Origin of the sequence: Paraburkholderia ferrariae NBRC 106233 (assembly GCF_000685035.1) — a bacterium.
GTDB classification, from domain to species: Bacteria; Pseudomonadota; Gammaproteobacteria; order Burkholderiales; family Burkholderiaceae; genus Paraburkholderia; species Paraburkholderia ferrariae.
Genome location: NZ_BAYB01000002.1, coordinates 227416 through 341892, shown reverse-complemented (window position 1 = coordinate 341892; position 114477 = coordinate 227416). Strand labels below are relative to the sequence as shown.

Genomic DNA, 114477 nt, shown 5'->3' with positions numbered 1-114477 from the left:
ACCGGCCGCTGTCGGGCGTCGGGAAATGGCAGCGTCGCGGCCAGGATCGCCGCGGCGGCCACGCTGCCCGCCATGAAGAACAGCGCATTCGAGAAATCCGGCGAATGGCCTCGAATCCAGCCAATGGCGTAGGGTCCGAGGAAACCGGAAAAGCCGCTGATGACGTTGACGAGCGCCAGTCCGCCGGCCGCTGCGCGGCCCGTCAGGAACGACGACGGGATCGACCAGAACACGCTGAGCGAAGCGCCGATCCCGAACAGCGCGACGCAAACCCACGCGAGTTCCGTATCCGCGGAATGACCGAGTGCACTGGCGGCAAGGCCCACACTGCCGATGGCGAGAGGAATGGACAGATGCCAGCGGCGTTCCAGTGACCGGTCCGAATGGCGGCCGTTCAGGATCATCGCCACTGCGCCGAGCAGGAAGGGAACGGCGCTCAGCACACCGACCGTGACGGTCGACATGCCGGAAATCTGCTTGATGATCTGCGGCAGCCACAGCGTGATGCCGAAGAAGCCGACCCCCACCAGCAGGTAAAGCAGCCCCAGCAGCCAGACGATCGGCTGGCGCAGCGCTACGCCGAGCTTTTCGGTTCCCATCGATGCGGCCTGTTCCTGATCGCGCTTCATCGTCGCCAGCAGCCAGTCGCGTTCGGCCGTGTCGAGCCATTTTGCGTTTGCCGGTTCGCCTGCGAGAAAGAAGTACGTGAAGATGCCAAGCGCCACCGCCGGCAGCGCTTCGAGAATGAACACCCACTGCCATCCGGCAAGACCGCCCACGTTGCTCAGCGACATCACGAACGCGGAAAGCGGTGCGCCGATCACCACCGCGATCATGTTCGCGGACATGACCTGGCCGATTGCGCGTGCGCGCTGTTCCGACGGGAACCAGCGAGTCAGGTAGTAAAGCACGCCCGGCAGAAAGCCTGCCTCGGCCACGCCGAGCAGAAAGCGGATCGCGATAAAGCTCGTCTCGTTGAAGATGAACGCCTGCAGCCCTGACACGAGACCCCACGTGACGATGATCCGCGTAAGCCACACGCGGGCTCCGAAGCGCTGCAGCGCCAGATTGCTCGGGATCTCGAACAGGATGTAACCGATGAAGAAGATGCCGGCGCCGAAGCCGTAGACCTCCGGCGTGAAATGAAAGGCACGCGTCATGTCGAGCGCCGCAAAGCTCACGTTGACGCGGTCGAGAAAGTTCACGAGCCACAGTACGAACAGCAGCGGCACGATCCGGAGCGTCACCTTGCGCATGACCGTCGTGCCAAAAGATTGATCCATCGTTCTCTCCTCAAGTTGATCGGGCCTCCTGCGCGGGTAACGCCAAAGGCGGCGGCGTCGCTACGCCTGATCGACGAGCCTCGACACCACGATTTGTCGTCATTCTTGGCTTGTAAAAAATCCGAGTCAACATAAATTTTACTGTTTATATAAATTTTAGATTGTTATATGATGCGACCAAACTATTCGCAGTGCCGCTCGACGCCCGGTCGGACGGCCCATCAACGCTGAGGAATCCGAGTGACGACCGAGGAGCAATTTCGACTGGAGGCACAGATGCCGCTGCCGACATTGGCCGCGCAGCGCTATGCCAGCACTGTTGTGTCGTGGGCGCAGCACGTGTCCACGCATCTGCGCCGCGAGTGCAACGTCCGTTATGGACAGCATCGGCAGCAAACGTATGACGTTTTCTATCCGCGCCAGGCCGAACGCGCTCCCGTCGTCATTTTCTGGCACGGCGGCGGCTGGACAAACGGCTACAAGGAATGGAACTGGTTCATGGCGGAGCACGTCACCCGCCTCGGCGCGGTGCTGGTGCTGCCTGACTACCGCCTCGCACCGGAACATCGCATGCCCGCAGCTTTCAACGATTGCCTGTTGCTGCTGCACTCGCTTGCCGCGTCGCAAACGTTCGAGGGCGACCTGCGCAATGTCTATCTGGCGGGGCATTCTGCAGGCGGCCATCTGGCCGCGTTGACTGCGCTGCGTTTCAGGCACGGCAACGGTCCGATGGTCGATCGCATCGCCATCCGTGGCTGCGCGCCCATCAGCGGCATCATGGACATGAGCCATCCCGAGCCTGAACCCGACAGTCTCGAAGCGCGCGTGTACGAGATGGTGCTCGCGGACGCGGACGACGACGGGGTATTCAGCCCGGTCTGCTGGACGGCCGGCAACGAGCTGGCTTTTGCGCTGAGCTATGGGGAATACGATTCGCCGCGCGTCATCCGGTCGAATCGCCGTCTGGCCGCTCTGCTCAAATGTCAGTCCACGCCCGTCACCTGCCATGTCGAACAGGGTCGTGACCACTTCGACACGCACCTTGTGTTGAGTGACCCGAACAGCCACTGGTATGCATCGCTGGAAAACATGTTCGAGGGAGCGCCATTGTGAAAGAAGTCATCGATGTCGGACTGCCTGAACTCGGCCAGCCCTTCTCGTGGGCCGTGCGTGCCGGCGACATGATGTTCACGGCACATGGACCGGTTCGACTTGACGGGTCGATCGACACCGGACCGGTCGAGGAACAGGCGCGCCTGACGTTTGCGAATCTCGAACGCGCAATGACCGCAGCGGGCGGCACGCTCGACGACGTCACCCAGGTATTGATCCAGATGATCGATATCGCAGACATGCCTGTCATCGACAAGGTCTACCGTGAATTCTTCCGTCAACCCTTTCCCAATCGATCGAGTGCCGCGGTAAAAGCACTCGTCGTCCCCGGAATGCGCATAGAGATCGTGGTTAATGCGGTTTTATCCCGCTGACATTCGGCTGCCTTGGCGCGATGCGCCGATTCATCCGCCACGACAGGTGCGAAAAGCAAGTCTGAGGCCGCGCCTGGAGATCCGGTAACCGGGCGGGACGATTTCCAGAAAAGCGTGAGCTCTATTTAGACAGGTTAACTAAACGCGCCCTTGCCTCCGAGGTACGGATGTCCGTTAGATGGAGTCAAGCTGACGATCGAACGTCGTCGTGAAGATCGATACCGATGGCCGCAGTTGGCCGGCCAGCCCGCCCCCCCCGAGCGCGAAGGATCGCCTCGGATGCTCAATCTATACGGCGGGCACAACACCCACTTCGGTCGTCGCCTGAACCGATGGCAATGGCAGATGTTGGTGGTAAACCGCTCAACTGGATGTTCCTTCAGCAAAGACTCCCGTCTTCCCTCCGATGGATACACGCTGAATTGTCGATAAATCGGGTATTCCCAAATCCGGGAAATCGGTAATCTGTGAGGTTTCAGTGAACGAAAAAGCCTCGCTGCATGAATGCAACCATTCGGACCCTCCGTGACTGAGCCTTGCCTGACATTTCTTGACCCGAAGGAATGGGAAAACTGGTTGACGCTAAACGGCCGCACCTCGACCGGGATATGGCTTCGCCTTGCCAAAAAGGGGGCCGGGCAGCCAACCTTGACCTACGAACAAGCGCTAGAAAGTGCCCTTTGTCATGGCTGGATCGACGGTCAAAAACAGACTGAAAGTGAAGAATACTGGTTGCAACGTTTCACTCGGCGCTCCGCAAAAAGTATCTGGTCCAGGCTCAACAAAGACCGGGCCGAAGCGCTGATCGCCGCAGGCAGAATGCTTCCTTCGGGCATGCAGGAAATCGATAAAGCCAAAGCGGATGGCCGCTGGGAGGCTGCCTATACGTCGGCCAGCAACTCGGTCGTGCCGGACGACCTGCAGGCCGCACTGGATGCCAATCCCAAGGCCAGCGCGTTCTTTGCGACGCTGAACGGCCGAAACCGCTACGCCATCCTGTTTCGGATACAGAATGCCAAAAAGCCCGCAACACGGGTGCGCAAGATCGAGGAGTTCATCGGCATGCTGAATCGCGGCGAAACCATTCATCCCTAGACCATGAAATTCATTCAACCGTCGCAATGCGCTCCTTTCCCCAATCATGGGGCGTAATCCAGGCGCCCGGCTTCCATCCTGAAACCGCCGGGTTTCTCGCCACAGACCTGCCTTCATTGAAGACTCCCACAACCCTCATAAATCGCAAGTCGATCGAAAGCATCAAGTTAGCTGAATCTGCGCACCCGCGGCACCAACGGCCTAAAGAAATCAACAACACCCGCCGTTATCCCGGTTAAGGCATTTATCGGGAATTTCCAGAGACCATGCAGATACAGTCCACTTCCTCGGTGACAGCGGCCGCGCTCGGGACGAACACGACCGGCGGCACGGCCACGTCTACGCCTGCCAGCACGAGCGCATCGACAACGGCGGCAACCACAACGACCGCTTCCGGCAGCACCTCGACCGGCGCGTCATCCAGCACCGCCTCGTCGTCCTCGGGCTCGACAACCTCCTCTACGTCCTCCGCGAAGTCGAGCAGCGGGGCAGGTGGTGGCGGTGGAGGCGGCGCATCCTCCTCCTCCAGTTCTTCGTCCACCAACGAGATCGATCAGTTGAAGGCGCTCATCCAGTCGCTCGAAGCGCAACTGGCCACGTTGAGCGGGAAGGCAAACTCATCGTCCGCAGCATCCGGTCAGGGCAGCACCGGCATCTACAGCGCAGACGGCACGACCACCGCGAGCACCCCAAGCGCCTCGGGCAGCGCAGCCAGTTCCGGTGTTACCGCCAGCAGCACCTCGGGCGCTTCCGCGTCCCAGGACAGCGGCGCCAACGAAATCAGCCAGATCGAATCGGAACTCGAAACAGCCCAATCCGAACTCGTTCAACTCATGCTCGCCAACGGCCAGACCACTGGCCTCGTCTCGACCACGGCCTGAGCGCCGGCGCCCGCTTCGGCATGGCGGTCGCCCAGACTTATCCGGGCGGCCGCAGATTTGCTTCAAAGAACGCGCGCACCGCGCTATCGAGCTGCTGGTGAAAGGCCACGCGATCGAAGCCGTTGGCATCGACGCAAATGTCCGGCGCGTCTTTCTTCAAGGCGTCGGAGCACGGCGCCAGAAAGGCAAAATGCGCCGCATTCCGCACAAGGTGGAATTCCGGTTTCTGCGGCAAGGCGTTAGCGAGCGCCGGGGCATTGCGAGGTTGCACGCCATCGCCGCCGAATTCCGAGGCCCAAAGCTGAATGGGCGCTTTCACGTTCTTCAGGTCGTCCGCGCTCGGGAATGCATTGAGCGGATCCGCAATGACAAAGGCTTTGATGCGCGGGTCATGCGTCATGGGCGTCGAGGGTAGGTCCCGGCGCGCAAGCTGCATGCAGATCGGCGCCGTGGGATCCACGCAAGGCACGTCGGCGTGCAGAAAATCCGGCTCGCCGCCGGCCAGCACCAGGCCCGTGTAGCCGCCGCGCGAAAAGCCGAAAAATCCAATGCGCTGCGCGTCGATTTTGCCTGCGTCGGGCGAGGCACTCAGCATGTAGTCGATCAGGCGCTTGATGTCCTCGGGCCGCTCCACGAACGCCGAATACTCGCCTGCATGACTCATGTCGGAGTAGGTGTCGCCGGGATGGTTGAGCGCCGCCACGACGAAGCCCGCATCCGCCAGCACTTCGGCCAGGTCGTGGTGGCCGAGATACGATCCGCCATGGCCGTGCGAAATGACGATCAGCGGGAGTTTTTCGCCTACGGTAGGACAATCGCGCCGCCCTTTGAGGATCGTCGGCCCGATCGGAAGTTCCTGCGCGGGCCCGGCGCACGGCGTCCACACCATGGCCTTGAGCGCCGGGCCATCGGCATCGGCTGGAACCTGGATGACCTTGATGCCCGCCGCGTGCGTGAGTGTCGCGGACAAGCCGAGCAGCACCGCCGATATCCATGCCTTCATAGAAACTCCCGAGTTGACGCTGCCGGTTTTCGCTCACCACGGAACCGACTATCGCAGGGTTTCGATACCGGCCAGGATAAGGTCGATACCCTCCAGGAATTGCTGCCGCTCGTCGTGGCCGGGCAACTGCGCCGCAACCCGCCGCACGAACGGATACTCCGCGGCGTCGAACTGTGCCCACTTCGATGCGACGGTCGCGAGAATGGCCGATCGATCGGGGTGTCGTGCTCGTGCGCGACGAGGCGGGCGCCGGTTTGGCGAACCCGGGCAGCCGGCACCCGGACACCGCACCCTTGAGCATCAAGATCAGGAAAGCGGCCCCGTGTAGCCATTGAAGGTGCACTCCTCGCCGAGTGCGTTCGTCGTGGTCCTGATCGTGATGACGTTCACGACGGGACACGTCACGTCCACCGAATCGACCACCTTGACGTGCCCGGAGTGTATGCCGAGCCCGGTCTGCACCGGCTGGGGCGGTTCGTTATGCGTTACCGTCGCAGTAACGGTTGTGACACCGCCGGCCAGCGGCTGATCGAGCCGTATGCCTACCAGCATGTGCGGCTTGCCGTCGTCGCCGGTGCTCTTCCCCACGGTCATCACTTTGCCGGTGGCATGCACGTCGTGCAGCGTCGATCGCTGGATCTGCTTGAGCAGCGCCGGATCGATCTGCGGCGCCTGTTGAGCCAGCACGCCGGTACTGAGTATCGAGCCCATTGAAACGGCAGCAACGAAGAGCTTGCGAAATTCTTTCACACGGTTCTCCCGGGGTTCGGTGTTGCGCTTTTCTTGAGGAAGGACTGCTTTTTTCGGCGCGACAGTGTACCGCGGTCGATCTGAAACCCCTTCGTCATGTGTCCGCGCTCTGATCGTCTAGAGTCGAAGCGGCAGTGCCGCAGCAAAGAACTGTGTCGCGCGGCGCACGCGCGCCGGCACGAACCGGCGCTTCGGCCAGATCAGGCTGACGTCCCGCGGTTCGTTCGTGAACGCTTCGAGCACCGTCATCACGTCCGGATGCCGGAGTTCCCCCACGAGCGAAGCACGATGGAACATGCCGATGCCCACGCCCGCCAGCACGCCGGCAAGTATCGTCTCGACGCTATTGGACGAAAGATTGCCATCATCGGGCTGGGCAAGATCGGCACGGCCATCGCCCAGGCGTTCGCCAGCAAGGGAATCGAAGTCGCCGTGGCGGGCCGGCGGCCGCTGAACGCGCTCGCGGCCCTTGCCGCGCAGATCGGCCCGTCGCTCGTTGCCCAGCGCATTGAGGAAGCGGTCAACGCCGATGTCGTTATTCTGGCCGTTCCCTTCGACGCTCACCGCGAGGTCGCACGGGCCGCAAAAAGCTGGCAGGGAAAGATCGTGGTGGACGCAACCAATGCGTTCGGCGTTCCCCTGGACGAACTGGGCGGCCTGCCTTCCACCGCCGTCTTGCCCGGGCACTGCCCGGTGCGAAGCTGGTGAAGGCCCTCAACCATCTGCCCGCGGGCGCACGTGGGGCCGGCTGATTTTTCAGGACCTGTCGAGCGAGGTCCGCAGGGCCGAGCAAGGTAATCGTCCCCGCCTGGCGCCTGGCCGAAGCGGCTTTCAGGAGAGTCGCTCGCCCGGCATCTTGTCCCGGCATCAACGCGCGATACGCTACACTTTCGCCGCAGCGGCGCAATTGCAGTGCGCTTTTGAATGCAATTCGCAGCCCGAATGTTTTCGTTTTGCTTTCACGCAACCGAACGCTTCCCATTTATCCGGATTCGCCCGCTCTCACGGCCCGCCCTCCATTCATGTTCAGCCCCATCGCGCTATTCGGGATTTTGATCGTCTCCTGCCTGATGAGCGTGGCCATCCTGGGTTCCCTGCATCGGGCCGCCGTGCCGGGCATCGGCCGCTGGAGCGTGGGCTATGCGCTGTTCGCGGTGGCTTCGTCGGCGGTCCTGCTGGCCGGCGATCAACCGCATCCGGTGGCGATCGTCGGCATTACCTTCATTGCATTCGTGGCCGTGCTGGTGCTCGTGCAGGGTACGCGCCAGTTTTTCGGCATGCGTCCCGTGCGGCATGCCGAGCTGGCGGCGGTCGCCCTCGCCTACGCTGCGGTGGTGTATTTCACGTGCGTGTCGCCCAGCAACGAGATGCGCGTCCTCCTTATCTCCGTAGCCATGGCCTACGGGCGGATCGCCGTGGGCACGCTGGTGCTGCGCCACTCGCCGCGAGAAGGCGCGCGCTATGCCAGCCGGTTCGTGACCGCTGCGGCCTACCTGGGCGCCGGCGTTCATGTCGCGCGCTTCGTCTCGGTTCTGTTCGGTGCCGTGCCGCCGGTCACCTATCTGCAGCCCTCGCCCTGGAACGTGTTGTTGCTCGGCGTGGCAATCGTTTCGTTCCCCTGCATGTCGATTGGCCTCGTGATGCTCGCTCACGACCGGATCGTCAAGAAGATGGAGCATCTGGCGACCATCGACGAATTGACCGGCGCGCTCATGCGCCGGGCGTTCATGGCGAAAGCAAACAGCCTGGTTTCGCATGCACTGCTCACGGGCAAGCCGCTCTCCATTGCCATTCTCGACATCGACAATTTCAAGGCCGTCAATGACGGCTTTGGCCACGCGATAGGCGACCGCACGCTCACGCGCGTCGCCTCGGTCGTGCTGGGCCAGTTGCGCCCGTGCGACCTGTTCGGGCGGCTGGGCGGCGAAGAGTTCGCGATCGTGTTCGTCAACGCGCGCAAGAACGAGGCTGCGGAATTGACGGACGCGCTGCGGCTTGCCGTCGAGCAATCGCCGGGCGACGGCCCGCGCTGCACGCTGAGCGCAGGGGTGGACCGGGTACTGCGGGACGACACGCTGGAGCGCGCGATGGCGCGCGCCGACGCGGCGCTCTACGCGGCAAAGGCGATGGGTCGTAACCGCGTGGTGACGGCGGCTGAGGGCGCACTGCGGGACGTCGCGTAACCGGGCCGGCCGGGCGCCGTGTTCGACGCCGCCATCTTGTTCACTTCCGGATTGTCGCGCACCATGCCGCCGCTGAAGTCGGTCGCGATAGCACCCGGTGCGACGACGTTGACCGCAATGCGGCGCGGTCCGAGTTCGAGGGCCATGTAGCGGGTCAGCGCCTCGACAGCGGCTTTTAGGGGTCCATAAGTTGCGTCTTCTCGAAGCCCGGCGTTTATTGCTGTCGCGTTCGGCCAGCGTCGAACAGACCGCCTTCGAACTGCGCCTCGGGGTCGGCAATCACCTGGAGATCGTCAGTACACCCAACCTGTCCAGTGCAAAAGACCGTGATCCCTAACCCTGACCTGCGGGCGCATAGCCTGCACGTTCGACGATAGCCTGCATGGTGGGCAAGACGATGACTTCCTGGTCTCAGCCCGCACGCAGCTCGCGCACCCCGCGCCCCAGCCTGCGGCGCAGCAGCGTGCGCAGCGTTGCGCCATCGGCATAGCCCACTTCGGCGGCAATGGCCTCGATATCCATCGAGCTCGTTTCGATGAGGTGCCGCGCGCGCTCCACCCGCCGGTCCTGGAAGTACGCGAGCGGCGACTTGCCGAGCACGGCCTCCGCGCGCCGCTGCAAAGTCCGCGGCGTCGTTGCCAGCGCCTCGGCCGCTTTTTGCAGCGAAAAGCCCGTGGCCAGATTCGCGCGCGTCCATCGCTCGAAGCGTTCGATCAGCGGGTCGCTGTGCGCGAGGTGATCGGGAATGATGTAGGGCGCCTGCGAGACGCGTCCATCCACCAGCATGTAGCGCGCCACCAGCGTCGCCAGTGCGGGGCTCGCCTGGCGGATCAGCCAGAGCACGAGATCCAGATGGCCCATGCCCGCGCCCGCCGTCACGAACGGGCCCGACGGCACGAGCATGCGGTCCTCGTCGAGATGCACCTGCGGATAGCGGCGGCGGAACAGCGGGCTCAGCCACCATGTGGTGGTGGCTTCCCGCCCGTCGAGCAGGCCCGATTCGGCGAGCAAAAAAGTACCGATGCAGGCAGCCGCGATGCGGGCGCCCTCCTCCTGCCAGCGGCGCAGTTGCGCACCGGCTTCGCGGACGGCGGGAAGTTCGAGACTCTGCACCAGCGCCTCCGGCGTGGCGGCGCTGATCGCGGGCATCACGACCCAGTCGGGCGCGGGCATGGCGCGCGCCTTCTTCGCCGCCACGTGCAGGCCGAGCGCCGTCGTGACGCGGGTTTTCAGGCCCGCCAGTTCGACTTCGAACGGCGGCGGCTCGCCGGGGCTCGGCGTGCCCGTAGCGGCGGACAGCGCGTTCGCCATCCCCAGCGCGTCGAGCACGACGGCCATGCCGGTATCGAACACGCCGTCGAGAGAAAAGACCAGAATGCGCATGGCGTAAACGACTCGAATAATGTCATTTACGATGCTACTGTGCGGAGCGGTTAAAGTCTATTCTGCGCTACGTACACTGAAAGGCAGGAGCCAACGATGTCTGAAGCAGCACACAAGAACCCCCTACGCGGGGCGCATCCGCTCGACGAGGTCGTGTGGAACGCGCTCGCCGGCCCGCTGCACCGCTTTGCTCTGGGGGACGAGCGGGCGCGGCGGCTGCCGTCGTCAATCGGCCCCTTTGCCGCCGTTGCCGATGCCGGTCCGGCTTCGTTCGACGCCTTGCGCGAACTGATCGGCACGCACGGCCCGGCCGCCCTGGTCACGGCCGGGGCGATCGCGCCGCCGGACAGCTTCACGGTCCTCAGGCAGGCGAAGCTGCTGCAAATGATCTGGCAAGGCACGCCCGATCCGGCGCACGCGTGGGAGCACACGCGGCTCGCGGCCGCCGATGTCCCCGAGATGCTCGCGCTCACCGCCGCAACCGAGCCCGGCCCGTTTGGCCCGCGCACGATCGAGCTCGGCGATTATCTTGGCGTACGCAAGGAAGGGAAGCTCGCCGCCATGGCGGGCGAGCGCATGCGTCTCGACGGCTATACGGAGATCAGCGCGGTGTGCGTGGACCCGGCTTTCAGGGGCCAGGGCCACGCAGCCGGCCTGATGAAACGGCTGATCGCGTCCATCGGCGCGCGGGGAGAAACGCCCTTCCTGCACGTGGTCACGTCGAATCAGGGGGCGATTGCGCTGTACCGGGCGCTCGGGTTCGTCGAGCGCCGCGAAATGAACCTGCTGGTGCTCGGCGGCGGCGAGGCCTGAGCCGCCGGCCGCCAGACCAGACCAGACCGGGCATCGTCAGGCGGCCGTCTCGCGCAAGCGGAACATGTTAACCACTTCGCGCAGCAGTTGCGCCTGTTCCTGCATCGACTGCGCCGCGGCGGCGGCCTCTTCCACCATCGCCGCGTTTTGCTGCGTGGTCTGATCCATCTGCGCAATCGCGACGTTGACCTGCTCGATGCCGCGGCTCTGCTCTTCGGACGCGGCCGAGATCTCGCTGATGATGTCGGTTACGCGCTTCACGGCGTCCACGAGCGACTGCATCGTGCCGCCCGCGTTTTCCACGAGATTCTTGCCCTCGCCCACGCGCGCCACCGAATCTTCGATCAGGCTCTTGATCTCCTTCGCAGCGTCCGCGCTGCGGCGCGCGAGATTGCGCACTTCGCCCGCCACCACGGCGAAGCCGCGCCCTTCTTCGCCGGCGCGCGCCGCTTCGACGGCCGCATTCAAGGCGAGGATATTGGTCTGAAACGCAATGCTCTCGATCACGGCGATGATATCGACGACGCGCGTGGAGCTCGCCGCAATATCCTGCATGGTCGTGACCACGCGCCCGACCACCGCGCCGCCCTCGCCCGCGAGTTGCGATGCGCTCAGGGCCATCTGGTTCGCCTTCAGCGCGTTGTCGGCGTTCTGCTTGACGGTGGCGGTGAGCTGCTCCATGCTCGCCGCCGTTTCGCCCAGCGAAGCGGCCTGCTCCTCGGTGCGGGCCGACAGGTCGAGATTGCCGGCCGCCATTTGTTCGGCGGCGACCGTGATGGTCTCGGTGCCGCCGCGAATGCGCCGGATCGCATCGGCCAGACGGCCCTGCATGCGCTGCATCGCAAACAGCATGCTCCGCTGGTCGTCCCCGGCAAGTGCGACGGCCTGCGAAAGATTGCCGTCCGCAATCGTCTCCGCCACCTGCGCGGCATAGGCCGGCTCGCCGCCCAGGCTGCGCTTCACGTTGCGGATGATGAGCACGAGCGCAATCGTGCTGAAGCTGCCGATCACGAGGATGGTGAGCAGATAGCGCAGCAGATTGGCGCGAAAAGCGGCATTGATGTCGTTCACGTACACGCCCGAAATCAGATACCAGTCCCACGCATCGAAGCGCTTGACGAAGCTGATTTTCGGCACGTGCTCGTTGTTGCCGGGCAAGCGCGCCATGTAATCGACGAAACCCTGGCCCTGCGCCTGCGCAAGCTTGACCATCTCGACGAAGAGCAGCTTGCCGTCGGTGTCGGCGTAGTGCGAAACGTCCTTGTTGCGCAGGTCGGCAAGCGTGGGATGCATGATGACCACGGGCGTAGCCGTCGTGATGATCATGTAGCCGTTGCCCGGGTAGCGCATGGCCGCGAGGCGCGCCATGGCCTGCTGCTTCGCCTCGTCGATCGTGAGCGTGTGCTGGTCGACGAGCTTCGCGTAGTCGGCCACGATGCCGTAGGCCGCCTCCACGACGTTCTGCACCGCGGCCTTGCGCTCCGAGAGCATGGTCGTGCGCGACTGCCACGCAGCCCAGCCGCCCAGGCCCAGCAGGCCGAGCCAGGTGATCAATAGTGCGAGCCACAGTTTGGTGTTCAAGCTCATCCGGTCCACGCCGTCTTCTCCATCGCCAGCCAGTGCCGTCCCGATTGCCGGGCCCCATGTTCGACCGCCCCCCTGCGATACCTGCGCGACGGTGGCGGTCCCCACTGGTTAACGGCGCGGCGGCGCATTCCCTGAGTGCGAAAATATTGGGGAAAGGCCGACCAGGGTTGGGCCGGGGACACGTGGCTGTCACGCGACTTTTATGGAACGCATGATGAAAGGCGGAAGGATTCAATCATCAGATGAATGACTGCGGACTCCGCCGCGGTATGCCGGCACTTCGGGTCACGCCACTTATTTATTCTGCAATCCAAAATAAAATCAGGGCAGGGCGATCTTCCTGCGCGGCGGCATCGCCGGCGCAGCCAGCCATTTCCGCGTAGCATCGCCCGTCATGGACCTGCTCGTTTTCAAACTCGTCGTCACCCCGCTCCTGCTGCTGGCCGCCACCCTCGCCAGTCGCCGCTGGGGCGAAACGATCGGCGGCCTGCTGGTCGGCCTGCCGCTCACGTCCGGGCCGATCTCCGTATTTCTCGCGCTCGAACACGGCCCGGCATTCGCCACGCAGGCCACCTCGGGATCGCTGGTCGCCACCGTGGCCCAGGCAGCCTTCTGTTTCGTCTATGGCCGGCTTGCGCCCCTCGGATGGCCACGCGCCCTCATCGGTGCGTGCGCAACGTTTGCGGGCGTGGCCGCCCTGCTGCAATGGAGCGCGCTCCAGCAAACCGGCCTCTTTCTCGTGGCAGTGCTGGCCATCGCGCTCGCGCTTGGCCTCATGCCCCGCAACCCGGCGCGGACCGCCGCCCTCGCGGCACCCTGGTGGGACCTGCCCGCCCGCATGGTGCTCATCGCCTGCCTCGTGGTGGGCGTGACGTTGATCGCCCCCTGGGTCGGGCCACGCGTGAGCGGCGTGCTCGCCTCCTTCCCGTTCATGGCGATCATTCTCGTGATCTTCGCGCATCGCATGGCCGGCCCCGCCGCTGCCCGGCAGGTCATGCGCGGCATGGTGGCGGGGCTGCTCAGCTTCGCCGCTTTCTTCTATGTGCTGAGCCTCGCGCTGCCCCGGATGAATATGCTCGGCGCATATGGCAGCGCGATGCTCTGTGCCCTGGCCCTGCAGGCACTATCGTTCTATCGGATGCACATTCCGGCGACGGACCCCGTAGAATAGATATGAACTTTTCCTTTCCATTGCCGTAAACGTAGAGATCCTGACGTTTATCCGGAGCGCGCCGATGACACCCGCCGAAGACACCACCACGCACGCTACCCCGCTCACGCCCGAGGCGCTGCCGCCAGGCCAGCCGCTCGCCTGGCCCGTGATCGATCGCGACGGCACCTTGCTGCTCGATCGCGGCGTTATCCTCGTGAACGAAGCGGAACGCAATTTCCTCTTCGAACATTTCGTCCCCCATCGCGGCGACCAGCAAGTGCCCGATGCGCCGCAGGAAGAAGCCGGCGCGGGGGGCGCGCAAGCGTTCGCGTCCGTCCGCGACATGCATCTCACGCTGGGCGCGCTCATGGGCCTGCGCGCGCAGATGGGCGGCAGCAGCGGCCCGATGCATCCCTGCCGCCTGATTGGTTTCGCACCCAACGAAATACTGTTCGTCACGCCGCCCCATGTCGAAGGCCGCATGGTCCCGCTCATGCCGGGCGAGAACGTCGATATCGTGGCGATTGCGAGCCAGGCGGTGTTCCGCTTCGTCTGCTCCGTGGAGGCGATCTGCCAGTCGCCGGTCGAATACCTCGTGCTCTCGAAGCCCGGCGCGATCCGCCGGCTGCGCGAGCGCAAGTCGATCCGCGTGCGTGCGCGCATTCCGGTGCGCTACGGGCTTGGTGAGAACGGCGCGGGCTACGAGGGCATTGCGCTCGCGCGCGGCATCAGCGCGCTCGGGCTCTCCATTTCGGCGGCCTGGGCCGTGGGCCAGGTGGGCGAGCGCCTGCGCATTGCGTTCAATCTGCGCTCGGGCGATGTGGAGACCGCCATCGAAACCAGCGCCGTGATCCGCAACGTGCAGCATGAGGGCGGTCAGGATTCCCCCGCTACGCTCGGGCTCGAACTCGACCGGCTCAGCGCCACCGAGCAGATGGCGATGAAGGTCTATGTGTTCGACCGCCAGGACGACGTGCTCTACTGGACAGGCTCAGAACGCTGACGCCCCGGTAGCGAGGAGCGCATGAGCGTCGATGCATTGCGCATCCCAGGCCTCGGCTAACGCTGCGCAGCGGCCGAGGCGCACGGTTGCCGTTTCGAAATCGACCACGGTAACGTGATCCGCATGACGCGGGCGCGCAGGCCACTGCGTGCTGCGACCGTCGGTGAGCAGCCACACATGGCGGTGCCGGGCCGTGTCCCGGCGTGCGGAGGACTGAAGCACGCGCGCCGCCGCTTCCATGCCGGCCGCGAGCGGCGTACCGCCGCCCGCGCCGATGGGCGCAAGCCAGCGTTCGTTCCACCAGCGCGGCACCGCCGGGCCAAAACGCAATTCGGCGCGCGTGCCGCCGAAGGCAATCAGCGCCACTTCCACGCGGTCGTTGCGCGCGCGGTCGAAGAGCGCGGCGAGCAGGCCCTTGGCCAGCGCAAGCTGCCCGCGGGCCAGCATCGAAGCCGAACAGTCCAGCACGAAGCAGTGCAGCGCCCCCGTGCCGGTTTTGCGCCGCGCGTAGCGCAGATGATCGGCGCGCAGGTGCTCGCCCTGTTTGGCCGCAAGCGTGGGCAGCCACGCAATGCGCGCGCCCTTGCCGCCGTCGCGTGCCGCCCGGCCCGGACCATCACGCCGCCGGGCGCCGCCCTGTACGAAGGCGGCGGCCCTTGCCCGACGGGTCAGCGTTTTTTTGAAGGCAGCGGGATCACACCCTTCACGCTCGTCGCCGCGACCAGCTCCGGTGCAAGCTCGCCCCAATCGGTTTCCGCACTGGTCTCTACCTGGGAGTGCGAATGTGTTTCATGCGTGGGAGCGTGCCCCGCATCCGCCGCGTTCTGCGGCGCAGGCGCCGGATCCGCCCGGCGCCGGTGCGCGAGCACGGCTTCGGCTACGCGGTCCACATGCGCCACGCTCACCTCGCCGGCCCCTTCGAATGCGGCCAGCGCACGGGCGGCGCGCAGCATCACGATATCGGCACGCAGGCCATCCACGGCGGCTTCGATGCATAGCGCCGCCACGCGCTCATGCACGGCGTCGCCGGCCACGAGGGAGTTCACACGCTCGCGCGCGGCGCGCAGCCGCCCTGCGAGCCCGCGCTGCGCCGCTTCATGCGCGGCGCAAAACGCCTGCGGATCGGCGTCGAAGGCCAGCCGCGCCTTGACGATCTGCTGCCGCTCGCGCGCATCGTAGGCGTTGTGAAGCTCGACCATCAGGCCGAACCGGTCGAGCAGTTGCGGACGCAACTCGCCCTCCTCGGGATTCATCGTGCCCACCAGAACGAAGCGCGCATCGTGCGTATGCGAAATGCCATCGCGCTCGATGGTATTGCTGCCGCTTGCCGCGGCATCGAGCAGCATGTCCACCAGCGCGTCCGGCAGCAGATTCACTTCATCGACGTAAAGCACCCCGCGGTGCGCTTTCGCGAGCAGCCCGGGCGAGAAGCGCACGGCACTCTCGCGCAGCGCCGCTTCCAGATCGAGCGAGCCCACCAGCTTTTCTTCGCTTGCGGAAAGCGGCAGCGTCACGAACGCGCCATCGGGCAGCAACGCCGCCAGCGCGCGGGCTGCCGTGGATTTCGCCGTGCCGCGCGGGCCGCTCACGAGCACGCCGCCAATGGCCGGATCGACAGCCGCGAGCAGCAGTGCCTGCTGCAACGGTGTCTGCCCCACCAGCGCGGTAAAAGGAAACGCAGGGCGCGGCGCCGCTTCGTTCATGGTCCTGATCCTTCGAGTCTCTGCCCCGCTTCGAGCAGGCGTTGTTCGAGTTGAGCGCGCTGCTCGCCCGGCTGCTGCCACAGTCCGCGCTGGATCGCCTCAAGCAGGCGCTCGCAGATGGCATGCAGCGCGTGCGGATTATGCCGTTCGAGGAAAGCGCGCGTGGCGTCGTCGTGAACGTAGGCGGCGGCGACGAGCGCGTACTGATGGTCGCCCACCACGCGCGCCGTCGCGTCGTAGCCGAACAGGTAATCGACGGTCGCCGCCATCTCCGCCGCGCCCTTGTAGCCGTGGCGCTTCACGCCGTCGATCCACTTCGGGTTCGCCACGCGCGAGCGGATCACGCGTGCGATCTCTTCGCCAAGCGGACGGATGGCCGGCGCAGCCGGGTTGCTGTGGTCGGCGTGATACAGGGTGGGCTGCGCGCGCGAGAAGTGCCGCGCCGCTGCGGCCATGCCGCCCTGGAACTGGTAGTAGTCGTTCGAGTCGAGCACGTCGTGCTCGCGATTGTCCTGGTTCTGCAGCACGACATCGATGGCCGCAAGGCGTGCGCCGAATGCCGCGCGTGCCTCGTCGCCCGCGCTGTTCTGCGCGTAGGCGTAGCCGCCCCAGGCCTGGTAGGCTTCGGCAAGATCGGCGTCGGTCTGCCACTGGCGCTGGTCGATCAGGTCCTGCAAGCCTGCACCGTAGTGGCCGGGGCGCGCGCTGAATACGCGCCAGCCCGCGCGGCGGCGGGCCTCGGCGGCATCGGCGCCACGTTCGACGAGCGCATCGCGTTCGCGCAGCACGCGCTCGCGCAGCAGGTTCTGATGCGGCGGCTCGTCGAGGTCCGCCACGGCCTGGACCGCCGCGTCGAAGAGATGCATGACGTTCGGAAACGCGTCGCGAAAGAAGCCCGAAACGCGCAGCGTCACGTCGATGCGCGGCCGGTCGAGCGCCTCGATCGGCATGATTTCGAAGTCGATCACGCGCTGGCTGCCCGCCGCCCACTTCGGCCGCACGCCGAGCAGCGCGAGTGCCTGGGCGATGTCGTCGCCGCCCGTGCGCATGGTGGCCGTGCCCCAGACCGAAAGCCCCACGGCGCGCGGATAGTCGCCATGGTCCTGCAGATGCCGCTCGATCAACTGCTGCGCCGACTTCATGCCGAGCGACCAGGCCGCCTGGGTCGGCACCGCGCGCGTATCGACCGAGTAGAAGTTGCGGCCCGTGGGCAGCACGTCGGGGCGGCCGCGCGAGGGCGAACCGCTGGGACCGGGCGGCACGAAGCGGCCTTCGAGCGCGCGGCGGAACTGGCGCAGCTCTTCTTCGCCGCAGGCGTCGAGGCGCGGCAGCACGTCGTCGCGCAGGCGCCCGAGCACTTTCGCCGCGTGGGGCATTGAGGCGTCGCCGTCTACGGCATATCCTTCGCACACCCTGGCAACCAGCGAGCCGGCCAGCGCCTCCAGGCGCTCGCGCGTGTCGCCTGCATGACGCCAGGGCGCATCGCTCACGGCATCGAGCATGGCCGGGCGCGGTCCCGTCCACGGCGCAGCCCAATCGGCGGTGGCGGCATCGAGCAGATGATCGATGCGGAAATCGCGCGCAAGCGCGTCGATCAGCCCCGCGTTGGCGCCCTGCCCGTCGCCATAGGGATAGCGGCCCAGCGCGAGCAGCGTGTCGCGCCGCTGCGTGCCTTGCGGCGAGATGCCGAAGGTATGCAGGCCGTCGCGAATCTGCGCTTCCTTCAGTTCGCACAGATACGCATCGGCGCGCGTGAGCAACGCGTCTTCCGTCGCTTCGTCCCGCGGCGCCGGCATGCTCAGTTCCTCGTGCAGCCGGTGCTCGACAATCGTCTCCAGGATGGTCCGGCGCAGCAGCTTCGCGCGGCGCGGATCGACCATCAATGCTTCGTAGTACTCTTCAACCTGCCGTTCGAGATCCTGAAGCGGGCCATAGTTTTCGGCGCGCGTGAGCGGCGGCATCAGGTGATCGATAATCACGGCCTGTGCGCGGCGCTTCGCCTGGCTGCCTTCGCCGGGGTCGTTCACGATGAACGGATAGAGATGCGGCAGCGGGCCGAGCGCCATGTCGGGCCAGCAGGTGTCGGCGAGCGCAACGCTCTTGCCGGGCAGCCATTCAAGGTTGCCGTGCTTGCCGACGTGCGCGATTGCGTCGATGCCGAAGGTCCCGCGCAGCCAGAAGTAGAACGCGAGGTACGCGTGAGGCGGCACGAGTTCGGCGTCGTGATAGTTCGCGTAGGTGTTGTCGCCGCGCGAGCGTGACGGCTGGATGCCCACGAACACCTGGCCGCAGCGCCAGCCCGCGATCATGAAGCGGCCGCGGCGCACCATGGGGTCCTGCTCCGGCGCGCCCCAGCGCGCGATGAGCGCGTTCTGCGCGGCGGCGGGCAGTTGCGAGAACGCGCGCCGGTAGTCGTCGAGCGCGAGGCTCTGCCACGCGGGCCGCAACTCGCGCGTATCCGGGTCGTTGGTCACGCCGCCGGTCAGCCGCACCATCAGGGCTTCGCCGTCGTCGGGCAAGTCGCTTACGCGGTAGCCTTCGTCGCGCAGCATCCGCAGGATGCCCACCACCGAGGCCGGTGTATCGAGCCCCACGCCGTTGCCGATGCGCCCTTCGCTCATCGGATAGTTTGCGAGCACGAGCGCGAGTTTCTTCTGCGCGTTCGGCAAGCTGCGCAAGCGGCACCAGCGGCGACTCAGTTCGGCCACGAAGGCCACGCGCTCCGCATCGGGCTGATAGCGCACGACATCGACCTGAGTGGCCTTGCAGTGATACGCGAGCCCCTTGAAGCTGATCGCGCGCGTAATCACGCGGCCGTCCACTTCGGGCAGCGCGACGTGCATGGCGATATCGCGCGAATTGAGGCCGTGGTTGTCCTTCAGCCAGTCTTCGCGGTTGCCGCCGCTGAGAATCACCTGGAGCACCGGCGCGTCGCCCGCCAGCGCGAGCGGCGCGGGGTCGTCGAATGACGAAGCTGCGAAGGCCGTCGTGTTCAGCACGAGCGCGACGTTGTGCGCGGCGCAAAGGCGGTCGATGACGTCGCGGCTCAACGCGTCCTTCAGCGACGTGACGGCGAGCGGCAGCGGATTGATGCCGCGCTCGATCAGCGCTTCGATCAGCGCGTCGAAGGCCGCCGTATTGGCGGCCTGCAGATGCGCCTTGTAGAACAGCAGCGCGACCACGGGCGCCGCGGGCTGCCAGCGCGCGCGCCAGTCGTCGATCGTGGCGATGTCGCGCGACGGGTGATAGAGCGCGGCGGCGGGCAGCGCCACGGGCGGCGCCGGTTCGCTGCCCCACGCGAACGCGCGCCACGCGAGCGCGCGCAGAAAGCCCTCGGCATTCGCCGCGCCGCCTTCGCGCAGATAGCGCCACAGCAGGCGGCAGAATTCGGGCTCGACGCGGCTCTTTGCCGTGAGATTCGGGTCCTCCTGCAGATCGCCGGAGAACATCGCGAGCATCTGGTTGCGGCGCTCGGCCAGCGCCACCACCTGCTCGATGCCGTACGGCCAGTACGCCTCGCCGCCCAGATGATCGACCACGACCACGCGCGCATGCTGGAGCACGTCATCGACATAGAAGTCCACCGAGGCCGGCTGGCGCAGATACGTCACGTTCGCGAGCCGCACGCTCGGGAAGCCGGCGGGCAGGCGCGGCACGACGCTCGCGAGCAGGGCGAGCGTCGTATCGGCGGAACTGAGAATGACAATCTCGGCGGGCTGCTGATCGATGCGGATCACGCCGGCGGTGTCGTCGACGAAACCACCGGGCGTGGTGCGCAAGAGATGCATGGCGGGTAGCGGCGGGAGCGCTAGTGCGCGGGCGCGGCCATCAGGCCAGCGCGGAAGGCGCGAGCGCCGCTTCGAACGCGCGCTGCAGCGTCGCGGCGTCGAGATCCTCGCCGATCAGCACGAAGCGGCTCGCGAGCGGTTGCGCGGCGGCTTCCTGCGCGTTCCAGCGGCGGTCGAAATAACTGTCGAAGCGCCGGCCCACGCCCTGCACGACGAGGCGCATCGGTGCGCCCGGCAGCGCCGCGAAACCCTTCACGCGATAGATCGTGTGGGTATCCACGAGCCGTTGCAGCGCGTCGATCGCGCCTTCGCGCGAGGCAACCTGCGCCGTCACGACCACCGAATCGAATTCGTCGTGGTGATGGTCGGGGTCGTCCGCCGAGCCGTGATGATCGTGGCGCAGATGGATGCTTTCCTCCGAGGCCGATTCGAGCCCGAGCAGCGTGTGCAGGTCGAGCTTGCCGTGCTGCGCGCGCACGATCTTCACCTGCGGCGGCAGTTCTTCGCGCAGTTCTTCGATGAGCGCGTCCTGCGCGGCCGTGTCGATCAGATCGGTCTTGTTGAGGATCACGAGATCCGCGGACGCAAGCTGGTCTTCGAACAGTTCGTGCAGCGGCGACTCGTGATCGAGATTCGGATCGGCCCTGCGCTGTTCGTCCACGGCCTGCGGGTTCTCCGCGAACTGGCCGCTTGCCGCGGCGGGGCCGTCCACCACCGTCACCACCGCATCGACCGTGAAGGCGTTGCGGATCGACGGCCAGTTGAACGCCTGCACGAGCGGCTTGGGCAGCGCGAGGCCCGAGGTTTCGATCAGGATGTGATCGATTTCGCCGCGGCGTTCGAGCAGTTGCTCCATCACCGGGAAGAACTCTTCCTGCACGGTGCAGCACAAACACCCATTGGCGAGTTCGTAAAGCTGGCCTGCCTGTTCGTTGCCCGCTTCGTCGCAGCCGATACCGCAGCCGCGCAGGATTTCGCCGTCGATGCCGAGTTCGCCGAACTCGTTGACGATCACCGCAACGCGCAAACCGCCCGCGTGCTGGAGAATGTGACGCAGCAGCGTGGTCTTGCCGCTGCCGAGAAAACCCGTGACGATGGTGACGGGGATCTTGCGCATTTGCATGAGGTGCTCCTTCGGCGCGAGGGGCCGCGCACGTGTAGGCCGGGCCGGACGGCAGTGCCCGGCACGGACGCGAGCCCGGCAGCACGCATGGACAATCGTGGAATGGGCGCCGCATCCCCGCAGCGCGCATCCTTCGTATCTGGCCGGTATCCGGACTGACGAAGCCCCGCCTCGCCTTCCCGCGCGGCGGTCCGGCAGGACCGGCCGCACAGTGGCATGCGTCGAAGCGGGGTGCATCGCCCGACCGGACGATCGGAGCCATGCGTTCGTTGTACCGTTGCGGGTGCAGTTCAGGTTGGCCATGCCGCAGGCGGGAATGGCTCCCTGATTCCCGTTTAACTGCGCGCGCAAGGAACGCGCACGCGAGCACCAGAGTGCGTGCGAGTGTAGGCGTGGGCCGCAAGCGCGTCAAGGAACGGCCCCGCGTCGCGCTTTGCGGTTGCTACGCCGTTGCTGTGCCGTTGCTTTGCGGTTGTTTACCCCTGGCGCGCTGCGCCTCTGCTCGAACGCGAAAAGCCGTGTGCTATCGTATGCCCGCATCCGCGGCGCCAGGCGCGAACCCGCGCCGCCTCGCCCGTTGCTGCCTCCCCACGCGCTCACCGTGAATTCCGCTCCGTCCGCAAGCCAGCCCCGTGTTTCGTCGCCGCTGTCCGGGTCGTCCGGGTCGACCGATTCGTCAGGCTCGACCGGGGAGGCGCCGCTCGTGCTCGGCATAGGCTGCCGCCGTGGCGTGACGCTCGCGCAGATCGAACGTGCCGTGCAGGCCGCGCTCGACGGCACGCCGCTCGCGCGCGTGACGGCCGTGGGGACGCTCGACGCCAAGGCGAACGAGCCGGCCCTGCGCCAGTTCTGCGCCGCGCACGGCTTGCCGCTTCATGCGTACGCGCGCGATGCGCTCGCCGCCGCGCCGCTGCAAAGCGCACCATCGGCTGCGGCGCGCGCGCAGTTCGGCGTGGACGGCGTCTGCGAACCGTGCGCACGCCTCGCCGCCGGCGCAGGCCCGCTGTGGCGCGGCAAGCTCGCGCTCGACGGCGTGACAGTCGCCATCGCGCTGCGGCACCCGGAGCCCAACGCGGCAATCCACGCGGCACGCTGATATCGCCACACGGGCAGCGCATCCCACCCGCTTCACGAAACTTCACCACTCACCAGGCCATGAAAACCGATCCCGATTCGCACCAGCGCATGACGCAACGCCGCCGTGAAGGCCACGAGAAAAAACAGGCTGCCGCCACCGTCGAAAAGGGCCTGCTGATCGTGAACACCGGCAACGGCAAGGGCAAGAGCACGGCGGCGTTCGGCATGGCCGTGCGCGTGCTGGGCCACGGCATGAAGCTTGGCGTCGTGCAGTTCATCAAGGGCGCGCTGCACACGGCCGAACGCGATTTCCTGAGCACCGTCGCGCACTGCGACTTCGTGACGATGGGCGACGGCTATACCTGGAACACCCAGAACCGCGACGCCGATATCGCCACCGCGCGCAAGGGCTGGGACGCGGCGAAGCGCATGATCGAAAGCGGCGAGTACGGCATGGTGATCCTCGACGAACTGAACACGGTGCTCAAGTACGAGTACCTCGGCCTCGACGAAGTGCTGGCCGTGCTCGCCGCACGCGGCCCGCAGCAGCACGTGGTCGTGACGGGGCGCCACGCGCCCGACGCGCTGATCGAAGCCGCCGACCTCGTGACCGAAATGCGGCTCGTGAAGCATCCGTACCGCGAGCAAGGCGTGAAAGCGCAAAAGGGCGTGGAGTTCTAGGCCGATGGTTGCGTGTCCCGCGCTCTTCATCAGCGCACCCGCTTCTGGCCAAGGCAAGACCACGCTCACCGCGGGTCTCGCGCGCCTGCATCGACGGGCGGGACGGCGCGTGCGCGTGTTCAAGACCGGCCCCGACTTTCTCGACCCGATGATCCTCGCGCAGGCGAGCGGCGCGCCGGTCCTCTCGCTCGACCTGTGGATGGTGGGCGAAGACGGCTGCCGCACGCTGCTCGCGCAGGCCGCGCAGGAAGCCGATGTGATCCTGATCGAAGGGGTGATGGGCCTCTATGACGGCACGCCCAGCAGCGCCGATCTGGCGGTCACGTTCGGTGTGCCGGTGGCTGCGGCAATCTCGGCGAAAGCGATGGCGCAGACCTTCGGCGCGCTCGCGTTCGGGCTCGCGCGCTTTCGGCCCGAGGTGCCGTTTCATGGCGTGCTGGCCAACCGCGTGGGCTCGGCACGGCATGCACAAATGCTGCAGGAAGCGTTGCCGGACGACCTCCGCTGGCTCGGCCACGTGGCCAGCGACGCGCTGCTTGAATTGCCCGGCCGCCATCTCGGGCTGCACCAGGCGAGCGAGATCGCCGATCTCGACGCACGCATCGAACGCGCGGCCGACGCGCTGCTGCACACCGCGCTCGCCGATCTGCCGCCGCCCGTGGAGTTCGCGCCTGGGCGCGAGGCGCTCCCGCTGCCCCGCCTGCTCGACGGCAAGCGCATCGCCATTGCGCGCGACGCGGCCTTCTCGTTCATCTATCCGGCGAACGTGGCGCTGCTCGAAGCGCTGGGCGCACGCGTCACGTACTTTTCTCCGCTCGCCAACGAAGCGCCCGCCCATGCCGACGCGATCTATCTGCCCGGCGGCTACCCCGAACTCCATGCGGCAGCGCTCGCGCGCAACGCGCACAGCGCTGCCGCCATGCGCGCGCACGTGCAAGCCGGCAAGCCGCTCGTCGCCGAATGCGGCGGCATGCTCTGGCTGCTCGATGCGCTGACCGACACCGCCGGCACACGCACCCCCATGCTCGGCCTGCTGCCCGGCGAAGCCGTCATGCAAAAGCGCTTCGCGGCGCTCGGCATGCAACGGCTGACCGGCGCGCACGGCACGCTCACGGGCCACACGTTCCACTATTCGCGCGTGAGCACGCCGCTCGCGCCCGCGCTCGTCGCGCGCCACGCACAAACCGACGCCCCCGGCGAACCGCTCTACCGCCACGGGCCGGTTGTCGCGAGCTATCTGCACGCCTACTGGCCCTCCAACCCCGCTTTCACGGCCGCACTCTTCCATGGCACAGCCTTTTGACGAAGCCGAACGCGCGGCGGTTTACCGCGCGATCTACGAACGGCGCGACATGCGGCACTTCGTGCCCGGCCCCGTCGATCCCGCCACGCTCGCGCGCCTGCTCGATGCCGCGCATCACGCGCCGAGCGTGGGCTTCATGCAGCCGTGGCGCATCCTGCGCATCACCGACACGACGTTGCGCGAGCAACTACACGCGGCGGTGGAACGCGAGCGTCTCGCCACCGCCGATGCGTTGGGCCAACGGCACGACGAGTTCATGAAGCTGAAGGTGGAAGGCATGCGCGAATGCGGCGAACTGCTGGTGGTCGCGCTGATGGACCGCCGCGAGCCGCACGTCTTTGGCCGGCGCACGCTGCCGGAGATGGACCTGGCTTCGGTGGCCTGCGCGATCCAGAACATGTGGCTCGCGGCCCGCGCGGAAGGGCTGGGCATGGGCTGGGTATCGATCTTCGACGTGGACGAGGTGCACGCTCTCCTCGCCATGCCGCCGGGCGCGAAGCCCGTGGCGATCCTGTGTCTCGGCCAGGTTGCCGCGTTCTATCCGCAGCCGATGCTGGAAATGGAGGCGTGGGCGAAGCGTCGCGCGCTGGGCGAGTGTCTCTACGAAAACCGCTGGCCGCAGGCGCCCGAAGGGGAAACGCCGCCGCCCGGCGCCTGAGGGCCGGTCACTGCGCCGGCGCGACGGCTTTTACGGAGACCACTTCGGGCATCGCGCCCGTTGTCGCCGCGCTATCCCCGGCCGTTCCTCCCGTTTGGCCGGCGGCGCGCAACTTCACGCGCCATTGCGGCGCGCCCGCATAGGGCAGCCGGGCCAGCGCGCCCGCCACGAGATACGGCAGCGCCGCTTGTGCGTCGGCGTCGCGGTCGCGCTTCACGACGCTCACGCGGTACGCCTCGGCGCCCTCGGGCAACGCGAAAAAGCGCAGCGTGAGCGTGTGAACATAGGGCCGCCCGAACCACGGAAACGAAGCGCCAGCCGGCGCCGCGCACGCGTCCTTGCAATCGCTCGTCGCGACGGTCACCTCGGCCGGGCGCGTGGACCACGCCGCCGAGACGAGGTAGGCCGCCGCTTTGGGCTGCCCTTCCACGAAGCCGCGCTTCGCGAGACCATCGCGCAGCAAGGTTTCGTAGGGCGGGTTGACCCCTGCCTCGGCCTGCACCGGCGTGGGCGCGAAACGATAGGCCACGGTGCGCTGACCCGCGTCGGGCAACGCGCCGCGCGCGTCCACCTCGGCCGTCACGCCCGCGCAGCCGGCGAGCGCGGCTAGCATCAGAAAAGTGCAGATCGTCAACGGGATCTTCACGGGAAACTCCATCGGTCTTGCTGCCGGCCGTCTTCGACGGCTCGCGGGATCAGGGGGGCAGCGCTCAAGGGCCGGCGGCCGATATGGGCGACATGTGGGCGACATATAGGCAACGTCGGCGACATGGGCAGCCCGCACGGGCGGCCGGCGGAAATCAGGCCGGCGCGTCGAGCGCCGGCAGCGACAAGGTCAGCGTAGTGCCCCGGCCGGGCTCGCTCGCGACCTCGACGTCGCCGCCATGACGCGTCACGACGGTCTTCACGAAGGCCATGCCCAGCCCCACCCCGGCCACTTCGGGCCGCTGCCCGGCATGAAAGCGCCGGAACGGCTCGAACAGCTTCGCCTGGTCGGCCGGGTCGATGCCGTAGCCTTCGTCGCGTATCGAGCAGACCACGTGCTGGGCCGTCGGCGCCGCGCCCCCGATAGTACAGACAATTCGGGTATCGGGTGGGCTGTATTTGACCGCGTTGTTCAGAATGTTCACGAGCGCCCGCGTCATGAGCGAGCGGTCGGCGTTGATCCAGCCCGCCTCGTCGTCTTCGAACACGGTTTCGATCTGGATGTGCTTCGCGCGTGCCTGCGGCCAGACTTCGTCGCTCGCGTCGATCACGAGCTCGGCCAGGCTCGTCGGCTCGAGCGCATAGACCTGCGATTCGGCGCGCGCCAGTTGCACGAAGTCGTCCGCGAGCGTGAGCGCGCGCCGCGCGTAGCGCTCGATCCGGTCCATCACGTCGCGCACGGGGGCCGTGTCGAGCGTGCCGCGCTCGCGCTCGGTCTCCACCAGCGCGACGATCGACGCCTGCGGCGAGCGCATGTCGTGCGAGAGGAGCCGCAGCGCGCTCTCGCGCTGGCGTTCGGCGTCGTGCAGCGCGGTCACGTCCACGAGGCCCGCGATCCAGCCCACCGCCTGCCCCTGGGCGTTCGTGCAGCGCGCGTAGCGCAGCAGGTAGTCGCTGCCGTCGCCCGCGCGCACTTCGAGGCCGCGCGCCATGAGCGCGGCGTACTCGTCGCGCGCCGGGTCGAGCGGCGCGGGCCAGTGCGCGTGGGCGAAGGTCGCCGCCTCGGGGCTCGGGTCGATCGGCTTGACGAGCGCGAAGCCGCCGAACACCTCCGCCATCGCCCGCCCTTCGGCCACGTCGATGCCGAGCCGCGCGAACGACTCGCGCGCCGCATGGTTGGCGATCAGCACGAAGCCGCGCAGGTCGGCAACGAGAATCGGCTCCGGCACCGAATCGAGGCTGTCCCACACGAAGCGGCGCATGTCCTGCAGCCGCTGGGCGGCCTGCGCCATCAGCGCCATCTGCTGCGCGAGCGCATCGCCCCCGTACTCGCGGCGCGAATGGGGCGCTTCGGGCAGCAGATAGGGTTCGTCGGCCAACTGGCGCAGCTCCTTGCGCAGATACGCCATCGTCATTTCGAGGCGCCGCCAGCTCCAGACCGGATACACCACCAGCAGCACGACGACGGCGGGCACGGGGCTCAGCCACACGCGCGCGCCGTATAGAAGCGCGGCGCTCGCGACGAACGACGCCGCGCCGAGCACCGCCGAAAGCAGCAGCGCCCGCCACGGCGAGAGCACCAGAAAACCCGCCAGCACCAGTGCGAGCGGCACGAGCGTGGCCAGCACGCGCGAGACCGTGGAAGCGGGTTCGATGGCGGTGCCGGAGAACAGCGTGTCGAGGATGCTGGCGTGGATATAGACGCCCGGCAGCGGCCCGAGCGTGCCCGAAAGCGGCGTGGCGAAACGGTCGTAGAGGCCGGAGGCCGTCACGCCCACCAGCACCACGTGCCCGCGCAGCACGTCGGGCGGCACGCGGCCTTCCAGCACGTCGTCGAACGAGACCTTGCGGTAAGTCTGCGCGGACGCGCTGAACGGAATCAGAAAGCGCGCCTCGCTGCCGGGAGCGCCCGCGCGCGTCAGGTCGGGGCCGTGCATGTTCCCCGGCGCACCGCCCGCGAGCGCGATCTGACCGCGGCGCACCGCACGCCAGACCGGCACCATGAGTTGCGGCCAGCGCTGGTGCGCGTCGCCTTCGAAGAGCGCGACGCTGCGCACGATGCCGTCGTCGTCGACTTCGAGATTGATGTGGCCGAGGCCCGCCACCGCTTTCGCAAGCGGCGCGACGGGCAGCACGGCTGTGCGGTTGCCGGCTTCGTCCGCGGGCGTGAGCAGGATCGGCAGGTAGGCGGGCAGCGCGGCGAGCGCCTGCGCAAAACGTGCGTCGTCGCCGGAAGGCTCGGTGAAGAGCACGTCGTACACCACCGCCGCCGCGCCCGCTTTCGCAAGCTGATCGACGAGCCGCGCGTGGACGCTGCGCGGCCAGGGCCAGCGCCCGAGCGCGGCCACGCTCGCATTGTCGATCTCGACGATCACGATGTCGGGCGAGACCGGATGCGTGCGCGCCGCGAGGAAGCGGTCGTAGACGAGATGATCGGCGCCCGAGGTCCAGTGCCAGACGACCGTCAGCAGCACGAGCACGAGGCCCGCGCAGCCCACGCCCACCCATTCGTACAGGAAGCGGCGCCCAACCGAGAGGCCAAGGCGCAGACGCGGCTTGACGCTCATCCCGGGTGCCGTCACCAGTCGAGCCGGAACGACTGGACCGGGCTCGCCTTCTGGTAGTAGCGGCCGTTTTCGAACTGCTCGGCGATCACCGTCCAGTAGTACACGCCCTTGGGCAGATCGCTCACGACGACTTCGCCGCCCGCGATGTCCGTGCGGTCGACGAGCGGCACGCGCAGATCCGGCCCGGTGGCGAGCACGAAGCGGAAATGCAGGTTGGCCGCGTTGCGGTCGACGAACCAGCGGAACGCGTAGTTGCGCGTGTCGTCGAGCCGCCCGGCCGAGGTGCCGAATGCGAGACGGCGGCGCTCGAAGGCATAGGTGTTGGGCATGCCTTCGAGGCCGTTCTGATCGATCGCGGTAATGCGCACGAAGTAGGTGCCGTCGGGCAGCGCGCCCGCATCGGCATGCGCGGAATCGCTGCGCAGGTCGCGGATCATCTCGAGGAGGCCCGCGTCGCGCCCGATCTGCACGCGGTAGCCGCGCGCGGTCTCGACCGGCGCGATGTCGAAGGCGACGCTGGCGTCGTCCTGCACCCTGGCGGGATGCTCGAGGTCGGGGGCATCGAGCAGCGCCACCGGGCTGCCGACCGCGCCGCCCGCCGTCGTGAAGCTGCCGTGACGCGCGGCAACGAGTTCGCTCGACGCCGCGAGCGGAGTGCCCGGCGCGGGCGCACCCGCGCCGCCGTGCGCCGCATCGACGCCCACGGCGCCTTCCAGCACTTCGACGGCCGTCGAGCCGTTGCCGCCGTCGTAGCTCACGCGGAAGCTCGTGCCGCGCACGCCCGCCACCACGGAGGGCGAGCGGATCTGGAAGCGGTCGTCCTTCTGCGTGGCATGGGTGACCTCGCTGTCCACCTCGCCCTGCTTCAGGTTGATGATGCGGTCGGTCGTGCCGGTGAGCGCGGTCTGGCGCAGCGTGCCCAGTTCGAGCGAGGTCTCGGGCGGGATGATCAGATGGGTGCCGTCGGCCAGTTCGAGGGTGGCGAAGCCGTCCTTGCCCGTCTGCACCCGGTCGCCTTCGACGAGGCTCGACCCCACCACGAGCGGCAGCGAAGGCGCGTTGCGAAACGCGTGCGTCACGGGGCCGTTGGCGGCGATCACTTTCGCGGCCAGACCGTCCTGGCGCAGCAGCGCGACGGGCACGCGCAGCGCGATGCCGGGCTGCAGATGGCGCGGCTCGCTCACGTGGTTGAGGCGCGCGAGAGAGACCCAGTCGGACGGATCGCGCAGGTAGCGGTTGGCGATCACGTAGAGCGAATCGCCCGGACGGGTCACGTACGTGACCGTGGCGGCAGGCGCGGCGCCGTGGCCGTGCGCGTGCGACGCCTCGTGCGCCTGCGCGCCCGGCATCCCCGCGAGGGTTCCGCAGATCAGCGCGCCGAGATAGCGTGCGGCAAGCGCGCCGCGCGCCGCACCTTGCGGCATGCGCGCGGCCCGCCGGGGCTGGGCGGGCCGCATCGAACGGTCGATGCTCACGCGGCGTCCCCTTCGATGCGTTCGAGCCGGTAGCCGTAGCCGTAGATCGGCGTCAGGCGGTAGCCGTTCTCGGGGCGCAGTCCGAGCTTCGAGCGCAGCATCGAGACGTGGGTGTCCATCGTGCGCGACGGAATATCGTCGGACTGCTTCCAGATGACGTCGAGAATGTGCGCGCGGGAAAGCGGCCGGCTCAAATGCTGGAACAGGAGCAGCGCGAGATCGAATTCCTTTTGCGTGAGCGCGACCTGCCGCCCGTTCACCGCCACCAGGCGCGACTTCAGGTCGAATTCGTATTCGCCGAAGGTTTCCTTCAGCGTGGGAGCATGAAGCTGGTAGGCGCGGCGCAGCAGCGAAGCCACGCGCGCGAGCAGCACGGGCGCGGAAACGGGCTTGACCACGTAGTCGTCGGCACCGCTGTTGAGCATGAGCGCAATGTCGCTTTCGCGGCTGCGGCTCGTCATGAAGAGGACCGGCAGCCGCATGGAAAGGCTCTGCCGCACCCAGTTCAGGACTTCGTCGCCCGCCATGTCCGGTACGTTCCAGTCCAGCACGAGCAGGTCGAACGTCTCCCGGCGCAACTGGCGCACGAGCTCGCCGCCCTTCGCGAACGCATGGCAGGCGTGACCCGCCGCCGTCAAGGTCTGACACACAAAATCGGTTTGAGCTGGATCGTCGTCCAGTACCGCAATTCTCATCATGCCCCGCACCCAGTATCGTTATTCATCTTTTCGGGAAAAACTGGCTCGCCGCGCGTACGGCTGTCAGACCAGCCTCCATGCCGGCCTCCCTGGCCATCGGTCCTCCGGCTGCCTCGCCGGCCGCGCGAACGCACCCACGGGCCTTGCGCCCCCGGGCCTCCCTCCCAACACTCCCTGCGCGCCGGCTTTGCCGCGCGCGCTCCGGCCGCAACGCCCGCTTCGTCTTGAATGGAATGGGGAAGCGATGCGGCGCCCGCTTTCTGGAATCGGATTTCGCTCATAGTAGTCGAAAAATCCCAAGTCCGATTGGCACGGCGCGCAAGGCGGCCGCAGGGTCACGGGCCGGTCACCTGAGCGGCCGCGCCGGCCCCCCATGCTCTTCGAGGGGTTCGAGTGCGTAGGCGCTCTCCGGGCCCGCCTCCATGTCGGTCTGCAAGAGCGGAGTGCCGGCCAGCAGCGCCGTCAACTGCATGCGCACGTGCTCCCAGGCCGCATGCGCGTAGTCGGGCTGCCCCGCCGCGCGCGCCTGCGCAATCACGAACACGCGCAGCACCGTGGCCGAGCAATGGGTCAACCGGTCCGGGCGAGCCGTGGGGGCCTCGCGCAGCGCTTCGGCAAGCCACGGCATGTCGGGCTCGCAGGCATCCGCATAGGCTTCCATGGCCGCGCGCGCATGCCGGTCGCGCCCGGGGTCCAGCTCGACCCGGCCCAGACCGCGCTTGCCGCCTTCCACCTTTGAATCGGGCGGCAACCTTAGCGTGCCGAATCGAAAAAACATGCGCCCTCGCTTGCGAACCCGCGCCGAATCCGGCCTTGCCGCCCGGATCGTTCCGGTGCGCCGGCCTTGCGTGTCCGTTCAATGCAAATGGAGCGGGGACGATCTGGCTCGTCCCGCCCCGCCTCTCGTATCGACGGGTATCGATGGTATCGATGGGTACTGGTGCGTATTGATGGTCTGGATGGTTTGCCGCCCCGATGCGGGCGAACGAAAAATGAGTGGCGAGGCCTTTGCCTTGAACTGCGCGGCCCAGTACCCTCCCCCGGCACAGGTCCGCCGGCGCAGTCGTTCGCCGCACCGGCGCCCGACCCGCAAGCGACATCACCGCCCGACGTCTGCCTGCCAGTCGTCGCCGCCCTCAGGGCACGACGATTACGAGGCGCCGCCATCGCCACTCCCACCCACAAAAGCGCTGCTATTCCAGCGTTATCCGGCGAACTCCGGTTCGCTCTGCCTTCTCTCACGCTGGCATGCCGCCGTATCCGGCCACGCCAACCCCCGTAGCAGAAACCCCTGACCGTCGCGCGCGAAGCCGCGTGCAGACGATCGGATTGCGCAGCCGGACGTCCTGCTTCCCGAATCCCATGGCGTCGTTGAGCCGCGATGACTTATTGTCGCTGCAAGCGACAGAATTTACTGTCAGGGATTGTTAAATCCGTCAGACATGTGTGAAGACGCGTGGGAAGGCGACGGCATGCGCTCGATCCTGGCGGGATCATCCGATCGATTAATCAGCATTCCATTGCAAATGCGCGAGGGTGCGCCGAATGAAAACGGGACCCGGCGTGCGGGTCCCGTTCATAGGGGCAGCGAGTGCGGCTAGTTCTGTTGCCGCGAATCGCCGCGGCCGTTGTTGCCCCCGCCTCCACCGCGGTTCGGCTCAGGACGCGCGTTACCGGGTGCCGGTCCGGGCGGACGCGCGCCGCCGTTCGGCGGGCCGGGTGGGTGGTTGAAGCCCTGCGCCCCCGGAGGCGGATGCCCGCCGTATTGCGGCGCGGGTCCCGGCGGCCGGCCACCGGCTGCAGGCGGTGCGGGCGCGCGCTCGGGCCCAGGTGCCGGCGGACGCGCCACGTTGCCCTCGGGCTGCGGCGGGTGCGGACCACCCGGCGCGCCTGCGCCCGGAGGCGGCGGATGCCCGCCTCCGGGTGGCGGTGGCGGCGGGTGCCCGCCTCCCGGCGGGCCGCCATGCACGGGTGGCGGCGGCCCCGGCGGCCTTCCGCCATAGCCCGGCGGCGGCACGTGGGCCCAGTGCTCCTGCTGCCCGTACCACGGACGGTCGCGATAGAAACTGCCCCAGTAGGCGCCAATGGCGAACGTCACCACAGGCAGCCCGATCACCGCGCCGTAGCCTTCGATCGGCACGTTGCCGCCCTGGTACGGATAAGTCAGATAGCCGCCGTAGATCCAGCCGCGCAGGCCGGGCAGCGCCACGTCGCACCACGAGTAGTCGCTCACGCAGCCCATCACCTCGACGGGTGCGCCGGGTCCGACTTCGCTCACTACGGGGTAATCGGCGGAAGGGCCGGCATAGAGATCGACCGGCTCGCTCGTATAGGCCTGCGCCTGCGCGAAAGCCTGCGGCGCCGCCAGCCCGCAGGCGGCCAGCACCGTCGCCATGGTCAACGCCCGCGCGCGCATCGATTGCCGCTCACGCATTTTCTCCCCCCATTTTTGTCAAGACTTCGCGCCATGAAGAACAGCAGATTTCGTACCTGGATTATCCGCCGTTTCGAAGATCCGGATAACGCCGGCGGCCGCCGCTCATAGCTCCGATTCTATCGGCAGCAGGCCCAAAAACCAGATGCCCGCGCGCTGCATGAACGACACCCCGGGCTCCGTATCCCGCTCCGTCACCGTGCCGTCTTCGGCGGTGTCGATCCAGACGATCCGGTGCCTGCCGTTCGCATCGGTGCGTTGCTCGACGCGCCAGGCCACCTGGTCCAGATTCGGTTCGACGTCGTCGATCACCTGGCCGGCAATCGCCGGACAGTCGCAAAGCACGCCGATCTCCGTGTTGAGATGGCTCGAACGAGGATCGAGATTCATCGAGCCGATAAAAATGCGTTGCCGGTCGAAGACATACGTTTTCGCGTGCAACGAAGCCTTCGACGAACCGAAGAACCCGTGTTGCAGCTTCCCTTTGTTCGAGCCTGTCGGCTTCAGTTCGTAGAGGCGCACGCCCGCCGCGAGCAGATCCTCGCGATAGTGCTGATAGCCCGCGTTCACCGCGATAACGTCGGTGGCCGCCAGCGAATTGGTCAGCACCGTCACCTTCACGCCGCGCGCGGTCTGCTCGCGGATCCACGCAACGCCTTCTTTGCCCGGCACGAAGTACGGCGAGATGATGAGCATTTCATGTTCGGGCCTGAGGTTCAGGGCCGCGAACCGTGTCATCAAGTGGCCCTGCGGATCGTTCGGGTCGCGCGTGACCTTGGCCGGGTCGTCGTACAGGAGCGTGGCTTGCCCCCATGAAAAGCCGGAGTCGCCGGCCCGGAGAAGCTGGTCCATGCGCCGGCGGCCTTCCACGACATAGGGCGAGTCATGTTCGGACTGCACGTACGCGTTCAGCTTTGCGCGGTAGTCCGCCAGCGCGGACGGATCCGCGGGATGCCCCATCAACTGCTCGATCGAATACGACGACCCGGCGTTCCAGAACGTGTCGAAAGCGCTGGAAACGCTCCGCACGACGGGCCCGTGCATCAGCACGTCGAGGTCGCCCATGGCGACGATACGCGATGCGCCGAAGTATTCGTCGCCGATATTGCGGCCGCCGAGTATGGCGGCTTCGTTGTCCGCGATCATCGCCTTGTCGTGCATGCGCCGATCGACGCGGGAAAATTCCAGCACCGTCGCGAGCGATTTGAAATGGCGGCTCGCAACCGGGTTGAACAGCCGTATCTGCACGTTCGGATGCGAGCTCAGTGCGAGCAGCACCTCATCGTCGGCGTTCGTGCCGAGGTCGTCGAGCAGCACACGCACACGGACGCCGCGGTCCGCCGCCCTGAGCAGCGCCGCCGCGAGTTCGCGGCCCGTCAGGTCGTCGTGCCAGATGTAGTACTGCAGGTCCAGCGAGCGGTCGGCCATTTGCGCGAGCGCCACGCGCGCCACGATCGCGTCGACCGGGTCCGGCAGCAGGTGAAACGCGCTGTTGCCGGGATGGCTCTGCTCTTGCGGCGCGAACATCGCGGCGAGCCGGGTGGATTGCGTGTCTCGAAGCGCGAAGGTGGGTGCCCGGTTGCCCTGGGGCGGCAGGCTCGCGCACGCGGCCAGCACGAAAACGAAAACGCTTGCGATGAGACCACGTAGCTTTGTCATCTTCACGCTCCGCCAGGGTAGCGAACGGGGGTAACGAAGGGGGTAACGAACGGGAGTAACAAACGGGAGTAACAGCCGCGAGCAGCAGCCGGAATCGGGCCGAGCGGCACAGCGCGGCAGCGCTGTCGCGCACAACCTCGTTCGCCTCCAGATATGCGGTACAGCGGACTTCGATTTTCAATGCCGATGTCTCAATGGATATCGGCAATCGGGTTAGTGAGATTGCGCCGGCGAGCCCGTTGCGTCTTGAGCATGCGTGAGCCGCTCGACGATCAGTTTCATCGCCGACTGCATTTCGTCCGCGCTGTCGCCCTGTCCACGCTGCGCGCGCAGTTGCATCAAATCGAGCCTTGCACGGGTCAGGCCCGCACCGGCGGCCTGTGCGAGCAACGGTTCGGCTTTCGTGAGATCGCGCGGCACCAGCACGCCGCTCATGTACGCCTCGCCAAGTAGCGCCTGCGCCACCGGGAATTGCTGGGCCGCCGCCTTGCGGTAATACGCGAACGCGCTACGTTTGTCGGCTGCGCTCGTACCGCTCGATTCCGCGATGAGGCCCAGCGTGGTCGCCGCCCCCGCATCGCCGTGCCGGGCGCGCGAGCGCAGCTTCGCGACAGTCGCCGTATCGGCATTGCGCGCTTCCTCGGCGATCTGGGCGTCGAGATCGTCCCACGCATCGGCACGCGCGTCGTCATCGCGCGCGGTTCGTACCGATTGCTGCGGGCCGCGCGTAGCGCCAGGGCGCCCCGGACTCACGGCAAATGCGGCCCCGCGCTCGGGCGCAGGATCGGCCAGCGCCAGGTCGCCATCCAGCCCGCTCACGATCCACGGCTGCTGGTCGCCGGCACTGACTTGCGCAACTTGCTGCTGCGTATGCTCGAGCGCCTGCTTGAGCGTCAAGCCCTGCGCCTTGAAGTTCATCGCGAGGTACCACGCAAACGGGCTGTCGTCGAGCGGCTGCCCGAACGTGCGCATCGAGTCGTAGGCAATCTTGTTGTCGCCGGTCGAGTAGGCGATCAACTCGCCATGCGCCGCCTGCTCGCGCTTGAGCGCCGTCACCGGTGCGCTGCCGCGCGAAGGCGTGCGGCAGATATCGAGAAGCGAAATCGTCACGGGCGGCTGGCCGTGCCGGATCAGCGCGCGAATAGCCGAGAGTTTGAGCCCATGCTTGACGAGCATCGCGTGGGTCAGGGCCCCAATCGGCGCCCCGGCATCCACCGGCACGAGAAAGTTCTCGCCGCCCGACTCGAAACCATGACCCGCGAAGTAGAAGAGCACGACGCCCGCCGTTTCGCTTTGCCGTGCGAGCCACGCCACCTCGGCCTTGAATTCCTCAAGCGTCAGGTTGGTGGCGACATGGGTTTCGAAGCCGTCGTCACGCAGCGCCTCGCCTACGAGCCGTGCGTCGTTGACGGGTGTCTGCAACCGGTCGGCACCCTCATACGCCGAATTGCCGACCACGAGCGCCACCTTGGCGGCGGCCGCCTTCGCCGTGCCGGCGCCCGAAAGCGTCGCGATCGCGACGGCTGCCCACAGCAACGCACGACCGATACGGCGAGGCGCCCATCGACGCGACGTCGCACGCAATCCCGCACCCGGGCGACGCATTTCGATCATTTGCGCCCGCAACCTTGCGGCACGTCGATGTGGGACAGGAGGCGCGCCGCCTCGTCGCCATGAAGCAAGGCGTTGCGCGAATCTGCGTCGTGCGTGCCGATGCGATAGCGCCCGGAATCGTCGGGCCCCGCCGTGATGCTCGCACCATACAGCGTCAGCCAACTGCGCAGTTGCTGTTCGGTTACCCCATCCCGGAAGGTCACCCAGACGTCGTCGCACGACAGCGGCGCGCCACGCGTCATGATCGTGGCGCCCTCGCCTTCAACCTCGTGCGACGCGCCAAGATAGTGTGCAATCACACCCGACTGTATGAGCACGAGCGCGATCAGCGCCGGTTGAAGCACGTTGCCGTGTGACATCCACCACTCGCGAAAACGCACGTGCCACGGACGGCTCACAGGCTCGCGCGATGCCGGGGCACGCTCGCGCGGGCCGTTCGAGCGGGTTTCGGAGCGCCTCTGCGCCAGTCCGAGAGCGGCCTCGAGCCGCGCGAAGGACGCATCCGCCGTAGCGTCGGCACGCTCCTCCTGGGCGATCTGCGCCACGGCTTCCAGCGTTTCGAGTTCGCTGCGCAACGCCGCGTCATGGTCGAGGCGCGCGGCAAGCTCCCGGTGCTGCGCCGGGCTCAGCTCGCCGCGCATGTAGGCCAGCAGCAGGTCTTCCGGCTCGCCCGGCTGATCGTTCCGATCCAGAGTCATGACCGGTCTCCCGTCTTCTTTTCGACGCACTCGATCACGCGGGACTTCGCTTCGGAGATCCGCCGCCGCACCGCCACGGCCGAGCCCGCGTTGGTCTCCTGCTGGATGCTGATGTCCTTCATGCCGCCCAGCGCCATCATGAACGTGGTGCGCGCCAGTTCGGTGAGCCGCGCAATGCACTGCTCCACCGCACGCCGCCGGCGCGCCAGCTGCATCTGCGCTTCGGGTCCGGGCTCGACTTCGCCTAGTTCGAACAGCAACTTGTCGAACATCGCTTCGTCCTCGCGCAGCACGTCGAGCGAAGTCATCCTGAGCGAGTTCTTGCCGGCCGCGCGCAAACGCGTGAGCGCCTGCTTGTAGGCTGCGCCGAGCAGATAGGCGCCGAGGCGGAACTCGAAACGTCCCGCGTCCGCCAGGTCGTCCGCGGACATCGTCACGCGTCCCTTCGCCTCGAACACGGCCAGCACGCCGGACTGCCAGGCATCGTCCAGATCGTCGTCGTCGATCCAGGGGAAGCGATAGCGCACGCGACAGGCGAACTTGCGCCGCAGCGCGGCGACGAATGGCCTGAACCGGCTCGAGAGCGCAAAGCATTCGATCGCCTGGGCGGCCGACTGGTTGCCCCCCTTGTCCTGCGCACCGTCGCGCGCCGTCATGAGCCTGTCACTCCGGAGAAAGCGGCTTCGATGGTCGTGCGAGCGCGCGTGGTTGCGGGGGCATCGGTGAAGTCAGGCATCGGTGCGCATTCAACAAACGGGGTTCGTCCGGGGGCAGGCAGCAGCGCTGCATGCACGAAAAACGCTGCGCCGGGCAGCATTATAAGCGGCACACGCAGCAACCGTACGCTAAAAACCACCTGAAAAAAAGAAGCGAACAAATGCGCGAACGTGGCGAATAGAAGAACAAGACGAGCGTCACGAGCAAGGCTCCCAGGCCCGAGCCCACCGGACATCGTCCTGCCGGTCGTCCGGCATCGATCCCGTCCACAAGGAAAATGCGTCATGAATAAGAACGTCTTCAACAAGACCGCGATGTCCCTCCTCGCCGCGGCACTGATGGCGGCACTGGCTGCCTGCGGCGGCGGTGGCGGCACGCCTTCGGGCAACAACCCGCCGGCCGCGTCGAATACGGGCAACGCGGTACCGCTCTCCGCCGCGCAAAGCTACGTGGGCACGGTGAGCTTCGGCGACACGGTACGCATCGACCTCGACCAGCCGGCCGCCGGCCAGCTCACGCTGACGTTCCTCAGCTCGCAGTTCGGCCTCTCGGGCTCGCTCGTCGGCCCCTACTCGGCCAACGGCACTACCTATACGGCGGGCACGCTGAGCGCGGGCACCGGTGCGCCCGCCGCGCTCGCCACGGCCGCGTCGGGCATCGAGCTCGCGCTGCAGGCCGCAACCGATTCGAACCATCACGGCATCATGACGGGCACGCTGCAAAACGTGCCGAACCTCAAGGCCAATGACGGCTCGCGCCTGCAGGGCCAGGTGCAGGCGTCGAACAACGGCGTCGCAACCGTGGCGGCGCTGGCCGGTACGTACAGCTTCGTGAAGCTCTCCGGCAACTACGCGGCGGGCGGCGTGCCCCAGGGCTCGCAGGATGCCGAGGCTGGTCAGATCAAGATCAACGCAGACGGCACGATGCGCTTCTGCTCCGGACAACCGTACTCGGATAGTTGCGCGAACTACGATCAGGAGTCCGGCACCAGCAGCCCGACCACCGGCACCGTCGCCGTGGATCCGGACCAAACCCTCTACCCCGGCGCATTCGACGTCACGATGAACGGCAACCTGCTCGGCCGCGCGTTCGTGAGCACGAGCAACGGCCGCAACGCAATCTTCATCGACCAGGCGGGCACGAACAGCGACGGCACGTTCCGCACCGGCACCTGGGCGCTCACGACGACCCAGACGCTCGCCGCGGGCGCCATGGACGGCACCTGGACGTGCACCGAACCGGGCGTGGCCGACAACAGCAACCAGTTGACCGGTACGAGCCAGGTGACAACCGAACGCTTCGCCGGCACGCAATTGACGCCGCTGAACGCGGACGGCTCGGTCAACAGCGCCCGGCAACCCGTGCCGCTGTTCTACAACCAGACCTTCGACCCGAAGGCGTCGCAATCGCAGCTCACGCTGGCCGCTGCTCCGGTGAACGGCCTGATCGCAGGCGAATGGAGCGGCACGTTCCAGAGCCAGGCCGTGACCGGCGCGCTCATGTTCCTGCCGCTCGGCGCGACGCAGATCGCCTATCTCGACGAAGTCAACGCCAACGGCTTCTTCGTCATGGGCACCTGCACGCAGTAAGCGCAGCGCCCGTACCTCCAACGACACGCCGCAAGCGGCGACGCACCAGGACGCGTCGCCGCGCGCCTCACTCATCATCCGGAGATCGACATGTCGAATTCCTGCTTCCAATGCGGCGCGGCGCTGGCCGCCGCCGAATCCACCTGCCCCGCCTGCGGCACGCCGCGCGCCGCCGCACAACCCGCTGCACAACCCGCCGCCCTCACGCCGGGTCTCGTCACGCGTCGCGCGCGCGTCCTGCGCGACACGTCCGCGGGCGACGGCCTGCTCTCCACCGAGGGCCGGCAATATCTCTTCGCGCTCGAGGCCCACTGGCGCAGCGATGTTGCGCCCGCCGCCAACATGGTCGTCGATGCGCGCTTCACGCCCGACGGCACGCTCGTCGACGTGAGCGCCGTGTCGGAAGCCACCCGGAACCAGGAAAAGGTCAAGGCCGCGGTGGACGATGCGCGCGAAATCGCCACGCAGACGTTCGATCGCCTCAAGACCTCGGGAACGCCCCTCGTGGCGGCCATCGTCGCGAAGATGGGTTACGCGAATCTCGCCGCGCTCGGCCTGCTCGTGACCGGCTGGTTCTTCCTGAACACCGTCTCGATCCAGGTCGACGCCGGAATGAACGCCGGACTCAGCTTCTACGACGTCCTGCGCGCGCTCAATTCGCTCGACAACCTCTACGCGCTCGGCAACATCCGGCAGGCGAGCACGGGATTCTACGGATTCCTCTGCTATGCAACGCTCGCACTCTGCGTCGCTCCGTTCTTCGTGGCCTCCAAACGGCTGTGGCTCGGTCTCGCCAGTCCGCTCGCGCTGTTCGTCGCCGTGTTCGCCGGACTGTACTGGAAGGTTTCCTCCGCGGTCGGGGCGCTTGCCGGTTCTGGCGACGAAGTCTCGCAGATGGCCGGCAGCATGGCCCGCGAGATGGCCGGCGAAATGCTCAAGGCGCTGTCGCCCGGCCCCGGCTTCTACGTGGCGCTCGCCGCTTCCGTCTTTCTCGCGTTTCGCGGCATCACGCGCTATCTCGCGCGGTGAATCCCGCATCGCGCCGCCTCGAACCCGCTGCATCCCATCCGCCACATAAAACCTGAAAGGCACATCATGAAAAAATCGCTCGCCGCCGCCGCGATCTTCGCCGCCATTGCCGGCCTCAGCGCCTGCAGCAAGTCGAACGACACGCCCACGCCCCCTGCCGCGAACGCGGCACCGCCCGCGGCCAACCTCGCCGACCTCGCCTCGCCCGCTGCGCAGAAGCAGCTCGCCGACAAGGCCCTGCCCAAGGGCGACCCTGCTTACGCGCTGGGCAGCTACCGCAGCGTGGACAGCGGCAACGACGTCATGTTCCTCTTCTACGGCCTGTCCAATCTGCCCGTGGACTACGACAAGATCGCGCAATCGTATTCGCGCGACTACCAGACAACCTCGGACAGCTTCAAGAAGCAGGACCTGCTCACCGCCCTCAAGCCGCGCATCGACAGTGCGATTGCGGCGGCAAAAGGCAGCCGCTACGTCGTGCTGACGACATCGAACGCGACGCTCGACGCCTACGACTTCAACAAGAAGGGCTTCCAGCTCACGAACGTCGCGCAGCCCGGCTCGTACCAGTACTTCTTCGACAACTCGAACTACACGATCGAGTACACGAACGGTCCCGACTACACGTTCCTGAAGGTCGGCGACGAAGGCACGGCGCGCTCGATCGAGGCGATGCGCAGCCACTTCCGTCCGCTCACGATCCGCCTTTACGCGTACGCCCAGGACGCCGACCCGGCAAGCAACCGCGTCAAGCTGGAGATCGTCCACGAGCAGTTGCTCGACAGCGCGGGCCACGTGCTGGTGGAATCCTGAGCGCGTTGCCGCGCTCGCGCGTCAAACCACACTGACGATCTCATCGCCCCGTGCGACCGAAAACGCCAGCAAGGCTGCGCGGGTCTCCCCCTGCGCAGCGCTCACCTTGAAGCGCAGCCCAATGCCGCGCGAGTCGAGCTGGGCGCCCAGTTGCCGCAGCGAACGGCATGCCGATGCGTCAATATGCGATGCCTCGCGCAGGTCGAGCTCGACGTCGGAACTGCCGCCATCGGAGGCCGGGCGCGCGAGCAGCGGCCCCACCAGCTTGCGGTCGACGGAAAAGCAGTTCAACGCGCCGCGCACACGCACGCAGAGGTGCTGGCCCACCGGCACGATCGTCACATCGAGCGCACGCGGCTTGCGCCACAAGCCGAAGAGCGCCAGCACGCACCCCACCCCGAAGCCTTCGCCGGGCTGCCCCGTTGCCACGGTAGCCAGCACCACGGCAAGAAAAAGCCAGGCGGCGCTCGCGACGATGCGGCGGGGCACGCCGTCCGCAAAACTCAGGCGCGCGAGCTGGCGCGACCATTCGTCGATCATGTCCAGCGCCATTGCAATCATCACCGCCGCCGCAGCGAGCTTGGGCAGGAGTCCTAACAGGCGCGTGCCGGCAACGACCAGCAGCAACAGCATCGTGGCGTGGAATACGGAGACCCAGCGGGTGCGGGCGCCGGCGTTCCAGGCCAGTTTCGAACGCGTGAGCGACCCGACCACCGGCAGCAGCCCCGCCAGGCCCGCCAGCACGTTGGCCACGCCGTGCACGCCCAGATCGCGGTTCGGCAACGCGCGCCGGTTGCTGTCCGACTCGACGCTGCCAGCCGCAATGAGCGTGTCGAGCGAGGCGATGAGGCCCACCACGACGCCGAATCCGGCGAGCGTCGCGAGCAGCGCCGCATCGAGGTGAGCAAACACCCTTGGCCACTGCAACGCGCCGATGCGGCTCAGCATCGAAAGATCGAGACCGACCGTGCCGAACGTCCTGCATGCCGCGACGGCGGGTGCACGCGCATCGACGACATAGAAGGCCGCGGTCGCACCCAGCAGCGCGGCAAAGAGCGAGAGTCCGCGCGGCAGCGCGAAGCGGCGTGCGCAGGCCAGCCAGGCGAAGTGCATCCCGACGCCCACGCCCACGACGATGAGCGTCGGCGGCCAGTCCAGCGTGCAGCGCGTGACCACCTGCGCCTGGCTCGCCACCGCCAGAATCGCTGAGCCGAACAGCAGCCCCGAGAGCACCGAGGCCGGCACCATACGCACGATGGAGCCGCCGCGCACACCGGCGAGCACGAGTTGCGTGAGCCCCGCGCAGAGCACCGTGATGGACGCGCAGGACAGCACGCCGAACAGTCCCATGCCGCCGATCGCCGGCAGGGCAACGAGGCGCGCGACGAGTTGCGACATCAGCACGGTGGCGGCGATGCGCGGCCCGGACACGAGCGGCTGCGTGCCTCCGCCGAAGGCCACGACCACGAGACCGAGCACGGTGGTCATGAGGCCGACGAGCGCTCCGATCGCGGCCGCCTGGGCGCCATGTGCCGACGCCAGCGCCTGCACCCCGAGCCCGATGTATTCGGCCGCCGACGAAGCGCTCAGCAGGAACGCGGGAACGAGATCGGTACGCAGCGCATCGAAGGGCTGGCGCGCGGCCGTGCGGCACGATGACATCGGGAGGCTCATCGGCAGATGCGCTCGATGTGCATGTCGGCCACCGCAGGCGCGTCGTGCAGCCCCTGCAAAGCGACCGCCTTGAAGTCCGCCGCTCCCACCCGCACCAGGTAGGCGCCGTTTTCGTCCGGACCATAGACGATCGACGCGCCATATTGCGTGAGCAACAGGCTGATGTCCTGCTCCGTCGCGTTGCGCTGGAACACGACTGCCGCGTCGGCGCAACTCGCCGCCGCAGCCCCGCGCGTGAGCGCGGGCGCCCCGGCGCCGGCCGCGTGCAGATCATGCGCCGCCTGCACGAAACCGAGCACGAGGCCCGCTTCGAGCAGCAACAGCATCAGCACGAACGCACTTCTGTCGCTCAGGAACGCCGCCGTGCGCCCGAACAGCCTCGCGAGCGGCGCTCGCCCCGCCATGCCTGAAGTAGGTGGGTTCATCGTTTGATCGTCGAATAGTCGAAGTCGTGGCCGTAGATGCGTCGATACTTCGCGAGGTACATCGGCAGATTGCCGTCGCCCGTCACGGTGAGTATCCCGATCAGATTCGGCAGGCTTTCCGCATAGCCGTGATCGACGGCCGCGCGGAAGTAGTGCGTGGCGAGATCGATGTCGGAAGGCAATCTTGCGTGCGCAAAGATCCAGCCGGCGCGCAAAGCCTGGGCCATCGGATAATCGCGGTCGGAGGCCGCGTTCAGATACATCGTCCCCTCGGCGACGCGCGCCCGGGCTTCTTCCTGCGGCATGCCGTCCGGCACGACGAATAGCGAGAGCGCGAGCGTCGTCATCGAGAACAGATCGCCTGTCCGTGCCGCCTGGCGAACCTGATCCGCGATCTGCGGATTGACGGTCATCTGCAGGAAAAGCGCGTGCATGCGCAACGTTTGCGCGGCCCATTGGCGCGCGAGGGCCTGCTCGTCGGCAGTCTGCACACTGTCGTCGGGCGGCACGGTTTCCGCCGATGACGTTTCAGGCGTGATGGAAGCCGGCCCCGCACCACGCGAACCGCCGGCCGCCAGAGCAGGCTGGCGAACATTGGCATCGGGGCCGGGCGCCATGCTGTCGGACAGCTTCAGGTTGCCCACCAGCCCATTGTTGAACCACGGGCGCTGCGCATCGCCGGTCGCCGCCGCCACGTCGACCTGGGTCTTGCCGAGCGCGGCCACGACGTCGCCGCCACCCGCGATGGCCTGGCTCAAATACCACGCGAAAGGGCTGTGCTGATGCCGGATCGAACCCACGGAAAAGCTGTCGAGCGCGGCGCCGCCCGGCTGCGTCGCAAACGCGATCAGCGTGCCGTGCGCGGCCACCACCGGCGCCATCGAAGGCGTCGTGCCGCCGCGCACGGCGGCACTGCGGCACGCATCCAGCAACATGACGAGCGCACGCGGTTCGCCGCGGCTCGCCGTGCTTTGCACGTAGCGCAGCGGCACCGCGAAGCGCATGAGGTCGCCCTCGGAGACCTGGCCGATGGGAACCGGCATGTCCACGGGAATCAGATAGTTCTCGCCGCCCATCTCGAAGCCGTGCCCGGCATAATAGAGGAGTGCGATGGATGCGTGGGCGGCCGCGCGGCTAAACGTGTCCAGATCGCCCAGCATCTGGGCGCGCGTGCGGTTCTCTTCGAGGTCTACCGTGAAGCCGATGCGGCGCAGGCTCTGGGCGATCAGCTCCGCATCCGGAGACGGCGAGACGAGCCGGTCGGTGCCGCGATAGTCGGTATTGCCAACCACGAGCGCCACCCGCGGTGCGATGCCCGACGCGTGCGCCGGGGCCGGCATCAGCACAGCGCCGGCGAGCGACAGCGCGCAAACGAACAGACTGCGCGCGGCCGCTTTCAATGGAACACCATGCCGCGCGCCTGCATATCCGCGGCCTTGCGCATCGCCGCGTTGACATCGCCCTGGATCACCGTGCCGTCTGCGAACAGGAACGAAGGCGTGAGCGCGTTCGGGAAGAACAGCTGGCGGATGTCCCACCAGGTCTTCACGTCGAAGCGCGGGCACGGCTGCGTGCTGCCCTGCCCTGTGCGCATGAGGCGGTTCCAGGCCGCAAGCGGATCGTCTTCGCAGGCGAGATGGGCGACATACGGCATCGAAGCGGGATTGAGCGTCACCGGCATGATCGCGAAGCTGAACGGGCTCTGCTCCATCGCGGCCTGATCTTTCTTGCAGTACGGACAATCCGGCGCAGCGTAGTAAATGAAAACTGGCGCGCCGGTGCCCTGATGCATCAGTTTGTCGATCGGAATGGTGCGCAGCATCTGCTGGCTGATCGGGTCCTGCAGCGAGACCGGCTGCCAGCCTTTCCAGTTCGTAGTGTCGCCCACCAGCCAGTGATCCACGAAATTGCGCGAGCTGGTCTGGTTGGGGGCCTTGAAGATCAGGATCCACTTCGCGTCGCTGTCGAACAGCATTTCCGGCATGCCGACGAGCGGCGCAGGTGCACCGCTGCGGCCGGTCAGCCGCAGTTCATAGACGCCGGGATACGCAGACGTATCGTAGTCCTGATCGGGCTGTGCCTTCATGCCCGCGGGATTGGCGAAACGGTTCGCCACGGCTTCGTAGCGGGCCTGCACGTCGGGCGGAATCTCGGCGCGCGCACCGGGGGACACGACAAGCACCAGCGCCGCGCACGTCGCGGCAGCAAGAAAACGAAACAGCATCTGGACTCCCCAGAGTAGTGAAAGGAAGGAACAGCCGGAGCTGTCCTCCCTCTATTCGCCGATGGCCTCGATTTGTTCGCCCGAATCTCCGGGCGATGCAGCCGGGCCGCCTTGCGATCAGTAGGAGACCGGCGTCACGAGCGCGGGCGCGCCGAACTCGGCAAGTTGCGCATGGGAGGCGTCGAAGTAGCCCTGCCAGAACGTCTTCAGGTCGTGAACGGTCTTGCTGTCGCGATACCCGTCGCGTTGCGCGCGCGTGCCCATCGTGGCCGGCGGCATCATCGCACCGCCCAGCACATAGACCTTGGCCCCGGCGAGATCGGCGTACATCTGGCTCGACTTCGCCTTGGCGAGTTCCGCGGCCGGGTTGATATCGCGCACGGTGTTGTGCGCGTAGAACGACGTAGTGCGCGAGTTTTCGAGGCCGTCGCTGACGAGGAAGAGCACTTTGTTCGTGGCCTGGTCGGCACGCAGCGCCAGCCCCACTTCGCTCACTGCGCCCATGATTTCCGATTCGTTGAGCGACGAAGTCGAAGCCTGCATGACCTGTTTCGCGGTGGTGGCCGCCATCTTGCGCGCGAACGCGAGTTGCTGGCCAAAGCACGCCTTGATCTGCGGCGCCTTCTGGATCGGGATCGCGCCGTAGGCATCGTCGGGCAGCGGCTGCTCGACCACGCCCGTATGGAGCACGTCGAGGTAATGGCCCTGGCTGAACGCCGAGAACTCCGCGATGACGAATTTCGAACCCGGCTGGATCATGCGGTCGAGATTGTCGAGCACGGATTGCTGGAGATTCGGGTCGAGCAGCACCGTCTGGTCGATCAGCACGTAGACGAGGTGGTCGGGCGGCTGCGGCGCCGCCTTCAGGTGAAACGCACCGTAGCAGCTCGGCACGTCGTTCACGAGGCCCGCATGCGCGACGGAAGCGATCTGCAGCGAGGCGAGCGCCAGCAGCCTGGCGAGGTTCTTGAGCATCTTCATGGGTTCAACGAGTGAGTTAGTCGCCGAGCAGGTCGCTGTATTTTTCCGCGGATTTCGCGAGCTTCTTGCGGCGCTTGATTTCGTCGCGAAGCGTTTCGAATTCGTTGTCCGAAAGGTCTTCGGACCGGGCTTCGAGGAATGCACTGCGAGCGACGTCATCCTTCAGTGCGAGGAACTGCTGAGCCATCGCGCCGGGACCCGCTTTTGCACGCTCGCGCACGAGTTCTCCACTCGATCCGGGAGTCTCCCACTCGGGCGCCGGCCGCGGCCGCACTGGCGTCTCCGCTACCGGTGAGTAAATGCCCCCGATCATGCCGCGGTTCCTGCGGACTTCCGCCAGCAGTTCGCCCTGCTCCTGCGAGGTAAAGCCGCCATTCTTCAACTCGAGCTCCAGGCGCAGCTTGATATCGTCCTCCGTCCGGCCGCTCGCGATCTCGGTCGCGGCTTTCTGGATGAGATCTTCACGCAGGCCCTCTTCGCGCTTGTCCCCTTCCGTGAGGAACTGCTCGAATGTGCCGGTGCCCGTGCGATGACGACGCTTCGCACGCGCCGTGCGCAGTTGCGAGAGCAGGCTTTCGGCCTTGTGGATCTTCGGCGAGAGGAACTTCCGGCGGAACGTTTCGAAGGACGGCTGATCCCGCGTGAACGCATAGGCCGCCGCGCCCTGGCCGCTAAAGCTCGACTTGAACGCAATGAGGAACGCCGTGAACTGCGTCACGAGGTAGATCAGCGCCAGCATGAACGACGCCGAGAGGCCCTGCATCCGGTAGTTGCCGCCCAGGCTTTCCGCCACGGTCTTGCGGCTTTCCTGCTGGGCCGCTGCCACGCTCGGCGGCAACGCAGGCGCACCGGCGCTCTCAAACGGGCTTGAGCCGCCCGAATCCGAAACGCCATTGGTCTCCATCGAAACGATCTGCTTCGTGGTCTCGCTTTCGACTCCGCCCATACGGATGAGGAAAATCAGAACCATGAGCCCGAGAATCATGGCGAGCGCAGCGCCGAACAGCACCGGACCCTTGACGCCCGGATCGTCGATGCGGTTGGCGTAGCGGCGCGCGAGCGGATTCTGGCGCACGGTTTGCGAACCCGTGTCGATGTAGTAGGCATCCTTGCCCTGGTCATCGCCCAGGCCAATGCGTTCCTCGTGCCCTTCGGTGCCCGAATGCTTCCGGTAGTGCGAGAACTTCGCCATTTCCGCGCCCGTATGATGCGTCAACATCGCAAGGACGATCGCGACGGCGAGAGCGAGAATGCCGGCGGCCACGTTCGCCTGCGCCGGCGTAATCTCGGTCGACATGAACGGCGCCAGCACGTAGCCGGTCCCCACCGATTCCGCGAGGATCAGCACGAACAGGCCGATATGAGCGATCGTCGACGGCGGCCGGATAGTAGTCTGCTGCGTGATTTTCAGGTAGCTCTGCGCACGCTCGAACTGCCGCTCCGTGACCTCCGCGTTGGGCGAACCCGAAATGGCCGACTTGAACGTCTTGCAGAGCGCACGCTCGGCAGGCACGAAACCGCCGGTATCGACCGGCGCGTCGTTGCTCTCCTTCGAGAGACGCTGAAACTCGCCGCGATGATCGTTGGGAAACGCCCACGGCCGCTTGTACGCGAACGCGGTGAAGCGGAACGTGTCCGCCTGCAGCCAGTATGCGAACGCCGTGACGATCGTCGCCATGGCAATACCCACGAGCACCGGCCACGAAGAAAGGATGGAAATAATGGAATGTTGCACGGTGACTTATCCCTTCGATGAAAAATTGACGAGCGCCTTGTATTCCTCGTCGTTCCACGGATAAACAATCAGGCCGTTCGCGCTCGCCGAACGCGTGGGCACACGCAGATCCACGCACTGCGCGCCGTTGTTCAGGAAGACCCGGTAGAGCGTCGCACTGCTGCCGCGGTAGACATTCACCGGCGCGTCCTTGAACCGCGCCAGCGGCTTGCCGGCATAGCCGTTGCCTTCCTTCCGGTAGATCTCGGCCGTCACGGGCGGGATCGGCGCGGCGCCGTCACTCGGCACGTAGACGTGCAGCAGTGCAATGCCCGCGTCGCCCTGATTGCCGAACCACGGCTGGCCATAGAGGCCCGGCATCGAGTCCCCCACCTTGAGCGGCTGATTGTTGGCGAGCGAGCGAATCGGATTGCTGACGTGCGGATGGTCCTGCAGGCACGAGCCGATGATCACGGGCGTATCGGCATGGGCCGCCGTGATGAAGCTGAACATCGAAGACTTCTCCGCCGGTGCGCCGAGATTGACCTGATAGCCGCTCGCGCCGATAGGCTCGCCGGCGAAGCCGAATGCAGCCCTGGCCTGCGCGGGGCCGGCCGGCGGCTTTGCCGCCGCGACCTTTGCGGGCAGGCTTGCGTGGCTGCCCGCCGGTGCGGTTTGATCGTTGCCCGATGCCGCGTGCGCGGTCTTCTGCGTGCCGGCGCTCGAAACCGGCATAGTCGCCGCCTTCGGCTTCGCGGCCGCAGCGGCATCGGGCGCCGCGGTCCCGATACCCGTGTCGGTTGCATACGCACCCGATGCACCCGGCGCACCCAATCCACCCAGCGCCGTCTGATTCGCCGGGACCGTCTGCGCGACAGCGAAGTTGGCGGGATTCGGCGAGCGATTGCTCGCATACGCCTTCAGCGCCGGCACGTTGGGCACGTCCACCAGTTCGACGCGGTTGTTGTCGCTGCGCCCCTCCTGCGTGACGTTGGAGGCGATCGGCAACGCGTCGCCGGCCCCCTGATAGGAAATATTGGCCGCGGGCACGCCATGCTGCCGGAAGACCTCCGCCACGGCCCGCGCACGCGCCTCGGACAGGCGGGCAAGATCGGCACCCGCAACGCCATCGCGCTCGTCGGTGTGACCGACAACCAGCAACTGTCGCTGCTCGACGCTGCCGCCCTGCCCGGCAGGCGCCTGCGGGCCCAACTGCGCCTGCAGCGTCTTCGGGTTGTACTGCTCGGCGATCTTGCCGAGGTACTCCTGAGCCTTCGGCGTCAGGATGGCGGTACCCGGCACGAACTCATCGTCGGGGTTGCCCATCTGAACGTCGAGACCGACGGTGTCGTCGGTCTTGCCGCCGGGCGGCACGGGCACGTCGACACTGGCCGCCGTGATGGGCACGCTCACAAGTTTCATCTGATACTGCTGCGCAATGCGATACAGGTTGCAGCGCCGCTGATCCATGACGTGGCCGACCAGTGCGCCGACGAGCCCGCCGGCCCCCGCGCCGAGGACCGTCCCCGCTACGTTCTTGCCGATGTAGTGACCCAGAATCGCACCCGCACCCGCGCCGAGGACCGTGGCAATGTTACGGTCGTTGTTGGAGCAAGGATCGGGGCTGTCGAAGACGCTGGTGAACTCCGCCTTGGCCGCAGCCGAAAACTCGGGCTGCCCGGTTTGAGAATTGATCGCGCATCCCGCGATAACGGTAGTGGAAATGCCAACAACCAGGCTTCGCTTCATCGGTGAATCCAGTCTTTTAATCTATTGACACAACGCGTGTGGTCTCGCTGCCTCACGGGTGAAAATCCCGCCAACCAGAAAGCATATCGGCGCGATACCGCAGTTCTTTAGCCCCGTCTTTATCCGATAGATTGGATCGTCTATATTAATTGTGGACGCAACAACATTTGCATGAGACGTGTTGATACCGCACGCCGAGGAAAGCGCACAAATGACTGCGGCCATATAGTCAGATACGGCTGCTAATAATCCATGTAAAACGTTTGGCGGCTATTCATTACACCGCACGCGGCGTGGAATTACGCCAGCAAGGCGAGATGGCATCACTAACCCCGATTCATTTCTTCGTTCTGATTGGCTCAAACTGTATCAGGAAAAACTCCTCTAAAGCACCCCCTCCCACGTCTATTCGCCCGCGGCGTTAATTTGTTCGGTTTTTTTGTTGTATCTCTGGCACGACATGGCAAACCCGTCACGCCGCCGGTATCTGGGCGCACCGGTTTTATTCATTTCGCATAGACGGGAAAGAAATCGGGATGCCCGGCCTTTATCGCGGCCGATCGTAGAAGTCAGGCTCCGTTGGAACGCTTGAACACGAAATGCCCCATACGGCCGCCAACAATGAAGATCGCGACGAGTGCGTTCAATACGAACTCGAGAAAAAGCCAGTCTCCATGCAGCGAGAAGCGGGACCGTCCAGCAGTGCGATTAGGCGAGCGTTCTCTGCTTGCAATGCGACCAGGAGATCGCGATCAATCGTCGGCTCCATGCTCGGCAAGCAACTCGTCCACGGTGTCGCCGACGCCGTACCCAAAGTTATGGCTCATGCGACGGACTGCGTCCAACCGGGCAAGAAGTGCCGGTCGGTGGCCGTCAGGTAGCACGCTGACGGCCTTCAGCGCCTGATCGAACATGCGCACCAGCGCGCCAAAGTAGCGCTCATCCTGCAAGCCAACATCATCGCTGAAACCAGCAGCGCACTCACTCTCGGGGTGAGTCAGATTTAGATGAAAACGGTGGGTTAAGACTGCGTGAAAATCAACATGCTCATGCACACATTGTTGAATCTGGATGATAGGACGCCCTTCGCACACCTCAAACCGGCACCGCACTTCCCGCGCTACATCATTTCCGGTTGAGCCAGTTCCGACCCGTCGCTGAACCGTTGCAACCGGAAAGGATGAAGATCGAATTCCGGCGTGTCTTCCAACACCATCTGGCTTATCAGCAGACCCGCGCCGGGTCCGAGGCCGAACCCGTGACCACTGAAGCCGGCTGCAATCACGAGGCCGGGCTTCGATGGAACGGAGGAAATGACTGGAATGAGATCCGGTGATGTATCTATCGCGCCGGCCCAGGCGTGCGCGATGCGCAGACCCGAAAGTTCCGGAAACACCTTGACCACATTGCGAATAGCGCGCGAAAGCCATTCGACATCGGGTCGCGGATCCAGCACGCGTGTCGCCTCGAATGGTGAGGCTTCATCTTCTCGCCATGTTCGATGTGCTTCTGGGCCGGAGAAGAAGCTTTCTCCAATCCGTACCTTGAGTTTTTTGTTCAGTTTGCTGCGAAACATCTTTCTGAACTTCGTCGCATACCGCAGGTTTTGCGGTGCAAGCTCCATTCGGCCATAGCCTGGTACCGCAATGGTGTATCCGCCGTCGATCCGACGTCTTAACGCGAAGTCAGGACCCGAGAAGCATCCCTCGATGACCGCCGGAGCCGCCGCGGTGCGTAAGGCGGTGCCTACCACATTGATGGTGGGAAGATCTATCCCGTGACTCCGGCAAAACAACGAACTCCATGCACCACCCGCCAGTACGACCCGGCTTGCATCGATACGGCCGCGTTCGGTCCAGACTCCCGACACGCGACCCGCGCTCAGATCAAGACCGCGCGCAGCACATGTTTGATAGATCTTCGCCCCGAGTTTCTGGGCAGCCCTCGCGATCGCCGGCGCGGCTTTCGATGGTTCGGCGCGACCGTCGGACTCAGACCATACGCCCCCTGCCCAGTTGGCCCTGCTGGAAGGCGTGCGAGCCTGAAACTCCCGCGCCGTGAGAATCCGGCTCTCGAAACCCACCGCGCGCGCTTTGACTAGCCACGCCTCCCATCGGGCGACATCTGCTTGATGCTCGGTGCCATACAGAATGCCTGTCTTCCGGAACCCGACATCCTCGCCGAGTTCCTCGTCGAATTCGTTCCAGCGTCTGAGGCTTCGCATCGCAAGCGGCAACTCATGGATGTCACGATTCTGCTGACGCACCCACCCCCAGTTGCGCCCGGACTGCTCCGCGCCGACGACTCCCTTCTCGATCAGGACAACCGAAACACCGCGCCGCGCGAGTTCGTAGGTGGCGCATACGCCGACGATGCCGCCGCCGATCACAACGACATCGCATTGAGCAGTGAATTCCTTGCTGTCTTCAACTTCGTCGATCTTGAGCATCGGTTGCTTTACCTGATTGTCGCAATGAAAGAGCGTTGGCGCGTGGTCGTTCGCAAGTGGTGACGATGAGGTCACGCGGCAGCGCTACTGGTTGACCCATAGTCGTCACAGGAGAAGATCGTTCGGCAACTTGGCGATAATCCAGAGAAGCTTCGAGACCTTGTCCGTGGGGTTCAGCAACGTGTGTGGCTTGATTCCGTCAAAAAGAAAACTGTCGCCTGGGTGCAAGGTGACTGTCTTGTCCCCCACCGTCATGATCACCGTCCCCTCGAGCACGTATCCGCCCTTCTCGGACGGATAGCTCGACGTGCCTGACTCATAATTTGGCGGCAATTCGATGGTCATGAATTCGAACACGCGCGGCGTGCCGTGATGGAGCAGTTCCTTGTGCGGCGCACCGGGGCCGAGAAAGAGCTGGGGACGATCGGCAACCCGGCAGATGAAGTCGGGTTCGTCCGATCCGGTGACAGGCGGATGATCGTCGTCGAAAAAGAAGCTGCTGGGTAACCCCAGCGCAGTCCGAACCTTGGACAGTGTCCGAAGCGATGGACTATTGATGCCTCGCTCGACCTGGCTCAGTATGCCGACCGAAATGCCGGCTTTCCCTGCCAGTTCCTTCAGGCTCAGGTTGCGTGATTCGCGATAGAAGCGCAGCTTTTCCCCAAAGGTCGAATGAGCCGGCGGCTGTGCTGCGGCCATCGCGGCGGAATCACGCAAGACCGCGGCAGGTGTTCCTTTGGCGCGAGTGCGCGCCCTGTTGGATGAACGTTGCTTAAATATGGTCATAACGTGTAGTTCGGATATCCGCAATGTATTTCACGATTGGTTGCAGGACGTTATCACGCGCTGTCCATTCTCCCTGATGCAAGTGCCTCCGGCACTTCAGTACGAGGTAGCCCGAGATTTCCAAAGCACACGTACTTGGTTTCGACGAACGGTTCGAACCCTTCCATTCCCCCTTCACGTCCCAGACCGGAAGCCTTGCCGCCGCCAAAGGGGATCGGTGCGCCGGTGAACGTCGCGGAATTGACCGCCACCATGCCGAACTCCAGGCGGTGAACGAGATGCATGATGGTGGCCACGCTCGACGCGCACACATAGGCCGCGAGACCGTATTCGGTGGCATTCGACAGGCAAATCACCTCCGGCAACGTGTCGAACGCGGCAACGCCGGATACCGGTGCGAAATTCTCTTCGCAGCAGACCCGCATATCGGGCGTGACATCCGCGAGTATCGTCGGCGCGAGGAAGTTGCCGCCCAGAGGGTGACGCGTGCCGCCCAGCATGATCCGCGCACCTTTGCCGACGGCGTCGTCGATACGTTCGAGCGAATCGCGCAGATTCGCCGTCCGGGTCAATGGTCCAAGGTTCGTCGCGGGATCGAGGCCGGGGCCGACAACGAGACTGGCGGCCTTGGTCGTATAGAGCGCAAGGAATGCGTGATACACGGGGCGCTCGACAAATATCCGGTTAGCTGCGATGCAGTTCTGACCGGACACCGCAAACTTGACGGAGAGGGCGATGTCGGTCGCGAGTTCCAGATCGGCATCGGCCATCACGATCATGGGTGCGTTGCCGCCCAGTTCGAGTGCGATCTTCCTGATTCCCGCGGCCGCGCAGGCCTGCAGCACCAGCTTGCCTACCCGCGTCGAGCCGGTGAAGCTGACACTGCGCACGTTCGGGTGAGAGACCAGTGTACGCATGGCGAGATCCGGCTCGCCGAGCACAACGTTGAACACGCCGTCGGGAATGCCGGCGAGCTCCGCGAGGTAAGCCAGTGCAAACGCTGAAAACGGGGTTTCCTGCGCCGGTTTGACCACTGCGGTGCACCCTGCCGCGAGGGCAGGCGCGACCTTTCGGGCGATCATGGCACTAGGAGCGTTCCACGGCGTGAAAAGCACGGCGACGCCAGCCGGCTCGATCATTGTCGACAGATGGCTGTCCGGCAGGTGCGAGGGTATGGTACGGCCGTTAAGGCGCTTCGCGTCTTCTGCAAACCACGAAACGAAACTTGCGCCATAGTCGATTTCGTCCAGCGATTCCGCCAGCGGCTTGCCTTGTTCCAGCGACATGATCGCTGCGAGATCGTCACGATGCTGCAGGATCAACTCGGCCCAGCGCCGCAGCAATCTGCTGCGCTCGTTCACGGGCACCCATCGCCAACCGGCGAAAGCCGAGTACGCGGCATCGACAATCCGCGACAGATCTTCGCGCTCCAGGTAGCCGACGGTTCCGATGACCTTCCCGTTGGCGGGGTTGGTGACCGGGACCCGGCTGCCCGTGCCGGGTTCCACCCACTTCCCGTTTGCGTAGCAGGCGCTTCGCCACAGCGCAGGATGCTTCAGCGAAATCGGCGCCAGGCAGTCTGCCTCGATGAAGCCGGACCCTTGCAGGTTCATGCGCGATCCTTTGCCTTGTCAATCACGTCACGGACCTGATAGTAGGTTCCAACTGCCGGCATGAACCACGGCTTTCCGCGGTATAGCCTGTTCGAGGGGAGCGGGACTCCATAGGCACTGGTCTCAAGGCCGGCGTCCTCGATCAGGATCCGGGCAGTCTTGTGTCCCAGATGGGTCATCATGGTGACACCGCTGCCATTGCAGCCGAGGGCGTAATAGACTCCTTCGGTGCGATTGATGTGTGGCAGGAAATCGAAGGTCAGGGCAACAAGCCCGCCCCAGCTGTACGCGATCTTCACGTCGCGCAACTGCGGGAAACGTGCCACGAGTTGGGCACGCAGGATGGCGGCCGACTCGCGCGGGTTCAGCCTGAAAAATCTTGCCCTTCCGCCGAACAGCATCCGCTTGCCATCTGGAGACATTCGGTAGTAGTTCGAAATACGTTTGGTTTCCGCAACGACCCGATTGTTCGGGATGAGACTCCGGCGCAGGTCTTCGGGAAGCTCTTCGGTGGCGATCTGGTGGGAGGTGACGGGTATCACGCGCCGCTGAAGATCGGGCATGAACTCGCCGGTATATCCGTTTGTCGTGATCACCACGCGCCGGGCCACTATCGAGCCGCGGCTGGTCGCGAGCAAAAAGGCCGCACCTTGCCTCGTGATCCGTGCGACGGCAGCACGCGAGCAGACCGCCGCCCCGATCGATCTCGCCACCGTCAACAGGCCTGCAAAGTAAAGCGAAGGATGCACCTGGCCGGCGTACTTCAGCAGGATACCGCCCGCGTAGATCAAGGTGTCGAGTTCCGCGCGCAGCTCCGGAGTCGACATGACATGGCCATCGGTGCAGGTGTGCCGGTTGAGCTTGTCGAGCTTCACCTTCCATTGCTCAAGATGCTCGTGAGTCCATGCGGCAACGATTCTGCCACTGCGCTGGTAGTGGCAGTCGATCTTGTGATCGTGCACCAGTCGCTCGAAGGTCCGGTAGCCGTCCGATGCTTCCTGCAGTAGCGCGATTTCGCGGCCGGAGCCAGAAGCTGAGTCGAGCTTCCGGCCGGTCGGCTTTTTGCCGACGTTGGCGCCTCCTGAAGTCTGCCCTCCGCTCACAGTGCTCGCCCCCGATCCGGGCAGTTCCGCTTCCAGCACAACGACGTCGAGGCCGGCCTTGCGCAACTCGATCGCGCAGGACAGCCCCGCATATCCGGCCCCAATGACTGCAACATCCGTCTCCTTCGGCACGTCGGAGAGGCTGTCGTCGTGTGGACGCCAGTCTTTCCACCAGTAGGGCGTTTCGCTGAAGTCGGGAGAGAAAATATTCGGCACGTTTGCCTCACGAAAGTTACCCGGAACGCGGTGCTGGAGCCCGCTTGCGGATCTCCAGCCACAGTCGACAGGTCGCGGTTTCAATATTTTGAACCCGATAAAATTTGAGCGTCAAGCAGAATATTGGCTGTAATTCCCGATGTCTTGGGGCCTGGTTGAGGCTGAATATTGTTAACCTTGACAACGGGTTTTGTGCTTGTTTCAATAAATTGAACCTGCTGAAAGCGCTTTCCGTGCCGTGCCCGTTTCTCAACGAAATGAAGCCAAGGAGTTCCATCATGCCGTGGAGTGCCACCCGTAAGGTTTCGCCCCAGTTGCGCCATTGCTGTCGGGCGATCATCGCCAGCACGATCCTTTTCTGCGGCGCGGCAGCACATGTCGCCGCGAACGCCGCGGAGGTATTGACGGCGGGATCGCCGCCGACAAGCGCACCGATGACATTCCTCGACGTGAAGACGCAGACAATCGAAGGGGTGATGCCGGACCTCATCCGCGAGATCGGGAAACGCGAAGGGTTCACTGTCCAGTTCGAGGCGATTCCATTTGCTGCGCTGATTCAGTCCGCGGTGTCAGGCAAGATCGACATCATCGTGTCGGCAATGACGCCCAACCCGAAACGGGCGCAGGTCGTCGACTTCGCGGACATTATCTATGCCTATGGCGAGGGGATGGTCGTACCGGACGACGACAAGACGGCCTATACAAGCGCACAGGATCTCAAAGGCCAGGTGATCGGCGCCCCCGCCGGCACGGACTACGGCGAGGCTCTGCAGAAGCTCGGCATCTTCAAGGAGGTCAAGTACTACGACAGCCCCGCCGACATGATCAAAGACCTCCAGAACGGCCGCATCAAGGCGGCCTTCAACGACTATCCCGAACTGAAGGCGGTGGCCGCGAAGGGTGGACTGCCGGGCATGCACGTCGTTGAATCGTACAAGCCGCTTTCGACTGCCGGCGTCGCAATCGCGGTCAGGAAGGGCAACAAGCCTCTACTCGACAAGATCAATGCGGGCATCGCCCAGATGAAGCAGGACGGTACGCTCGCCGCGATCCTGAACAAGTGGGGCCTCCATTAAGCGCGAAATGCTGCAATCCCGCTGAACGACATTACCGCACTGGAGCAGCATGACCTGGAACAACATCGTCGAGTTCGTACCGATACTGCTTGATGGCGCCGTGCTTACGATCGCCATCACGCTCGGTTCGCTCGTGATCAGCACGCCCCTCGCGATTCTATGGCTGCTGCTGAAGCGATCCCGCGTCAAGGCAGTGTCCACGCTGGCCTCTGCCATTATCAACGTGGTACGTGGCCTGCCGATGATCGTCCTGCTGTTCTACGTGTACTTCGTCTTTCCCGACATCGGGATTCAGCTTTCGTCGATCGAGTCGGCGATCGCAGGACTCGCCTTCGCTTATTCGACCTATCTTGCCGAGGTGTTTCGTTCGGGCCTCGAGTCGGTCGATCCCGGCCAGCTCGAAGCGGCGAAGTCGCTCGGGATGACCCGAACGAAGGCGATGATCCGGGTGGTGTTTCCGCAGGCATTTCGCGTCGCGCTTCCACCGTACAGCAGCACCATCGTTATGATGCTCAAGGACTCCGCGATCGCTTCGACGATCGCGGTTTCGGAGATCACCCGGGAAGGACAGCTCATTGCCGCATCGACCTTCCAGAACATGACGGTGTATACGCTGGTCGCCTTGTTCTATCTGGCGATGAGCCTGCCGATGATGCATCTGACGTCCGTTCTCGAGCGCCGCTTCGGGCGCCACGACAAGAACTGACCCGAACGGAGGTTCCGCATGATCGAGATATCCGGTGTGTACAAGCGGTTCGGTGCGAATTCCGTTCTGAACGGCGTTTCAGCACATGTGTCGCCCGGGGAGGTGGTGTGTCTTATCGGCCCATCCGGGTCCGGCAAGTCGACGCTCCTGCGTTGCATCAATGGACTCGAAGCCTACGACGCGGGTTCGATCACGGTCCTTGGAAAGCATGTGGACGCCACCGGCAAAGAGATCAACGCACTGCGCAGGCAGGTGGGCATGGTTTTCCAGCGGTTCAATCTGTTCCCCCACCGTACCGTGCTGGAGAACGTCATGGAGGGGCCGATCCACGTCAACCGGGAAAAGCCTGCCATCGCCCGACAGGCGGCGGTCACGCTACTCGACAAGGTTGGGTTAAGTACGAAGCTGAACGCCTACCCGAAACAGCTTTCGGGCGGACAGCAACAACGCGTTGCGATCGCACGTTCCCTTGCCATGTCGCCCAAGGTGATGCTTTTCGATGAGCCGACATCGGCGCTGGACCCGGAACTCGTCGGAGAAGTGTTGACAGTGATGCGTTCGCTGGCGAACGACGGCATGACGATGGTCGTCGTCACGCATGAGATGCAGTTCGCCAAAGAGGTGGCCGATCGCGTCTGGTTTCTGCACGGCGGATCGATTGTGGAGGAAGGAAGTGCGCCGGAGGTCCTGAACGCTCCGCGCGAACCGCGCACGCGGGAGTTTCTGCGACGCGTACTCGGTCCGGGCTCAGTCCGGGACACGGCTTCTGCCGAGGCGCCGCCTGACGGCGCTCGCGGGTTGCGCGACATCCGGCTCGATGATCCGTCCACATGCATACCGGGCCGAACATCGGGCCGCACGATCTGATCAATGGCCTGCGTGGCAACTTCTCAGGCGGGTCAAATGAAAATCCGTTTCCCCCACGGCAACGCAAAGCGTGCGTTACTCGTCATCGACGTTCAGCCCAATACTTTGCGAAGTGACGCGGCGCAGGCGACGTTATCGAATATCCGGAGTTTCGTTAGCGTGACTACGTACGATGCCTATGTTGTCGCCACCTACTCGGCGCCTCAGAGCTCGATGTTTTATCGTCAATCGGGCTGGCTCCTGCCGGCCGAGGCCGCCGGACCCAGCGATGCGGTTCTGGACGACCTGATTTCATCCCGGAGCGCGAACGTTCTGCACATCGAAAAAACCGTCCGCTCCGTGTTCAAGGGTCCGGACGGGCCGGCCGTCGAGTCGGCGCTGCGCAATGCTGGCGTCAACGAAGTTCACATACTCGGCTTCGATATCAATGACTGCCTTCTCGCCACGGCATACGATGCGCTCGACGACGGCTACTTCACCTACGTGATCGAGGAATGTAGCGGGCGAACGGACGGCAACGCGACAACCATTCAAGCCGCACTGACCATTCTGCGCAAGCAGAACATGACCAACAATTCGACCCGGCTGGACTCGATCGAGATTGAAATCTGACAGGTATCGATTCCAGAAATCCACAGTGGCACTGTGTCTTGCGGGATATTTGTGATCTGACTGACCCGTGGACAGGTACAAGAATTCGTCCACGACGGTTCGGAGCCGCGACCTTTCGTTGCGACGAAAGCCGGTCGCCGAGTGGGCCCTCATCCGGCAAAAGGTTATACCGCTGGGAATCTCAGTGCTTTTATCGACAGATCGCTCAGGAGCGCGTCGGCTACCAGTCCGAATCCGCGTTTGCCCAGGCATTCAAGCGGGTGACCGGCATCCAGCCCGGTGCCGGGCGCCACGCTCGCCCGTCCGGCGACGCGGGCGGCGAGCGTGCGGTACTTCCGCCAGCCACCTCCGCATCGCAGAAGTGGGCAAAATCACACCTCTCCCGGAGCAGGTGGGAAGCGCGTACGACGGATTGAAAGAGAGAATCCGGCATCGCGAATAGAAAGTCGACAAGACCCTTGCCGAACTAATTGCCAGGCACCGTACTCGTTCGCATATGGCGCACAGATGGGCACGAGACTTCCCATCGACACGTTCTCGCCGGCGACACATGGCGAGCGAGTGCCCCCGGCCCGCTCGCCTGCCGTCCGCACGTACGGAGCAATACCGGCCGCGCTCGAACTACAGCCTGGAGCTTCCGAGCTGATTGAATGCGGCTGGATCACGCCGCTTGAGGGCAGATGCTGCAAGTACGCCGATAACCGCGAAGACGGGCAGCAATGCGGTCAGACCATACGACAGTCCCGCCCGGGCGCCTGTCAGCAGCGGGAAATTGATGATCGCCAGTGCCAGCACAACGGATAATGCGAGTCCGGAAAGTATCGGCAAAATCCTGATTCGCCAGACACCTTCGTCGCGTGCCTCATGGGTCAGGAAAAACATGAACACGGCAACCGATGACAGCGCCATCAGCGCGATAATGCACAGCGTCGCCACGTTCGTAAGCCATGAGAACAGCGTGAGCACCGGGTCGGCACCGGTAATGATGAAGATCGTGACGACGAGCAGCGCCAATACGGTCTGCAACAGGGAGCCGACATGCGGGCTGCTGTGCCGGCGGTGGGTGTAGCCCAGCCGTTGCGGAAGCAAACCCTCTCGACCGGCCGCATAGAAATACCGCGCCGCCGAATTGTGGAACGCGAGCAGGCCAGCATAGACGCTCGTGATGAATAACACACTCATGGCGCCCGTAAGGGTACTGTTCGCATAGCGGTCCGAAAGGGTGTAAAGAAAGGTCGTAGGATCCGACAAGCCAGTAAGGATTTTGACGACCTGATCGCTGCCGGCGCCGATCACCATGCACCAGACTGAGAATGCGTAAAAGCCGCCGATCAGCAGGACTGAAATGTAAGTCGCAAGTGGGACGGTCCGGTGCGGGTCCTTGGCCTCCTCGCTATAAATCGTGGTCGCTTCAAAACCGACGAAGCTAGCGAAGCAGAACAGGAAACCAATTGCCGGCGCGCCGCCGAGGAAGACGTGAGGCGCGAATGAAGTCGCGTTCAAACCCGATGCCCCGCCATGCCTCAGGATCGCAACATCGAGTATCAGCACGACAACATACTCGCCGAAAACGAGCAGGGACAAGACCTTTGCCGACAGATCGATCTGTCGATAGCCAAAGATGCCAATGCTCGCCATCGCCACCAGCGAACAGGCCCACCACGGCATGGTAACGCCCAGATGCATGCTCAGGAAACCTGACGAGACGGCGCCAAACATGCCATACAAGCCGATCTGCATCGTGTTGTACCCAAGGAGGGCCAGCAGCGCGGCAGCGCCGCCTGCCTTGCCGCCCAGTCCGCGCGCGGTGAACGCATAGAAGCCGCCAGCGTTGGTAATGTAGCGCGACATGGCGGTATAGCCTGCCGAGAACATCAGCAGGATCGCAACCGTCGCGATCAGCAGCGCAGGCGTCCCCGCGCCATTGCCGAGCATGATGCCGATTGGGAATCCGCCCGCAATTGCGACGAGCGGTCCCGCCGCAGAAATGACGAAAAAGATGATGAAGCCAAGCCCGAGTGTGCCCTTGCGCAACTCAGTGGATGGCGTGTTTCCCGTAGTGACACTCATGAAGCTTGCTCCAGTTTGGTATGACATTTTTCGACCTTCAGTCGCGACGTGCGCCGGCATGCCGCACCACATTCGTATCGCGCAGAACATCTGCTTTCCGCGCAGAAGGAATGAACTGAAATGTAGAAAACCAAAATGGTGACTGGGAGCGCAAATCGGCAACCCGTTGCAGATCCAGGGAAAATGCCGAAACCGCAGCGAGGGAGATGGGCTTCAGCTCGGAGGAACCGGAATGGGAGAGGAGTATGCGCTTGCCCAGGGCACAGAGCAAACGGGGACCGGCTGAAGTCTCCGGCATCCGGCGAACGCATTCGCCTGTAATCCGGACGGACCATAGACCAGGCGGCCGCCGACTTCGACTGGCAAGTCAGCCAGCATGCAAGATACAGTCCTCAAAGGTCGATGCATCCCGAAACAGCCGTTCGGGCAGTAGAACAGCATCGGCCGTGTTCATCTGCATGAGCAGGATGAACCGTTTTCCGTCGTCGTGGCCCACGACCGCGCAGCTTGCGTGCATCGGCCCGTGCCTGAACCTCGGGTCCACCGTGACGACATCGATGTCATCATGTAGCCCCTTGCATCGGGCACCGCTCACTACGTTCCAACTTTCCGGCATGCGCAGCAAAATATCTTTCACGTCCTCTTCCCGCGAAATCACTGTGGCACACGCGCCGCGCCGCCTGGTGAACCAGCCCGAAACGCCAGCCGGTTCGACTTGCACCGCCGCTACGGCATACAACAGCAGCGCGGAGTCCAGTTTCTCCAACACACGAGGACCATAAACAGGTATCTGCCTGGCTACCATCGGGCACCTCCCTCAAAAAAAGAGTGTGGCGACCAGTTCGGTGCGACTCGATACACCGAGCTTCAAGAACAGGCGTCGCAAATGGGTCTTCACGGTCGGCTGCGTCAACCCCAGTTGCCGGCCAATGGCCTTGTTCGAAAGCCCGTCGCGCACCAGTCGCGCAATCTGCTGCTCGCGCTGGGTCAGATGCGGACTCGTGCGGGTAGAAGTCTTCAACGCGAGTTCACCAAGACATCGGGGAATCAGGGCGGATTCGAGCAGCGGCTGCACTGCCTGCACGCGCTCCACCTCTTCCATCGAAAACGGCTCGCAGGGCGCCATACGCAGCAACGAAAAGCCCGCTACCAGTCGGCCAGCATCGCGCAGCCAGACCTCCATCACGTCGACCACCGCGTTGGGCAGCAGAAACCCGTGCCAGTACGTCGAGGACGCACGAAACGGCGTTGGCAACGCCCGATCGAGTGTCTGCACGCGCTCCGCGGCAGAGGCACAGCGAGAAGGGTGAAGAGGATCGATCCGGCAATAGCGCCGAAGCCACGCACGGTGCATGGCTTCGGCTATCCCGAACAATTCGAAGCACGACGGCTCGTTATCCGGTCCGATCGAATAAAACACGGTTGCCGACGGGCGCGCCAACCGGGCCAGGGTGGAGACACCCAGTTCAATCAGCGCATCGGGTCCGTTATCGGGGGTGGCGGCACAACAGGCGGTAAGTCGGCTCGCGTCGCGCGTACCGATACCCGGATCCATCAACATGGGGCACTCCGGAATCGCTGGGTTCTGACGATCGTACTCCCCGGCCGCGCCACAGCGTTAGCACGAATCGGCAACCTCAGCGGCACCAGTCTGCGCAGTGTCAGCCTTATGAACGATGCCTCGTCGCGCACGGCGTCCCTAGACTCGACATTCCCCAATCCTTGAGTGAGGTCTTTCATGACAGCTCCACGCACTGTCGTCATCACTGGCGCCGGCACAGGCATCGGCGCCGCCTGCGCGAAACGCTTTGCCGATGCCGGGGACCGCGTCGTTCTGATAGGCCGGCGCCGGGCGCCGCTTGAACAACTGGCCGAAGCAACCGGCGGCCTCGTCTGCGCGGCCGACGCGGCCGACACCCACGCCTGGGACGGCATCATCAGGCAGATCCGCGACACGGCGCCCCCCATCGACGCGCTGATCGCCTGCGCGGGCGGCCACGGTCTCGGAACCGCCACGGAAACCGACGATGCCGGCTGGTCGGCTGCGATGCGGCTGAATCTCGACACCGCGTTCGCTAGCGCGCGCGCCTGCCTGCCCGATCTGATCGGGCAGCGCGGTTCAATCGTGCTGGTCGCATCAATCGCGTCGCTCGCCGCAGGACCGGGCGTATGCGGCTACACCACGGCAAAGCACGCGCTGATCGGCCTGACCCGGTCGCTCGCGCGCGATTACGGCCCGCAGGGCGTGCGTGTGAATGCAGTCTGCCCGGGATGGGTTCGCACCCCTATGGCCGACGAGGAAATGCAGCCGTTCATCGATCACTATGGCGACACGCTGGATGCCGCCTACCAGCGCGTATGCGCCAACGTTCCGCTGCGCCGGCCAGCAACAGCGGAGGAAATCGCGGCAATCTGCGCCTTTCTGGCGTCGCCCGCGGCGTCAATCATCACGGGAGCCGCCATCGTTGCCGACGGCGGCTCGTCCATCGTCGACGTGCCCACACTTGCGTATGAGCAACTGACGCAAGACCGCCGCTAGTCGAGCACGGCCGACGTTTCGGGCAGGGTCGCGCCGCCGTCCACGACGATCGTTTGCCCGGTCACGTAAGCCGCGGCGTCGGACGCCAGATACAGCATCGCGCCCGCGATATCGGCGGGCTCACCCAGGCGTCCGAGGGGCACGCTCCGCGCTATACGCGCGTTGAGGGCAGCATCCCCGAGATTGTCCATCGCGGGCGTGCGGATCATGCCCGGCTCCACGCCGTTCACCGTCACGCCTTCCACCGCCAGTTCGAGTGCGGCGGCGCGGATAAAACCGTTGACCCCCGCCTTGGAAGCCGCGTAGTGTGCCAACCCCGGATAAGCGACGCGCGGCCCCGTCACCGAGGAGGTCGCGAGAATACGCCCGCCTCCACGTCGGCGAAATGCCGGCAACGCAGCCTGCGCAAGCCAGAACAGGGCGGCGAGGTTAACCCGCAGGGTCCGATCGAGTATTTCCGGCGTAATGGTTTCGAACGAAGTCAGCGGGAAATACGCTGCATTGTGGATCACGATATCGAGAGCGCCGAATGCCGCCTCAGTTTGTGCGACAAACCCGCTAACCTGTACGGGGTCGGCCACGTCCACCTGCCAGGCACGCGCTGAGCCGCCCGCCTGCGTCAGTTCGCGTGCGGCGGCTTCTGCCGCATCGCCGCGCAAATCACCTATCGCCACGCTCGCACCGCGCGCCGCGAAAGCACGCGCAATGCCGAGGCCGATCCCCTGCGCGGCCCCCGTGACCAGAACGGTCCTACCGGAGAATTCGCACGACCCGTTGGCTTGCCGCTGCATGTCGGCGCGGTTCATTGCGGGTACCGGGTCGTATTCAGCACCTGGGCGAACGCGCCGACGGGGAAGTTCGACAGTGCCCCGAAATTGCTGCCCTGATAACCGAAAATCTTGCCGTCGGTCTTCATGCGTTCGAGGTCTATCATGACCACGCCAAGCGTTGGCACGATCTTTTCGCACCAGACAAACAGATAAAGTTTTTCTGCAATCCGAATCGTATAACAACGGTCCACGTCGGCAAGCCCTGCCTCGACGCCTGCCAGGCATTGCCAGGCGTAGAAATTCTCGTTCAGGTAGACGTGCTCATAACGCTCGGTCGCGCTGTAGGTATACATGTTGCGCATGCCGATCAGTTCGCGCGTCGGTGCATGAAGCTCCGCCGCAGCATGCACACCGTCCGAAACGAGTCGTCCGTGACGGAATTCAGCAGTCACGCTGGTCAGCGGGAGGTTGCGTTCGACACGTGTCAGCGCATCGATATGGGCCTCGGCTTGCGCAGGCAGATGGCCATTCAGGACCGTGCAAAGCGCGAGGCGTTCGTCGATTACCACGCTTGTCGATCCCGGCTTGCCGCCTGCGCCACCGCCGATGAAGTCGATGAAATAGATTCCGGGGCGAATCGACGTCACGCGAGCGGCATGTTCACCGGCTGCGGTCCGAACCCGCTCACCGTCCAATAGGGTGAGCGTTTCCCGAGAGCCATCGGCAAATCCGAGTGTGAACGTGCGGCCGCTCAGATCCTGAACGACGGGAAGAATATTGCTATCGGGCGCGAAACCGTCGGCCAGCGCGCCGACCTGGATAAAAGCGGGTTGAGAAGACATGAATAGGCTCCGTGAAATGAATGGCGCACCGTCCGTTCGTTCGACAGCACTGCCTTGCATAACTTTACGAAGCTACGCGTTCCGGAGTGATCGGTCAAAAGGATGACATCACGCCATCAAACCGGCCTTGTCCGTTCAAGTCCGGCCAGCAACGTGTGCCGTGATCAGTGGCCGAAAGCGCTCCATCATCTTTTCCCGTGCGCGCAAAAGGAGCATCGGAAGATTACGGTGCAGTGAAGCTTCGGCGGAGAAGTCTGACATGGTGGATCACTAGCCTGAAGCGATCCGCGGGAAAACCCGCTGATCGACATTTTCGTTGACGACGCATCTTAACGGGCGCACACTCACTAAGATATTAGTGATTATATCAAGCGAGAAGCTCCGACTCGCGCCGGACGACATCATCCTGACCGGGACACCGGATGGCATCGTCAACGTCGGCGAAGGCGACGAGGTCATCTGCGAAATCGATGGTCTCGGCCGTCTCATCAACACCATTGCGTCCGATTCCGAATTCGGGCTCGCTTCGTAGCTTCGTAACCAGGGTAAGCAACCATGCGTATCGAACATCTGATCAACGGGCGCGTCCATCCCGGACGCGATTATTTCGAGACCGTCAATCCGGCCACCCAGGAGGTCCTGGCCGAAGTCGCGCGCGGGGGTGCCGAGGAAATCGGGCTCGCCGTCTCAGCGGCGAAAGGGGCGTTCCCCGCCTGGGCCGCACAGCCCGCCGCCGACCGGGCGAAGCGGGTGCGCAAGCTGGGAGAGCTGATCGCACAGCACGTCCCGGGAATCGCCCGCACCGAAACGCAGGACACCGGGCAGACGATTTCGCAGACCGGCAAGCAGCTCGTGCCGCGCGCCGCGGACAACTTCAGCTACTTTGCCGAAATCTGTACGGCAGTTGACGGCCATACCTATCCCACCAGCACGCATCTGAATTACACGCTCTATCATCCGGTCGGTGTCTGCGCGTTGATCTCGCCGTGGAACGTGCCGTTCATGACCGCCACCTGGAAAGTTGCACCCTGCCTCGCGTTCGGTAATACGGCAGTGCTGAAGATGAGTGAGCTGTCGCCGCTCACGGCCGCCAGACTCGGCGAACTGGCGCTCGAAGCGGGCATTCCGGCAGGCGTGCTGAACGTGGTGCACGGCTATGGCCACGAGGCCGGCGAGCCGCTTGTCTCGCATCGCGACGTGCAGGCCGTATCGTTCACGGGTTCCACTGCCACCGGCAACCGCATCGTGCAGGCTGCGGGCCTGAAGAAGTTCTCGATGGAACTGGGGGGTAAATCGCCGTTCGTGATCTTCGACGACGCTGATTTTGAGCGCGCGCTCGACGCAGCAGTATTCATGATCTTCTCCAATAACGGCGAACGTTGTACGGCCGGTTCGCGGATTCTGGTGCATCGCTCCATCTATGCGAAGTTCGCCGGGCGTTTCATCGAGCGCGCACAGCGCCTCGTCGTGGGCGACCCGCTCGATGAACACACGATTCTCGGCCCGATGATCAGTCAGGGGCATCTTGCCAAGGTACGCAGCTACATCGAACTTGGCACGAAGGAAGGCGCTACGCTCGCGTGCGGCGGCCTGGACGCACCAGACCTGACCGGTGCACTCGCCCGGGGCAATTTCGTCAGGCCAACCGTCTTTGTCGACGTCGACAACCGCATGCGTATCGCGCAGGAAGAAATCTTCGGGCCGGTCGCCTGCCTGATTCCGTTCGACGATGAAGCCGACGCGATCCGCCTGTCGAACGACATCGCATATGGTCTGTCCAGTTACATCTGGACGGAAAATGCCGGGCGTGCGCTACGCATGGCCGCCGCCGTCGAAGCCGGCATGTGCTTCGTCAACAGTCAGAATGTGCGTGACCTGCGTCAGCCCTTCGGCGGCACCAAAGCCTCCGGCGTTGGCCGCGAGGGCGGCACGTGGAGCTACGAAGTGTTCCTCGAACCGAAGAACGTCTGCGTGTCGCTCGGCTCGCATCATATTCCGCAATGGGGCCGTCAGTGATGAACACCATGACCATTCCTGCCGTCATCCGGGGAGCCGCTCATGGGTGAGCTCGCACTCGTCGCCAAGATTACCCACGTTCCGTCGATGTATCTGTCTGAACTCGATGGGCCGCGCAAGGGCTCCCGCCAGGCCGCCATCGACGGGCATGTCGAAATCGCACGGCGCTGCCGCGAAGCCGGCGTCGATACGCTGGTTGTGTTCGACACGCACTGGCTGGTCAACGCCGGCTATCACATCAACTGCGGAGCCCATTTCAAGGGGCTGTATACCAGCAACGAACTGCCGCATTTCATCAGCAACATGCCGTTCGAGGCACCGGGGAATCCGGCCTTGGGCCATCTGCTCGCACGCGCGTGCAACGAACACGGTGTCGAGACGTTCGCGCACGACGCGACCACCCTCAACCCCGAATACGGCACGCTGGTTCCGCTGCGTTACATGAACGGCGACCAGCACTTCAAGGTCGTGTCGGTGTCGGCGCTCTGTACGTCGCATTATCTCAATGACAGCGCGCGGCTTGGCTGGGCAATGCGCCAGGCAATCGAAACGCACTACGACGGCAAGGTCGCATTCCTTGCAAGCGGCAGCCTGAGCCACCGCTTCGCGCAAAACGGCCTTGCGCCCGACTACGCCTTCCGCATCTGGAGTCCGCTGCTTGAAACGCTCGACCAGCAGGTCGTCGAAATGTGGAAGCGCGGCGATTGGCAGACGTTCTGCGAGATGCTGCCCGAATACGCGACGAAAGGGCATGGCGAGGGTTTCATGCACGATACGGCCATGATGCTGGGTGCACTGGGCTGGTCCCGATACGACAGTCGCGCGGAGATCATCACGCCTTACTTCGGCGCCTCCGGTACCGGCCAGATCAACGCCGTGTTTCCCGTCACGCAGCAAGGCGGCGACAGCATCCCGGGTCCGCAAAGCTCCGCGGCGCAGGGCTATCGCGCCTTTCCGCGCCTGTAAAAATACCGGGAGACTGCTATGCCCCATCTCACGATCCTCTACACGCCAAATCTCGAGCGCCCGGCCGACGAAGGCGGCACGGACATGCAATCGCTTTGTGAGGCGCTCGCCAACACCATGGTCGCCCAGCGCGATGAAGCCGGCCACCCTGTCTTCCCTGTCGGCGGCGTGCGCGTCCTTGCGTATCCGGCCGCGCATGCCGCCGTCGCCGACGGGGGTGCTGCCGGCCGCGCCGCGGGCGGCTCAGGAGAGTACGCGTTCGTCTACCTGAACCTGCGCATGGCGCGTGGGCGAAGTCCTGCCGTCCATGAGTCGGTTGGCAACGCCCTCGATTCATGCGTCAAACATCACTTTGCGCCATTGCTCGCCAGGCGACACATCGGCGTCACGCTGCAAATCGACGAAGGCACCGAGGTCTTCAACTCGCGGACCAGCTCGCTGCACCCGCTATTCCAACGAGGCTGAGCATGCTCACGCAGGACACCATCGAGGCTCTCGCGCGCCGGCTTTACGACGCGCGCAAGACGCGCACGCCACTGAGGCATTTCTCCGCACAGTTTCCCGGCATGACCATCGACTACGGGGCGCTCGGCTCCATCGCGTTCCGCTTCATCTGAGATACCGACCATGCATATCCCGACCAACACCTTCCGCGATTCACTCCGTTCCGGGCAAGCCCGCATCGGGCTCTGGGTGGGACTCGCCGACGCCAACGCCGCGGAACTCCTCGCCACCTGCGGCTTCGACTGGCTCCTGTTCGACGGCGAACATGCACCCAATGACGTGCGCACGGTGCTAGACCAGTTGCGCGCCATCGCGCCTTACCCGGTGCATCCCGTCGTGCGGCCGGTACGGGGAGAGGCCTCGCTCATCAAGCAATATCTCGACATCGGCGCTCAGACCCTGCTGGTGCCGATGATCGACACGGCCGAACAGGCTACACAGATGGTGCGCGCGATGCGCTACGCCCCGGACGGCATTCGCGGGATGGGTGCGGCACTCGCGCGTGCCTCGCGCTGGAACCAGATCGACGACTACCTGAACCTCGCCAACGGCGAGATGTGCCTTCTGGTGCAGGCTGAAACAGCAACCGCCATCGAAAACCTGCAACAGATCGCCGAAGTGGAAGGCGTCGACGGCGTGTTCTTCGGCCCGGCGGATCTCTCGGCGTCAATGGGTTATCGCGGACAACCCAACCACCCAGAGGTGCAGCAGACCATCCTGGACGGTATTCGAACCGTGCGTGCTGCGGGGAAGGCCGTCGGCGTATTGATGGCCAACCGGCAGGTCGCGCAGACCTATCTCGATGCCGGCGCCCAATTCGTGGCCGTCGGTGTCGACACCACCCTACTCGTCCAGTCCGCCTCGGCACTCGCGCAGCAGTTCAAGCGTAGTGCATCGGCACAGGCATCCGATACCTCATCGGCATCCAGCGTTTATTGAACAATGGAAAACAGGGAGTCTCGGGTACCCGAGACTCCCTGTTTCCTCATTCGGCTCCCGGTCGCGGAGCGCGGCAGGCAATCGTTCAGACGAACGATAGATAGTGTTTTGTGAAACCCTCGCTCAGAACCTCCCACACCGTCGAGGTGCCTCGGGTCACAAACCAGCTGTCGCCTGCACTGAAGTGCGAGACCCGCCCCGTGATCTCGTCAGTGATGCGCAGCTCACCCTGGAGCAGCGTTGCCTGCTCGCTGAACGGATAAACCAGACGATATTTTCCCTTCGATGTACCGAAATAGCCGGCACTGACAGGATCGGTCGGCGCGCCAAAGGTCGACTTGCCGAAGGCCTGCACGTCGCCACCTTCAATGATCTCAGCGCCGAGTTCGCTGAAGCTGCCCCACGCGTCCAGATCGGCAATGGCAGTGTTGCGGTTGATAAAGGTAAAGCTCATGATAAAAACCCTTTGACGGTAAACGGCTGGAACTCAACGGCGTCCATGCCAGTAGCCGGAAATCTGGTGCATCGCCTTGCCGAGGCTCACGAGTTGCGCGCGATAACGGTCCTTGCCGCTGATGTCCGCGCGGCTGATTGAACTGAGCAGCTTGTAACGATCCGAGCCGCCGAGGACGCCTTCCGCGAGAATCTTGCAGATGATCTGGCTTGGCGTCACTCCGAATCCACAATACCCTTGCACGAAGAACGCGTTCGGCCGATCCGCCAGGGTACCGATCTGGGGAAACAGGTTGCGCGTGGTAGCCATTGGACCGCCCCACGCGAGATCGATCTTGACGTCGCGCAGATACGGAAACACTTCGAGCATAAGGTGACGGTTCCACGCCTTGAGATCGTCAGGGATCCGCTCGATCACCTGAGTCGACGAGCCGAACATCAGACGGTTGTCGTTGGTGATGCGGTAGTAGTTGATGACCGGGCGGATATCGCTGTAGGCGCCGCGGATCGGGCTGATACGCTCGATCAGTTCATCGCTGAGCGGTTCCGTCACGGAGTTGTAGGCGTAAACATTGATCGTACTGCGATGCAATTCCGGCTCGATCCGGTTGTTGAATCCGTCAACGGCCCAGACCAGCTTGCGTGCCTTGACGCGTCCCTTCGCCGTGCGCACCACAATCGACGAACCATAGGTCACTTCAAGCGCCGGGCTGTACTCGAAAATGCGCACACCATAGATCTCTGACAATGCCTTAGCCTCGCCAAGCAGCAGATTCAGCGAGTGAACATGCCCGCCCCCCATGTGCAACAGTCCGGCCTGGTAGACCTCCGAACCGATGATCTCGCCGACCTCTGCCCCGTCGAGATAACGGATTTCATAAGGCGAGCCGAGCGATCGAAATTCCTTCTCCCAGTTTCGCAGCGTCTTCGCCTGGCGCGCGTTATACGCGAGATAGCCGTAACCGCTGCGAAAGTCCGCATCGATGTTGTATTTCGCGATGCGCTCGCGCATGATCTGCGGTCCAAGGTCGCTAAGCGCGAATATCGCCTGTAGACCATCCTCACCCACATCGGCCTTGATTGCGTCGAGATCGTGGCCAATGCCGGCCATTACCTGCCCGCCGTTTCGACCGGTTCCTCCGAAGCCGAGATAGCGCCCTTCGAGCACCACGGTATCGGTGTTCCCATGTTCGGCCAGTTCGAGCGCCGTATGGATTCCGGAGAATCCACCTCCGATGATGACGACGTCGGCCTCGATATCGCCTTCGAGAGACGGGAAGCTCAGATCGTATTTGCGGGTCGCCGTGTAAAAAGTCGGCGTTTCATCGATATGCATTGACTGCTTCCGTTTCAGAAGTTCACGCGAATGCCGGCCATCGCAGCAAGTTGCCGGTCCGAGTTGCTGTTGACGAGCGTCGGAATCTGCGCGTAATTGGCGGCCCCGCCCGTCGATGCATTGATGCCAAGCCCCGCTCCCGACGCCTTCTGGGCGATCGCCACGAGATATAGCGCTGTGCGCTTCGACAGGGAGTAGTTGGTGCCGAGATTGACCTGGTGGAAATGAGTCGAACCACCGCCGCCCGGTTTCGCGTTGTTGTAGATGTAGGCCGCGCCCACCGTCCATGCCGGCGAGAGGTTGTAGACAGCATTCAGCTCGGCAATATCAAACGAAACATTCTCGCCGTTGGGGCTTGCAGCGCCGGCGAAATACTGGCTGTCCGCAAGACGCGTATGCGTATAGACGGCAGCAAGCGTCGCCTGGCCAATCGCGACCGACCCACCCACACCCCACACCTTGAGCGAAGCTGCGTCCTGCAGGTTGCAGTACATTGCGTCCGCGTTCGAACACGAGAAGTCGCCAACGTAGTTGCTCGCCCCACCGAGCGCCGCGTCGAGCGGCTGGTTTAGCGTCAGGTAGCCAGCACTGAGGGACACCGGTCCATGCGTGTACGCAGCAGCCAGCGCATAGCCGCGCTTCACTGCGAAATTGCCGGCCTGCCCGCCAAAGCTGAACGTGCCGCCAAACGTGAGCCCGCTGAAATCCGCGCTCGTGAACTTCAACGAATTATTGAAGTTGAACGCCTCGTTCAGGTTGTCGACGTCGCCGAGATGCGAGCCGTACTGCGTCGCCCAGCTATTGCTCGAAGCATAGACGCCGAGAAAATCCGAATACGAGTCATACTGTCGCCCCGCGCTCAGCGTGCCGATGCCATCCTTGCTCAGGCCGACCCATGCCTGCCGGTCAAACAGCGAGCCACTCTGCAACATAGCGCCATTACTGCTGAGAAACTGGTTCTCCAGTGCAAATTTCGCGCTGAGTCCGCCGCCGAGATCCTCAGTCCCCATCAGGCCCCAGCGGGACGGAACCAGATTGCCGCCTCCGACCTGCACGCCATGCCCCCCGCTTGTGCTGCCGTTGGCGTTCGTTGTCTGCTGGTTCGTGCTGTAGATAATACCGGCATCCATCGTGCCATACAGCGTGACGCTGCTTTGGGCACACGCTTCGTGAGAAGCCTCAATACATAGGAATGCGAATAAAACCATGGACGTCTGGCGAATCATGATCAAGTCCCTTTGTGTTTGTATTGGTCTACCGTTCGGTGTATCGCGGTGAGTGGACTGTATCGGGCGAAAAAAACACGGGTTAGCGCAAATTGGCAATCCGCATCGACTACGGTGCGAGTCAGCCGCGGCGGCGCGTCTGGGACGGCATCTCGTTAAACAGGGTGCGATATTCCTGCGCGAAGTAGCCGAGGTGCCCGAAGCCCTGTCGATTGGCGGCGTCGCCAATCGACAGCTCCTCCGGGGAGGTTGCACGCAACTGGGCTCGTACCGCGTTCAGGCGGTAAGCGCGCAAATAGCCGACCGGCGTGACGTTCGCCACGCGCTGAAAGCTCGTCTGCAGCGTGCGTCGGCTGCACCGCACAGCCCGGCACAGATCGAGGACGGTCACGGGCTCATCGCCGTGGTGCTGAATGATGCGCTCGCAACGCTTCACGATATCGCTGTAAGTGCGGTGAGTGAGATCGTTGAGCGGCTCGTCGGCTGCGGCCGCCAGCAGGTCGAACAGTTGCCCGAGCAGTTCGTCACGGAACACTTTGCCAAGCACTGGATGTTCGGTCAGGAGCACACTGCGCTCCATCTGGTCCAGATACGGCGCCACGCGTTCGCGCAGAACTGCACCGGACTTCTCCGACATTGGCAGCACGCCGCTACGCAGGCGCCGCAGACTAGCCTCGCCAGCGACCGCAGCGACCATGTCCGTCATGATTTCAACCGGCAAACTCGCGCCAATGAAATGCATGATTTCCTGCGTATGGAAGCAAAACTCCTCGGCTGGCCCCAGCATGAGAAATGCATAGCCATCAACGCCCTGCCCCTGAAACGTTCCGGTGATGGGCTCGTAAAGTGGCAGGCCCAACGAGAAACGCCCGCTGGGCGATATCCCTTGCTGGACAACCCGCCGGTTCGTTTCTTCGCGGAAAAACAGAAAGTCAGGATCGCTAAGTTGCGCCACCCGGCTGTGAAACGCGCCGGGCGTTATCTGTCTGTAAGTCTGGATCCAGCCGTCCACGGCGATCGAATGATCGTGTACATCGTTCAACGACCGGATCAGAAAGCTCATGGCTCGTCCCTCAAACAATCTAATCAATTTCCGGCAAATACATGAACCGCTGGATAGCCCGTCAAACCGTTCAATGCGCGATGCACACCGACTTGGTTTCGGTGAATCCTTCCACAGCATGCCGGCCGAACTCCCGCCCAATGCCCGACTGCTTGAAACCTCCGAACGGCATGCCCGGGTCAAGCGGGACGTGGGTGTTGACCCAGACTGTCCCGGCTTCCATCTCCGGCACCAGATTCAATACGGCCTTCATGTCGTTGCTCCACAAGCTTGCTGCGAGCCCATACGGACTATTGTTGGCCAACCGCACCGCTTCGAGGGGATCGTCGAACGGCATCACTACGAGCACGGGACCGAAAACTTCATCGCGGACGATCGCCGCGTCGGGCGGTGCATCCGCGATAACGACGGGACGGACATAATAGCCCGGCTGCTCGACCGGCTCGCCGCCGGTGAGAAAGCGCAGGCCGTCAGCTCGTGCCTGCGCGATGTGCTGCAGTACGCGATCGCGATGACGCGCGGAAACAAGTGGATTGACTTCGGCCGCGGGGTCAAGCCCTGGGCCCAATGTCATGGAGCGCACGGCATCGGACAGTCCGTCCGCGATCTGGCGGTACTTGCTACGATGTACGTAGATACGCGAAGCGGCCGCACAAACCTGGCCCTGATTGAAAAGTCCCCCGAGCAGGATGCCCTGCACGCCCTGATCGACGTCGACGTCCGCCAGCATCACAGCCGGATTTTTGCCACCCAGTTCGAGTGAAAAGCGCGTCATGTTCTGCACGGCGGCCGTGGCGACCAGTTTGCCGGTCGGCGTCGAACCTGTGAACGAAATCTTGTTGATTCCCGGATGCGCGGCCAACGCGGCACCGCAGACCGTGCCGCCCGTCACCACGTTGAACACGCCCGGCGGCACACCGGCTTCGGTGGCCAGTTCAGCCAGACGCAACGCTGTCAGCGGCGTTTCGGGAGACGGCTTGATCACGATCGAGCAACCGGCAGCGAGAGCTGGCACGAGCTTCCAGATCGCAATCATCAGCGGGAAATTCCACGGCACGATGCCGGCCACGACGCCGACCGGTTCCTTGCGCGTGAACGCTGTATAGCGAGTGCCGGGAGGAACCGGAATCGACACGTCGAGCGTCTCGCCCTCCAGCTTTGTCGCCCAGCCAGCCATGTAACGCACGTACTCGACACTTGCGCCCACCTCCACGCCTCGCGATACGTTGATGGACTTTCCTTGATTCAGGGTCTCAAGTTGCGCGAACTCCTCGGCATGCGCCTCAAGCAGGTCCGCAAGACGCAGCAGGACGCGCTCACGATCCGCGGGGCGCAAACCGCGCCAGACTCGCGTATCGAAAGCGCGGCGCGCACTCGCGACCGCCGCATCGACATCTTGCTCATCTGCGTCGGCCGTGGTCGCCAGACACTCGCCTCTGGCTGGATCGAACACTTCGAGGCGCAGTTTCGAATGAGCGGACACCTGAGCACCGTCGATGAACAGCCCGTGCAGGCGTTCTGCGAACTGGCGGACGGCGGGACTGATCTGCACAAATTCAGGAGAGGTCATGGCAATTGATCGGTAAGGGACGACCGTTCGGGATCGGGCGCCTGTGCAATATCCGATCAATAGTACCGATCGCGGATCGGCAAGCGTTATCACAAATCGGCAGCCCCCCGAAAACCACGGGAATACCCTCCTCGCTCCGCCAGCCGTAATACGTCTACGCGTACGCTCCTCGCCGCTGGCACACGTTTACGACGGGCAAACGCGTCTTCCGTGCTGGCGTTCAGCGTCCTCAGATGAGCTTGCCATCGACGACTGTCAATTCGCTTACACTCACGCCAGACGCCCCTCGCGTGCAGCGGCGCTTCATCTACCGAGAGGACCGTTTCTGTGTCCCCGTATACTTCCCCTCGACCTTGCGCCCCTTGCTCTTCAATCGCCCCCGTAGAACCTCCCGCCACCGGTTGGCGGTGTCCTCCCGAAGGCGCCCCGCATCGAGCGCATAATGCCAGGCACACCCAAGTTTCATCCGAAGCCGCGACGCGAGCATGGGCGTGCCCCGGTACGACTCGAGGAAATCAAACGCCTGTGCACGGGTGATGGTCGCCGCGCACATATCTGCAATCGGTCCCAGCATCGCCTTGAAGATGCGCGCGACCTCGACCGCCCCCTTCGTCTTGCGGTTCACCTCCACGTACCCTTCAAGATAGTCGCGACAGAACTGCTTGACGGTGTAATCCATCTGGTGATGGACGAGCTGCCGCGCATTCTTTCTTTCGACGCAGAGCGGAGACGGAGAGCTCCGCGCCAGTATCACGCTCGGTGCGGTTCTTCTCCCACGCAGCGATCGCTGCTGCGAACGCCATCGCCGGCCATTCGCCAGGTTTCACCTGTCGCATCCGGCCGTCAACGGGTAACTTGTAGCGATACGTCCGCGACTTGCGGCTCGTCGAAGCCTGCAGGCGTAGTCCCGGAAATCCCAAAGGTCATGTGCTCCCCGCAGGGCAGCCTGGCCGCGACACGTGCATCAAAGCGCATTTGTCCCTCGGCGTAGGTTTTCTTCACAATGGCCCAAAAACCTACGCCGAAGTTCCGTTAGTTACCAGCACCATTAGACGTATCTGGCTGACCTCGGACGGGACTGGAATTTCTACTATTCGTTTTCTTCAAAGTAATGCCCGAACTTCACCTGCTTCGTGCGGATATACCGCTCATTCTCTTCCCGCGTCGGAATCGCCAGCGCCACACGCTCCAGCACCGGAATGCCGTGCTGCGAAAGCGTGTCGAACTTCTTCGGATTGTTGCTCATGAGTCGCACCGACGACACCTTCAGCAACCTCAGGATCGCCGCCGCCGAATCGTATTCGCGCGCGTCGTCGGGCAGCCCGAGGTCGAGGTTGGCTTCCACGGTGTCGCGGCCCTGCTCCTGCAGCGCATAGGCGCGAATCTTGTTCGACAGGCCGATGCCGCGGCCTTCATGGCCACGCAGGTAGAGCAGCACGCCACGGCCTTCGGCCGCGATGTAGCGCAGCGCGAGGTCGAGCTGTTCGCCGCAGTCGCAGCGGTAGGAGCCGAGCACGTCGCCGGTCAGGCATTCGGAGTGCAGGCGCGCCAGCACGGGCTCGCCGTTCCCCACGTCGCCCATCACGAGCGCGAGATGCTCCGCGCCGCCGTCCTTCACCCGGTAGACGTAGGACGTGAACGTGCCGTAACGGGTCGGCAGCGAGGCGGTGGCGTCGAGCACGACGCATTCGTTGGGGTGATCGCCGTCCGTGCAGGACGACTCAGGAAGCGTAGGCATGATGTGAAACAGGTAACTGGCGAAAAGGGCACACGGCCGCATTGAGGTATGGAACCGGAGTTTACCGTCATTTCGCCGCCCTCGCCGCCCGCGCCACCGGCTGCTGCGCACCCTCGCGCAACTCCCGACGCCGCAACACGGACCCTCAGCCTATACTGGAGGGGCTTTTCGGCGGCACAAAAGGCGCACGGCGCTGCGTGCTGCGCCGCGCCATGACCGAAGGACGAACTGAAGGAAAGGGAGTCGCCCTATGACGAGCGTTGCACAAGTACTTAAATCGAAGCCGGAACAGGTGGTGCACACGATAGCCGCCTCCGACTCCGTCTATAACGCAATCCGCCTGATGGCAGACAAGCAGATCGGCGCGCTGGTGGTCACCGACGCCGGCGCGATCGTCGGTATCGTTACCGAGCGCGACTACGCGCGCAAAGTCGTACTGATGGACCGCTCTTCGAAAACCACCGCGGTGAGCGACATCATGAGCCCGCACGTGCGCTTCGTGCAGCCCGAGCAAACCACCTACGACTGCATGGCGCTCATGACCGAGCGGCGCATGCGCCACCTGCCGGTGCTGCAAGACGGCCAGTTGATCGGGATGGTGTCGATCGGCGACCTCGTGAAGGAAATCATTGCCGAGCAGCAGTTCACGATCTCGCAACTCGAGCACTACATCACGGGCGGCCCGGGCACCTGACGCAACCCCTGCGGCACCCTCCGGCGACGGCGCGAGAAAAAAAGCCCAATCCAGCCGGGTTGGGCGAAGCCGCCTTCCGGCGGCGGAGGTTCCACGCATGAAACTCGCGCTAGACGACGCGCACACGCGTGCAGCGGGGGGCGGGCGGCCTATCGGGGCGGGCGTCATGCCGCCCCGGCCGCTTGGGACCTACGGAATTCGCCGCAAATCACGAACGAATCACCAGTGAATCACCAGCGAATCCGCGGCGGATCGGTCGCCGGTCAGTTGCCGAAGTAGACGGAGTCGGCCGGGCGCATCGTCGCGGGCCGGCCGGACTGCGTCGTGCCTTGCATCGGTGCGCCGTAGCCGCTCGTGTCGGCGGCGGGGGCTTGCGCCACGCCTTCTTGTTGCGAAACGCGCGCTTCGGCCGCCTGGATGTCCCTCGGATAAGTGGCGTCGTCAGACGTGGCCGGGTTGTAACCGGCCTGTTCCAGTTGCACCAGTTCGCCCTTCACTTGCGCACGCGTAAGGGGAACGTTGCCGCTGGTATCGGCGGCCTGAGCGAAAGCAAAAGCCGGAGCGGCAGCCAGGGTGGCCACGAGCGCGGCCTGAATTAGCGTACGGGACTTCATGATCACTTACCTCCTTCACTTGTTGTCGGCCCGCCGCGCCGCGCTTGCCCTACAGCCAATGCGCGCGAAACGGAACCCGTGATTCCAGTGTATTGAGACAAGAGATCAGGGCAAATACCTATTTGCCAAAAATACAGTTTCGGCTGGGGCAACAATGCAGACCGCAGCGCTCCGGCCAGCTTCAGACCCCGCCGGCAAGCAGCCGGCGCGGGCCGCTCACGTACGGGCTGCCGGCTTCGAAGAAGCGCAGCGGCCGCCCGGTTTCGCGGGACAGGCCAATGCGCGTCGTCACGCCGACAGGCCGCGCCGGTTCGTCCACACGCCCGATCCAGAGGCCGTGTCCGCGGCACAGATCCACGCCGTCGAATGCCGCGCCAATGCCGAACGCCTGGGTAAGACGGCCCGGCCCGCGCGCGAGATCGCGCGGCGGCACGCCGGACCTGAGCGCCGCCATCTGCGCCAGCCCCTCCAGCGGCTCGACCGCGCGCACCAGCACGCCCGCGCCGGTTTCCGCTGCCTCGCTCGACATGTTGAGCATGTACGAACTGCCGTAGGTGAGCCGCACATAGGCGTGGCCGCGTTCGAGGAACAGCGACGCGTTCCAGGCCCGCCGGCCGATGAACGCGTGGCTGGTCGAATCGCCCACCGGGTAGGCTTCCATTTCCACGATGCGCCCGCTCATGCGGCCGGCGGCCAGGTCGTGGACCAGATATTTGCCCACCATGAAGCGCGCTAGCTCGACGGTATCCACGGGCAGGTCCGCGCGTCGCAGCGGGACGATGCGCAGCCGCGCCGCGGCGGCCGTCCGCGTGCGTGCCGCTACAGGCGCGGGCGCGGGTACAGCGGCGCCCTCGCCCGACGACAGTCGCTCGCTTGCTGCCTTGCTCAAACGCGCCGCCATCGCCCGCGCCCTCAGCGTGACGCCTGCGTCTGCGCGCGCAGCTTCACCACGTCCCGCACGCCCACCGCCCCGGCGTCGTTGTTCCACCCGGCGCGGATAAAGGTGAGGACATCGGCGACCTGGCGATCGGTCAGCACGTTGCCATAGGCCGGCATGGGGTACGGCGCCGGAATGCCCTGGATCACGAGATCGCCCGTGCCGTTCAGCGTGACGTTGATGAGCGACGACGCGTCTTTCTCCAGCACGTTCGGATTGCCGGCGAGCGGGGCAAGCATGGGGGCGAAGCCGCGTCCGTCCGTGCCGTGGCAATGCATGCAGTACGCGGTGTAGACGCGGGCGCCCGCATCGTCTGCCGGGCGCGAGAGCGAGACCTTCGTCGCCTGCGGATCGTAGGCGTAGGCCGGGCCGCCATCGCCGCCCGCGGCCGGCAGCGATTTCAGGTACGCCGTCATCGCGCCGATGTCGGCGTCGCTCATCGCCTGGGTGCTGTTGTTGATCACGCTCGTCATCGCGCCGAACGCCGATGCGTGCTGGTTCGCCCCCGTCTTCAGGAATTGCGCGAGGTCCGTTTCGCTCCAGCGCCCGAGGCCCGTGTTGTGCTCGCCCGTCAGGTTCGACGCGAACCAGCCGTCGAGCAGCGCGCCCGTGAGGTAGTCGTCGCCGCTTTCGTCGAGCGCCTTCTCGTTGAACGCGATGCCGCGCGGCGTGTGGCACGAGCCGCAGTGCCCGAGGCCCTGCACGATGTACGCGCCGCGGTTCCACGCCACGTCCTTGCCCGGCTTGTCCCGATACACGCCCTTGTCGAGAAACAGCGCGTTCCAGATCTTGAGCGGCCAGCGCATGTTCATCGGCCACCTGATGTCCGAGTCGCGGTTGGGCTGGCTGACCGGCTGCACGCCGTGCATGAAATACGCGTAGAGCGCGGCCACGTCTTCGTCGCGCACCTTCGCATACGAGGGGTAAGGCATGGCCGGATACAGGTTGTGGCCGTCCTTCGCCACGCCCTCGCGCAGCGCCCGCGCGAAGTCCTCTTCCGTGTAGTTGCCGATGCCGGTGGCCGGGTCGGGCGTGATGTTGGTCGTGTAGATACGGCCGAGCGGCGTGCTCATCGGCAGGCCGCCCGCGAACGGCTTGCCGTGCGGCGCCGTGTGGCAGGCCGCGCAGTCGCCTGCCGCCGCGAGGTAGGCGCCGCGCTGGACGGCATCGGCATCGCCCGCGGCGGGCGTTGCGGCGTTGGCCGCCTGGCCGGGCGCGAAGGCAAGCGCCGTGAAAGTCGCGAAGGTGGCGAACATTGCGACCGTTGCAAGCGCCGCGCGGGCAGTACGGCGCGCAAGCGATGCCGGGAGTACGGGATTCGTTTTCATCGTCTCTCGCCCCCTTAGGCCGATTGCCCGTTCTGCAGCTGACGCCCCACGGGCAACTGCCGCAGGCGCTTGCCCGTGGCCGCGTAGATCGCGTTCGTCACGGCCGGCGCGAGCGCCGCCGTGCCCGGCTCGCCAATGCCGCCCGGCGCCTCCGTGCTCTTCACGATATGCACCTCGATCTGCGGCGACTCGTTGATGCGCAGGATGCGGTAGTCGGTGAAGTTGGTCTGCACGACGCGGCCGCGGTCGATCGTCACTTCGCTATAGAGCGCCGCCGTGATGCCGAAGATGATGCCGCCTTCGATCTGCGCCTCGATGGTCTCGGGATTGACGACCATGCCGCAATCGACGGCACACACCACGCGGTTCACGCGCACCTCGCCGTCGTTCACGGTCACGTCGGCGACCATGCTGAAGAAGCTGCCGAACGCGTTCATCACCGAAACGCCGCGCCCCTGCCCCTTCGGCATCGGCGGCCCCCAGTTCGCCGCGCGCGTGGCCACGTCGAGCACGTTGAGCGCCCGCGGCGACTTGCCGAGCAGATTGCGCCGGTACGCGACCGGATCGGTCTTCGCCGCAACGGCCAGTTCGTCGATGAAGCTCTCCACGACAAAGGTGCCGCGCGTGGGCCCCACGCCGCGCCAGAACGCCGTGGGCACGGCATGCGGCTCTTCGCGCACGTACTCGATCAACTGGTTCGGCAGGTCGTAGGGCAGATCGACGGCCACTTCCACGGCGTCGGGGTCGATGCCGTGCTGGAACGCGGGCGGCGCGAAGCGCGCCATGATCGACGAGCCGGTGATGCGGTGCTGCCAGGCCACGGGCTTGCCGTTGGCGTCGAGCCCGGCCGAAATGCGGTCGTAGTAATACGGCCGGTACATGTCGTGCTGGATGTCCTCTTCGCGCGTGTAGAAGACCTTCACCGGCGTATTCACCTGCTTGCCGATCTTGAGCGCCTGGGTGATCGCATCCACTTCGAGCCGCCGGCCGAAACCGCCGCCGAGCAGATAGTTATGCAGCGTGATCTGCCCGGGCTCGAGACCCGTGACGGCCACGCCCGCGTCGATGGCGCGCGTGGGCACCTGGGTGCCCACCCAGATGTCGCAGCCGTCGGCGCGTACGGACACCGTGCAGTTGATCGGCTCCATCGTGGCGTGCGCGAGGAACGGCTGCCGATAAATCGCATCCACGCGCGTCTTCGCGTTGCCGAAAGCCTGCTGCACGTCGCCGTCCCTGCGCGCGACGGCGCCGTCGCGCTGCGAGGCCCGGTCGAGATCGCCGACGATCTGCTGCATCGAAACGCTCCCGCCCGGCCCCTCGTTCCACTGGATTGCGAGCGCCGCCGCGCCGCGCTTAGCGGCCCACGTATGCGCGCCGATCACGGCCACGGCGTTGTCGATCTTCACCACCTGCATGACGCCCGGAATCTGCTTTGCGTGCGTGTCGTCCACGCTCGCGAGCGTGCCGCCGAACACGGGGCAGTTCACGATCGCGGCATAGACCATGTCGGGCAGGCGCACGTCGAGACCGAACTGCGCCGAGCCGTCCACCTTCTCCGGCGAATCGAGCCGCTTCGTCGGCTTGCCGATCAGCGTGAAGTCCTTCGGGTCCTTGAGCGCCACCTTCTGCGGCACCGGCAGCTTTGCGGCGGCGTCCACGAGCTGGCCGTAGGCGATGCGCCGGCCGCTCGCGTCGTGCAGCACTTCGCCGGCCTTCGCGTGACAGGCGGCGGGATCGACCTGCCATTGCTGCGCCGCGGCCTGGATCAGCACCGTGCGCGCCGCCGCGCCCGCTTCGCGCATGGGCTGCCACGCGTAGCGGATCGAGGTCGAGCCGCCCGTCAACTGGCCGCCCAGCAGCGGGTCGGTGAAGCGCTTCGCGTCGGGCGGCGCGTGATCGACCGTCACACTGTCGAGCGGCACTTCGAGCTCTTCGGCAATCAGCATGGGAATCGACGTATAGACGCCCTGCCCCATCTCCACCTTCGGAATGATCAGCGTGACCTTGCCGGCGCGGTCGATCTGGACGAACGCGTTCGGCTCGAACACGCCATCCTGCGGCGCCTCGTTGCCGTCGCCGCCGACGACGGACTTGCGCGTTTGCGCGTCGCCCTGCGCGCCGGCCGCGACGCTGAAGCCGAGCAGCAGGCCGCCGCCCGCCGCCGCGCCGAGCTTCAGGAAGGTGCGGCGTGACACGCCCGCGCGGCTCGCGGGACGGTGCGATGCGGAAGGTGCGCCGTTTTGCGCATCGAGGAGACCCTGGGACATGTCAGGCCTCCTTCGCGGCTTGCTTGATGGCCGCGCGAATCCGGTTATAGGTCCCGCAGCGGCAGAGGTTGCCGGCCATGGCGGCGTCGATGTCGGCATCGCTCGGGTTCGGGTTCGACGCGATCAGCGCCGCCGCCGACATCACCTGTCCCGACTGGCAGTAGCCGCACTGCACCACGTCCACCTCGCGCCAGGCCTTCTGCACTTTCTGGCCCGCGGGCGTCGCCCCCACCGCTTCGATGGTCGTGATCCTGCGGCCGGCCACGGCTGCGACGGGCAGCACGCACGAACGCGCGGCCTCGCCGTCCAGATGCACGGTGCAGGCGCCGCACTGCGCAATGCCGCAACCGAACTTCGTGCCGGTGAGCCCGACGATGTCGCGCAGCACCCAGAGCAGCGGCATATCGGGTGGGGCATCGACGTCGTGGGTCTCGCCGTTGATGGTCAGGGTAGTCATGGGCTCTCCGGGGTGGGGAATTTGTCGTTATGGATCGAGCAATCGGCGCCCGGGCAGACCGGCTGTTCCGCGCCAAACACCAATTGCAGCCCCTGTGCAGGGCACCGCCTGCTCGACCTGCCGAGAACCGGTTGAGTGTAGCGCCGCGATAAAACGCGTGCAGGAAGCCGTCCCGTCCTTGGACGCTGCGCCCCATGCCGCATGTCTCGCGCGGCGGCAGCCGCATTGCGCTACCATCGTCCGCACACCCTCACGACCCACCGCGCGCAGACGAGGCGCGGCAACGAAGGAGCCGCAACATGAACGAGCCCCGCGCGAAGCAGTTCCTCAACGAAGTCCGCAAGCCGCTCCTCACGCTGCACAAGGCGATCCTCGACCACGAGCGCGCGCAATACGAGCGCGAGTTCGGACCGGTCACGCCCGCCGCCTTCCTGCAGGTGCTGATCAACGGCACGGGCTTTCGCTGGCTCATGCCGCTTTCCGCCGTGATTACGAACATCGACGAATCGCTCGACGCGAAAGACGCCACGGACGAAGACCGCATCGGCGCCGCGCAGGCAGTGTGCGCGCTGTTCTCGGGCGAGGAGTCTCCGGCGTTCTTCGAGCGCTATCAGGCGCTGCTGCAGGCGAGCCCGCATGTGGCCCAGCTGCACGGGCAGGTCACGCCGCTCTTGCGCGGCTTGCAGGACAGTTGAGGGACGCGGCGGGGCAGGAGAAGACGCGGCGGGACAGAAAGAGACGCGGCATTCAGGCGCCGCGGCTGCGGCGTTTGCGTGATGGCGTGGGCGCCATGCCGGTCGCCGGCGTTGCCGGGTTCGCCGGGATGGCCGACGTCGCCGCGGCCGGCGGCATCTCCCCCGCGCGCCCCGCGGCAAGGCGGCGCCACAGGGTCGTCTTGCTGATGCCCAGCAGTTCGCACACGCGATCCCGGTTGCCGCTGCACGCTTCGAGCGCCGCGCGAATCTCGTCCGCCTCGGCGCTCAGGCTGCGCTCGCGCAGCGTCATTGGAGCTTTGGGCGCCTCCATCGGCACGGCTTGGGCGAACCCCGCCGAATCGAACACCTCCGGCGCGATGGTGCGCAGCACGTCCACCGGAATCGCCTCCCCATCCGTATCGGCCAGTTCCACCACGATCCGCTCCACCACGTTCTGCAATTCGCGCACGTTGCCCGGCCAGTCGTGCTGCGCGAGCGCCTGGGCGATGGGCGCGAGCGTCGTCCCCGCCGCCTCGGCCGTGCGCACGCGCAGCGCCACGCGCGGCTCGCGCCGGGCCGCCTGCAGCAGCAGTTCGGCGGCGAGCGGCACGACGTCCGCCGCGCGCTCGCGCAGCGGCGGAATCGCGAGATTGAGAATGTTCAGCCGATAGTAAAGATCGGCGCGAAACTCGCCCGTCTCGATCTGCCCGGCGAGCGAGCGGTGCGTGGCCGCCACCACGCGCACGTCCACGCGCGTGGGCTCCGTGGCGCCGAGGCGCACCACCTCGCGCTCCTGAAGCACGCGCAGCAGGCGGCTTTGCAGCGGCAGCGGCATCTCGCCGATCTCATCGAGAAAGAGCGTGCCGCGGTGCGCCGCTTCGATCAGGCCCACCTTGCCGCCACGCCGCGCGCCCGTGAACGCGCCTTCCTCGTAGCCGAACAGTTCGCTCTCCAGCAGCGCCTCGGGAAACGCGCCGCAATTGATGGCGACGAACGGAAAGTCACGCCGCGCGCTCTCGCGATGAATGCCCTGCGCGACCATTTCCTTGCCCGTGCCGCTCTCGCCGCGGATCAGCACCGTCGCATCCGACTTCGCGTAGCGCTTCGCAAGCTGGCGCACACGCTCGATGCCGGGCGTCGCGCCGCTCAGGTCGTCCAGCCGGTAGCGCGCCACGAACTGCTGGGTGCGCTGGCGCGTGCGCAGGGTGCGGTCGAGCCGCTCCACGGCCCGCGACTCCTGGAACGTGAGCACGGCCCCCGTCGTCACGCCGTTATCGACGAGCGGACCGCGATGCACGACATAGCTCACGCCGCGCACGGTCTCGAGCGATTCGCCGTCGGTCTCGGGCAGCGTGAAGGCGATGTCGGGCGCAATCTCGGCGAGCGACTGCCCCGCCGCGAGCACCGGATCGATGCCGAGCACGGCCGCGAGGCGCTGGTTGATCGCCTCCACGCGCCCTTCGCCGTCGAGCGCCACCACGCCGTCGCGCAGATGCTGCAACACGCTGTCCAGCCGCTGGCGCCGCTGCGTTTCGCGCCACGTGGCCTGCGCGACTTCGAGCGCGTTATCGAACGCCGAGCGCACCGAGGAATGCGAATAGACGAAAAACGGCACGAGCCCGAGGCGCGCGGCCAGGTCGTTGACGAGACCCGGCCCCACCACGGCCCCCACGCCGCGATCGCGCAGATCGAGCACGCAGGCTTCCGCGTCCTGCACGCTGCGGTAGGACGCGAACACCACGTCGATCCCCCACGCGCTCGCGAAGCGGCGCACTTCGGCAGGCGTTTCGCCATACGTGACGAGCGCGACGTGTTCGGCCTCGCGCCGCGCACGGGCGAGGGCCTGCATCACGTCGAAGCCGGTGGGCTGCAGCAGCACGACGGGCACGTCCACGCGCGCCTTCAGATAGCTGCCGTTCGCGCCCGCCGCCACCACCACGTCGGGCCGCTGGCTCGGCCCCGCCGCGGCGATCTCGGCCACGGCCTCCTCGAAGCCGCGCGCCACCACGCGCAGGTCGGCGAGACCGTCGTATTCGCGGGCGATGTCGCGGAACAGGTCGCGCAGGCGGCTGATGCCCATGGCCCACACGCGCGGGCGGAATCCGGAGGGAGCGGGAAAACGGTTCATGGCGGGGGGGGCGTGGTTGCGGCAAGGCTGCTGAAACCGCATTATCGCTCGCCGATTTCAAATTTGAAATTCCAGTTTCACAATCGCAATGCCGACGGCGCGCACCGCCTGGCCAATCTCGCGGAAAATCAATGCGTTAGACGCGCCGCGCCGCCCTGGCACGGTATCTGCACTATCGAGCGCGCTTTCATCGGAGACATCCAGCATGACCCAAAGAACCCCCACGAGCGCCGGCGCGAAATTCCGCGCGGCCGTTGCCGCAGAACAACCGCTCCAGGTCGTCGGCGCCATCACCGCCTATGCGGCGCGGCTCGCCGAGGCCACCGGCTTCAAGGCCGTCTATCTTTCCGGCGGCGGCGTGGCCGCCAATTCGCTCGGCGTGCCCGACCTCGGCATCAGCACCATGGACGACGTGCTCATCGACGCGCGCCGCATCACCGACGCCGTCGATATTCCGCTGATGGTCGATATCGACACCGGCTGGGGCGGCGCCTTCAACATCGCGCGCACGATCCGCTCGTTCATCAAGGCGGGCGTGGCCGCCGTGCACATGGAAGACCAGGTGGGCCAGAAACGCTGCGGCCATCGCCCGAACAAGGAAGTGGTCCCGACCGGAGAAATGGTGGACCGCGTGAAGGCCGCCGTGGACGCGCGCACCGACGACCAGTTCGTCATCATGGCGCGCACCGACGCGGCCGCCGTGGAAGGCATCGACGCGGCCATCGAGCGCGCGGTGGCCTACGTGGAAGCCGGCGCGGACATGATCTTCCCGGAAGCCATGAAGACGCTCGACGACTACCGCCGCTTCAAGGCCGCCGTGAAGGTGCCGATTCTCGCGAACCTGACCGAGTTCGGCTCGACGCCCTTCTTCACCACCGAAGAACTGAAGAGCGCGAACGTGGACATCGCGCTCTACTGCTGCGGCGCCTATCGCGCGATGAACGCGGCGGCGCTGAACTTCTACGAAACCGTGAAGCGCGACGGCACGCAAAAGGCCGCCGTTTCGACGATGCAATCGCGCGAGGACCTCTACCGCTACCTCGGCTATCACGAGTACGAGCAAAAGCTCGACGCATTGTTCGCAGCGAAGAAGTAACGGAGCAACGGGTTTTCCTGCAGCGATCGCTGCAATTACCCGTGTATTGACCTCATTCGAGACACCCCATTCAGAGGAAGACACCATGAGCGAAGCAGATACGAAGGCCCAGGGCGCAGGCGGCTTCAAGCCGAAGAAGTCGGTCGCGCTGTCGGGCGTGGCGGCGGGCAACACGGCGCTGTGCACGGTGGGCCGCACGGGCAACGACCTGCACTACCGCGGCTACGACATTCTCGACCTCGCCACCGCGTGCGAATTCGAAGAAGTCGCCCACCTGCTCGTGCACGGCAAGCTGCCGAACACGGCCGAACTGGCGGCCTACAAGGCAAAGCTCAAGGCCATGCGCGGCCTGCCCGCGAACGTGAAGGCCGCGCTGGAGTGGGTGCCCGCCTCCGCGCACCCGATGGACGTGATGCGCACCGGCGTTTCGGTGCTCGGCACGGTGCTGCCGGAGAAGGACGATCACAACCTGCCCGGCGCGCGCGACATTGCCGACCGCCTGATGGCCTCGCTCGGCTCGATGCTGCTGTACTGGTACCACTATTCGCATAACGGCCGCCGCATCGAAGTGGAAACCGACGACGACTCGATCGGCGGCCACTTCCTGCACCTGCTGCATGGCCGCGAGCCGTCGAAGTCGTGGGTCGACGCGATGCACGTCTCGCTCAACCTGTACGCCGAGCACGAGTTCAACGCCTCGACGTTCACGGGCCGCGTGATCGCCGGCACGGGTTCCGACATGTACTCGGCCATCACCGGCGCCATCGGCGCGCTGCGCGGGCCGAAGCACGGCGGCGCGAACGAAGTGGCATTCGAAGTGCAGTCGCGCTACGAGAACCCGGACGACGCGGAAGCCGACATCCGCCGCCGCGTGGAAGCGAAGGAAGTGGTGATCGGCTTCGGCCATCCGGTCTATACGATCTCGGACCCGCGCAACAAGGTCATCAAGGAAGTCGCGCGCAAGCTTTCGAAAGAGCAGTCGAATCTCAAGCTCTTCGACATCGCCGAGCGCCTCGAAACGGTGATGTGGGACATCAAGAAGATGTTCCCGAACCTCGACTGGTTCAGCGCGGTGTCCTATCACATGATGGGCGTGCCGACCGCGATGTTCACGCCGGTGTTCGTGATCGCGCGCACGGCGGGCTGGAGCGCGCACATCATCGAGCAGCGCATCGACAACAAGATCATCCGCCCGAGCGCCAACTACACGGGTCCGGAGAATCTGAAGTTCGTGCCGATCGGCAAGCGCTGACCGGCAGGCGCCTGAATTTCAGGCGCCCGAATACCGGTTGAACCTGTCGGTGCCGGGCGGCCCGTTGGCCGTCCGGCCAGGTGGGAGGCGGCAATAAAGCGGCGTACAGTGGCGCCGTGGCCTCCCCCACCGTTGCGTCCCATTGTCTATTCCATTGGTCCCCAAGCCGTGAATACCGCCTACCGCAAACCTCTTCCGGGCACCCGGCTCGACTACTTCGACGCGCGCGAAGCCGTCGAAGCCATCCAGCCCGGCGCCTACGACACGCTGCCGTACACCTCGCGCGTGCTCGCCGAAAACCTCGTGCGCCGCTGCGATCCGGCTACGCTCGCCGCCTCGCTCGCGCAGCTCGTCGAACGCAAGCGCGACCTCGACTTTCCGTGGTATCCGGCGCGCGTGGTCTGCCACGACATCCTCGGCCAGACCGCGCTCGTCGATCTGGCGGGCCTGCGCGACGCCATCGCGGACCAGGGCGGCGACCCGGCGAAAGTGAATCCGGTCGTGCCGGTGCAATTGATCGTCGATCACTCGCTCGCCGTGGAGTGCGGCGGCTTCGACCCGGACGCATTCGCGAAGAACCGCGCGATCGAAGACCGCCGCAACGTTGACCGCTTCGACTTCATCAACTGGACGAAGAAGGCCTTCAAGAACGTCGACGTGATTCCGCCCGGCAACGGCATCATGCACCAGATCAATCTGGAGAAAATGTCGCCCGTGATCGGCGTGACCGACGGCGTGGCCTACCCCGACACCTGCGTGGGCACGGACAGCCACACGCCGCACGTGGACGCGCTGGGCGTGATCGCCATCGGCGTGGGCGGCCTCGAAGCGGAGAACGTCATGCTCGGCCGCGCCTCGTGGATGCGCCTGCCCGATATCGTGGGGGTGGAGCTCACGGGCAAGCGCCAGCCCGGCATCACCGCCACCGACATCGTGCTCGCCCTCACCGAATTCCTGCGCAAGGAAAAAGTGGTGGGCGCGTATCTGGAGTTCCGCGGCGCCGGCGCGTCGAGCCTCACGCTCGGCGACCGCGCCACGATCTCGAACATGGCGCCCGAGTATGGCGCCACGGCGGCCATGTTCTTCATCGACAAACACACGCTCGACTATCTGCGCCTCACGGGCCGCGACGAAGAGCAGGTAAAGCTCGTGGAAACCTACGCGAAAACGGCGGGCCTCTGGGCCGATACGCTCGCACACGCGCAATACGAGCGCACGCTCAGCTTCGACCTCTCGACGGTGGTGCGCAACATGGCCGGCCCGTCGAACCCGCACAAGCGCCTGCCGACCTCCGACCTCGCGGAACGCGGCATCGCGGGCAAGTGGGACGACGTGCCGGGCCAGATGCCCGACGGCGCGGTGATCATCGCGGCCATCACGAGCTGCACGAACACCAGCAACCCGCGCAACGTGATCGCGGCCGCGCTGCTTGCGCGCAATGCGAACGCGCGCGGCCTCACGCGCAAGCCCTGGGTGAAGAGTTCGCTCGCACCGGGGTCGAAGGCCGTGGAGCTCTACCTGGAAGAAGCGAAGCTGCTGCCGGATCTGGAAAAACTCGGCTTCGGCATCGTCGCGTTTGCGTGCACCACGTGCAACGGCATGTCCGGTGCGCTCGATCCGAAGATCCAGCAGGAGATCGTCGAGCGCGACCTGTACGCCACGGCCGTGCTCTCGGGCAACCGCAACTTCGACGGCCGCATCCACCCGTACGCGAAACAGGCTTTCCTCGCCTCGCCGCCGCTCGTGGTGGCCTATGCGATCGCGGGCACGATCCGCTTCGACATCGAAAAAGACGCGCTCGGCACGGATCAGGACGGCCAGCCCGTGTACCTCAGGGACCTGTGGCCGAGCGACGAGGAAATCGACGCCATCGTCGCGCAAAGCGTGAAGCCCGCGCAGTTCCGCAAGGTCTACGAGCCGATGTTCGCGGCCACCGCCGCGACCGGCGAGACCACGGACCCGCTCTACGACTGGCGCGCCCCGAGCACCTACATCCGCCGCCCGCCGTACTGGGAAGGCGCGCTGGCCGGCGAGCGTACGCTGCGCGGCCTGCGCCCGCTCGCGGTGCTCGGCGACAACATCACGACCGACCACCTCTCGCCTTCGAACGCGATCCTGCCCGACAGCGCGGCGGGCGAGTACCTCGCGAAAATGGGCCTGCCCGAAGAGGACTTCAACTCGTACGCCACGCACCGCGGCGACCACCTCACGGCGCAGCGCGCGACGTTCGCGAACCCCACGCTCGTCAACGAGATGGCCGTGGTGGACGGCGCCGTGAAGAAGGGGTCGCTCGCGCGCATCGAGCCAGAAGGCAAGGTCACGCGCATGTGGGAAGCCATCGAAACCTACATGGAACGCAAGCAGCCGCTCATCATCGTCGCGGGGGCGGACTACGGCCAGGGTTCGTCGCGCGACTGGGCGGCCAAGGGCGTGCGGCTCGCGGGCGTGGAAGCGATCGTTGCCGAAGGCTTCGAGCGCATTCACCGCACCAACCTGATCGGCATGGGCGTGCTGCCGCTGGAGTTCAAGCCCGGCACGAACCGCAAGACGCTCGGCATCGACGGCACCGAAACCTACGACGTGATCGGCAAGCGCACGCCGCGCGCCGATCTCACGCTCGTGATCGAACGCAGGAACGGCGAGCGCGTGGAAGTGCCGGTGACCTGCCGGCTCGACACCGCGGAGGAAGTCTCGATCTACGAAGCGGGCGGCGTGCTGCAACGTTTCGCGCAGGACTTCCTCGAATCGTCGAAGGCCGCCGCCTGATATGAGCGCGAGAGCGTCTGACTGCCTGAAGGCGCGTTAGCGCGAAGTCAATGAACGGGCGGTGCGGCAACGTACCGCCCTGTCGTTTGAGGACCCAACATCCATGGCACACGTACCCCAGATCAAGATTCCCGCCACCTACATGCGCGGGGGCACCAGCAAAGGCGTGTTCTTCCGCCTGCAGGACCTGCCCGCAGCAGCGCAGCAACCGGGCGAGGCGCGCGACAAACTCCTCCTGCGCGTGATCGGCAGCCCCGACCCCTACGGCAAGCAGATCGACGGCATGGGCGCCGCGACCTCCAGCACGAGCAAGACGGTGATCGTGGCGAAGAGCAGCCGGCCCGGTCACGATGTCGACTACCTGTTCGGCCAGGTCGCCATCGACAAGGCCTTCGTGGACTGGAGCGGCAACTGCGGCAATCTCTCTGCCGCCGTGGGGCCGTTCGCGATCAGCGGCGGCCTCGTCGAGCCCACCCGCATTCCCGAGAACGGCGTGGCGACCGTGCGCATCTGGCAGGCCAACATCGGCAAGACCATCGTGGCGCACGTGCCGATCACGAACGGCGCGGTGCAGGAAACCGGCGACTTCGAGCTGGACGGCGTGACCTTCCCGGCCGCCGAAGTGCAACTCGAATTTCTCGACCCCGCCGCCGAAGAAGAAGGCGCGGGCGGCGCGATGTTCCCCACGGGCCAGCTCGTGGACGACCTCGAGGTGCCCGGCGTGGGCACGCTCAAGGCCACGATGATCAACGCGGGCATCCCGACGATCTTCGTGAACGCCGAGGCCATCGGCTATACCGGCACCGAGTTGCAGGACGCCATCAACGGCGACGCCGATGCGCTCAGGAAGTTCGAAACGATCCGCGCGTATGGCGCGCTGCGCATGGGCCTCATCAAGAACCTCGACGAGATCGCCACGCGCCAGCACACGCCGAAAATCGCCTTCGTCGCGAAGCCGCAGGGCTATACGGCGTCGAGCGGCAAACCGGTGGGCGCGGAAGACGTGGACCTGCTCGTGCGGGCGATGTCGATGGGCAAGCTGCACCACGCGATGATGGGCACGGCGGCCGTGGCGATCGGCACGGCGGCAGCGATTCCCGGCACGCTCGTGAATCTCGCGGCGGGCGGCGGCGAGCGCAACGCGGTGCGCTTCGGCCACCCCTCGGGCACGCTGCGCGTGGGCGCCGAAGCCAGCGAGGAAAACGGCGCATGGACCGTCAGGAAGGCGATCATGAGCCGCAGCGCGCGCGTGCTGATGGAAGGCTGGGTGAGGGTGCCGGGCGACGCGTTCTGACACGCCGCCGGGCGTACCGGGCGTTCGTTCCCGGGCAGCGACGAAACCAGTCGGGCGAGTCGATCGCCCGACTGGCCCGCACCGGCCCGGACCCCGAGATCGTCAGCTCTGCGGCGGCAAATACGGCATCGGATCGACCGGCTTGCCGTCGCGGCGCACTTCGAACAGCACCGCCACCCGGTCGTTGTTCTCGCTGCCCATCTCGGCGATCTGCTGGCCCTGGCGAACCGTATCGCCCGTCTTCACCAGCAGGCGCCGGTTGTGCGAGTAGGCGGTCAGGAAGTCCTTGTTGTGCTGGACGATGATGAGGCTGCCGTACTCGTTCAGGCCGGTGCCGGCATACATGACCTTGCCGTCCGCGGCGGCGCGCACGGGGTCGCCCGCCTTGCCGGCAATCTCGATGCCGCGCGTTTCGCCCGCCTGGAAGCCTTCGACCACCTGGCCTTGCGCGGGCCACGCGAGCGTGACGCTGCGGGCATGACGCGCCACCTCGGCGGAGACTTCGCGGTTCGCCGCGGCATTCGCCCCGCCTGCCGCGCCGGCCGGCGCGGCCCCCGGAGCGGCAGCCTGCACGGTAATCGTCTGCTTCGAAACGATCCGCAGCGACTGGCCGGTACGCAGGCGGCCATGTTTGATGTGATTCCAGCTTTCCAGATCCTTCACGCTGACGTTATGCGCCTGCGCGATGCGCTGCAGCGAATCGCCGCGCCGCACGCGCACCCACGTCGTTTTCGTCACGACCTGGGTGGTCGGTGCCTGGCTGGCCTGCTGCGCTGCCGCCTGGGTCCCGTCCGAGGCGGCGGCGCCCGAAGCCGGGCTGGCCGACGCAGACGGTTCCGGCTGCGGTTGCGGCGGCTGCGGCGGTTGCTGCTGGCCGGGGTTGGCACAACCCGCCACGAGAGCCGCGATACCGACGATACCCACGCCGGCCCGCAGCGTCTTCAGAGCGCCGGCACGCCGGCCGCTTCGATCGCTGAACATCTTCACCTCCTTTCTATCGCGGCGGACGGCACCCGATGCGCAGGTGCGCGCGGCGCGGTGTGCGGCGTCTGGCGCGCTCCCTGCGTCGCGTTGACCCGGCGCTCATCGCCGCCCGGTCCGCTTCGATTTACATCCGATCAGCCCTCTTCTTCGAAGAAAGAGCCTCTATTTCACGACATCGCCCGCCTCCGGCGGACGATCACAATCTCAAAATTGAGCTGGCATTGTAAAGCGCATTTCACAAACATCCGGGCGCGGCTCACATTCTGATACAACTGTTAAATCGTGGAATTCGGAGGCGCCTGCGGTGCCCGCAAGGCAATGCGGCCCCATGCCAGCCACAATCCCTTATCGGCAGGGGGCCGGTAAAACTTGAACTGGCGCGCGCCCACACTGAAAGCATTTTGAAATTAATGTAGTATTGCGCGAAATCACCCGGGCCTCAGGTAGCGACCCGGCAGGGAACCCCGGCACCCGCTGCGGGTCACTCCTGTTCTGCCCGCGACCCACCTGGTCCGTTTCAGCCATTCGCGCCCGCCGGCTGCCCCGCCCCGCCCTGCCACCGTGCAACCGTGCCACCGTGTCAGGCAGCGCCGCACCGCGGCGCCTGCCGGTTGCGCCCCGGCCGGCCCCATCGCCCGATCCATGCCACAGTCATCCAGCCGTCTCGTCGAACTCGATTTTTTCCGCGGTCTCGTCCTGCTCATCATCGTCGTCGATCACATCGGCGGCAGCATCGTGTCGCGCGTCACCCTGCACGCTTACGCGCTGTGCGACGCGGCGGAGGTGTTCGTCTTTCTCGGCGGCTTTGCCACGGCCACCGCCTGGGCCGCACTGTGCGAGCGCCGCACCGAAGCCGCGGCGCGCCAGCGTTTCATCCGCCGCGCGTTCGAGATCTACCGCGCCTTCGTGGTCACCGCACTCCTGATGCTGCTGGTCTCGGCCGTCCTGCTCGCCTGCGACGTCGATGCGCCGAATCTCGCCGTCACCGACCTCGACGACCTCGCGCTCGCCCCCGCCGCCGCCCTGCGCGACATCGTGCTGCTGCGCCGCCAGCCCTACCTGGCCGGCGTGCTGCCCATGTATGCGTGCTTCGCCCTCGCCGCGCCGCTGGCGCTGCCGCTCGCGCGCTCGAAGCCCTGGCTGCTGCTTGCGGGCAGCGTGGCGCTGTGGGCGCTCGCGCCGCTCGCCACGCCGCACCTGCCGCACGCGCCCGACATGCAATGGGACTTCAACCCGCTCGCCTGGCAGTTGCTGTTCGTCCTCGGCGCGCTCGCCCAGGCGCAGCCCGTTTTCCAGCGCACGCGCGCGCACCGGCTCGGCTGGGTCGTCACGCTCGCGGCGCTCGGCATTGTCGCGGCCGCCGCCGCGTACCGCCTGCATCCTGGCAATATCGCGCTCGATGCCGATTTCAAGCGCAACCTCGCCTGGTTCCGCGCGCTCAACTTCCTCGGCATCGCATGGCTCACGGCGCATGTGATCCGGCTCGGCTGGGCACGGCGCATCGCGCGGGCGCTGCCGTGGATCGGGCTGGTCGGCCGCAAGGGGCTCGTCTCGTTCGTGGCGGGCGCGGTGATCTCGCTCGTCATCGACTCGGTGCTCTACTGGTACACCGACGGCTATCTGAACGTGCCCGCCGGCCTCGCCGCCGACGCCATCGCGCTCGGCGCGCTGTTCGTCGTTGCGCGCGCATCCGGTCCGCTCAGGCGCCTGCTGCCCGCACGGGTCAAGGCCTCGTCCGCCTGAAATGCGCTGGCCGGCCGCCTCGCGCGGCTGCTAGCATGGTCTCCCCGCGCCTTTTGCGCCTCATCGTCATCCGTTTGCCTGCCATGCGCAGACTTCTTCGAACGGCGCTGCTCGCCCTCGCCGCCGCCCTGCCCGCACTCGCCTTGAGCACGCTGCCCGCCGCGGCCAGCACGGTCTCCGTGCGCACGTTCCATTCGGCCGCGCTCGGGCGCGACTGGCAGTACGTGATCTATCTGCCCACGGGCTACCGTGCCGACGCCGCGAGCTACCCCGTGCTCTACCTCCTGCACGGCAACAACGGCGAGCCGATGGACTGGGTGACGCAAGGCGACCTGCAAACGACCGTCGACACGCTGATCGCACGCCACGAGATCGCACCGGTCGTGATCGTGATGCCGCAGGGCGGCACCGACTGGTACGTCGATCGCAAGGAGAAGATGGAGACGGCCTTCTTCGAAGACCTGATGCCCGAGATCGAGCGCCACTACGCGGTGGCCGGCGACCGCGGCGGGCGGGCGATAGGCGGCGTTTCGATGGGCGGCTTCGGCGCGCTGCGCTATGCGATGGAGCATCCGGACGCGTTCTGCGGCGCGCTGCTGCTCTCGCCCGCGATCTACGCGAGCGATCCGCCGCCCGCTTCGTCGGCGCGCCGGGTGGGCGTGTTCGGCGAGCACCAGTTCGACCCGCACGTCTGGCACGCCCTCAACTACCCCGCGCTATGGAGCGCCTATTTCGCGCGGCCCTGGCGCCTGCCCATCTTCGTCGCCTCGGGCGACGACGACCTCGTGATCCAGGCCGAATCGTCGCTGCTCTATACGCGGCTGCGCGAAGCGGGCAATCCGGCGGCGCTGCGCATCGTCGATGGCGGGCACGTCTGGCCCGTGTGGCGCCAGTTGCTGCCGGCGGCGCTCAAATACACGCTCGCGTGCGTGCATTGACTGCGTAGGCGCGTTGTCACGGCACGCGCCTTGACGGCACGCGCCGCAAGCTCACTCGGCCCAGTTCGCCCACAGCACCATCAGCACGGTCATGAGCGCCGGGCCGATGAAGATGCCGATCAGCCCGAACGTCGTCGCGCCGCCGAGGATGCCGAAGAGCACCAGCAGGAACGGCAGGCGCGTGGAATTGCCGATCAGCACGGGCCGCACGAAATGCTCGGCCACGAACACCACGACGCAGCCCCACACCGCAAGGCCGATGGCCGCGACCACCGATCCCTGTACGAGCAGCCAGAGCGCCGCGAGCCCGAACACCACGGGCGCGCAAAACGGCAGCATGGCCGCGACGGCCGTCACGGTGCCGAGCAGCGCCGCGTGCGGCACGCCGGTCACGAGATAGGCCGCGCCCAGCAGCACGCCCTCGCCGAGCCCGACGACCACGAGCCCCGTCACCGTCGCCCGCACCGCGGCGGCCATGCGCGCCAGCAGATCGGCTCCGTCGGCGCCGAACGCGCGTTGCGCCCCGCGGACCAGCGTGCCGGAGAAGCGCGGCCCCGCCTGGAAGATCACGAACAGCGTGACCAGCATGAAGGCGAAGGTCATCGAAGCCCTTGCCGCGCGCACGCCGAAGTGCCGCCCGAATTCGACGACGGCGTCGCCATGCAGGCTTTTCATCGCCGAGGACGTCTTGAGCGGCTGCGCGAGATTGGCCTGCCACCAGTCGGCCACCTGGTGGCTGCCCACCGGCAGATGCGCGACGAACTCGGGCACCGGCACGCCGTTCTCCTGCGCCGCGTGGAACCACACGAAGAGATCGTGCGCCTCGCCGCCCGCCTGGATCGCCGTGACCGTGATCGGCAGCACCACGAGGAGCGCAATGGCCAGCGTCAGCACCGTGGCGATGACGGTGGTGCGGCGCTGGAACCAGCGGTGCCGCTCGACGGCCCGATAGGCCGGCCACAGCACGATGGCGAGCACGCTCGCCCACGCCACGGCGGGAATGAATTCGCGCACGACCCACAGCGCGACAAGCACCAGAGCGGCGAACAGCGCCGCGGAGGCGGCGCGCTGGATTTTCTGCCCGTTTGCGGAGTTCGGAGCAGGTGGACGATGAATCATGTAACCTCAATAAAAATCAACCAATCGGCTGCCGGGGCCGCGCAACGGCGTCGCCGGCGAACCGCCCCTCCCAGGCCCCGAGCGCGTTCGGCGCGCACATCCTGTTCCGATCCACGCGCCGCCAAAGCGTTCCGCCCCCTCTCTCGATCCCCTCGCGGACGGCGTTTCGATGTCGCGCCTGGTACAACACTGCGTTGCACAAATCCGTCAGGTTGACGCAGATCACCCGCAAAGCCCCATTCCTTCGTGAATCGCAACATGTCGCAGGGGCATTGTTGTCGATTATGGAATGGTGTTTCAACGCCGGCACAATGGCACGCGGCGCCCGGCAGGACTACATTCGCGGCAACCCCACCTACGGAGCCGATAATGAAATCCAAAGCGTGCCTCGCGCTAGACGGTGCCAACGGCGAGCGCATCGAAGTGCTCGAACAGACGGACGGCGCACTCGTGATCCGCTGGGTCGAGCCGGGCCGCTGCCACTACGGGGAACAACGCTGGCGCCGCCGCTCCGCGCATACGTCGGGAACCTGCGCCGTGTCGCGCCGCAAGATCCGCCGCGGCGACGCCGTGTTCAAGCCGGCCGAACGCCCCGCACCGCTGAACGCCTCCGTCATGATCGCCGCCGAAGTATTCGGCGACCTCGCCCCCGAATAAGCCCCGCCCCGGGGTCGATGAGCCGGCATCGAACGGCGCCGCCGTCCCAGCCCCCTGCGGCCCCCGGCTTCGCTTCGAGACGCAGTGTAACCGCCCCGCCCGCTTCGGCAGCCCCGCGGCGGCACAGTTGCACCTCGCCGGGCACGGCAGGCGCCGCTGCGGTATGGTGGAGCCCATGCATGCGGCGCCGGTTCGGCCCTTCGGTTCCCTGGAAACGCCTCCGGGGCGCCCCCCGAGGCTTCCAGATCCCCGGCCAGCGCGGCGCCCTGCGAGGAGTGAGCCCATGGCCGAAAACGATCCCCTCCCGCTGCCTGTCGCCCCGCAGCAATTCTCGCTCGACGTCCTGCTCGAAAAGTATGCCAAGGGCGACGAGCGCAGCGCCGACGACGTCTATCGCCGCGTCGCCCGCGGCGTCGCCATGGCCGAACCGCCCGCCCAACGCGCCGCCATCGAGGCGCGCTTCGCCGACAACCTGCGCCACGGCGCGCTCGGCGCCGGGCGCATCATGAGCGCGGCGGGCACCGGCATCGAAGCCACGCTCATCAACTGCTTCGTGCAGCCCGTGGGCGACAGCATCCAGGGCGTGGACGACGAAGGCCGCCCCGGCATCTACGTCGCGCTGCTGCAGGCCGCCGAGACCATGCGCCGCGGCGGCGGCGTCGGCTATAACTTCTCGGCCATCCGCCCGCGCGGCGCGTTCGTGCGCTCGACGGGGTCCAACGCCTCCGGCCCGTGCAGCTACATCGACGTCTTCGACGCCTCGTGCCGCACCGTGGAAAGCGCGGGCGCGCGGCGCGGCGCGCAGATGGCCGTGCTCGACTGCGATCACCCCGACCTGCCCGAGTTCATCGAAGCCAAGCATGCGCGGGGGCGCTGGAACAACTTCAACGTCTCCGTGGCCGTGACCGACGCGTTCATGCACGCGGTCGAAAACGACGCACTCTGGCCGCTCGTGCATCGCGCCGAACCCTCGCCCGCGCTGCGCGCCGCCGGCGACCTGCGCCAGCGCGAAGACGGCTTGTGGATCTACGCCGAACCGCGTGCCCGCGCGCTCTGGGACACGATCATGCGCTCGACCTACGACATCGCCGAGCCGGGCGTGGTGTTCATCTCGCGCATGAACGAGGACAACAACCTGCGTGCGCAGGAAACGATCCGCGCGACGAACCCGTGCGGCGAGCAGCCCTTGCCGCCCTACGGCTGCTGCAATCTCGGGCCGCTCGACCTCACGCGCTTCGTTATCGATCCCTTCGCACAACTGAAGGGTGGCAAGCCGTCGTTCGACTGGCACGCGCTCGCCGAACGCACGGCCACCCAGGTCCGCTTTCTCGACGACGTGCTCGACGTCACGCTCTGGCCGCTGCCCGAACAGCGCGCCGAAGCGGCGGCCAAACGGCGTATCGGCGTGGGCTTCACGGGCCTCGGCGACACGCTCGTGATGCTCGGCATCCGCTACGACTCGGCGGAGGGCTGCGCGTTCGGCACCCGCGTGGGCCACACCATGCGCGACGCCGCCTATCGCGCCTCGGTGGAACTCGCGCGCGAGCGCGGCGCGTTCCCGCTCTTTGACGCGGCCACCTATCTGGAAGCGGGCACCTTTGCCTCGCGCCTGCCCGCCGAGCTCAAGGACGCGATCCGCGAACACGGCATCCGCAACAGCCATCTGCTCTCGATCGCGCCCACCGGCACGGTGAGCCTCGCCTTCGCCGACAACGTATCGAACGGCATCGAGCCCGCGTTCTCGTGGACCTACCAGCGCACGCGCCGCATGAGCGACGGCAGCAGCGAGACCTTCGCTGTCGAAGACCACGCGTGGCGCCTCTATCGCGCCCTGGGCGGCGATGTGAACGCGCTGCCGGACTACTTCGTGAGCGCGCTGGAAATGAGCGCGCAGGAACACATCGCGATGATGGAGGCGGTGCAGCCCTTCGTCGATACGTCGATATCGAAGACCGTCAACGTGCCCGCCGACTATCCGTTCGAAGCCTTCGAAGGGCTGTATCTCGATGCGTGGCGGCGCGGCCTCAAGGGACTCGCCACCTATCGCCCGAACGAGACGCTCGGCGCGGTGCTGCAGACGCTGCCCGCCGCGGACGAAACGCTCGCCGACGCGCTGCTCGACCCCTTGCGCGTGGCGATCGACCATCGCCCCAAGGGCGAGCTGCCCGCCGTGATCGAGAAGATCGAATATCTGACGCAGGCGGGCAAGGTGTCGCTCTACGTGGCCGTGTCGTTTCTCGAAGTGACCGGCCAGGTGGGCGGCGAAGCGGCGACGATCGAGCGGCCCATCGAGTTCTTCATTCCCATTGGCCAGCGCGACGAGTCGCAGCAATGGATCACGGCGACCATGCGCTCGCTCTCGCTCGCGGCGCGCGGCGGTTTCGTCGCGCGCAATCTGCAGGATCTGCGCAAGGTGTCGTGGGACCGCGGCCAGGTGCGCTACGGCGAAACGCAGCGGCTCGACGGCAAGCGCATTCCGCTCTGGCACGATTCGGAGGTGGCGGCAATCGCCTATGCGATCCAGCAGATCCTTCACCGCCGCGGGTTTCTCGACGCCGAAGGGCGGCAGGTGCCCTCGCGGCTGCTCGCGCAACAGTACAAGACGGCCGCTGCGGCGCAGGCGCTCGCGGCGGGCGTTGACGCGGACGGCACGACGCCCGCATCGACGCCCGCAGGCGACCCGGTGCTGGACGGCCCCCATGCTTTGCCGCCCGACGCCACGTTCGCCGCGCCGCACGCCATGCTCGGGCGCAAATGCGGCTCGTGCGGGGCAAATGCCGTGATCCGCAAGGACGGGTGCGACTTCTGCACGGCATGCGGGGAGATTGGGGCGTGCGGTTAACGAGCGGCAGGCACCGCCCGACGCTCGCCGCCCAGCCAGGCCGCAAACCCCATCGCCAGCCGGTCCGCATCGCCGGCACGCACGAGCCGCAACACTTGCGATTCATAAGGATTGCTTGAGAGTGGCCGAAACACCACGCGCTCGCTGCCGCCGCGCCCGAGCGCGGCTGGCACGAGCGCGACGCCCATGCCGAACTCCACCATCGTCACCACGGTCTGCCACAGCCGCGCCTCGTGGCGGATCTGCGGGCTGAAGCCCGCCTCGACGCAGGTCGCGATGATCTGGTCGTGATAGTGCGGCGACACCGAGCGCGGAAACAAGATGAACGGCTCGCGCGCCAGCTTGCCCAGTTCGATGCGCCGCTTGCGCGCATACGCGTGCTCCACCGGCAGGCAACACAAAAAAGGCTCCGAAAACAGCACCTCGGACTCCACCTCGGCCGGAAAACGGCCCCAGTGCGCGAAGCCCAGATCGATCTGCAAGCGTTGCAGCGCCTGCACCTGCTCGGCCGTATTCATCTCGCGCAACACCACTTCCACCGCCGGATGATCGGCCTCGAAACGCCGCACCGCCTCCGGCAGCCCGCGATACAGCATCGAATTGACGAAGCCGATGCGCAAGCGCCCCGCCAGCCCATGCGCCGAACGCGCCGTGATGCGCCGCACCTCCTCGGCCTGCGCGAGCAAACGCCGCGCCTCTTCCAGCAGCACGTGGCCCGCGTTCGTGAGCGACACCGCCTTGTTGGTGCGTTCGAGCAGTTGCACGCCCAGTTGCTCCTCGAACTTGCGGATGTCGAAGCTCAGCGCGGGCTGTGAAATGAAGAGCCGCCGCGCGGCCCGCCCGAAGTGCAGTTCCTCGGCCACCGCAACGAAATAGCGTAGCTGCTTGAGTTCCATGAGGGTGTCTCCGGTGCGTTTTTATCGATAGATGCTGCTTATCGTACAGGACATCGGTTGTATTGGACCGTTATCGAAGGCCGTCCTAAGCTTGCCCAAAACCAGGAGACATGCGATGAGCGACCCATCCGGCGCAGCCAATATTCCCGACAGCCGCGGCATCAACTTCTATACGAGCGACCCGGGTTTCGCCCCGCTGCTGCGCAGCTACCTCGGCGAAGCCGCCTTCGGTGCGCTGGAACCCCGGCTTCACACGCTCGGCCAGCGCGCTTCCGACGAACTCGACCAATGGGCCCTCGCGGCCGACCACCATCCCCCCGTGCTGCAACACCGCACGCGGCGCGGCGAACCGCTCCAGCATATCGACAAGCATGCGGACTACGTGGCGCTGGAGCGCGTGGCCTATGCGGAACTGGGGCTCGCCGCCATGAGCCACCAGCCCAACCCGCCCGCGCCGCTCGTGAAGTACGCGCTCACCTACCTGTTCGTGCAGGCCGAGTTCGGCCTGTGCTGCCCGGTGAGCATGACCGACTCGCTCACGCGCACGCTGCGCCGCTTCGGCGCGCCGGAACTCGTGGCCCGCTATCTGCCCGATCTTGCCTCGCAGGACTTCGACACGCTCTACCAGGGCGCGATGTTCATGACCGAGCAGGCGGCCGGTTCGGACGTGGCGCGCATTGCCACGCGCGCCGCACGTAGCAAGGACGCGCAAGGCAACGAAGTCTGGCGCCTGCACGGCGACAAATGGTTCTGCTCGAACGCCGATGCCGATCTGGCGATGGTGCTCGCGCGCGCCGACGACGCGCCGCCCGGCATCAAGGGCCTCGCGCTGTTCCTGTTGCCGAAAACGCTGCCGGACGGCACGCGCAACGCCTACCGCATCGTGCGCCTGAAGGACAAGCTCGGCAGCCGCTCGATGGCGAGCGGCGAGATCGTGCTGGAGGGCGCGCAGGCCTATCTGATCGGCGAAGTGGGCCGCGGCTTTCATCAGATGGCCGACATGATCAACATGTCGCGGCTTTCGAATGGCGTGCGCGCGGCGGGGCTCATGCGCCGCGCCGTCACCGAAGCGCTGCACGTCGCGCGCCATCGCGAGGCGTTCGGCCGCAAGCTGATCGAAATGCCGCTCATGCAGCGCCAACTGCTCAAGATGATGCTGCCCGCGGAGCAGGCGCGCTCGATGTTCATGCGCATCGCCACGCTGCTCCCCCGGGCGGACGGCGGCGACGAACTCGCCGCGAAGTGCGTGCGCATCCTCACGCCGCTCATCAAGTTCCGCGCCTGCCGCGACGCCCGCCGCGTAACGGGCGACGCCATGGAGGTACGCGGCGGCGTGGGCTATATCGAAGAGTGGAGCGACGCGCGGCTCGTGCGCGACGCGCACCTGGGGTCGATCTGGGAAGGCACGAGCAATATCGTGGCGCTCGATGTCGCGCGCGCCGCGAAGCGCGAAGGCGCGCTGGACTCGCTCGCGCGCTACGTGCGGGCGGAGCTGGCCGAAGCGGCGCTGCCCGACGCCAGCGCGGCGCTGCTGCGCGGCGTGTTCGAACGCGCCGGGGCCGCACTCGAAAGCGTGGCGGAGTGCGGGCGCGACGAGTCGGTCCGCCAGGCCGCCTCCGCGCTCTACCACGCCGCCACGGCCGTCTTCATGGCCTGCGAGGCCGCGCGCGCGGCACCCGACTTCCGCCGCCTCGCCCTCGCGCATCTGATCGTGCGCCACAAGCTGCTGCCGCGCGATCCGCTCGATCTCGACGCGCGCGACGCCCACGCCGCCCCGTTGCGCGCCCTCGTGGAAGAGCGTGCGCTCGCGCTGGACGAAGCCATGCAACTGCTCCCCGTTCATTGAGGAACCGGCGATGAACGATATCAAGCAATCCGAATCTTCTGCGAAACACGGCGCGCTCCACGGCCTGCGCGTGATCGACCTGAGCCGCGTGTTGGGCGGTCCGTACGGCACGCAGGCGCTGGCCGACCACGGCGCGGAAGTCATCAAGCTCGAGCCGCCCGACGGCGACGAAACGCGCGGCTGGGGCCCGCCGTTCCTCGACGAAACCGCGTGGTACTACGTGGGCGTGAACCGCAACAAAAAAGGCATGGCCGTCGATCTCTCGTGCGACGAAGGCCGCGCGATTCTCTGGCAACTGCTGGAAGGCGCGGACGTGCTGGTGGAAAACTTCAAGCCCGGCACGCTCGCGCGCTGGGGCATGGATTACGAACGCGATCTGCGGCCGCGCTTTCCGCGGCTGATCCATTGCGCGGTCTCCGGCTTCGGCGCCGATGGCCCGCTCGGCGGCCTGCCCGGCTACGACGCCGTGATCCAGGCGATGGCGGGCCTCATGAGCGTGAACGGCGAACGCGAGGGGCCCGCGCTGCGCATCGGCCTGCCGATCGTGGACATGGTGACGGGCCTCAACGCGCTGGCCGGCATCCTGCTCGCGCTGGCCGAACGCGAGAAGAGCGGCCAGGGGCAATCGGTCGATATCGCGCTCTACGACTGCGGCGTTTCGCTGCTGCATCCGCATCTGCCGAACTTCTTCGGCAATGGCCGCACGCCGCAGCGCAGCGGCAACGCGCATCCGAACATCGCGCCTTACGACAGCTACGCCACCCGCACCGCGCCGATCTTCCTTGCCGTGGGCAACGACCGGCAGTTCGCGAAGCTCTGCGCGCACCTGGGCATACCCGCGCTCGCCGAAGACCCGCGTTTCGCCGACAACCGCAGCCGCTGCGCGCACCGCGCCGAATTGAAGGCCGCGCTCGAAGCGCGCCTCGCGGCCCATGAATGCGAGCCGCTCGCGCGCGAACTGATGGCAAGCGGCGTGCCGTGCGGTCCGGTGCAAACCGTCGACGCCGTGGCCGCGCATCCGCATACCCGGCATCGAGGCATGCTCGTGGAAATGGACGGCTATCGCGGCACGGGCACGCCGGTCAAGCTCTCGCGCACGCCCGCCACGTACCGCACGAAGCCGCCCGCACTCGGCGGCGATACGCGCCGCGTGCTGGATGCGCTCGGCATCGACCGCGAGACTCAGGCGCGGCTCTTCGCGGCGGGTGTCGTGAAGGGCTGAACACCGTAACAGGACCGTAGGACCCACGCAATACAGACCGGCCCAAGCCGGCTTCACCCGCAGCGTCAAATGGAGACAACGATGACTCGCTACCAACCGGAGTACCAACCGGAGCACAAACCGCAGCGCCAGCCGGCGCGCGCTTCGCTCGCCGCCTTCGTCGGCACCACGATCGAGTGGTACGACTTTTACATCTACGCCACGGCCTCCGCGCTCATCTTCGGCAAGCTGTTCTTCCCGTCGAACGAGCCGTTCTACAGCACCCTGGCCTCGTTCGGCACCTTCGCGGTGGGCTTCTTCGCGCGCCCCGTGGGCGGTCTCGTGTTCGGCCACCTGGGCGACCGGATCGGCCGCAAGAAAGCGCTCGTCGCCACGCTCTCCATCATGGGCATCGGCACCGTGGGCATCGGCTTTTTGCCCACCTACGCCAGTGCCGGTGCGCTCGCGCCCGCGCTGCTCGTGCTGCTGCGCGTCGCGCAGGGCATCGCCATCGGCGGCGAATGGGGCGGGGCGGTGCTCATGGCCGGCGAGCACGCGCCGCGCGAAAAGCGCACGTTTCTCGCTTCGTTCGCACAACTTGGCAGTCCCGCGGGCCTCATCCTCGCCCTGCTCGCGTTTCGCAGCGTGGCCCATCTCGACCACGACGCGCTCCTCGCCTGGGGCTGGCGCCTGCCGTTCCTCGCCAGTGCCGTGCTGCTCGTGGTGGGCCTGCTGATCCGTTCGGGCGTGCGCGAATCGCCCGAGTTCGAAGCGCTGAAATCGCAGCGCCGCACGGCCGCGCTGCCCATCGCCGAGGTATTCCGCGATGCCTGGCGAACCGTGCTGCTGTGTCTCGGCGCAAACGTGATCGGCGTGGCCGGCGCGTGGTTCGTCAACACGTTCATGCTCAACTACACGACGCAAACGCTCGGCCTCGATCGCGCGCTGATCCTCGATTGCCTCTTCGTCGTAGCGTTCATTCAGTTGTTCACGCAACTGGCCTCGGGCTGGTTCGCGCAGCGCGTGGGCAGCGGGCGCTTTCTCGTGGCCGCGGCGGCGCTCGCCATGCTCTCGCCCTATCCGATGTTCGTGCTCGTTTCCACGGGGCGGCCGGCCGCCATCGTGGCCGGCATCGCCATTGCCGTGATGTGCATGTCGAGCTCGTACGCCGTGATGGCCGGCTTCATGACGAACGCGTTCCCGGTGCGCGTGCGCTATTCGGCGATCTCCCTCTCGTACCAGTGCTGCGCGGCGCTCGCAGGCGGCCTCACGCCGCTCGTCGGCACGCTGCTCGCGCACGATTTTCCCGGCCAGTGGTGGCCGCTCGCGCTCTTCTACAGCGGGCTCGCGGGCATTTCGCTCGTGTGTATCGCGGTGTTGCAGCGCCGGCAGATCTCGTCGATGCCGACCGATCTGGCCGCTGTGCTGCCCGAGTCAAAAGCGGCGATACCGCGCTAGGCCGCGAGGGCGCGCGTCATGGCGGCCAGCATTTCCTGGACCGCCTCGCGGTACGTTTCGCTGCTGCGCCCTTCGCCCAGAAGCGCTTCGAGCAGCTTGCGCTGCAACGCGCGGTACGGCTCGCCGGGCGGCAGAATCCCGTCGAACGCGGCCAGCGAGGCAGCGAGCGCATCCTCGCCAACCCCAGCCGTATGGCCCGCAAGCCGCGCGCGCGCACCCGGCACCGCCGCCACGAGCGTAATGCGCTCCTCCCAGATCACGAAGCGTGCGAGACGCGCGAGCAGGCTTTCCCCCGGCGGCTCGGGGGGGCACGACGGCCGCTGCGCCATCCACGCGCGCAGGCGGCTGGCCTCCATGGGCTTCGCAATCGCGTAGCCCTGGGCGCCGTCCACGCCCAGAATGGCCAGTGCGCGCAGCAGGTCGAGCGTGTCGATCCCCTCCGCCAGCACGAGCTTGCCCAGCGCATGGCCGAGGCGCGTCAACTGATAGATGAAGCGCAGCACGTCGAGCGCGGCGTCGCCGCCGTCGCTGCCGATATGCGCGATCGCCTGGTCGATCTTGATCCAGTCGAACGGCAGTTCGCGCAGCCGCGCAAGCCCGCTATGGCCGGACCCGAGGTCGTCTTCGGCCAGCAGCACGCCCAGTTCGCGAAAGCGCGTGAGAATCGCCAGTTGTCCCTGGTTGAGCGACAACGATTCGTTCTCCAGAACTTCCAGCGTGAGCCGGGCGGGCGGGCACGCGTGCGCGGCCAGCGCTTCGCGCGTCGCCTCGAAGTAGCGGATGTCGTTGAGCGCCGCGGGCGGCAGGTTGATCGAGATGTCGAGGTCGAGCCCTTCGGGCAGCCAGCGGCGGCGGTCGGCCAGGGCTTCGTCGACGCCGCGCGCGTAGAGCGCGAGCAGATCGTCGGAGGCGAGCGCGCCGAGAAATTCATCGGGATTGAGCAGGCGATCGCCGTCGCGCAGCCGCGCAAGCGCCTCGACCTTCGTGACCGCCCACGTGCGCAGATTCAGGAGCGGCTGATAGTGCATCTCCAGCCCGTCCGTGCGCACGAGCGCCGCCCAATGCTGGCGCACGCCCACGGGCACCGCCGCGCCGATGCCGTCGTGGGTCTTCAGGCGCATGGCGGCGCAGCCCAGGAGCGTCTGCAGCAGTTCGACGAACGCCACCTGGTGCGGCCCGATGAATCCGCCCGGAAACGCGCTGTAGAGCACGAGAATGGCGATGGGCGGCTGGCCCGGCGCGGCCAGCGGGATCGCCACGCAGGAACGCAGACCTTCGCTTTGTGCGAGTTCGCGCCACGGCGCGACGAGCGGGTCGGTCTGGTAATTGACCACGCGCTCGGGCTTGCCGCTGCGCCAGGCGCGCCCAATGTCGCCCTGCCCGTGCGGATGATCGGCGCGCACGCTGATGACGTGGCGCTCCTGCGCGAGCACCTCGACGAGCCGGGCAGGCGCCTTGCCGCCCGTGGCCGCCTCGAAGTGAAAGATGCCGGATTCGTCGGGCCGCCCGATGGCGCAGCCCGCGATTGCGTCGTGGCTCGCGAGGGTCTTGATCAACTGGCCGATGAAGTCGATATAGCCGTCGGCCTCCCACACGAGGCGCGTCACGCGCTGCAAAACGTCCTGCATGGAGTCCTGTACGTCCTGATACGCCTTGAGCTGCCAGGCGAGATCCGAGGTGAGGCGGCGCGCATAGAGCGAGAGCGCGTGGCCGCTCACCTGCGTGCCGATCAGCTTGTAGAGCAGTTCCTGCAGGATGCCGCGGCTACGCGCCAGTTCTTCCTTGTCGAGGCCCACGATCGCGTGGATGCGGCCGATGCGCTGCGCCATGTCCGCATGGCTGTGCGTGGTGAGCCCGGGGCTCGCGAGCGCGAGGAGATTCTGGACCTGCCTGGACTTGAGATGGGCGAGCTCGTCTGCCGACAGCATTTCGAGGATGCGCCGGGACTTGGGCAGGCGCGCCAGTTCCTCGTAGAACTGGTTCACCACGAGGGCTGCATAGCGATGCAAAGCCTCGATCAATGTTTGCATTCCTGAAACCCGGTCTTCGGACCCGACGGGCCCTGGCTGGCAGGCAAGCGCTCCGTTAGCGCGTGTTCCTTACCGCTGTGATACAACGCAGACGAAATGATAAGGCATGGCCCAGGCCGGGCGCCCCGTTTTCCTGCGCGAAGCGTGGGCTGGCGGACGTAGCCCCTCCGGCCCGGCGCCTGGCGGCCGGTGGCGCCGGGTCCGGATGCCGGGCGGGAACGGGTGGGAACGGGCGGGAGCCGGCCGCCGTCGCGCCGGGGTAGCGTTCCCTATGTCATGATTGGCCGGTCCCGAACGAGGAGCGCTCCATGCACCGCACCCGCCGCCACCCGCGTCACACGCCATCGCACAACGGCTCGCGCAACCCGGCGCGCACGCTGCTGCGCTTCGCCGCCACCCTGCTCGCCGCCGCGCTCGCCCTGGCCGCCACGTCGCTCGCCCTCGCCTGCACGCGCGCGCTCTATGTGGGCGATAACGGTCTCGTCGTCACCGGCCGCTCGATGGACTGGTCGGAGGACATGCACTCGAACCTCTGGGTGTTCCCCGCGGGCATCGAGCGCAACGGCAACGCGGGCCCCCGCTCGCCGCGCTGGCGCTCGAAATACGGCAGTGTGGTGGTATCGGGCTACGACATCGGCAGCGTGGACGGCATGAACGAACGCGGCCTCGACGCCAATGCGCTCTATCTCGCGGAAACCGACTACGGCAAGCCCGACTCGGGGCGCCCGCCGCTCTCGATCAGCCTGTGGGCCCAGTACGTGCTCGACAACTTCGCCACCGTCTCGGAAGCCGTGGACGCGCTCGCCAAGGAACCCTTCCAGATCATCGCGCCGCCGCTGCCCAACGGCAAACCGATCACGATCCACCTCTCGCTCTCCGACCCGGGCGGCGATTCGGCGATCCTCGAATATCTCGACGGCAAGCTCGTGATCCACCACAGCAAGGCCTACCGCATCATGACGAACTCGCCCATCTACAGCGAGCAGCTCGCGCTCGACACCTACTGGCGCGGCATAGGCGGCCTGAGCTTCCTGCCGGGCACGAACCGCGCGGCCGACCGCTTCGTGCGCGCCTCGTTCCTGATGGATGCCGTTCCGAAGCAGGTCGATCCGAACTACATTACGGCCGTGCCGCAGCAGTCCTATGCGTGGCAGGCCGTGGCGAGCGTCATGGGCGTGATGCGCGCCGTGAGCGTGCCGCTCGGCATCAGCTCGCCCACGCAACCGAACCTTTCCTCCACGCTCTGGCGCACCGTGGCCGACCAGACGGACCTTGTCTATTACTTCGATTCCGCCACGCGCCCCAACACCTTCTGGGTGTCGCTGCACAAGCTCGACCTGCAACCGGGCGCACCGGTCATGAAACTCGCGATGGATGGCGGGCAGGTCTATTCGGGTGAAGTGGCGGGCGATTTCGTGGCCACGCCCTCGTTCCGCTTCATGCCCGCGCCGGCGCCGTGAGCGGAAAGCGGCCACGGCTGGCGACTGCCGCCGTGGCCGGGTCACGCGGGTCACGCGGGCCGCGGCTCGGATCGGCGCTCAGCTCGGCGTTTAGATCGGCGTAAGAAGCGGCTCGCCCGCAAAGTGGCGTGCCGCGTTGGCGAGAAAGTTGCGCACCGTCGCCACGCGCACGTCGGGCGACGTGCCGGCGGTGTGCGGCGTCAGCACCACGTTGTCGAGCGGCAGCAGCGCCTGCGGCGGATGCGGCTCGCCCTCGTAGACGTCGAGCCCCGCGCCGCCCAGCCGCTGCGCCGCGAGCGCTTCGGCCAGCGCGGCCGTGTCGACCACGCTGCCGCGCGAAATGTTCACGAGGAATCCTTGCGGGCCGAGCGCATCGAGCACCGCGCGATCGACCAGATGGTGCGTGCCCTCGCCGCCCGGCGTCGCGACCACCAGAAAGTCGCTCCACTGTGCAAGCGCGACCGGCGTATCGAAGTAGCGGGCCGCCACGCCTTCGCGCGGGCGACGGTTGTGATAGCCCACTTCCATGTCGAATCCCGCGGCGCGGCGCGCGATCTGCGCGCCGATGTGCCCGTACCCCACGATCCCGAGCTTGCGGCCCGAGACCGTTGGCCGCATCGGCAGCGCGTCGCGCCACACGCCGGCCCGGCAGGCCGCGTCGAACTGCGGCACGTTGCGCACGGCCGCGAGCAGCAGCGCGAGCGCGTGATCGGCCACGCAGGCGGCGTTCACGCCCGCGCCGTTGCACAGCGCGATGCCGCGCGCGCGGGCATGATCCGCGGCAATGTTCTCGTAGCCCGCCCCTAGCGCGCCCGCGAATTCGAGTGCGGGCATGCGGTCGATTTCTTCCGCCGTGAGACCGGTCGTGCCGTTCGTCAGCACGGCGCGCACCGCGCCGCCGTGCTCGGCCACCGCCCGCGCACGCGAGGCGGCATCGGGCGCGTAGATCGCATCGAATTGCGGCTCGAGCGTCGCAAGGTCGCTTTCCACGAGCGGAATCAGGATCAGCAGGCACGGCTTCATCGTTGCGTCGTCCATGGCGTTCGGAAACGATCGGGTCATCACGACTGCGGCGTAAGAGCGTGACAGTGTCACGCCGCCATCACACGGCAGTCACGTAGCGCGGCGCAGGCGGATTCGCGCGCGGCGCCGGCGCGGCCGTCTCGCCACGCGAGCGGCGCATCTCGTCGGCGGGGCTCAGGCCGAAGAGGCGCTTGAACTCGCGGCTGAACTGCGAGGCGCTCTCGTAGCCCACGCGCGTGGCCGCCGCGCTCACGCTGAGCCCGTCGTGCGCGATGAGCAGGCGCGCATGATGCAGCCGCGTGGTCTTCACATACTGCATCGGCGAAGTCGAAGTCACGGCCTTGAAGTGCGCATGAAACACCGCGAGGCTCATGCCCGCCTCGCTCGCAAGCGTATCGACGTCGAGCGCGCCGCAGTAATCCGCATGAATGCGGCGCAGCGCCTTCGCAATGCGCCCGAAGTGATGCTGATGCGCAAGCGCCGCGCGTATCGCGTCGCCCTGCACGCCGGTCAGCACGCGATAAAGAATCTCGCGCACGATCGAGGGACCGAGGATGCGGCCGTCGCACGGCGCGGCGAGCGCTTCGAGCAGGCGCAGCACCGCGTTGGAGAGCGTGGCGTCGAGCTGCGTGGCGTAGATGCCGCGCGGCTCCGAAATCGCATTGCCGCGCGACTCGTTCAGCGCCATCAGCAGTTCCGCCACCATGGTGAGATCGACGCGGATCGAAATGCCGAGCAGCGGCTTGTCCGGGCTCGCCTCGGTTTCGCACTCGAACGGCAGCGGCACCGAGAGCACGAGGTACTGCTGCGCGTCGTACACGAACACCTGGTCGCCCAGAAAGCCGCGCTTGCGCCCCTGGCACACGATGAAGATGCTGGGCTCGTACATGACCGGCGTGCGCGGACGCGCCACGCTCGCACGCATGAACGACACGCAGTCGATGGCGGAGGGATTGGGGCCGTCGCGGTGCGTGAGCCGGGTGAGGAGCTCGACGGTGCGCCGCTGCGTGTAATCGTCGGCGCGGTCTTCAACGCGGTTTTCGGGCGGGCTTTCGGCCCGTTCGCGGGCCTCGCCGCCGGCCGGCGCGGCGGTTTCAAGGACGTGTGCCATTGTCGTATGCGCCCCTAATGCAAAGGCGTAGCAGAGGAACAGGCTTGAAATCTATCACCGTTCCCGCTGGCGCGCCGACCACCAGGAGAATCAGGCAAGTCTTCGATAGATTCAGGTATTCCCTGGGTGGGGCGCGATCCTTAGCATGGGAACCCTGCCGTCACACCCGGCACCGCACGCACGATCCCCATGTACCGCTATATGCACCAACAGGAGTGAACATGTACCCGACTTACGGTTATGCCGCCCGAGATGCGCGCACGCCGCTCGCGCCGATCGAGTTCCAGCGCCGCGACCTGCGCGAACACGACGTGCGCATCGACGTGGCGTACTGCGGCGTCTGCCACTCCGACCTGCATCAGGCCCGCGACGAATGGCGCAACACGATGTACCCCGTCGTGCCGGGCCACGAAATCGTCGGGCGTGTGGCCGAGGTGGGGCCGGGCGTCACGCGTTTCAAGCCGGGCCAGCTCGTCGGCGTGGGCTGCCTCGTCGATTCGTGCCGCACCTGCGCAAGCTGCGCCGAAGACCTCGAACAGTATTGCGAGAACGGTTTCGTCGCCACCTATAACGGCGTGGACCGCGTGAGCGGCGACGTGACCTGCGGCGGCTATTCGACGCAGCTCGTGGTCGACGAAGCCTTCGTGCTGCGCGTGCCCGACAACCTCGACCCGGCCGGCGCCGCGCCGTTGCTCTGCGCGGGCATCACCACTTACTCGCCGCTGCGCACGTGGGGCGCGGGGCCCGGCAAGAAGGTGGGCGTGGTGGGTCTGGGCGGCCTCGGCCACATGGGCGTGAAGCTGGCCCATGCCATGGGCGCGCACGTCGTGCTCTTCACCACGTCGCCTTCGAAGGTCGAGGACGGCAAACGGCTGGGCGCCGACGAGGTCGTGATCTCGAAGGACCCGGAGCAGATGAAGGCGCACGCGAACAGCTTCGACCTGATCGTGAACACCGTGGCCGCGCAGCACGACCTGAACCCGTTCATCGAACTCTTGCGGCGCGACGGCACGATGGTGCTGGTGGGCGCGCCCGAACACGATCACCCGTCGCCGCAGGTGTTCAACCTGATTTTCAAGCGGCGGCGTCTGGCGGGCTCGCTGATCGGCGGGATCGCGGAAACGCAGGAGATGCTGGACTTCTGCGGGCAGCACGGCATTACGTCGGACATCGAAATGATCCGGATGCAGGAGATCAACGACGCTTACGAGCGCATGCTCAAGAGCGACGTGAAATACCGCTTCGTGATCGATCTCGATTCGCTGCGCGCAGCAGCCCGTTAAGTCACCGACACCGCCCGACACCCGCCGGGCCGTCGGTTCCTGACGGCCCGCCCGCCTTCCGCATTCCGCCCGCGCAACGCGTAAGCGTTGCACCTGCGCCCGCCCCCTTTCAACCGCCGCGCGCCCCCCCGCAGACGCCGGCACCGCGACCCGCTTGCCGGGCTTCGCGGCTCACCGCTTTCTCGCAGCACTGCGGATCTCTCAGTCAGTACCCAAGACAGGAGCTTGCCCGTGATCGACCGTATCCAGGCGATGCGCACCTTCGTTCGCATCGTTGACACCAACAGTTTCACGAAAGCCGCACAGTCGCTCGACATGCCGCGCGCCAGCGCGACCACGATCCTGCAAAACCTCGAAGCGCTGCTCGGCACCCAGTTGCTCGTGCGCACCACGCGGCGTCTCTCGCTCACGCCCGAGGGCGCCGCCTATTACGAACGCGCCGCCCAGATACTCGCCGACATCGACGAAGCCGAGGCCAGCGTGCGGCAAACGCCCGGCGGCGTGACGGGCCGCCTGCGCGTGGAGATGCCGGGCCTCATCGCCAATGCCATCGTGCTGCCCGCGCTCGACGACTTCCACGCGCGCTATCCGCAGATCGACCTCGTGATCGGCGTGAGCCTGCGCAACGTCGATCTCGTCGGCGAAGGCGTGGATTGCAGCATCCAGTTGGGCGAGCTGCCCGACTCGGGGCTCGCCGCGCGGCGCCTCGGCGTGCTCGAACACGTGACGTGCGCGAGCCCCGCGTACCTCGCGCGGCGCGGCGCGCCCGGCTCGCTCGACGAGCTCGCCGGGCATCAGGTGGTGAACTTTCTTTCGCCGCTCACGGGGCGACCGCTCGAATTCGACTTCGAAGTGGACGGCTCGGCGACGAAGGTGAAAGTGGACGGCTTCGTCCACGTGAGCGACGACCTCGCGTATCTCACCTGCGGGTTGCAGGGCCTCGGTCTCGTGCAGCCGCCGCGGCTCGCCGCCCAGCCGTATCTGGACGGCGGCGCACTCGTGGAGGTGCTGCCTCAGTGGAAGCCGCTGCCCACGCCGGTTTCGGTGGCCTATGTGAAGACGCGCCAGGTGTCGCCGCGCGTGCGCGTGTTCGTGGACTGGCTCGCCGAACTGTTCGAAGGCGCGGGGCCGATGAACCGCGATCTCTCGCGGGTGCGCCAGTTGCTGGGCGGCCTGCAGTACGCGTAATGGCGCTCAGGCGGGGCGTGTGAGCGCCATGCCCCGCCGCGCATGAAAACG

General features: G+C 65.9%; 102 protein-coding genes, 5 pseudogenes and 1 riboswitch (2 of these 108 cut by a window edge). Of the genes and pseudogenes, 46 read left to right on the top strand and 61 right to left on the bottom strand.

The annotated features are described in order from the left end of the window. A protein-coding gene (locus tag BFE01S_RS01840) for an MFS transporter (protein WP_028224121.1) crosses the window boundary here: on the bottom strand, window positions 1–1283 show its 5' portion. It extends 28 nt beyond the left edge of the window; the window shows 1283 of its 1311 coding nt (coding positions 1–1283); the start codon lies at window positions 1281–1283; its stop codon lies beyond the left edge, outside the window. A 240-nt stretch (window positions 1284–1523) separates the two neighbouring features. Between BFE01S_RS01840 and BFE01S_RS41700 the strand changes: the two genes are divergently transcribed. The 3 genes from BFE01S_RS41700 (at window position 1524) to BFE01S_RS01825 (ending at window position 3865) form a co-directional block, all read left to right on the top strand. After that, entirely contained in the window at window positions 1524–2396 is an 873-nt protein-coding gene (locus BFE01S_RS41700) for an alpha/beta hydrolase (RefSeq protein WP_156966868.1), read from the top strand. Beyond that, on the top strand, window positions 2393–2770 hold the full coding sequence (locus BFE01S_RS01830) for a RidA family protein (RefSeq protein ID WP_028224119.1): 378 nt from the start codon (window positions 2393–2395) through the stop codon (window positions 2768–2770). The genes BFE01S_RS41700 and BFE01S_RS01830 overlap by 4 nt, the downstream gene beginning before the upstream one ends. Window positions 2771–3295: 525 nt before the next feature. Continuing rightward, the gene (locus BFE01S_RS01825; protein ID WP_028224118.1) at window positions 3296–3865 is read left to right on the top strand and encodes a YdeI/OmpD-associated family protein; all 570 of its coding nucleotides are present in this window, start codon (window positions 3296–3298) and stop codon (window positions 3863–3865) included. Window positions 3866–4109: 244 nt separating this feature from the next. Here BFE01S_RS01825 and BFE01S_RS01820 read toward each other — a convergent pair whose 3' ends face one another. Continuing rightward, window positions 4110–4406 (bottom strand): hypothetical protein, encoded by a 297-nt coding sequence (locus BFE01S_RS01820; RefSeq protein WP_028224117.1) that lies wholly within the window; start codon window positions 4404–4406, stop codon window positions 4110–4112. Window positions 4407–4422: 16 nt separating this feature from the next. Here BFE01S_RS01820 and BFE01S_RS01815 point away from each other — a divergent pair, with 16 nt between their 5' ends. Further along, the gene (locus BFE01S_RS01815; protein ID WP_028224116.1) at window positions 4423–4746 is read left to right on the top strand and encodes a hypothetical protein; all 324 of its coding nucleotides are present in this window, start codon (window positions 4423–4425) and stop codon (window positions 4744–4746) included. A 37-nt stretch (window positions 4747–4783) separates the two neighbouring features. Here BFE01S_RS01815 and BFE01S_RS01810 read toward each other — a convergent pair whose 3' ends face one another. The 3 genes from BFE01S_RS01810 to BFE01S_RS45410 all read right to left on the bottom strand — a co-directional run bounded on the left by BFE01S_RS01810 (window position 4784) and on the right by BFE01S_RS45410 (window position 6820). After that, a complete protein-coding gene (locus BFE01S_RS01810; RefSeq protein WP_028224115.1) occupies window positions 4784–5749 on the bottom strand; it encodes an alpha/beta hydrolase family protein in 966 nt (321 codons plus the stop codon). Window positions 5750–6055: 306 nt separating this feature from the next. Then, entirely contained in the window at window positions 6056–6499 is a 444-nt protein-coding gene (locus BFE01S_RS01800; protein WP_028224114.1) for a hypothetical protein, read from the bottom strand. Between the two features lie 117 nt (window positions 6500–6616). After that, complete coding sequence (locus BFE01S_RS45410; RefSeq protein WP_407668171.1) at window positions 6617–6820, bottom strand: type 2 periplasmic-binding domain-containing protein; 204 nt, start codon at window positions 6818–6820, stop codon at window positions 6617–6619. Here BFE01S_RS45410 and BFE01S_RS37040 point away from each other — a divergent pair. Further along, window positions 6788–7207 carry an NAD(P)-binding domain-containing protein gene (locus BFE01S_RS37040; protein WP_052420759.1) on the top strand — a complete coding sequence of 140 codons (420 nt, stop codon included), beginning with the start codon at window positions 6788–6790 and terminating at the stop codon, window positions 7205–7207. The genes BFE01S_RS45410 and BFE01S_RS37040 overlap by 33 nt on opposite strands. 314 nt (window positions 7208–7521) lie before the next feature. Continuing rightward, the gene (locus BFE01S_RS01785; RefSeq protein WP_028224113.1) at window positions 7522–8682 is read left to right on the top strand and encodes a GGDEF domain-containing protein; all 1161 of its coding nucleotides are present in this window, start codon (window positions 7522–7524) and stop codon (window positions 8680–8682) included. Here the strand turns inward: BFE01S_RS01785 and BFE01S_RS42440 are convergent. Then, a pseudogene (locus BFE01S_RS42440) lies at window positions 8682–8870 on the bottom strand (SDR family oxidoreductase); the annotation flags it as partial. The gene BFE01S_RS01785 and the pseudogene BFE01S_RS42440 overlap by 1 nt on opposite strands. A 2-nt stretch (window positions 8871–8872) precedes the next feature. Here BFE01S_RS42440 and BFE01S_RS43835 point away from each other — a divergent pair. Then, window positions 8873–9019, top strand: a complete 147-nt coding sequence (locus BFE01S_RS43835) for a hypothetical protein (protein WP_156966867.1) — start codon at window positions 8873–8875, stop codon at window positions 9017–9019. Between the two features lie 74 nt (window positions 9020–9093). Here BFE01S_RS43835 and BFE01S_RS01780 read toward each other — a convergent pair whose 3' ends face one another. Beyond that, window positions 9094–10065 carry a GlxA family transcriptional regulator gene (locus tag BFE01S_RS01780; RefSeq protein WP_028224112.1) on the bottom strand — a complete coding sequence of 324 codons (972 nt, stop codon included), beginning with the start codon at window positions 10063–10065 and terminating at the stop codon, window positions 9094–9096. A 96-nt stretch (window positions 10066–10161) separates the two neighbouring features. Here BFE01S_RS01780 and BFE01S_RS01775 point away from each other — a divergent pair, with 96 nt between their 5' ends. After that, a complete protein-coding gene (locus BFE01S_RS01775) occupies window positions 10162–10878 on the top strand; it encodes a GNAT family N-acetyltransferase (protein WP_028224111.1) in 717 nt (238 codons plus the stop codon). Between the two features lie 36 nt (window positions 10879–10914). On the opposite strand, the gene BFE01S_RS01770 is transcribed toward BFE01S_RS01775, so the two are convergent. Next, window positions 10915–12474: a methyl-accepting chemotaxis protein gene (locus BFE01S_RS01770; protein ID WP_028224110.1), complete on the bottom strand. Its 1560-nt coding sequence runs from the start codon at window positions 12472–12474 to the stop codon at window positions 10915–10917. A 385-nt stretch (window positions 12475–12859) separates the two neighbouring features. On the opposite strand from BFE01S_RS01770, the gene BFE01S_RS01765 reads away from it, so the two are divergent. Further along, window positions 12860–13636 (top strand): hypothetical protein, encoded by a 777-nt coding sequence (locus tag BFE01S_RS01765; RefSeq protein WP_028224109.1) that lies wholly within the window; start codon window positions 12860–12862, stop codon window positions 13634–13636. 64 nt (window positions 13637–13700) lie between these two features. After that, on the top strand, window positions 13701–14621 hold the full coding sequence (locus BFE01S_RS01760) for a flagellar brake protein (RefSeq protein WP_028224108.1): 921 nt from the start codon (window positions 13701–13703) through the stop codon (window positions 14619–14621). Here the strand turns inward: BFE01S_RS01760 and BFE01S_RS01755 are convergent. From BFE01S_RS01755 to cobW, 4 genes are all read right to left on the bottom strand, one after another. Next, on the bottom strand, window positions 14610–15194 hold the full coding sequence (locus BFE01S_RS01755; RefSeq protein WP_042337073.1) for a vWA domain-containing protein: 585 nt from the start codon (window positions 15192–15194) through the stop codon (window positions 14610–14612). The two genes, BFE01S_RS01760 and BFE01S_RS01755, sit on opposite strands and share 12 nt — an antisense overlap. Window positions 15195–15289: 95 nt before the next feature. Next, window positions 15290–16324 (bottom strand): ATP-binding protein, encoded by a 1035-nt coding sequence (locus tag BFE01S_RS01750; RefSeq protein ID WP_028224106.1) that lies wholly within the window; start codon window positions 16322–16324, stop codon window positions 15290–15292. Then, complete coding sequence (cobN, locus tag BFE01S_RS01745; protein ID WP_028224105.1) at window positions 16321–20112, bottom strand: cobaltochelatase subunit CobN; 3792 nt, start codon at window positions 20110–20112, stop codon at window positions 16321–16323. Before cobN ends, BFE01S_RS01750 begins: the two co-directional genes overlap by 4 nt. A 40-nt stretch (window positions 20113–20152) precedes the next feature. After that, on the bottom strand, window positions 20153–21229 hold the full coding sequence (gene cobW, locus BFE01S_RS01740) for a cobalamin biosynthesis protein CobW (protein ID WP_281177387.1): 1077 nt from the start codon (window positions 21227–21229) through the stop codon (window positions 20153–20155). A gap of 130 nt (window positions 21230–21359) precedes the next feature. Further along, window positions 21360–21624: riboswitch (cobalamin riboswitch) on the bottom strand. A gap of 212 nt (window positions 21625–21836) precedes the next feature. On the opposite strand from cobW, the gene BFE01S_RS37035 reads away from it, so the two are divergent. From BFE01S_RS37035 to bluB, 4 genes are read left to right on the top strand one after another with little or no spacing between them, the layout of a single operon-like run. Beyond that, complete coding sequence (locus tag BFE01S_RS37035; RefSeq protein WP_245621004.1) at window positions 21837–22331, top strand: cobalamin biosynthesis protein; 495 nt, start codon at window positions 21837–21839, stop codon at window positions 22329–22331. A 59-nt stretch (window positions 22332–22390) separates the two neighbouring features. Then, window positions 22391–22993, top strand: a complete 603-nt coding sequence (gene cobO, locus BFE01S_RS01730) for a cob(I)yrinic acid a,c-diamide adenosyltransferase (RefSeq protein WP_028224103.1) — start codon at window positions 22391–22393, stop codon at window positions 22991–22993. Window positions 22994–22997: 4 nt separating this feature from the next. Next, the gene (locus BFE01S_RS01725; RefSeq protein WP_028224102.1) at window positions 22998–24296 is read left to right on the top strand and encodes a cobyrinate a,c-diamide synthase; all 1299 of its coding nucleotides are present in this window, start codon (window positions 22998–23000) and stop codon (window positions 24294–24296) included. Next, the gene (bluB, locus tag BFE01S_RS01720) at window positions 24280–24954 is read left to right on the top strand and encodes a 5,6-dimethylbenzimidazole synthase (protein ID WP_028224101.1); all 675 of its coding nucleotides are present in this window, start codon (window positions 24280–24282) and stop codon (window positions 24952–24954) included. The genes BFE01S_RS01725 and bluB overlap by 17 nt, the downstream gene beginning before the upstream one ends. 7 nt (window positions 24955–24961) lie before the next feature. Here the strand turns inward: bluB and BFE01S_RS37030 are convergent, their stop codons facing one another. The 10 genes from BFE01S_RS37030 to BFE01S_RS01670 all read right to left on the bottom strand — a co-directional run bounded on the left by BFE01S_RS37030 (window position 24962) and on the right by BFE01S_RS01670 (window position 37400). Beyond that, window positions 24962–25600: a DUF4136 domain-containing protein gene (locus tag BFE01S_RS37030; protein ID WP_169742584.1), complete on the bottom strand. Its 639-nt coding sequence runs from the start codon at window positions 25598–25600 to the stop codon at window positions 24962–24964. 154 nt (window positions 25601–25754) lie between these two features. Continuing rightward, window positions 25755–28166, bottom strand: a complete 2412-nt coding sequence (locus BFE01S_RS01710; protein WP_042336970.1) for a CHASE2 domain-containing protein — start codon at window positions 28164–28166, stop codon at window positions 25755–25757. Window positions 28167–28177: 11 nt separating this feature from the next. Beyond that, window positions 28178–29623 (bottom strand): FecR domain-containing protein, encoded by a 1446-nt coding sequence (locus BFE01S_RS01705; protein WP_407668175.1) that lies wholly within the window; start codon window positions 29621–29623, stop codon window positions 28178–28180. A 14-nt stretch (window positions 29624–29637) separates the two neighbouring features. Continuing rightward, complete coding sequence (locus BFE01S_RS01700) at window positions 29638–30336, bottom strand: response regulator transcription factor (protein ID WP_028224098.1); 699 nt, start codon at window positions 30334–30336, stop codon at window positions 29638–29640. 349 nt (window positions 30337–30685) lie between these two features. Then, window positions 30686–31117, bottom strand: a complete 432-nt coding sequence (locus tag BFE01S_RS37025) for a hypothetical protein (RefSeq protein WP_042336968.1) — start codon at window positions 31115–31117, stop codon at window positions 30686–30688. A gap of 819 nt (window positions 31118–31936) precedes the next feature. After that, complete coding sequence (locus BFE01S_RS46185) at window positions 31937–32773, bottom strand: SH3 domain-containing protein (protein WP_281177386.1); 837 nt, start codon at window positions 32771–32773, stop codon at window positions 31937–31939. Between the two features lie 105 nt (window positions 32774–32878). After that, the gene (locus tag BFE01S_RS01685) at window positions 32879–34432 is read right to left on the bottom strand and encodes a phospholipase D family protein (protein ID WP_028224097.1); all 1554 of its coding nucleotides are present in this window, start codon (window positions 34430–34432) and stop codon (window positions 32879–32881) included. A gap of 213 nt (window positions 34433–34645) precedes the next feature. Beyond that, window positions 34646–36046, bottom strand: a complete 1401-nt coding sequence (locus BFE01S_RS01680; protein ID WP_084169444.1) for a caspase family protein — start codon at window positions 36044–36046, stop codon at window positions 34646–34648. Further along, window positions 36043–36744, bottom strand: a complete 702-nt coding sequence (locus BFE01S_RS01675; protein WP_028224095.1) for an anti-sigma factor family protein — start codon at window positions 36742–36744, stop codon at window positions 36043–36045. Before BFE01S_RS01675 ends, BFE01S_RS01680 begins: the two co-directional genes overlap by 4 nt. Beyond that, the gene (locus BFE01S_RS01670) at window positions 36741–37400 is read right to left on the bottom strand and encodes an RNA polymerase sigma factor (protein ID WP_028224094.1); all 660 of its coding nucleotides are present in this window, start codon (window positions 37398–37400) and stop codon (window positions 36741–36743) included. The genes BFE01S_RS01675 and BFE01S_RS01670 overlap by 4 nt, the downstream gene beginning before the upstream one ends. A 345-nt stretch (window positions 37401–37745) precedes the next feature. On the opposite strand from BFE01S_RS01670, the gene BFE01S_RS01665 reads away from it, so the two are divergent. From BFE01S_RS01665 to BFE01S_RS01655, 3 genes are all read left to right on the top strand, one after another. Next, window positions 37746–39050: a hypothetical protein gene (locus BFE01S_RS01665; protein ID WP_028224093.1), complete on the top strand. Its 1305-nt coding sequence runs from the start codon at window positions 37746–37748 to the stop codon at window positions 39048–39050. 90 nt (window positions 39051–39140) lie between these two features. Further along, the gene (locus BFE01S_RS01660) at window positions 39141–40079 is read left to right on the top strand and encodes a hypothetical protein (RefSeq protein ID WP_028224092.1); all 939 of its coding nucleotides are present in this window, start codon (window positions 39141–39143) and stop codon (window positions 40077–40079) included. 66 nt (window positions 40080–40145) lie between these two features. Beyond that, window positions 40146–40892, top strand: a complete 747-nt coding sequence (locus tag BFE01S_RS01655; RefSeq protein ID WP_052420757.1) for a hypothetical protein — start codon at window positions 40146–40148, stop codon at window positions 40890–40892. A 21-nt stretch (window positions 40893–40913) separates the two neighbouring features. On the opposite strand, the gene BFE01S_RS01650 is transcribed toward BFE01S_RS01655, so the two are convergent. From BFE01S_RS01650 to BFE01S_RS01595, 12 genes are all read right to left on the bottom strand, one after another. Beyond that, complete coding sequence (locus tag BFE01S_RS01650; protein WP_028224090.1) at window positions 40914–42566, bottom strand: SulP family inorganic anion transporter; 1653 nt, start codon at window positions 42564–42566, stop codon at window positions 40914–40916. Continuing rightward, a complete protein-coding gene (locus BFE01S_RS01645) occupies window positions 42563–42991 on the bottom strand; it encodes a hypothetical protein (protein ID WP_156966865.1) in 429 nt (142 codons plus the stop codon). The genes BFE01S_RS01650 and BFE01S_RS01645 overlap by 4 nt, the downstream gene beginning before the upstream one ends. Further along, the gene (locus tag BFE01S_RS01640; RefSeq protein ID WP_028224088.1) at window positions 42988–44391 is read right to left on the bottom strand and encodes a caspase family protein; all 1404 of its coding nucleotides are present in this window, start codon (window positions 44389–44391) and stop codon (window positions 42988–42990) included. The genes BFE01S_RS01645 and BFE01S_RS01640 overlap by 4 nt, the downstream gene beginning before the upstream one ends. Continuing rightward, window positions 44388–45215: a thioredoxin fold domain-containing protein gene (locus tag BFE01S_RS01635; protein ID WP_028224087.1), complete on the bottom strand. Its 828-nt coding sequence runs from the start codon at window positions 45213–45215 to the stop codon at window positions 44388–44390. Before BFE01S_RS01635 ends, BFE01S_RS01640 begins: the two co-directional genes overlap by 4 nt. A gap of 117 nt (window positions 45216–45332) precedes the next feature. Further along, window positions 45333–46196: a hypothetical protein gene (locus BFE01S_RS01630; protein ID WP_028224086.1), complete on the bottom strand. Its 864-nt coding sequence runs from the start codon at window positions 46194–46196 to the stop codon at window positions 45333–45335. Window positions 46197–46212: 16 nt separating this feature from the next. Beyond that, window positions 46213–47931, bottom strand: coding sequence for a hypothetical protein (locus BFE01S_RS01625; protein ID WP_028224085.1), 1719 nt, complete (start codon window positions 47929–47931; stop codon window positions 46213–46215). Window positions 47932–47937: 6 nt separating this feature from the next. Next, window positions 47938–49659, bottom strand: coding sequence for an OmpA family protein (locus BFE01S_RS37015; protein ID WP_052420756.1), 1722 nt, complete (start codon window positions 49657–49659; stop codon window positions 47938–47940). 752 nt (window positions 49660–50411) lie between these two features. Continuing rightward, window positions 50412–50714 (bottom strand): hypothetical protein, encoded by a 303-nt coding sequence (locus tag BFE01S_RS37010; RefSeq protein ID WP_245621003.1) that lies wholly within the window; start codon window positions 50712–50714, stop codon window positions 50412–50414. A 65-nt stretch (window positions 50715–50779) separates the two neighbouring features. Beyond that, complete coding sequence (locus tag BFE01S_RS01610; protein ID WP_028224084.1) at window positions 50780–52108, bottom strand: NAD(P)/FAD-dependent oxidoreductase; 1329 nt, start codon at window positions 52106–52108, stop codon at window positions 50780–50782. 105 nt (window positions 52109–52213) lie between these two features. Continuing rightward, window positions 52214–52894 (bottom strand): cupin domain-containing protein, encoded by a 681-nt coding sequence (locus tag BFE01S_RS01605; protein WP_084169442.1) that lies wholly within the window; start codon window positions 52892–52894, stop codon window positions 52214–52216. A 53-nt stretch (window positions 52895–52947) separates the two neighbouring features. After that, window positions 52948–54507, bottom strand: coding sequence for an NAD-dependent succinate-semialdehyde dehydrogenase (locus BFE01S_RS01600; protein ID WP_407668170.1), 1560 nt, complete (start codon window positions 54505–54507; stop codon window positions 52948–52950). Further along, window positions 54504–55826: an NAD(P)/FAD-dependent oxidoreductase gene (locus tag BFE01S_RS01595; protein ID WP_028224081.1), complete on the bottom strand. Its 1323-nt coding sequence runs from the start codon at window positions 55824–55826 to the stop codon at window positions 54504–54506. The genes BFE01S_RS01600 and BFE01S_RS01595 overlap by 4 nt, the downstream gene beginning before the upstream one ends. Window positions 55827–56035: 209 nt before the next feature. Between BFE01S_RS01595 and BFE01S_RS01590 the strand changes: the two genes are divergently transcribed. The 6 genes and pseudogenes from BFE01S_RS01590 to BFE01S_RS46460 all read left to right on the top strand — a co-directional run. Next, complete coding sequence (locus tag BFE01S_RS01590; RefSeq protein WP_245621002.1) at window positions 56036–56902, top strand: substrate-binding periplasmic protein; 867 nt, start codon at window positions 56036–56038, stop codon at window positions 56900–56902. A gap of 49 nt (window positions 56903–56951) precedes the next feature. Further along, on the top strand, window positions 56952–57608 hold the full coding sequence (locus tag BFE01S_RS01585; protein WP_028224079.1) for an amino acid ABC transporter permease: 657 nt from the start codon (window positions 56952–56954) through the stop codon (window positions 57606–57608). Window positions 57609–57626: 18 nt separating this feature from the next. Next, window positions 57627–58475: an amino acid ABC transporter ATP-binding protein gene (locus BFE01S_RS37005; RefSeq protein ID WP_084169438.1), complete on the top strand. Its 849-nt coding sequence runs from the start codon at window positions 57627–57629 to the stop codon at window positions 58473–58475. 36 nt (window positions 58476–58511) lie between these two features. Next, on the top strand, window positions 58512–59087 hold the full coding sequence (locus BFE01S_RS01575) for a cysteine hydrolase family protein (protein ID WP_169742583.1): 576 nt from the start codon (window positions 58512–58514) through the stop codon (window positions 59085–59087). 105 nt (window positions 59088–59192) lie between these two features. Next, window positions 59193–59300 (top strand): annotated as a pseudogene (locus BFE01S_RS45505) (aldo/keto reductase); the annotation flags it as partial. Then, window positions 59291–59503 (top strand): annotated as a pseudogene (locus BFE01S_RS46460) (hypothetical protein); the annotation flags it as partial. The pseudogenes BFE01S_RS45505 and BFE01S_RS46460, both read left to right, overlap by 10 nt. A gap of 205 nt (window positions 59504–59708) precedes the next feature. On the opposite strand, the gene BFE01S_RS01570 reads toward BFE01S_RS46460, so the two are convergent. The 3 genes from BFE01S_RS01570 to BFE01S_RS37000 form a co-directional block, all read right to left on the bottom strand. Further along, window positions 59709–61157: an APC family permease gene (locus BFE01S_RS01570; RefSeq protein WP_028224077.1), complete on the bottom strand. Its 1449-nt coding sequence runs from the start codon at window positions 61155–61157 to the stop codon at window positions 59709–59711. A gap of 367 nt (window positions 61158–61524) precedes the next feature. Further along, complete coding sequence (locus BFE01S_RS01565) at window positions 61525–61923, bottom strand: hypothetical protein (protein WP_169742582.1); 399 nt, start codon at window positions 61921–61923, stop codon at window positions 61525–61527. Window positions 61924–61974: 51 nt separating this feature from the next. Next, complete coding sequence (locus tag BFE01S_RS37000; protein WP_245621001.1) at window positions 61975–62718, bottom strand: helix-turn-helix transcriptional regulator; 744 nt, start codon at window positions 62716–62718, stop codon at window positions 61975–61977. A gap of 177 nt (window positions 62719–62895) precedes the next feature. On the opposite strand from BFE01S_RS37000, the gene BFE01S_RS01555 reads away from it, so the two are divergent. After that, window positions 62896–63696 carry an SDR family NAD(P)-dependent oxidoreductase gene (locus BFE01S_RS01555; RefSeq protein ID WP_028224075.1) on the top strand — a complete coding sequence of 267 codons (801 nt, stop codon included), beginning with the start codon at window positions 62896–62898 and terminating at the stop codon, window positions 63694–63696. Here the strand turns inward: BFE01S_RS01555 and BFE01S_RS01550 are convergent. The 3 genes and pseudogenes from BFE01S_RS01550 to BFE01S_RS46455 all read right to left on the bottom strand — a co-directional run. Continuing rightward, entirely contained in the window at window positions 63693–64502 is an 810-nt protein-coding gene (locus BFE01S_RS01550) for an SDR family oxidoreductase (protein WP_028224074.1), read from the bottom strand. The genes BFE01S_RS01555 and BFE01S_RS01550 overlap by 4 nt on opposite strands. Further along, window positions 64499–65308, bottom strand: coding sequence for a MoaF C-terminal domain-containing protein (locus BFE01S_RS01545; RefSeq protein ID WP_028224073.1), 810 nt, complete (start codon window positions 65306–65308; stop codon window positions 64499–64501). Before BFE01S_RS01545 ends, BFE01S_RS01550 begins: the two co-directional genes overlap by 4 nt. A 153-nt stretch (window positions 65309–65461) precedes the next feature. Continuing rightward, window positions 65462–65524: pseudogene (locus BFE01S_RS46455) on the bottom strand (homoprotocatechuate degradation operon regulator HpaR); the annotation flags it as partial. Between the two features lie 163 nt (window positions 65525–65687). On the opposite strand from BFE01S_RS46455, the pseudogene BFE01S_RS42430 reads away from it, so the two are divergent. The 6 genes and pseudogenes from BFE01S_RS42430 to hpaI all read left to right on the top strand — a co-directional run. Then, window positions 65688–65840, top strand: a pseudogene (locus BFE01S_RS42430) (fumarylacetoacetate hydrolase family protein); the annotation flags it as partial. 23 nt (window positions 65841–65863) lie between these two features. Continuing rightward, complete coding sequence (gene hpaE / locus BFE01S_RS01535; protein WP_028224072.1) at window positions 65864–67324, top strand: 5-carboxymethyl-2-hydroxymuconate semialdehyde dehydrogenase; 1461 nt, start codon at window positions 65864–65866, stop codon at window positions 67322–67324. A 42-nt stretch (window positions 67325–67366) separates the two neighbouring features. Next, window positions 67367–68290: a 3,4-dihydroxyphenylacetate 2,3-dioxygenase gene (gene hpaD, locus BFE01S_RS01530; protein ID WP_028224071.1), complete on the top strand. Its 924-nt coding sequence runs from the start codon at window positions 67367–67369 to the stop codon at window positions 68288–68290. 18 nt (window positions 68291–68308) lie between these two features. After that, window positions 68309–68755, top strand: coding sequence for a 5-carboxymethyl-2-hydroxymuconate isomerase (locus BFE01S_RS01525; RefSeq protein ID WP_028224070.1), 447 nt, complete (start codon window positions 68309–68311; stop codon window positions 68753–68755). Between the two features lie 2 nt (window positions 68756–68757). Beyond that, window positions 68758–68907, top strand: coding sequence for a hypothetical protein (locus BFE01S_RS43825; RefSeq protein WP_174464438.1), 150 nt, complete (start codon window positions 68758–68760; stop codon window positions 68905–68907). Between the two features lie 10 nt (window positions 68908–68917). After that, window positions 68918–69733 carry a 4-hydroxy-2-oxoheptanedioate aldolase gene (gene hpaI / locus BFE01S_RS01515; RefSeq protein WP_028224069.1) on the top strand — a complete coding sequence of 272 codons (816 nt, stop codon included), beginning with the start codon at window positions 68918–68920 and terminating at the stop codon, window positions 69731–69733. A gap of 85 nt (window positions 69734–69818) precedes the next feature. On the opposite strand, the gene BFE01S_RS01510 is transcribed toward hpaI, so the two are convergent. The 7 genes from BFE01S_RS01510 to ribA form a co-directional block, all read right to left on the bottom strand. After that, the gene (locus BFE01S_RS01510) at window positions 69819–70187 is read right to left on the bottom strand and encodes a cupin domain-containing protein (protein ID WP_028224068.1); all 369 of its coding nucleotides are present in this window, start codon (window positions 70185–70187) and stop codon (window positions 69819–69821) included. Window positions 70188–70220: 33 nt separating this feature from the next. Then, on the bottom strand, window positions 70221–71522 hold the full coding sequence (locus tag BFE01S_RS01505) for an NAD(P)/FAD-dependent oxidoreductase (protein ID WP_028224067.1): 1302 nt from the start codon (window positions 71520–71522) through the stop codon (window positions 70221–70223). Window positions 71523–71536: 14 nt separating this feature from the next. Beyond that, complete coding sequence (locus tag BFE01S_RS01500; protein ID WP_042337059.1) at window positions 71537–72730, bottom strand: porin; 1194 nt, start codon at window positions 72728–72730, stop codon at window positions 71537–71539. A 139-nt stretch (window positions 72731–72869) separates the two neighbouring features. After that, complete coding sequence (locus BFE01S_RS01495; RefSeq protein ID WP_028224065.1) at window positions 72870–73811, bottom strand: helix-turn-helix domain-containing protein; 942 nt, start codon at window positions 73809–73811, stop codon at window positions 72870–72872. A gap of 70 nt (window positions 73812–73881) precedes the next feature. Further along, window positions 73882–75381, bottom strand: coding sequence for an aldehyde dehydrogenase family protein (locus tag BFE01S_RS01490; RefSeq protein WP_028224064.1), 1500 nt, complete (start codon window positions 75379–75381; stop codon window positions 73882–73884). A gap of 307 nt (window positions 75382–75688) precedes the next feature. Next, window positions 75689–76060: a hypothetical protein gene (locus BFE01S_RS45495; RefSeq protein ID WP_028224063.1), complete on the bottom strand. Its 372-nt coding sequence runs from the start codon at window positions 76058–76060 to the stop codon at window positions 75689–75691. A 411-nt stretch (window positions 76061–76471) separates the two neighbouring features. Next, a complete protein-coding gene (gene ribA, locus BFE01S_RS01480) occupies window positions 76472–77119 on the bottom strand; it encodes a GTP cyclohydrolase II (protein ID WP_042337058.1) in 648 nt (215 codons plus the stop codon). Window positions 77120–77369: 250 nt separating this feature from the next. On the opposite strand from ribA, the gene BFE01S_RS01475 reads away from it, so the two are divergent. Further along, complete coding sequence (locus tag BFE01S_RS01475) at window positions 77370–77813, top strand: CBS domain-containing protein (RefSeq protein WP_028224061.1); 444 nt, start codon at window positions 77370–77372, stop codon at window positions 77811–77813. A gap of 263 nt (window positions 77814–78076) precedes the next feature. Here BFE01S_RS01475 and BFE01S_RS01470 read toward each other — a convergent pair whose 3' ends face one another. The 5 genes from BFE01S_RS01470 to BFE01S_RS01450 all read right to left on the bottom strand — a co-directional run bounded on the left by BFE01S_RS01470 (window position 78077) and on the right by BFE01S_RS01450 (window position 83416). Then, window positions 78077–78427 (bottom strand): DUF4148 domain-containing protein, encoded by a 351-nt coding sequence (locus BFE01S_RS01470; protein ID WP_028224060.1) that lies wholly within the window; start codon window positions 78425–78427, stop codon window positions 78077–78079. 181 nt (window positions 78428–78608) lie between these two features. Next, on the bottom strand, window positions 78609–79214 hold the full coding sequence (locus tag BFE01S_RS01465; protein ID WP_028224059.1) for a DNA-3-methyladenine glycosylase: 606 nt from the start codon (window positions 79212–79214) through the stop codon (window positions 78609–78611). Window positions 79215–79339: 125 nt separating this feature from the next. After that, complete coding sequence (locus tag BFE01S_RS01460; RefSeq protein WP_028224058.1) at window positions 79340–80620, bottom strand: cytochrome c; 1281 nt, start codon at window positions 80618–80620, stop codon at window positions 79340–79342. Window positions 80621–80706: 86 nt separating this feature from the next. Next, on the bottom strand, window positions 80707–82959 hold the full coding sequence (locus BFE01S_RS01455; protein WP_028224057.1) for a xanthine dehydrogenase family protein molybdopterin-binding subunit: 2253 nt from the start codon (window positions 82957–82959) through the stop codon (window positions 80707–80709). A gap of 1 nt (window position 82960) precedes the next feature. Beyond that, entirely contained in the window at window positions 82961–83416 is a 456-nt protein-coding gene (locus tag BFE01S_RS01450) for a (2Fe-2S)-binding protein (RefSeq protein ID WP_028224056.1), read from the bottom strand. Window positions 83417–83715: 299 nt separating this feature from the next. Between BFE01S_RS01450 and BFE01S_RS01445 the strand changes: the two genes are divergently transcribed. Continuing rightward, a complete protein-coding gene (locus BFE01S_RS01445; RefSeq protein WP_028224055.1) occupies window positions 83716–84111 on the top strand; it encodes a thioredoxin domain-containing protein in 396 nt (131 codons plus the stop codon). A 52-nt stretch (window positions 84112–84163) separates the two neighbouring features. Here BFE01S_RS01445 and prpR read toward each other — a convergent pair whose 3' ends face one another. Both prpR and BFE01S_RS43820 read right to left on the bottom strand, forming a co-directional pair. Then, on the bottom strand, window positions 84164–86239 hold the full coding sequence (prpR, locus tag BFE01S_RS36990) for a propionate catabolism operon regulatory protein PrpR (protein WP_084169428.1): 2076 nt from the start codon (window positions 86237–86239) through the stop codon (window positions 84164–84166). Between the two features lie 57 nt (window positions 86240–86296). Beyond that, complete coding sequence (locus BFE01S_RS43820) at window positions 86297–86446, bottom strand: hypothetical protein (RefSeq protein WP_156966863.1); 150 nt, start codon at window positions 86444–86446, stop codon at window positions 86297–86299. Here BFE01S_RS43820 and prpB point away from each other — a divergent pair. The 4 genes from prpB (at window position 86445) to prpF (ending at window position 92647) form a co-directional block, all read left to right on the top strand. Further along, on the top strand, window positions 86445–87335 hold the full coding sequence (gene prpB, locus BFE01S_RS01430) for a methylisocitrate lyase (protein ID WP_028224054.1): 891 nt from the start codon (window positions 86445–86447) through the stop codon (window positions 87333–87335). The two genes, BFE01S_RS43820 and prpB, sit on opposite strands and share 2 nt — an antisense overlap. A gap of 85 nt (window positions 87336–87420) precedes the next feature. Then, window positions 87421–88587 carry a bifunctional 2-methylcitrate synthase/citrate synthase gene (gene prpC / locus BFE01S_RS01425; protein ID WP_028224053.1) on the top strand — a complete coding sequence of 389 codons (1167 nt, stop codon included), beginning with the start codon at window positions 87421–87423 and terminating at the stop codon, window positions 88585–88587. A 168-nt stretch (window positions 88588–88755) separates the two neighbouring features. Further along, complete coding sequence (acnD, locus tag BFE01S_RS01420; RefSeq protein WP_028224052.1) at window positions 88756–91353, top strand: Fe/S-dependent 2-methylisocitrate dehydratase AcnD; 2598 nt, start codon at window positions 88756–88758, stop codon at window positions 91351–91353. A gap of 103 nt (window positions 91354–91456) precedes the next feature. Continuing rightward, entirely contained in the window at window positions 91457–92647 is a 1191-nt protein-coding gene (gene prpF / locus BFE01S_RS01415; RefSeq protein WP_028224051.1) for a 2-methylaconitate cis-trans isomerase PrpF, read from the top strand. 102 nt (window positions 92648–92749) lie between these two features. Here the strand turns inward: prpF and BFE01S_RS01410 are convergent, their stop codons facing one another. Next, complete coding sequence (locus BFE01S_RS01410) at window positions 92750–93628, bottom strand: peptidoglycan DD-metalloendopeptidase family protein (RefSeq protein WP_042336966.1); 879 nt, start codon at window positions 93626–93628, stop codon at window positions 92750–92752. Between the two features lie 645 nt (window positions 93629–94273). On the opposite strand from BFE01S_RS01410, the gene BFE01S_RS01405 reads away from it, so the two are divergent. Both BFE01S_RS01405 and BFE01S_RS01400 read left to right on the top strand, forming a co-directional pair. Next, window positions 94274–95374: an OpgC domain-containing protein gene (locus tag BFE01S_RS01405; protein ID WP_028224049.1), complete on the top strand. Its 1101-nt coding sequence runs from the start codon at window positions 94274–94276 to the stop codon at window positions 95372–95374. Window positions 95375–95457: 83 nt separating this feature from the next. Next, window positions 95458–96312, top strand: coding sequence for an alpha/beta hydrolase (locus BFE01S_RS01400; RefSeq protein ID WP_028224048.1), 855 nt, complete (start codon window positions 95458–95460; stop codon window positions 96310–96312). A gap of 51 nt (window positions 96313–96363) precedes the next feature. On the opposite strand, the gene BFE01S_RS01395 is transcribed toward BFE01S_RS01400, so the two are convergent. Beyond that, on the bottom strand, window positions 96364–97431 hold the full coding sequence (locus BFE01S_RS01395; RefSeq protein ID WP_028224047.1) for an AI-2E family transporter: 1068 nt from the start codon (window positions 97429–97431) through the stop codon (window positions 96364–96366). Between the two features lie 369 nt (window positions 97432–97800). On the opposite strand from BFE01S_RS01395, the gene BFE01S_RS01385 reads away from it, so the two are divergent. Together BFE01S_RS01385 and BFE01S_RS01380 are read left to right on the top strand one after the other, a co-directional pair. Next, window positions 97801–98088 (top strand): DUF3331 domain-containing protein, encoded by a 288-nt coding sequence (locus BFE01S_RS01385; protein WP_028224045.1) that lies wholly within the window; start codon window positions 97801–97803, stop codon window positions 98086–98088. A gap of 283 nt (window positions 98089–98371) precedes the next feature. Next, complete coding sequence (locus BFE01S_RS01380) at window positions 98372–100930, top strand: adenosylcobalamin-dependent ribonucleoside-diphosphate reductase (RefSeq protein ID WP_028224044.1); 2559 nt, start codon at window positions 98372–98374, stop codon at window positions 100928–100930. Here the strand turns inward: BFE01S_RS01380 and BFE01S_RS01375 are convergent. Beyond that, window positions 100927–101826 (bottom strand): LysR family transcriptional regulator, encoded by a 900-nt coding sequence (locus BFE01S_RS01375; RefSeq protein ID WP_028224043.1) that lies wholly within the window; start codon window positions 101824–101826, stop codon window positions 100927–100929. The two genes, BFE01S_RS01380 and BFE01S_RS01375, sit on opposite strands and share 4 nt — an antisense overlap. A 115-nt stretch (window positions 101827–101941) precedes the next feature. On the opposite strand from BFE01S_RS01375, the gene BFE01S_RS01370 reads away from it, so the two are divergent. From BFE01S_RS01370 to BFE01S_RS36985, 3 genes are all read left to right on the top strand, one after another. After that, window positions 101942–103672 (top strand): acyl-CoA dehydrogenase family protein, encoded by a 1731-nt coding sequence (locus BFE01S_RS01370; RefSeq protein WP_028224042.1) that lies wholly within the window; start codon window positions 101942–101944, stop codon window positions 103670–103672. A gap of 10 nt (window positions 103673–103682) precedes the next feature. After that, complete coding sequence (locus tag BFE01S_RS01365) at window positions 103683–104894, top strand: CaiB/BaiF CoA transferase family protein (RefSeq protein ID WP_028224041.1); 1212 nt, start codon at window positions 103683–103685, stop codon at window positions 104892–104894. A gap of 69 nt (window positions 104895–104963) precedes the next feature. Then, the gene (locus tag BFE01S_RS36985) at window positions 104964–106331 is read left to right on the top strand and encodes an MFS transporter (RefSeq protein ID WP_156966862.1); all 1368 of its coding nucleotides are present in this window, start codon (window positions 104964–104966) and stop codon (window positions 106329–106331) included. Here the strand turns inward: BFE01S_RS36985 and BFE01S_RS36980 are convergent. Continuing rightward, on the bottom strand, window positions 106328–108361 hold the full coding sequence (locus BFE01S_RS36980) for an EAL domain-containing protein (protein ID WP_084169426.1): 2034 nt from the start codon (window positions 108359–108361) through the stop codon (window positions 106328–106330). The two genes, BFE01S_RS36985 and BFE01S_RS36980, sit on opposite strands and share 4 nt — an antisense overlap. Window positions 108362–108669: 308 nt before the next feature. Between BFE01S_RS36980 and BFE01S_RS01350 the strand changes: the two genes are divergently transcribed. Then, a complete protein-coding gene (locus tag BFE01S_RS01350) occupies window positions 108670–109821 on the top strand; it encodes a linear amide C-N hydrolase (protein WP_084169424.1) in 1152 nt (383 codons plus the stop codon). A gap of 90 nt (window positions 109822–109911) precedes the next feature. Here BFE01S_RS01350 and BFE01S_RS01345 read toward each other — a convergent pair whose 3' ends face one another. Next, window positions 109912–110844 (bottom strand): 2-hydroxyacid dehydrogenase, encoded by a 933-nt coding sequence (locus BFE01S_RS01345; protein WP_028224039.1) that lies wholly within the window; start codon window positions 110842–110844, stop codon window positions 109912–109914. A 79-nt stretch (window positions 110845–110923) separates the two neighbouring features. Beyond that, a complete protein-coding gene (locus tag BFE01S_RS36975; protein ID WP_084169422.1) occupies window positions 110924–111955 on the bottom strand; it encodes an AraC family transcriptional regulator in 1032 nt (343 codons plus the stop codon). Between the two features lie 221 nt (window positions 111956–112176). On the opposite strand from BFE01S_RS36975, the gene BFE01S_RS01335 reads away from it, so the two are divergent. Together BFE01S_RS01335 and BFE01S_RS01330 are read left to right on the top strand one after the other, a co-directional pair. Beyond that, window positions 112177–113238 (top strand): NAD(P)-dependent alcohol dehydrogenase, encoded by a 1062-nt coding sequence (locus BFE01S_RS01335; protein WP_028224038.1) that lies wholly within the window; start codon window positions 112177–112179, stop codon window positions 113236–113238. Window positions 113239–113469: 231 nt separating this feature from the next. Then, complete coding sequence (locus BFE01S_RS01330) at window positions 113470–114426, top strand: LysR family transcriptional regulator (protein WP_028224037.1); 957 nt, start codon at window positions 113470–113472, stop codon at window positions 114424–114426. A gap of 6 nt (window positions 114427–114432) precedes the next feature. Here the strand turns inward: BFE01S_RS01330 and BFE01S_RS01325 are convergent, their stop codons facing one another. Beyond that, a protein-coding gene (locus BFE01S_RS01325; protein ID WP_028224036.1) for a C39 family peptidase crosses the window boundary here: on the bottom strand, window positions 114433–114477 show its 3' portion. The gene runs 597 nt beyond the window's last position; only the last 45 of its 642 coding nucleotides appear in the window; the start codon falls outside the window, past its right edge; its stop codon occupies window positions 114433–114435.

Coding starts and splice junctions, on each gene's coding strand:
- BFE01S_RS43825 (WP_174464438.1), top strand. CDS start 68,758: ATGCTCACGCAGGACACCATCGAGGCTCTCGCGCGCCGGCTTTACGAC.
- BFE01S_RS36980 (WP_084169426.1), bottom strand. CDS start 108,361: ATGCAAACATTGATCGAGGCTTTGCATCGCTATGCAGCCCTCGTGGTG.
- BFE01S_RS45495 (WP_028224063.1), bottom strand. CDS start 76,060: ATGGATTACACCGTCAAGCAGTTCTGTCGCGACTATCTTGAAGGGTAC.
- BFE01S_RS01710 (WP_042336970.1), bottom strand. CDS start 28,166: ATGAGCGTCAAGCCGCGTCTGCGCCTTGGCCTCTCGGTTGGGCGCCGC.
- prpF (WP_028224051.1), top strand. CDS start 91,457: ATGGCACACGTACCCCAGATCAAGATTCCCGCCACCTACATGCGCGGG.
- BFE01S_RS01785 (WP_028224113.1), top strand. CDS start 7,522: ATGTTCAGCCCCATCGCGCTATTCGGGATTTTGATCGTCTCCTGCCTG.
- BFE01S_RS46185 (WP_281177386.1), bottom strand. CDS start 32,773: ATGCGTGAGCGGCAATCGATGCGCGCGCGGGCGTTGACCATGGCGACG.
- BFE01S_RS37040 (WP_052420759.1), top strand. CDS start 6,788: ATGGAACATGCCGATGCCCACGCCCGCCAGCACGCCGGCAAGTATCGT.
- BFE01S_RS37000 (WP_245621001.1), bottom strand. CDS start 62,718: ATGTTGATGGATCCGGGTATCGGTACGCGCGACGCGAGCCGACTTACC.
- BFE01S_RS01335 (WP_028224038.1), top strand. CDS start 112,177: ATGTACCCGACTTACGGTTATGCCGCCCGAGATGCGCGCACGCCGCTC.
- hpaE (WP_028224072.1), top strand. CDS start 65,864: ATGCGTATCGAACATCTGATCAACGGGCGCGTCCATCCCGGACGCGAT.
- BFE01S_RS01555 (WP_028224075.1), top strand. CDS start 62,896: ATGACAGCTCCACGCACTGTCGTCATCACTGGCGCCGGCACAGGCATC.
- BFE01S_RS01410 (WP_042336966.1), bottom strand. CDS start 93,628: ATGTTCAGCGATCGAAGCGGCCGGCGTGCCGGCGCTCTGAAGACGCTG.
- BFE01S_RS01365 (WP_028224041.1), top strand. CDS start 103,683: ATGAACGATATCAAGCAATCCGAATCTTCTGCGAAACACGGCGCGCTC.
- hpaI (WP_028224069.1), top strand. CDS start 68,918: ATGCATATCCCGACCAACACCTTCCGCGATTCACTCCGTTCCGGGCAA.
- BFE01S_RS01635 (WP_028224087.1), bottom strand. CDS start 45,215: ATGCTGTTTCGTTTTCTTGCTGCCGCGACGTGCGCGGCGCTGGTGCTT.
- BFE01S_RS01385 (WP_028224045.1), top strand. CDS start 97,801: ATGAAATCCAAAGCGTGCCTCGCGCTAGACGGTGCCAACGGCGAGCGC.
- BFE01S_RS01405 (WP_028224049.1), top strand. CDS start 94,274: ATGCCACAGTCATCCAGCCGTCTCGTCGAACTCGATTTTTTCCGCGGT.
- BFE01S_RS01605 (WP_084169442.1), bottom strand. CDS start 52,894: ATGACCATATTTAAGCAACGTTCATCCAACAGGGCGCGCACTCGCGCC.
- BFE01S_RS01545 (WP_028224073.1), bottom strand. CDS start 65,308: ATGTCTTCTCAACCCGCTTTTATCCAGGTCGGCGCGCTGGCCGACGGT.
- BFE01S_RS01680 (WP_084169444.1), bottom strand. CDS start 36,046: ATGATCGAAATGCGTCGCCCGGGTGCGGGATTGCGTGCGACGTCGCGT.
- BFE01S_RS01550 (WP_028224074.1), bottom strand. CDS start 64,502: ATGAACCGCGCCGACATGCAGCGGCAAGCCAACGGGTCGTGCGAATTC.
- BFE01S_RS01645 (WP_156966865.1), bottom strand. CDS start 42,991: ATGAACCCACCTACTTCAGGCATGGCGGGGCGAGCGCCGCTCGCGAGG.
- BFE01S_RS37005 (WP_084169438.1), top strand. CDS start 57,627: ATGATCGAGATATCCGGTGTGTACAAGCGGTTCGGTGCGAATTCCGTT.
- BFE01S_RS01370 (WP_028224042.1), top strand. CDS start 101,942: ATGAGCGACCCATCCGGCGCAGCCAATATTCCCGACAGCCGCGGCATC.
- BFE01S_RS01510 (WP_028224068.1), bottom strand. CDS start 70,187: ATGAGCTTTACCTTTATCAACCGCAACACTGCCATTGCCGATCTGGAC.
- BFE01S_RS01505 (WP_028224067.1), bottom strand. CDS start 71,522: ATGCATATCGATGAAACGCCGACTTTTTACACGGCGACCCGCAAATAC.
- cobN (WP_028224105.1), bottom strand. CDS start 20,112: ATGCATCTCTTGCGCACCACGCCCGGTGGTTTCGTCGACGACACCGCC.
- BFE01S_RS01570 (WP_028224077.1), bottom strand. CDS start 61,157: ATGAGTGTCACTACGGGAAACACGCCATCCACTGAGTTGCGCAAGGGC.
- BFE01S_RS01665 (WP_028224093.1), top strand. CDS start 37,746: ATGAATAAGAACGTCTTCAACAAGACCGCGATGTCCCTCCTCGCCGCG.
- BFE01S_RS01685 (WP_028224097.1), bottom strand. CDS start 34,432: ATGACAAAGCTACGTGGTCTCATCGCAAGCGTTTTCGTTTTCGTGCTG.
- BFE01S_RS01585 (WP_028224079.1), top strand. CDS start 56,952: ATGACCTGGAACAACATCGTCGAGTTCGTACCGATACTGCTTGATGGC.
- BFE01S_RS43820 (WP_156966863.1), bottom strand. CDS start 86,446: ATGCTGGATGTCTCCGATGAAAGCGCGCTCGATAGTGCAGATACCGTG.
- prpB (WP_028224054.1), top strand. CDS start 86,445: ATGACCCAAAGAACCCCCACGAGCGCCGGCGCGAAATTCCGCGCGGCC.
- BFE01S_RS01660 (WP_028224092.1), top strand. CDS start 39,141: ATGTCGAATTCCTGCTTCCAATGCGGCGCGGCGCTGGCCGCCGCCGAA.
- BFE01S_RS01780 (WP_028224112.1), bottom strand. CDS start 10,065: ATGCGCATTCTGGTCTTTTCTCTCGACGGCGTGTTCGATACCGGCATG.
- cobW (WP_281177387.1), bottom strand. CDS start 21,229: ATGCGCAAGATCCCCGTCACCATCGTCACGGGTTTTCTCGGCAGCGGC.
- prpC (WP_028224053.1), top strand. CDS start 87,421: ATGAGCGAAGCAGATACGAAGGCCCAGGGCGCAGGCGGCTTCAAGCCG.
- BFE01S_RS01445 (WP_028224055.1), top strand. CDS start 83,716: ATGAACGAGCCCCGCGCGAAGCAGTTCCTCAACGAAGTCCGCAAGCCG.
- BFE01S_RS01750 (WP_028224106.1), bottom strand. CDS start 16,324: ATGAACGAAGCGGCGCCGCGCCCTGCGTTTCCTTTTACCGCGCTGGTG.
- BFE01S_RS37015 (WP_052420756.1), bottom strand. CDS start 49,659: ATGAAGCGAAGCCTGGTTGTTGGCATTTCCACTACCGTTATCGCGGGA.
- BFE01S_RS01455 (WP_028224057.1), bottom strand. CDS start 82,959: ATGTCCCAGGGTCTCCTCGATGCGCAAAACGGCGCACCTTCCGCATCG.
- bluB (WP_028224101.1), top strand. CDS start 24,280: ATGGCACAGCCTTTTGACGAAGCCGAACGCGCGGCGGTTTACCGCGCG.
- BFE01S_RS36975 (WP_084169422.1), bottom strand. CDS start 111,955: ATGGCACACGTCCTTGAAACCGCCGCGCCGGCCGGCGGCGAGGCCCGC.
- BFE01S_RS01700 (WP_028224098.1), bottom strand. CDS start 30,336: ATGAGAATTGCGGTACTGGACGACGATCCAGCTCAAACCGATTTTGTG.
- BFE01S_RS01630 (WP_028224086.1), bottom strand. CDS start 46,196: ATGAAGATGCTCAAGAACCTCGCCAGGCTGCTGGCGCTCGCCTCGCTG.
- BFE01S_RS01670 (WP_028224094.1), bottom strand. CDS start 37,400: ATGACGGCGCGCGACGGTGCGCAGGACAAGGGGGGCAACCAGTCGGCC.
- BFE01S_RS37025 (WP_042336968.1), bottom strand. CDS start 31,117: ATGTTTTTTCGATTCGGCACGCTAAGGTTGCCGCCCGATTCAAAGGTG.
- hpaD (WP_028224071.1), top strand. CDS start 67,367: ATGGGTGAGCTCGCACTCGTCGCCAAGATTACCCACGTTCCGTCGATG.
- BFE01S_RS01495 (WP_028224065.1), bottom strand. CDS start 73,811: ATGAGCTTTCTGATCCGGTCGTTGAACGATGTACACGATCATTCGATC.
- BFE01S_RS01490 (WP_028224064.1), bottom strand. CDS start 75,381: ATGACCTCTCCTGAATTTGTGCAGATCAGTCCCGCCGTCCGCCAGTTC.
- BFE01S_RS01765 (WP_028224109.1), top strand. CDS start 12,860: ATGGACCTGCTCGTTTTCAAACTCGTCGTCACCCCGCTCCTGCTGCTG.
- BFE01S_RS01345 (WP_028224039.1), bottom strand. CDS start 110,844: ATGAAGCCGTGCCTGCTGATCCTGATTCCGCTCGTGGAAAGCGACCTT.
- BFE01S_RS01775 (WP_028224111.1), top strand. CDS start 10,162: ATGTCTGAAGCAGCACACAAGAACCCCCTACGCGGGGCGCATCCGCTC.
- BFE01S_RS01500 (WP_042337059.1), bottom strand. CDS start 72,730: ATGGTTTTATTCGCATTCCTATGTATTGAGGCTTCTCACGAAGCGTGT.
- BFE01S_RS01705 (WP_407668175.1), bottom strand. CDS start 29,623: ATGCGGCCCGCCCAGCCCCGGCGGGCCGCGCGCATGCCGCAAGGTGCG.
- BFE01S_RS01450 (WP_028224056.1), bottom strand. CDS start 83,416: ATGACTACCCTGACCATCAACGGCGAGACCCACGACGTCGATGCCCCA.
- ribA (WP_042337058.1), bottom strand. CDS start 77,119: ATGCCTACGCTTCCTGAGTCGTCCTGCACGGACGGCGATCACCCCAAC.
- BFE01S_RS01525 (WP_028224070.1), top strand. CDS start 68,309: ATGCCCCATCTCACGATCCTCTACACGCCAAATCTCGAGCGCCCGGCC.
- BFE01S_RS36985 (WP_156966862.1), top strand. CDS start 104,964: ATGGAGACAACGATGACTCGCTACCAACCGGAGTACCAACCGGAGCAC.
- BFE01S_RS01460 (WP_028224058.1), bottom strand. CDS start 80,620: ATGTTCGCCACCTTCGCGACTTTCACGGCGCTTGCCTTCGCGCCCGGC.
- BFE01S_RS01475 (WP_028224061.1), top strand. CDS start 77,370: ATGACGAGCGTTGCACAAGTACTTAAATCGAAGCCGGAACAGGTGGTG.
- cobO (WP_028224103.1), top strand. CDS start 22,391: ATGAAAACCGATCCCGATTCGCACCAGCGCATGACGCAACGCCGCCGT.
- BFE01S_RS01400 (WP_028224048.1), top strand. CDS start 95,458: ATGCGCAGACTTCTTCGAACGGCGCTGCTCGCCCTCGCCGCCGCCCTG.
- prpR (WP_084169428.1), bottom strand. CDS start 86,239: ATGAACCGTTTTCCCGCTCCCTCCGGATTCCGCCCGCGCGTGTGGGCC.
- BFE01S_RS01810 (WP_028224115.1), bottom strand. CDS start 5,749: ATGAAGGCATGGATATCGGCGGTGCTGCTCGGCTTGTCCGCGACACTC.
- BFE01S_RS01380 (WP_028224044.1), top strand. CDS start 98,372: ATGGCCGAAAACGATCCCCTCCCGCTGCCTGTCGCCCCGCAGCAATTC.
- BFE01S_RS01375 (WP_028224043.1), bottom strand. CDS start 101,826: ATGGAACTCAAGCAGCTACGCTATTTCGTTGCGGTGGCCGAGGAACTG.
- BFE01S_RS01725 (WP_028224102.1), top strand. CDS start 22,998: ATGGTTGCGTGTCCCGCGCTCTTCATCAGCGCACCCGCTTCTGGCCAA.
- BFE01S_RS01610 (WP_028224084.1), bottom strand. CDS start 52,108: ATGCTCAAGATCGACGAAGTTGAAGACAGCAAGGAATTCACTGCTCAA.
- BFE01S_RS01395 (WP_028224047.1), bottom strand. CDS start 97,431: ATGATTCATCGTCCACCTGCTCCGAACTCCGCAAACGGGCAGAAAATC.
- BFE01S_RS01650 (WP_028224090.1), bottom strand. CDS start 42,566: ATGAGCCTCCCGATGTCATCGTGCCGCACGGCCGCGCGCCAGCCCTTC.
- BFE01S_RS01470 (WP_028224060.1), bottom strand. CDS start 78,427: ATGAAGTCCCGTACGCTAATTCAGGCCGCGCTCGTGGCCACCCTGGCT.
- BFE01S_RS01655 (WP_052420757.1), top strand. CDS start 40,146: ATGAAAAAATCGCTCGCCGCCGCCGCGATCTTCGCCGCCATTGCCGGC.
- BFE01S_RS01675 (WP_028224095.1), bottom strand. CDS start 36,744: ATGACTCTGGATCGGAACGATCAGCCGGGCGAGCCGGAAGACCTGCTG.
- BFE01S_RS01350 (WP_084169424.1), top strand. CDS start 108,670: ATGCACCGCACCCGCCGCCACCCGCGTCACACGCCATCGCACAACGGC.
- BFE01S_RS01575 (WP_169742583.1), top strand. CDS start 58,512: ATGAAAATCCGTTTCCCCCACGGCAACGCAAAGCGTGCGTTACTCGTC.
- BFE01S_RS01760 (WP_028224108.1), top strand. CDS start 13,701: ATGACACCCGCCGAAGACACCACCACGCACGCTACCCCGCTCACGCCC.
- BFE01S_RS01600 (WP_407668170.1), bottom strand. CDS start 54,507: ATGAACCTGCAAGGGTCCGGCTTCATCGAGGCAGACTGCCTGGCGCCG.